At 64.7% G+C, this 106,347-nt stretch carries 94 protein-coding genes, 2 tRNA genes and 2 pseudogenes; 46 read left to right on the forward strand and 52 right to left on the reverse strand.

Features of this window, described 5'->3' with window-relative positions; translation table 11 throughout:
• Positions 1-224: 224 nt before the first annotated feature.
• Positions 225-1,256 (reverse strand): small ribosomal subunit biogenesis GTPase RsgA, encoded by a 1,032-nt coding sequence (gene rsgA / locus IX761_RS14265; RefSeq protein WP_194790216.1) that lies wholly within the window; start codon positions 1,254-1,256, stop codon positions 225-227.
• Between the two features lie 108 nt (positions 1,257-1,364).
• Between rsgA and orn the strand changes: the two genes are divergently transcribed.
• Entirely contained in the window at positions 1,365-1,907 is a 543-nt protein-coding gene (gene orn, locus IX761_RS14270) for an oligoribonuclease (RefSeq protein WP_194790217.1), read from the forward strand.
• Between the two features lie 92 nt (positions 1,908-1,999).
• The gene (locus IX761_RS14275) at positions 2,000-2,614 is read left to right on the forward strand and encodes a trimeric intracellular cation channel family protein (RefSeq protein WP_194790302.1); all 615 of its coding nucleotides are present in this window, start codon (positions 2,000-2,002) and stop codon (positions 2,612-2,614) included.
• Positions 2,615-2,756: 142 nt separating this feature from the next.
• On the opposite strand, the gene queG is transcribed toward IX761_RS14275, so the two are convergent.
• Positions 2,757-3,824, reverse strand: coding sequence for a tRNA epoxyqueuosine(34) reductase QueG (queG, locus tag IX761_RS14280; RefSeq protein ID WP_194790218.1), 1,068 nt, complete (start codon positions 3,822-3,824; stop codon positions 2,757-2,759).
• 65 nt (positions 3,825-3,889) lie between these two features.
• On the opposite strand from queG, the gene IX761_RS14285 reads away from it, so the two are divergent.
• The 13 genes and pseudogenes from IX761_RS14285 to IX761_RS27650 all read left to right on the forward strand — a co-directional run.
• On the forward strand, positions 3,890-4,750 hold the full coding sequence (locus IX761_RS14285) for an NAD(P)H-hydrate dehydratase (RefSeq protein WP_194790219.1): 861 nt from the start codon (positions 3,890-3,892) through the stop codon (positions 4,748-4,750).
• The gene (tsaE, locus tag IX761_RS14290; RefSeq protein ID WP_416366788.1) at positions 4,747-5,211 is read left to right on the forward strand and encodes a tRNA (adenosine(37)-N6)-threonylcarbamoyltransferase complex ATPase subunit type 1 TsaE; all 465 of its coding nucleotides are present in this window, start codon (positions 4,747-4,749) and stop codon (positions 5,209-5,211) included. Before IX761_RS14285 ends, tsaE begins: the two co-directional genes overlap by 4 nt.
• A gap of 11 nt (positions 5,212-5,222) precedes the next feature.
• Entirely contained in the window at positions 5,223-6,653 is a 1,431-nt protein-coding gene (locus tag IX761_RS14295) for an N-acetylmuramoyl-L-alanine amidase (protein WP_194790221.1), read from the forward strand.
• Complete coding sequence (mutL, locus tag IX761_RS14300) at positions 6,650-8,551, forward strand: DNA mismatch repair endonuclease MutL (RefSeq protein WP_194790222.1); 1,902 nt, start codon at positions 6,650-6,652, stop codon at positions 8,549-8,551. Before IX761_RS14295 ends, mutL begins: the two co-directional genes overlap by 4 nt.
• Position 8,552: 1 nt before the next feature.
• The gene (miaA, locus tag IX761_RS14305) at positions 8,553-9,524 is read left to right on the forward strand and encodes a tRNA (adenosine(37)-N6)-dimethylallyltransferase MiaA (protein ID WP_194790223.1); all 972 of its coding nucleotides are present in this window, start codon (positions 8,553-8,555) and stop codon (positions 9,522-9,524) included.
• A gap of 93 nt (positions 9,525-9,617) precedes the next feature.
• Entirely contained in the window at positions 9,618-9,878 is a 261-nt protein-coding gene (hfq, locus tag IX761_RS14310) for an RNA chaperone Hfq (RefSeq protein WP_023629894.1), read from the forward strand.
• Positions 9,879-9,896: 18 nt separating this feature from the next.
• The gene (gene hflX, locus IX761_RS14315; protein ID WP_194790224.1) at positions 9,897-11,198 is read left to right on the forward strand and encodes a ribosome rescue GTPase HflX; all 1,302 of its coding nucleotides are present in this window, start codon (positions 9,897-9,899) and stop codon (positions 11,196-11,198) included.
• Between the two features lie 96 nt (positions 11,199-11,294).
• The gene (gene hflK / locus IX761_RS14320; RefSeq protein WP_194790225.1) at positions 11,295-12,479 is read left to right on the forward strand and encodes an FtsH protease activity modulator HflK; all 1,185 of its coding nucleotides are present in this window, start codon (positions 11,295-11,297) and stop codon (positions 12,477-12,479) included.
• Positions 12,479-13,348, forward strand: a complete 870-nt coding sequence (hflC, locus tag IX761_RS14325) for a protease modulator HflC (protein WP_194790226.1) — start codon at positions 12,479-12,481, stop codon at positions 13,346-13,348. Before hflK ends, hflC begins: the two co-directional genes overlap by 1 nt.
• 280 nt (positions 13,349-13,628) lie before the next feature.
• A complete protein-coding gene (locus IX761_RS14330) occupies positions 13,629-14,816 on the forward strand; it encodes an ATP phosphoribosyltransferase regulatory subunit (protein ID WP_194790227.1) in 1,188 nt (395 codons plus the stop codon).
• A 56-nt stretch (positions 14,817-14,872) separates the two neighbouring features.
• Positions 14,873-16,165 (forward strand): adenylosuccinate synthase, encoded by a 1,293-nt coding sequence (locus IX761_RS14335; protein WP_003249542.1) that lies wholly within the window; start codon positions 14,873-14,875, stop codon positions 16,163-16,165.
• 1,127 nt (positions 16,166-17,292) lie between these two features.
• Positions 17,293-17,505, forward strand: a pseudogene (locus IX761_RS27645) (methyl-accepting chemotaxis protein); the annotation flags it as partial.
• 390 nt (positions 17,506-17,895) lie between these two features.
• A pseudogene (locus IX761_RS27650) lies at positions 17,896-18,411 on the forward strand (methyl-accepting chemotaxis protein); the annotation flags it as partial.
• Positions 18,412-18,709: 298 nt separating this feature from the next.
• Here the strand turns inward: IX761_RS27650 and IX761_RS14345 are convergent.
• The 4 genes from IX761_RS14345 to IX761_RS14360 all read right to left on the reverse strand — a co-directional run bounded on the left by IX761_RS14345 (position 18,710) and on the right by IX761_RS14360 (position 21,834).
• Positions 18,710-20,275, reverse strand: coding sequence for an ABC transporter permease (locus tag IX761_RS14345; RefSeq protein WP_194790229.1), 1,566 nt, complete (start codon positions 20,273-20,275; stop codon positions 18,710-18,712).
• Positions 20,275-21,288: an extracellular solute-binding protein gene (locus IX761_RS14350; RefSeq protein ID WP_194790230.1), complete on the reverse strand. Its 1,014-nt coding sequence runs from the start codon at positions 21,286-21,288 to the stop codon at positions 20,275-20,277. The genes IX761_RS14345 and IX761_RS14350 overlap by 1 nt, the downstream gene beginning before the upstream one ends.
• A 284-nt stretch (positions 21,289-21,572) precedes the next feature.
• Positions 21,573-21,659: transfer RNA gene (locus IX761_RS14355), tRNA-Leu, on the reverse strand.
• Positions 21,660-21,747: 88 nt separating this feature from the next.
• Positions 21,748-21,834 (reverse strand) — tRNA-Leu (locus IX761_RS14360).
• A 271-nt stretch (positions 21,835-22,105) separates the two neighbouring features.
• Between IX761_RS14360 and rnr the strand changes: the two genes are divergently transcribed.
• The 8 genes from rnr (at position 22,106) to IX761_RS14400 (ending at position 31,805) form a co-directional block, all read left to right on the forward strand.
• Positions 22,106-24,679 carry a ribonuclease R gene (rnr, locus tag IX761_RS14365; protein ID WP_194790231.1) on the forward strand — a complete coding sequence of 858 codons (2,574 nt, stop codon included), beginning with the start codon at positions 22,106-22,108 and terminating at the stop codon, positions 24,677-24,679.
• Positions 24,676-25,422 (forward strand): 23S rRNA (guanosine(2251)-2'-O)-methyltransferase RlmB, encoded by a 747-nt coding sequence (rlmB, locus tag IX761_RS14370; protein WP_194790232.1) that lies wholly within the window; start codon positions 24,676-24,678, stop codon positions 25,420-25,422. Before rnr ends, rlmB begins: the two co-directional genes overlap by 4 nt.
• Positions 25,423-25,731: 309 nt before the next feature.
• Positions 25,732-26,157 (forward strand): 30S ribosomal protein S6, encoded by a 426-nt coding sequence (rpsF, locus tag IX761_RS14375; RefSeq protein ID WP_194790233.1) that lies wholly within the window; start codon positions 25,732-25,734, stop codon positions 26,155-26,157.
• A 29-nt stretch (positions 26,158-26,186) separates the two neighbouring features.
• Positions 26,187-26,417: a 30S ribosomal protein S18 gene (gene rpsR, locus IX761_RS14380; RefSeq protein WP_003249563.1), complete on the forward strand. Its 231-nt coding sequence runs from the start codon at positions 26,187-26,189 to the stop codon at positions 26,415-26,417.
• A 34-nt stretch (positions 26,418-26,451) separates the two neighbouring features.
• Complete coding sequence (locus IX761_RS14385; RefSeq protein ID WP_194790234.1) at positions 26,452-27,318, forward strand: hypothetical protein; 867 nt, start codon at positions 26,452-26,454, stop codon at positions 27,316-27,318.
• A gap of 20 nt (positions 27,319-27,338) precedes the next feature.
• Positions 27,339-27,785, forward strand: coding sequence for a 50S ribosomal protein L9 (rplI, locus tag IX761_RS14390; protein ID WP_011535934.1), 447 nt, complete (start codon positions 27,339-27,341; stop codon positions 27,783-27,785).
• A 111-nt stretch (positions 27,786-27,896) separates the two neighbouring features.
• Positions 27,897-29,294 (forward strand): replicative DNA helicase, encoded by a 1,398-nt coding sequence (gene dnaB, locus IX761_RS14395; protein ID WP_194790235.1) that lies wholly within the window; start codon positions 27,897-27,899, stop codon positions 29,292-29,294.
• A gap of 210 nt (positions 29,295-29,504) precedes the next feature.
• Complete coding sequence (locus tag IX761_RS14400; protein WP_194790236.1) at positions 29,505-31,805, forward strand: YgiQ family radical SAM protein; 2,301 nt, start codon at positions 29,505-29,507, stop codon at positions 31,803-31,805.
• A 138-nt stretch (positions 31,806-31,943) separates the two neighbouring features.
• Here the strand turns inward: IX761_RS14400 and IX761_RS14405 are convergent, their stop codons facing one another.
• Positions 31,944-32,531 (reverse strand): TIGR00730 family Rossman fold protein, encoded by a 588-nt coding sequence (locus IX761_RS14405; RefSeq protein WP_194790237.1) that lies wholly within the window; start codon positions 32,529-32,531, stop codon positions 31,944-31,946.
• Positions 32,532-32,879: 348 nt separating this feature from the next.
• Between IX761_RS14405 and azu the strand changes: the two genes are divergently transcribed.
• A complete protein-coding gene (azu, locus tag IX761_RS14410) occupies positions 32,880-33,329 on the forward strand; it encodes an azurin (RefSeq protein WP_194790238.1) in 450 nt (149 codons plus the stop codon).
• Positions 33,330-33,446: 117 nt separating this feature from the next.
• On the opposite strand, the gene nadE is transcribed toward azu, so the two are convergent.
• Positions 33,447-34,274, reverse strand: a complete 828-nt coding sequence (gene nadE, locus IX761_RS14415) for an ammonia-dependent NAD(+) synthetase (RefSeq protein ID WP_194790239.1) — start codon at positions 34,272-34,274, stop codon at positions 33,447-33,449.
• A gap of 3 nt (positions 34,275-34,277) precedes the next feature.
• A complete protein-coding gene (pncB, locus tag IX761_RS14420; RefSeq protein WP_194790240.1) occupies positions 34,278-35,483 on the reverse strand; it encodes a nicotinate phosphoribosyltransferase in 1,206 nt (401 codons plus the stop codon).
• A 474-nt stretch (positions 35,484-35,957) separates the two neighbouring features.
• On the opposite strand from pncB, the gene IX761_RS14425 reads away from it, so the two are divergent.
• The 6 genes from IX761_RS14425 to IX761_RS14450 all read left to right on the forward strand — a co-directional run bounded on the left by IX761_RS14425 (position 35,958) and on the right by IX761_RS14450 (position 42,549).
• Positions 35,958-37,094 carry a branched-chain amino acid ABC transporter substrate-binding protein gene (locus IX761_RS14425; RefSeq protein ID WP_194790241.1) on the forward strand — a complete coding sequence of 379 codons (1,137 nt, stop codon included), beginning with the start codon at positions 35,958-35,960 and terminating at the stop codon, positions 37,092-37,094.
• A gap of 158 nt (positions 37,095-37,252) precedes the next feature.
• Positions 37,253-38,167: an ABC transporter permease subunit gene (locus tag IX761_RS14430; RefSeq protein WP_194790242.1), complete on the forward strand. Its 915-nt coding sequence runs from the start codon at positions 37,253-37,255 to the stop codon at positions 38,165-38,167.
• Between the two features lie 2 nt (positions 38,168-38,169).
• The gene (gene livM / locus IX761_RS14435; RefSeq protein WP_194790243.1) at positions 38,170-39,471 is read left to right on the forward strand and encodes a high-affinity branched-chain amino acid ABC transporter permease LivM; all 1,302 of its coding nucleotides are present in this window, start codon (positions 38,170-38,172) and stop codon (positions 39,469-39,471) included.
• Positions 39,468-40,343, forward strand: a complete 876-nt coding sequence (locus IX761_RS14440) for an ATP-binding cassette domain-containing protein (protein ID WP_194790244.1) — start codon at positions 39,468-39,470, stop codon at positions 40,341-40,343. Before livM ends, IX761_RS14440 begins: the two co-directional genes overlap by 4 nt.
• Positions 40,340-41,056 carry an ABC transporter ATP-binding protein gene (locus IX761_RS14445; protein ID WP_194790245.1) on the forward strand — a complete coding sequence of 239 codons (717 nt, stop codon included), beginning with the start codon at positions 40,340-40,342 and terminating at the stop codon, positions 41,054-41,056. The genes IX761_RS14440 and IX761_RS14445 overlap by 4 nt, the downstream gene beginning before the upstream one ends.
• 725 nt (positions 41,057-41,781) lie before the next feature.
• Complete coding sequence (locus IX761_RS14450; RefSeq protein WP_194790246.1) at positions 41,782-42,549, forward strand: SDR family oxidoreductase; 768 nt, start codon at positions 41,782-41,784, stop codon at positions 42,547-42,549.
• Positions 42,550-42,603: 54 nt separating this feature from the next.
• Here the strand turns inward: IX761_RS14450 and IX761_RS14455 are convergent, their stop codons facing one another.
• From IX761_RS14455 to IX761_RS14465, 3 genes are all read right to left on the reverse strand, one after another.
• Positions 42,604-43,692: an AGE family epimerase/isomerase gene (locus IX761_RS14455; protein ID WP_194790247.1), complete on the reverse strand. Its 1,089-nt coding sequence runs from the start codon at positions 43,690-43,692 to the stop codon at positions 42,604-42,606.
• A gap of 154 nt (positions 43,693-43,846) precedes the next feature.
• Positions 43,847-44,479, reverse strand: a complete 633-nt coding sequence (locus IX761_RS14460; protein WP_194790248.1) for a TetR family transcriptional regulator — start codon at positions 44,477-44,479, stop codon at positions 43,847-43,849.
• Between the two features lie 122 nt (positions 44,480-44,601).
• The gene (locus IX761_RS14465) at positions 44,602-45,192 is read right to left on the reverse strand and encodes a phage infection protein (protein ID WP_194790249.1); all 591 of its coding nucleotides are present in this window, start codon (positions 45,190-45,192) and stop codon (positions 44,602-44,604) included.
• Between the two features lie 338 nt (positions 45,193-45,530).
• On the opposite strand from IX761_RS14465, the gene IX761_RS14470 reads away from it, so the two are divergent.
• On the forward strand, positions 45,531-47,597 hold the full coding sequence (locus IX761_RS14470) for an AsmA family protein (protein ID WP_194790250.1): 2,067 nt from the start codon (positions 45,531-45,533) through the stop codon (positions 47,595-47,597).
• 107 nt (positions 47,598-47,704) lie between these two features.
• Here IX761_RS14470 and IX761_RS14475 read toward each other — a convergent pair whose 3' ends face one another.
• Together IX761_RS14475 and osmE are read right to left on the reverse strand one after the other, a co-directional pair.
• Positions 47,705-48,232: a ferritin-like domain-containing protein gene (locus IX761_RS14475; protein ID WP_194790251.1), complete on the reverse strand. Its 528-nt coding sequence runs from the start codon at positions 48,230-48,232 to the stop codon at positions 47,705-47,707.
• Between the two features lie 24 nt (positions 48,233-48,256).
• Entirely contained in the window at positions 48,257-48,598 is a 342-nt protein-coding gene (gene osmE / locus IX761_RS14480; RefSeq protein ID WP_194790252.1) for an osmotically-inducible lipoprotein OsmE, read from the reverse strand.
• A gap of 124 nt (positions 48,599-48,722) precedes the next feature.
• Here osmE and IX761_RS14485 point away from each other — a divergent pair, with 124 nt between their 5' ends.
• The gene (locus IX761_RS14485; RefSeq protein ID WP_194790253.1) at positions 48,723-49,613 is read left to right on the forward strand and encodes an esterase/lipase family protein; all 891 of its coding nucleotides are present in this window, start codon (positions 48,723-48,725) and stop codon (positions 49,611-49,613) included.
• A 139-nt stretch (positions 49,614-49,752) separates the two neighbouring features.
• Here the strand turns inward: IX761_RS14485 and IX761_RS14490 are convergent, their stop codons facing one another.
• A complete protein-coding gene (locus IX761_RS14490) occupies positions 49,753-50,625 on the reverse strand; it encodes a DMT family transporter (protein ID WP_194790254.1) in 873 nt (290 codons plus the stop codon).
• 218 nt (positions 50,626-50,843) lie between these two features.
• Here IX761_RS14490 and IX761_RS14495 point away from each other — a divergent pair, with 218 nt between their 5' ends.
• From IX761_RS14495 to IX761_RS14505, 3 genes are all read left to right on the forward strand, one after another.
• Positions 50,844-51,632 carry an AraC family transcriptional regulator gene (locus tag IX761_RS14495; RefSeq protein ID WP_194790255.1) on the forward strand — a complete coding sequence of 263 codons (789 nt, stop codon included), beginning with the start codon at positions 50,844-50,846 and terminating at the stop codon, positions 51,630-51,632.
• A 63-nt stretch (positions 51,633-51,695) separates the two neighbouring features.
• Complete coding sequence (locus IX761_RS14500; protein ID WP_194790256.1) at positions 51,696-51,980, forward strand: PsiF family protein; 285 nt, start codon at positions 51,696-51,698, stop codon at positions 51,978-51,980.
• A 70-nt stretch (positions 51,981-52,050) separates the two neighbouring features.
• The gene (locus IX761_RS14505; protein ID WP_194790257.1) at positions 52,051-53,058 is read left to right on the forward strand and encodes an AI-2E family transporter; all 1,008 of its coding nucleotides are present in this window, start codon (positions 52,051-52,053) and stop codon (positions 53,056-53,058) included.
• A 120-nt stretch (positions 53,059-53,178) separates the two neighbouring features.
• On the opposite strand, the gene IX761_RS14510 is transcribed toward IX761_RS14505, so the two are convergent.
• On the reverse strand, positions 53,179-54,450 hold the full coding sequence (locus IX761_RS14510) for an Hsp70 family protein (RefSeq protein ID WP_194790258.1): 1,272 nt from the start codon (positions 54,448-54,450) through the stop codon (positions 53,179-53,181).
• A gap of 164 nt (positions 54,451-54,614) precedes the next feature.
• Between IX761_RS14510 and cbpA the strand changes: the two genes are divergently transcribed.
• Both cbpA and IX761_RS14520 read left to right on the forward strand, forming a co-directional pair.
• Entirely contained in the window at positions 54,615-55,574 is a 960-nt protein-coding gene (gene cbpA / locus IX761_RS14515; protein WP_194790259.1) for a curved DNA-binding protein, read from the forward strand.
• Between the two features lie 2 nt (positions 55,575-55,576).
• On the forward strand, positions 55,577-55,882 hold the full coding sequence (locus IX761_RS14520; protein WP_194790260.1) for a chaperone modulator CbpM: 306 nt from the start codon (positions 55,577-55,579) through the stop codon (positions 55,880-55,882).
• A 132-nt stretch (positions 55,883-56,014) separates the two neighbouring features.
• On the opposite strand, the gene IX761_RS14525 is transcribed toward IX761_RS14520, so the two are convergent.
• From IX761_RS14525 to urtA, 7 genes are all read right to left on the reverse strand, one after another.
• Positions 56,015-56,545 carry a GNAT family N-acetyltransferase gene (locus tag IX761_RS14525; protein WP_194790261.1) on the reverse strand — a complete coding sequence of 177 codons (531 nt, stop codon included), beginning with the start codon at positions 56,543-56,545 and terminating at the stop codon, positions 56,015-56,017.
• A gap of 5 nt (positions 56,546-56,550) precedes the next feature.
• Complete coding sequence (locus IX761_RS14530) at positions 56,551-57,075, reverse strand: GNAT family N-acetyltransferase (RefSeq protein ID WP_194790262.1); 525 nt, start codon at positions 57,073-57,075, stop codon at positions 56,551-56,553.
• A gap of 31 nt (positions 57,076-57,106) precedes the next feature.
• Positions 57,107-57,805: an urea ABC transporter ATP-binding subunit UrtE gene (gene urtE, locus IX761_RS14535; protein WP_194790263.1), complete on the reverse strand. Its 699-nt coding sequence runs from the start codon at positions 57,803-57,805 to the stop codon at positions 57,107-57,109.
• Between the two features lie 126 nt (positions 57,806-57,931).
• Positions 57,932-58,789 (reverse strand): urea ABC transporter ATP-binding protein UrtD, encoded by an 858-nt coding sequence (gene urtD / locus IX761_RS14540; RefSeq protein ID WP_194790264.1) that lies wholly within the window; start codon positions 58,787-58,789, stop codon positions 57,932-57,934.
• Positions 58,786-59,865: an urea ABC transporter permease subunit UrtC gene (urtC, locus tag IX761_RS14545; protein ID WP_194790265.1), complete on the reverse strand. Its 1,080-nt coding sequence runs from the start codon at positions 59,863-59,865 to the stop codon at positions 58,786-58,788. The genes urtD and urtC overlap by 4 nt, the downstream gene beginning before the upstream one ends.
• The gene (gene urtB, locus IX761_RS14550; RefSeq protein WP_194790266.1) at positions 59,865-61,352 is read right to left on the reverse strand and encodes an urea ABC transporter permease subunit UrtB; all 1,488 of its coding nucleotides are present in this window, start codon (positions 61,350-61,352) and stop codon (positions 59,865-59,867) included. The genes urtC and urtB overlap by 1 nt, the downstream gene beginning before the upstream one ends.
• Positions 61,353-61,492: 140 nt before the next feature.
• Positions 61,493-62,758 (reverse strand): urea ABC transporter substrate-binding protein, encoded by a 1,266-nt coding sequence (urtA, locus tag IX761_RS14555; RefSeq protein ID WP_194790267.1) that lies wholly within the window; start codon positions 62,756-62,758, stop codon positions 61,493-61,495.
• Positions 62,759-63,290: 532 nt separating this feature from the next.
• Between urtA and IX761_RS14560 the strand changes: the two genes are divergently transcribed.
• Positions 63,291-63,590 (forward strand): hypothetical protein, encoded by a 300-nt coding sequence (locus IX761_RS14560; RefSeq protein ID WP_194790268.1) that lies wholly within the window; start codon positions 63,291-63,293, stop codon positions 63,588-63,590.
• 401 nt (positions 63,591-63,991) lie between these two features.
• Here the strand turns inward: IX761_RS14560 and cycA are convergent, their stop codons facing one another.
• The 13 genes from cycA to cbiE all read right to left on the reverse strand — a co-directional run bounded on the left by cycA (position 63,992) and on the right by cbiE (position 75,916).
• Positions 63,992-65,407, reverse strand: a complete 1,416-nt coding sequence (gene cycA / locus IX761_RS14565) for a D-serine/D-alanine/glycine transporter (RefSeq protein ID WP_194790269.1) — start codon at positions 65,405-65,407, stop codon at positions 63,992-63,994.
• Positions 65,408-65,640: 233 nt separating this feature from the next.
• Positions 65,641-67,008 carry a PepSY-associated TM helix domain-containing protein gene (locus tag IX761_RS14570; protein WP_194790270.1) on the reverse strand — a complete coding sequence of 456 codons (1,368 nt, stop codon included), beginning with the start codon at positions 67,006-67,008 and terminating at the stop codon, positions 65,641-65,643.
• A 57-nt stretch (positions 67,009-67,065) separates the two neighbouring features.
• Positions 67,066-69,132, reverse strand: a complete 2,067-nt coding sequence (locus IX761_RS14575; protein ID WP_194790271.1) for a TonB-dependent copper receptor — start codon at positions 69,130-69,132, stop codon at positions 67,066-67,068.
• 66 nt (positions 69,133-69,198) lie between these two features.
• Complete coding sequence (locus IX761_RS14580) at positions 69,199-69,630, reverse strand: DUF2946 domain-containing protein (protein ID WP_194790272.1); 432 nt, start codon at positions 69,628-69,630, stop codon at positions 69,199-69,201.
• Between the two features lie 20 nt (positions 69,631-69,650).
• Positions 69,651-70,133, reverse strand: coding sequence for a copper chaperone PCu(A)C (locus tag IX761_RS14585; protein WP_194790273.1), 483 nt, complete (start codon positions 70,131-70,133; stop codon positions 69,651-69,653).
• A gap of 47 nt (positions 70,134-70,180) precedes the next feature.
• Entirely contained in the window at positions 70,181-70,570 is a 390-nt protein-coding gene (locus IX761_RS14590) for a DUF2946 domain-containing protein (protein ID WP_194790274.1), read from the reverse strand.
• A gap of 198 nt (positions 70,571-70,768) precedes the next feature.
• A complete protein-coding gene (locus IX761_RS14595; RefSeq protein ID WP_194790275.1) occupies positions 70,769-71,623 on the reverse strand; it encodes an SPFH domain-containing protein in 855 nt (284 codons plus the stop codon).
• A gap of 27 nt (positions 71,624-71,650) precedes the next feature.
• On the reverse strand, positions 71,651-72,088 hold the full coding sequence (locus IX761_RS14600; RefSeq protein ID WP_194790276.1) for an NfeD family protein: 438 nt from the start codon (positions 72,086-72,088) through the stop codon (positions 71,651-71,653).
• Positions 72,089-72,166: 78 nt separating this feature from the next.
• Positions 72,167-72,577, reverse strand: coding sequence for a type II toxin-antitoxin system tRNA(fMet)-specific endonuclease VapC (gene vapC, locus IX761_RS14605; RefSeq protein ID WP_194790277.1), 411 nt, complete (start codon positions 72,575-72,577; stop codon positions 72,167-72,169).
• Entirely contained in the window at positions 72,577-72,807 is a 231-nt protein-coding gene (gene vapB, locus IX761_RS14610) for a type II toxin-antitoxin system VapB family antitoxin (RefSeq protein ID WP_194790278.1), read from the reverse strand. The genes vapC and vapB overlap by 1 nt, the downstream gene beginning before the upstream one ends.
• A gap of 85 nt (positions 72,808-72,892) precedes the next feature.
• Entirely contained in the window at positions 72,893-73,621 is a 729-nt protein-coding gene (locus IX761_RS14615) for a cobalt-precorrin-6A reductase (protein ID WP_194790279.1), read from the reverse strand.
• Complete coding sequence (locus IX761_RS14620) at positions 73,618-74,712, reverse strand: cobalt-precorrin-5B (C(1))-methyltransferase (RefSeq protein WP_194790280.1); 1,095 nt, start codon at positions 74,710-74,712, stop codon at positions 73,618-73,620. The genes IX761_RS14615 and IX761_RS14620 overlap by 4 nt, the downstream gene beginning before the upstream one ends.
• Positions 74,705-75,916: a precorrin-6y C5,15-methyltransferase (decarboxylating) subunit CbiE gene (cbiE, locus tag IX761_RS14625; protein ID WP_194790281.1), complete on the reverse strand. Its 1,212-nt coding sequence runs from the start codon at positions 75,914-75,916 to the stop codon at positions 74,705-74,707. The genes IX761_RS14620 and cbiE overlap by 8 nt, the downstream gene beginning before the upstream one ends.
• 214 nt (positions 75,917-76,130) lie before the next feature.
• Between cbiE and cobG the strand changes: the two genes are divergently transcribed.
• Genes cobG through cobJ form a run of 4 tightly spaced genes read left to right on the forward strand, consistent with a single transcriptional unit; the run spans position 76,131 to position 80,491 of the window.
• A complete protein-coding gene (gene cobG, locus IX761_RS14630; RefSeq protein ID WP_194790282.1) occupies positions 76,131-77,453 on the forward strand; it encodes a precorrin-3B synthase in 1,323 nt (440 codons plus the stop codon).
• On the forward strand, positions 77,446-78,072 hold the full coding sequence (locus IX761_RS14635) for a precorrin-8X methylmutase (RefSeq protein WP_153785772.1): 627 nt from the start codon (positions 77,446-77,448) through the stop codon (positions 78,070-78,072). The genes cobG and IX761_RS14635 overlap by 8 nt, the downstream gene beginning before the upstream one ends.
• The gene (locus IX761_RS14640) at positions 78,069-78,803 is read left to right on the forward strand and encodes a precorrin-2 C(20)-methyltransferase (protein ID WP_194790283.1); all 735 of its coding nucleotides are present in this window, start codon (positions 78,069-78,071) and stop codon (positions 78,801-78,803) included. Before IX761_RS14635 ends, IX761_RS14640 begins: the two co-directional genes overlap by 4 nt.
• A complete protein-coding gene (gene cobJ, locus IX761_RS14645) occupies positions 78,791-80,491 on the forward strand; it encodes a precorrin-3B C(17)-methyltransferase (RefSeq protein ID WP_416366787.1) in 1,701 nt (566 codons plus the stop codon). Before IX761_RS14640 ends, cobJ begins: the two co-directional genes overlap by 13 nt.
• A 12-nt stretch (positions 80,492-80,503) precedes the next feature.
• Here the strand turns inward: cobJ and IX761_RS14650 are convergent, their stop codons facing one another.
• The 14 genes from IX761_RS14650 to IX761_RS14715 form a co-directional block, all read right to left on the reverse strand.
• Positions 80,504-81,100: a MarC family protein gene (locus tag IX761_RS14650; protein WP_194790284.1), complete on the reverse strand. Its 597-nt coding sequence runs from the start codon at positions 81,098-81,100 to the stop codon at positions 80,504-80,506.
• Between the two features lie 194 nt (positions 81,101-81,294).
• The gene (locus tag IX761_RS14655; RefSeq protein WP_194790285.1) at positions 81,295-84,060 is read right to left on the reverse strand and encodes a hybrid sensor histidine kinase/response regulator; all 2,766 of its coding nucleotides are present in this window, start codon (positions 84,058-84,060) and stop codon (positions 81,295-81,297) included.
• A 136-nt stretch (positions 84,061-84,196) separates the two neighbouring features.
• Positions 84,197-85,492 (reverse strand): phosphoribosylamine--glycine ligase, encoded by a 1,296-nt coding sequence (gene purD / locus IX761_RS14660; RefSeq protein ID WP_194790286.1) that lies wholly within the window; start codon positions 85,490-85,492, stop codon positions 84,197-84,199.
• A 186-nt stretch (positions 85,493-85,678) separates the two neighbouring features.
• Positions 85,679-87,286: a bifunctional phosphoribosylaminoimidazolecarboxamide formyltransferase/IMP cyclohydrolase gene (purH, locus tag IX761_RS14665; protein WP_194790287.1), complete on the reverse strand. Its 1,608-nt coding sequence runs from the start codon at positions 87,284-87,286 to the stop codon at positions 85,679-85,681.
• A 76-nt stretch (positions 87,287-87,362) separates the two neighbouring features.
• Positions 87,363-87,683: a DNA-binding transcriptional regulator Fis gene (fis, locus tag IX761_RS14670; RefSeq protein WP_011535876.1), complete on the reverse strand. Its 321-nt coding sequence runs from the start codon at positions 87,681-87,683 to the stop codon at positions 87,363-87,365.
• The gene (gene dusB, locus IX761_RS14675) at positions 87,680-88,693 is read right to left on the reverse strand and encodes a tRNA dihydrouridine synthase DusB (protein ID WP_194790288.1); all 1,014 of its coding nucleotides are present in this window, start codon (positions 88,691-88,693) and stop codon (positions 87,680-87,682) included. The genes fis and dusB overlap by 4 nt, the downstream gene beginning before the upstream one ends.
• A 176-nt stretch (positions 88,694-88,869) precedes the next feature.
• On the reverse strand, positions 88,870-90,198 hold the full coding sequence (locus tag IX761_RS14680; protein ID WP_194790289.1) for a DUF3426 domain-containing protein: 1,329 nt from the start codon (positions 90,196-90,198) through the stop codon (positions 88,870-88,872).
• A 42-nt stretch (positions 90,199-90,240) separates the two neighbouring features.
• Complete coding sequence (gene prmA / locus IX761_RS14685) at positions 90,241-91,119, reverse strand: 50S ribosomal protein L11 methyltransferase (protein ID WP_194790290.1); 879 nt, start codon at positions 91,117-91,119, stop codon at positions 90,241-90,243.
• A gap of 1,236 nt (positions 91,120-92,355) precedes the next feature.
• On the reverse strand, positions 92,356-93,711 hold the full coding sequence (gene accC / locus IX761_RS14690; RefSeq protein WP_194790291.1) for an acetyl-CoA carboxylase biotin carboxylase subunit: 1,356 nt from the start codon (positions 93,709-93,711) through the stop codon (positions 92,356-92,358).
• Positions 93,712-93,728: 17 nt separating this feature from the next.
• Positions 93,729-94,190 (reverse strand): acetyl-CoA carboxylase biotin carboxyl carrier protein, encoded by a 462-nt coding sequence (gene accB / locus IX761_RS14695; protein WP_194790292.1) that lies wholly within the window; start codon positions 94,188-94,190, stop codon positions 93,729-93,731.
• A gap of 98 nt (positions 94,191-94,288) precedes the next feature.
• A complete protein-coding gene (aroQ, locus tag IX761_RS14700; protein ID WP_011535870.1) occupies positions 94,289-94,741 on the reverse strand; it encodes a type II 3-dehydroquinate dehydratase in 453 nt (150 codons plus the stop codon).
• Positions 94,742-94,918: 177 nt separating this feature from the next.
• Positions 94,919-96,676, reverse strand: a complete 1,758-nt coding sequence (locus IX761_RS14705) for a protein-disulfide reductase DsbD (RefSeq protein WP_194790293.1) — start codon at positions 96,674-96,676, stop codon at positions 94,919-94,921.
• Positions 96,677-96,883: 207 nt separating this feature from the next.
• Positions 96,884-98,845 (reverse strand): methyl-accepting chemotaxis protein, encoded by a 1,962-nt coding sequence (locus tag IX761_RS14710; protein ID WP_194790294.1) that lies wholly within the window; start codon positions 98,843-98,845, stop codon positions 96,884-96,886.
• Positions 98,846-99,130: 285 nt separating this feature from the next.
• Positions 99,131-100,747, reverse strand: a complete 1,617-nt coding sequence (locus tag IX761_RS14715) for a response regulator (protein WP_194790295.1) — start codon at positions 100,745-100,747, stop codon at positions 99,131-99,133.
• Positions 100,748-100,995: 248 nt separating this feature from the next.
• On the opposite strand from IX761_RS14715, the gene IX761_RS14720 reads away from it, so the two are divergent.
• From IX761_RS14720 to speA, 4 genes are all read left to right on the forward strand, one after another.
• Positions 100,996-102,063: a DUF2333 family protein gene (locus IX761_RS14720; protein ID WP_194790296.1), complete on the forward strand. Its 1,068-nt coding sequence runs from the start codon at positions 100,996-100,998 to the stop codon at positions 102,061-102,063.
• A gap of 1 nt (position 102,064) precedes the next feature.
• The gene (locus IX761_RS14725) at positions 102,065-102,601 is read left to right on the forward strand and encodes an NUDIX hydrolase (protein ID WP_194790297.1); all 537 of its coding nucleotides are present in this window, start codon (positions 102,065-102,067) and stop codon (positions 102,599-102,601) included.
• Positions 102,602-102,916: 315 nt separating this feature from the next.
• Entirely contained in the window at positions 102,917-103,288 is a 372-nt protein-coding gene (locus IX761_RS14730) for a translation initiation factor Sui1 (RefSeq protein WP_194790298.1), read from the forward strand.
• Between the two features lie 151 nt (positions 103,289-103,439).
• Positions 103,440-105,353: an arginine decarboxylase gene (gene speA / locus IX761_RS14735; RefSeq protein WP_194790299.1), complete on the forward strand. Its 1,914-nt coding sequence runs from the start codon at positions 103,440-103,442 to the stop codon at positions 105,351-105,353.
• 36 nt (positions 105,354-105,389) lie between these two features.
• Here speA and IX761_RS14740 read toward each other — a convergent pair whose 3' ends face one another.
• Positions 105,390-105,824 carry a hypothetical protein gene (locus tag IX761_RS14740; protein ID WP_194790300.1) on the reverse strand — a complete coding sequence of 145 codons (435 nt, stop codon included), beginning with the start codon at positions 105,822-105,824 and terminating at the stop codon, positions 105,390-105,392.
• Entirely contained in the window at positions 105,802-106,188 is a 387-nt protein-coding gene (locus tag IX761_RS14745) for a polymorphic toxin type 44 domain-containing protein (protein ID WP_194790301.1), read from the reverse strand. Before IX761_RS14745 ends, IX761_RS14740 begins: the two co-directional genes overlap by 23 nt.
• Positions 106,189-106,347 lie beyond the last annotated feature (159 nt).

A 106,347-nucleotide genomic window follows, 5' to 3' on the forward strand; every position in this document is an offset into this window, starting at 1 on the left:
GTTTGGGGGAGGGGCTATGGGGCTTGTACCTATTGGTTTGCACGAACCCTGTAGGAGCGGCCTTGTGCCGCGAAAGGGCCGCAGCGCGGCCCCAGCAATCTACGCGTCGCCGCTGAAATCCTGGGGCTGCTGCGCAGCCCTTTCGCGGCACAAGGCCGCTCCTACAGAGCATGCGCAAACCCATAGGGTTGCCGCCGATAGGCCGCCCGGCGGCCCTGGCAAAATCAGTAGCTGTCCTGCGGCAAGCTGGCGATGATCGAGCGGTAGCTGTTCATGCGCTGTTGCGTGACGCTGCCGTCGTCCAGCGCCTTGAGCAGTGCACAGCCGGGTTCGCGGTCGTGCTTGCAGTCGCGGAAGCGGCAGTTGCCGATCAGCTCGCGGAACTCGATGAAGCCATCCTCGACATCATCGCGGCTGACATGGCCCAGGCCGAATTCACGGATACCCGGGGAGTCGATCAGGTCGCCGCCGTTGGGGAAGTGATAAAGGCGGGCGGTGGTGGTGGTGTGCGTGCCCTGGCCGGACCACTCGGACAGATCACCCACGCGGGTGCCGGCGTCCGGCAGCAGGCTGTTGACCAGCGATGACTTGCCCACCCCCGACTGGCCGACGAACACGCTGATATGGCCATCCAGCGCCTGTTGCAGGCGTTGCATGCCATCGCCCTGATGCGCGGACACCTCCAGCAGTGGATAGCCCAGGCCGCGGTACACCTCGAGCATGGCATGCAGGGTCGGGCCGTTCTCGTCGTTGATCAGGTCGGCTTTGTTCAGCAGCAGCAGCGGGCGGATGCCGGCGTGCTCGGCGGCCACCAGGTAGCGGTCGATCAGGTTGGGGTGCGGTTCGGGGGCCGGGGCGAAGACGATGACGATCAAGTCGACGTTGGCCGCTACTGGCTTGAGCTGGCCGTGATTGTTCGGCCGGCACAGCTCGGTGCTGCGCGGCATCTGCGCGACGATCACACCGATACCCTGGTTGCCAGCGCGCCATACCACCCGGTCACCGGTGACCAGGGCCGGCAGGTTGGCCCGCAGGTGGCAGCGGAATACCTGGCCCGCCGCTTCGCCGTCCTGGGCCTCGACCTCGACCTGCACGCCGAAGTGGGCGATCACCAGGCCCAGCTGTTCCGGCCCCAGGTCGCCACCCTCCAGCTCCTGCAGCACGTGCTGCTCGCGTTTGGCGGCGCGGGCGGCGCGTTCACCCTGGATCTTTTCGATGCGCCAGTTCTGGCGGCGGTTGAGCTGGCGTTTGGCCATGAAGGTTCCGTATCGGCGAGGCAGTGAGAAAACCGCGGCAGTTTAGCATGGCCCGCCCACGCACCGCCCGGCTGGGCTAATATGACGGGCTATTCGAGGAGCACACCCATGCAGAACCCACAGAACCTGATCTGGATCGATCTGGAAATGACCGGCCTGGACCCGGACAGCGACGTCATCATCGAGATGGCCACCATCGTCACCGACAGCGAGCTGAACACCTTGGCCGAAGGCCCGGTGATCGCCATCCACCACAGCGACGAAGTGCTGGCGCGCATGGACGAATGGAACACTCGCACCCATGGCGGCTCGGGCCTGACCCAGCGCGTGCGCGAGAGCAAGGTGAGCATGGCCGAGGCCGAGGCGCAGACCATCGCCTTCCTCGAGCAGTGGGTGCCCAAAGGCAAGTCGCCGATCTGCGGCAACAGCATCTGCCAGGACCGCCGCTTCCTTTATCGCCATATGCGCGGCCTGGAAAACTACTTCCACTACCGCAACCTGGACGTGTCCACGCTCAAGGAGCTGGCCGCACGCTGGGCGCCGGACGTGCGTGATAGCTTCAAGAAGGGCAGCACCCACCTGGCGCTGGACGATATCCGCGAGTCGATCGCCGAGCTGCGCCATTACCGCGAGCACTTCATCAAGGTCTGACCTGGCCGGGCGCCGACAATCGTCGGCGCGCCCTCTTTTGGTGCCCCGCGCGACTGGGTAGACTGCGCGCCTTTTCCGCACGGACCTGCGCCATCATGTTGTTGATGCTCTACCTCATCGCCATCACCGCCGAAGCCATGACTGGCGCCCTGTCCGCCGGCCGGCGCGGCATGGACTGGTTCGGCGTGGTGCTGATCGCCTGTGTCACCGCGTTGGGTGGCGGCTCGGTGCGTGACGTGCTGCTCGGGCACTACCCGCTGACCTGGGTGAAACACCCGGAATACCTGGTGTTGACCAGCTTCGCCGCACTGCTGACGATCTTCATCGCGCCGCTGATGCGCCACCTGCGTTCGCTGTTCCTGGTGCTCGACGCCCTGGGCTTGGTGGCGTTCACCCTGATCGGCTGCATGACCGCGCTGGAGATGGGGCAGGGGTTCCTGGTCGCGTCGATCAGTGGGGTGATCACCGGGGTGTTCGGCGGGATCCTGCGGGATATCTTCTGCAACGACATCCCGTTGGTGTTCCGGCGTGAGCTGTACGCCAGCGTGTCGTTCGCGGCGGCGTGGTTCTACCTGGGCTGCGTGCACTTCCAGCTACCGGCGGAGCAGGCGATGCTGCTGACCTTGTTCGGTGGTTTCCTGGTGCGCCTGCTGGCGATCCGCTTCCATTGGGAGATGCCCAAGTTCCACTACAACGACCAGCAGTGAGTTGTTCGCAATCCTTGTAGGAGCGGCCTCGTGTCGCGAAAGGGCTGCACCGCAGCCCCAGCATATTTGGCATCATGCCAAGAGACCTTGGGGCCGCGATGCGGCCCTTTCGCGACACGAGGCCGCTCCTACCGGGACCGCGTCAGGCTCTGGAGGCGTGCTGCGCCAGCGCCCACTCCACATGTTCGCGCACCAGCTCCGATGGATCGTTGCGCCGCGCCTTGAGCGCTTCGAGCACCGGGATGGTGGTCGGCGCATTGCCCAGCCCCACCGCCAGGTTGCGCGAGAACCGCTCGTAGCCCGCGCGCCGCAACGGCGAGCCCTCGGTGCAGCCGAGGAAGCGCTTTTCATCCCACAGGAACAGCTCGGCCAGCTCGACGTTGTCCAGGCCGCGGCGCGGCATGAAGTCATCCTCGGTGGTGGTCTTGGCGAAGCGATTCCAGGGGCAGACCAACTGGCAGTCGTCGCAGCCGAACACCCGGTTGCCGATCAACGGGCGTAGTTCCACCGGGATGGAGTGGCGCAGCTCGATGGTGAGGTAGGAGATACAGCGCCGGGCGTCGAGTTGATAGGGGCCGACGAAGGCTTGCGTGGGGCAGATGTCCAGGCACGCCTGGCAACGGCCGCAGTGGTCGCTGCCCTGCACGCCGTCGATCGGCAGCGGCAGGTCGACGAACAGTTCAGCGAGGAAGAAGTAGCTGCCAGCCTTGCGGTTGAGCAGCAGGGTGTTCTTGCCGATCCAGCCCAGGCCTGCCTCTTGCGCCAAGGCCTTTTCCAGCACCGGGGCGCTGTCGACGAAGGCGCGGTAGCCGAACGGCCCGATGGCTTGCTGGATACGGTCGGCGAAGTGCTGCACACGCTTGCGCACCAGCTTGTGGTAGTCGCGGCCCAGGGCGTAGCGGGCGATATAGGCTTTTTCCGGCTGGGCCAGGCGCTGGGCCATTTGTGTGTCGCCGGGCAGGTAGTCCATGCGCAGCGAGATCACCCGCAGGGTGCCGGGGATCAGCTCGGCAGGGCGCGAACGCTTGGTGCCGTGCTCGCCCATGTATTCCATTTCGCCCTGGTGGCCGGCCGCCAGCCAGCGCTGCAGGTGCTGTTCGTGCTCGCCAAGGTCGACCCCGGCGATGCCGACGTGGGCAAAACCGAGTTCCTGGCCCCAATCCTTGATCGATTGGGCCAGTGTATTGATGTCTGGAAGATTGGCAGGCATGGATGGGCAAGGCATTACAGGTGTAGGTGCGTATAATTCTGCCAGACATCGGAGCCTTTGACCCCATGCCTCAGACCAAACACCCCGGTAATGCCCCACAACTGCTCAATCGCCTGACCGTGCCCGGCCTGCCCGCCCGCGCCGCCAATGCCCACAAGGGTGACTTTGGCCATGTGCTGGTGGTCGGCGGTGACCTGGGCACCGGCGGCGCCGTGCTGCTCAGTGCCCAGGCAGCGTTGCGCTGTGGTGCCGGCCTGGTGAGCGTGGCCACCCGCCCCGAGCATGTCGGCGCCGGGCTGGCGCGGCTGCCCGAAACCATGTGGCTGGGCGTGAGCTCGGCCAATCAGCTGATGACGCCGCTGGCGCGGGCCTCGGTGCTGGTGGTGGGGCCTGGGTTGGGGCAGGCGGCCTGGGGCCGCAGCCTGCTGTCGGCGGTGGCCAATGCGCATGTGCCACAAGTGTGGGACGCCGATGCGCTGAACCTGCTGGCGCGCACGCCGCTGGCCCTGCCCAGCGCTAGCATCCTGACGCCGCATCCGGGGGAAGCGGCGCGGTTGCTGGGCATTTCCACCGAAGCGGTGCAGGCCGACCGGCCGGGTGCGGCGCGCAAGCTGGCGCGCAAGTACGCCAGTATTTGTGTGCTCAAGGGCGCCGGTACGCTGGTCGCCGATCCCGCTGGGCGGCTGGCGCTCTGCGACCGTGGCCACCCGGCCATGGCCGGTGCCGGCCTGGGGGATGTGCTCACCGGCGTGCTGGCGGCGTTGCTGGCCCAAGGGCTGGACGCCTGGCAGGCGGCCAGTCTTGGGGTATGGCTGCACGCCTGTGCCGGCGAGCGCTTGGGGGTTGAAGGTAGAGGTCTGGCGGCCAGCGATCTGGTCGCAGTCATTAGAGCGTTGTTGGAGGAGCATTCTGCGTGTCAGGCATAACCCTTTTCTTGGCCGATGAAGCGGCCACCGTCGATTTCGGTGCGAAGCTGGCCGAGGCGACCGGCGGTCGTGGCGTCATTTTTCTCGAGGGCGACCTGGGTGCCGGCAAGACCACCCTGTCTCGCGGCCTGATCCGTGGCCTTGGCCACGCCGGCCCGGTCAAGAGCCCCACCTTCACCGTGGTCGAACCCTACGAAATCGGCGACATTCGTGCGTTCCACTTCGACCTGTACCGCCTGGCCGATCCGGAAGAGCTTGAATTCATGGGGATTCGCGATTATTTCGAGGGCGACCCGCTGTGCCTGTTCGAGTGGCCCGATAAAGGTGCGGGCGTTTTGCCAAAGCCCGACCTGACCATTACCATAAGCCCCCAAGCGGGCGGACGCTCGCTGAACCTGACGCCGCAGGGGGCTCGCGGCGAGGCCTGGTGCACTGCGCTGGCCGAACACTATAAACAGTAAGTGGGGTAGGTATGCGCATACGCGCACTGGTCGCTGTCGTTGGGCTGCTGCTGACGGCGGTGACCGTTGACGCTCTGGCCGTCACTCAAGTCAAGAGCGTGCGCCTGTGGCGCGCGCCAGACAACACGCGGCTGGTCTTCGACCTGTCCGGGCCTGTGCAGCACAGCGTCTTCACCCTGACCGCACCCGATCGGCTGGTCATCGACATCAATGGCGCCACGCTGGGCGGGCCGTTGAACGTTGCCACCTCGAACACCCCGATCACCAGCCTGCGTTCGGCCCAGCGTACGCCTACCGACCTGCGCGTGGTGGTCGACCTGAAGAAAAGCGTCACGCCCAAGAGCTTCACCCTTGCGCCGAACGCCCAGTACGGCAACCGCCTGGTGGTCGACCTGTACGACCAGGAAGCCGACGCGATCGCTGCCAGCAACCCGACTCCCGCACCCGTGGTACAGCCGCCGGCAACCACGCCCGCAGTGCCGGTCACCCCGGCGCAGCCGGCGATCAAGCTGCCGCCGGCCCCGGCCGGCAAGCGCGATATCGTCGTCGCCATCGACGCCGGCCACGGCGGTGAAGACCCAGGCGCATCGGGCTCGCGTGGCCAGCACGAAAAAGACATCGTGCTGGATATCGCCAAGGAGCTGCAGCGCCAGATCAACAGCGAGAAGGGCTACCGCGCCGAACTGACGCGCACGGGCGACTACTTCATCCCGCTGCGCAAGCGTACCGAGATTGCCCGCAAGAAGGGCGCTGACCTGTTCGTCTCGATCCACGCCGACGCCGCGCCGTCCAAGGCCGCCTTCGGAGCCTCGGTGTTCGCCCTGTCCGACCGTGGTGCAACGTCCGAGACCGCGCGCTGGCTGGCCGACACCGAGAACCGGTCCGACCTGATCGGCGGTGCCGGCAACGTCAGCCTCGACGACAAGGACCGCATGCTCGCTGGCGTGCTGCTTGACTTGTCGATGACCGCCACCCTCAGTTCCAGCCTCAACGTCGGGCAGAAGGTGCTGGGCAACATGGGCCGGGTCACCCCGCTGCACAAGCAGCGCGTGGAGCAGGCCGGGTTCATGGTGCTGAAGTCCCCGGACATCCCGTCGATCCTGGTGGAAACCGGGTTCATCTCCAACGCCAACGAGGCCGCCAAGCTGGCTACCCGCAGCCATCAACAGGCGCTGGCGCGTTCGATCCATACCGGTGTGCGCCAGTTCTTCCAGCAGAACCCGCCGCCCGGCACCTACATCGCCTGGCTGCGTGACAGCGGCAAGATCGCCCAGGGCCCCCGCGAGCACACCGTGCGCCCGGGTGAAACCCTGGCGATGATCGCCGTGCGCTACCAGGTCAGCGTCGCCAACCTGCGCAGCAGCAACAGCCTGAAAACGGACGAACTGAAAGTCGGCCAGCACCTCGACATCCCCGCCACCACCCTGGCGTCGCAGCAATGAGCGGTGGCTCACGCATTCAGCTGCTCAGCCCGCGGCTGGCCAACCAGATCGCCGCTGGCGAGGTGGTCGAGCGCCCGGCCTCGGTGGCCAAGGAACTGCTGGAGAACAGCCTGGACTCCGGCGCCCGGCGCATCGAAGTCGAGGTCGAGCAGGGCGGCGTGAAGCTGCTGCGGGTGCGTGACAATGGCAGCGGCATCGCCCCGGACGACCTGCCGCTGGCGCTGGCCCGTCACGCCACCAGCAAGATCCGCGAGCTGGAAGACCTCGAAGGGGTGCTCAGCCTGGGCTTTCGCGGTGAGGCCCTGGCGTCGATCAGCTCGGTGGCGCGCCTGACCCTGACTTCGCGCACCGCCAGCGCCAGTGAAGCCTGGCAGGTGGAGACCGAAGGCCGCGACATGCTCCCTCGGGTACAGCCCGCCGCGCATCCGGTCGGCACCTCGGTCGAAGTGCGCGACCTGTTCTTCAACACGCCAGCCCGGCGCAAGTTCCTCAAGGCCGAAAAAACCGAATTCGACCATTTGCAGGAAGTGATCCGCCGCCTGGCGCTGGCGCGTTTCGACGTGGGCTTCCACCTGCGCCACAACGGCAAGACCATCTTCAGCCTGCACGAGGCGGCCGACGAGATGGCCCGGGCGCGTCGCGTCGGTACCATCTGCGGCCCGGGCTTCCTCGAGCAGGCGCTGCCCATCGACGTCGAGCGCAACGGCTTGCGCCTGTGGGGCTGGGTCGGCTTGCCGACCTTCTCGCGCAGCCAGGCAGACTTGCAGTACTTCTTCGTCAACGGCCGCGCCGTGCGCGACAAGCTGGTCGCCCACGCGGTGCGCCAGGCCTATCGCGACGTACTGTTCAACGGCCGGCACCCGACCTTCGTGCTGTTCCTCGAGCTCGACCCCACCGGCGTCGACGTCAACGTACACCCGACCAAGCACGAAGTGCGCTTCCGCGAAGGGCGCATGGTCCACGATTTCCTCTATGGCACCCTGCACCGCGCCCTGGCAGACGTGCGCCCGGAAGACCAGTTGGCGGCACCTGCCGCCACGGCCGAGCTGGTGCGCCCCAGTGGTTTGCAGGTGGGTGAGTTCGGCCCGCAGGGCGAAATGCGCCTGGCCTCGCCGGTGCTGGAGCAGCCTCAAGGGGAGCAGCGGTCGTCGTTTTCTTCGGGCGGCTCGGGGGCGGGCTATCAGTACCAGTACACCCCGCGCCCCTCGCAACCGGTGAGCACCGGCGAGGCCCAGGCGGTGTACCGTGAGTTCTACGCCCCCCTGGACAACGCCAGCGCCACGCCGAGCGCGCTGCCGGAAAGCCAGGGCGACATCCCGCCGCTGGGTTATGCCCTGGCCCAGCTCAAGGGTATCTATATCCTCGCCGAGAACGCCGTTGGCCTGGTGCTGGTGGACATGCACGCCGCCCACGAGCGGATCATGTACGAGCGCTTGAAAGTGGCCATGGCCAGCGAAGGCCTCAGCGGCCAGCCGCTGCTGGTCCCGGAAACCCTGGCGCTGAGCCAGCGCGAGGCCGATTGCGCCGAGGAGCACGCCCAGTGGTTCCAGCGCCTGGGGTTCGAGCTGCAACGCCTTGGCCCGGAAACCCTGGCGATCCGCCAGATCCCGGCACTGCTCAAGCAGGCCGAGGCCAATCGCCTGGTGCAGGACGTGCTCGCCGACCTGATGGAGTACGGCACCAGCGACCGTATCCAGGCGCACCTGAACGAGCTGTTGGGGACCATGGCCTGCCACGGCGCGGTGCGCGCCAACCGGCGCCTGGCCATTCCGGAGATGAACGCGCTGCTGCGCGACATGGAAAACACCGAGCGCAGCGGCCAGTGCAACCACGGCCGGCCGACCTGGACCCAGATGGGCCTGGACGACCTCGACAAGCTGTTCCTGCGGGGGCGATGAGATGACAGGCAAACCCCCGGCGATATTCCTCATGGGCCCGACCGCGGCCGGCAAGACCGACCTGGCCATCGAGTTGACCCAGGTGCTGCCGTGCGAGCTGATCAGTGTCGACTCGGCCCTGGTCTATCGCGGCATGGACATCGGTACCGCCAAACCGTCGAAAGACGTGTTGGCCGCCCATCCGCACCGGCTGATCGATATCCTCGACCCAGCCGAGAGCTATTCGGCCAAGCAGTTCTGCACCGATGCGCTGCAAGCCATGGCCGAGATCACCGCGCGGGGCAAGATCCCGCTGCTGGTCGGTGGCACCATGCTGTATTACAAGGCGCTGATCGACGGGTTGGCCGACATGCCCCCGGCCGATGCCACGGTGCGCGCCGAACTGGAGGCGCAAGCCAACGCACTGGGCCTGGCCGAGCTGCACCGGCAACTGGCCGAGGTGGACCCGGAGTCGGCGGCGCGCATCCATCCGAATGACCCGCAACGCCTGATTCGTGCGCTTGAAGTGTACAGAGTGAGCGGGCAGAGCATGACCGCCCACCGCCAGCGTCAATTGGCGCAAAGTAGCGACGCAGACGCAGGCGCGCCGGGGCATTTGCCCTATACTGTCGCCAGCCTGGCCATAGCCCCTACAGATCGTCACATTTTGCATGAGCGAATTGCGCTACGATTTTCGCAGATGCTGGAACAGGGCTTCGTCGACGAGGTCCGATCGCTGCGAGCCAGAAGTGACTTGCACGCCGGGCTGCCGTCTATACGGGCAGTGGGGTATCGACAGGTCTGGGATTACCTGGACGGTCAGCTGACTGAGAATGAGATGCAAGAACGCGGTATCATTGCCACGCGCCAACTGGCCAAGCGCCAATTCACCTGGTTGCGTGGTTGGTCTGACGTGCACTGGCTGGATAGCCTGGCCTGCGACAATCTGTCCCGCACCTTGAAATACCTTGGGGCCGTCTCCATATTGAGCTGAGTCCCTGCTTATTGCCGTCTATTCTTGCGAAGGGCGGCAGCAATTACTGATTTTTCTAGTTTTTTACTATTGATCCTTACAGGAGTGCGGCATATGTCAAAAGGGCATTCGCTACAAGACCCTTACTTGAACACCTTGAGAAAAGAAAAGGTCCCGGTTTCGATCTACCTGGTCAACGGGATCAAGTTGCAGGGCCAGATTGAATCGTTCGACCAGTTCGTCGTGCTGCTGAAGAACACCGTCAGCCAGATGGTCTACAAGCACGCGATCTCGACTGTCGTACCTGCCCGCCCAGTTCGTCTGCCAAGCCCCACCGACGGTGAGCACGGCGACAGCGAGCCAGGCAACGCTTGATAAAAGTAGGAGCCTGCATTGTTCTTTGAGCGCCACGGTGGTGGTGAGCGAGCGCTGCTCGTTCACTTGGAAGGTCAGAACCCTGAGGCGCGCGAAGACCCGCAGGAGTTTCAGGAGCTGGCGCTGTCGGCCGGAGCCGATATCGTTTCGCTGGTAACAGTGGCGCGGCATCAGCCCACCGCCAAGTTTCTGATCGGCAGCGGCAAGGTCGAGGAGTTGCGCGACCTGGTCAAAACCGCCGAAGCCGACCTGGTGATTTTCAATCACACCCTCACGCCCAGCCAGGAACGCAACCTCGAGCGCGTCTTCGAGTGTCGCGTGCTGGACCGTACCGGGCTGATCCTCGATATCTTCGCCCAACGGGCGCGTACTCACGAAGGCAAGCTGCAGGTCGAACTGGCCCAGCTCGAGCACATGAGCACGCGGCTGGTACGCGGCTGGACCCACCTCGAGCGGCAAAAGGGCGGTATCGGCCTGCGCGGCCCGGGTGAAACCCAGCTGGAAACCGACCGCCGTCTGCTGCGGGTTCGCCTGCGCCAGATCAAAGGCCGCCTGGAGAAGGTACGCAGCCAGCGCGAGCAGGCCCGTCGCGGGCGCAAGCGCGCGGACATCCCGTCGGTGTCGCTGGTGGGTTACACCAACGCCGGCAAATCGACGTTGTTCAATGCCCTCACGCAATCCGAGGTGTATGCGGCCGACCAGCTGTTCGCCACCCTCGACCCCACGCTGCGCCGGCTCGAACTGGCCGACCTGGGGCCGATCGTGCTGGCCGACACCGTGGGCTTCATTCGCCACCTGCCGCACAAGCTGGTCGAGGCATTTCGGGCTACGCTCGAAGAGTCGAGCAACGCCGACCTGCTGCTGCACGTGATCGACGCCCATGAGCCCGAGCGCATGGAGCAGATCGAGCAGGTGCTGGCGGTGCTCGGCGAGATTGGCGCCGAAGGCTTGCCGATCCTCGAGGTGTATAACAAACTCGACCTGCTCGAAGATGTCGAGCCGCAGATCCAGCGCGATGCCGACGGCAAGCCGCAACGGGTCTGGGTATCGGCACGGGATGGACGCGGCCTGGAGCTGGTCGGCCAGGCGGTTGCCGAATTGCTGGGGGATGATCTGTATGTCGGAACCCTGTGCCTGGAGCAGCGCTTTGCCCGCTTGCGCGCGCAATTCTTTGCCTTGGGCGCCGTGCAGCACGAAGAGCACGATGAAGAAGGGCGCAGCCTGTTGAGTGTGCGACTGCCCAGGGTCGAGCTGAATCGCCTGGTCAGCCGCGAAGGCATGGAGCCGCAAGTGTTTGTCGAGCAACACACTTTGCAATAAATGCTCGTCGAGGTCGCCGGGCAGCCGTGACAGGCATTCTGTAGCATTGGACGGCGCGCCGTGGGCGCGTCTTTGCTTTATCAGATGGAGAGCGCTATGGCTTGGAATGAGCCGGGTGGCAACTCGAACAACCAGGATCCCTGGGGCGGTCGTCGCGGTGGCGGCGGCGGCGGTGGCGACAAGAAAGGCCCACCGGATCTGGACGAGGCCTTCCGCAAACTGCAGGACAGCCTGAACGGCATGTTCGGCAGCGGCAAGAAGCGCGGTGGCAATGGCGACCGCAATATCGGCAAAGGTGGCGGCCTGGGCCTGCTGGGCGTTGGCCTGGCGGTGCTGGCGGCGATCTGGCTGTACAACGCCGTGTACGTGGTGGACGAGCAGGAGCAGGCCGTGGTGCTGCGCTTCGGCAAGTACTACGAGACCGTCGGCCCCGGCTTGAATATCTATTTCCCGCCGATCGACCGCAAGTACATGGAAAACGTGACCCGCGAGCGGGCCTACACCAAGCAGGGCCAGATGCTCACCGAAGACGAGAACATCGTCGAGGTGCCGCTGACCGTGCAGTACCGCATCAGCAACCTGCAGGACTTCGTGCTCAACGTCGACCAGCCGGAAGTCAGCCTGCAGCATGCCACCGACAGCGCCCTGCGCCACGTGGTGGGCTCCACTTCCATGGACCAGGTGCTGACCGAAGGGCGTGAACAGATGGCCGTGGACATCCGCGAGCGTCTGCAACGTTTCCTCGACACCTACCGCACCGGTATCACCGTCACCCAGGTCAACGTACAGAGCGCGGCAGCCCCGCGTGAAGTGCAGGAAGCCTTCGACGACGTGATCCGTGCCCGTGAAGACGAGCAGCGTGCACGCAACCAGGCCGAGTCCTACGCCAATGGCGTGGTGCCTGAGGCCCGTGGCCAGGCGCAACGCATCATCGAGGACGCCAACGGCTACCGCGATGAAGTCATCGCCCGCGCCAAGGGTGAGGCCGACCGCTTCACCAAGCTGGTCGCCGAGTACCGCAAGGCGCCGGACGTCACTCGCCAGCGTCTGTACCTCGAGACCATGCAGGAAGTCTACAGCAACACCAGCAAGGTGCTGGTGACGGCCAAGGACGGGCAGAACAACCTGCTCTACCTGCCGCTGGACAAGATGGTCGAAGGCAGCCGTGGCAACACTGCAGCGCCGGTCAGCAGCGTATCGCCGTCGGTCAATGACGCCGCCGCGCGCGCCGCGCAAGACCTGCAACAACAACCGCCGCTGCGTTCCAGGGAGAGCCGCTGATGAGCAATAAATCGCTGTTCGCCCTGATTGGTGCCGTGGTGCTGGCGATCGTCGCCTGGAACTGCTTCTACATCGTTTCGCAAACCGAGCGCGCGGTCTTGCTGCAGTTCGGTCGCGTGGTCAAGGCCGATGTCCAGCCTGGCCTGCATGTGAAGGTGCCGTACGTGAACCAGGTGCGCAAGTTCGACGCCCGCCTGATGACCCTCGACGCCCCGACCCAGCGTTTCCTGACGCTGGAGAAAAAAGCAGTGATGGTCGACGCCTACGCCAAGTGGCGGGTCAAGGACGCCGAGCGCTTCTATACCGCAACGTCGGGTATGAAGCAGATCGCCGACGAGCGCCTGTCGCGTCGTCTGGAAAGCGGCCTGCGTGACCAGTTCGGTAAGCGCACCCTGCACGAAGTGGTGTCGGGTGAGCGTGACGCACTGATGGCTGACATCACCGCCTCGCTGAACCGCATGGCCAGCAAGGAGCTGGGTATCGAAGTGGTCGACGTTCGCGTCAAGGCCATCGACCTGCCCAAGGAAGTCAACCGCAGCGTGTTCGACCGCATGAGCACCGAGCGTGAACGTGAAGCCCGCGAGCACCGCGCCAAGGGTAACGAGCTGGCCGAGGGCATCCGTGCCGACGCCGATCGTCAGCGCCGCGTGTTGCTGGCCGAGGCGTATCGCGAAGCGGAAGAGACCCGCGGTGATGGCGACGCCCAGTCGGCGGCCATCTACGCCAAGGCCTACACCCAGGACGCCGATTTCTACGCGTTCTACCGTAGCCTGCAAGCGTACCGCGAGAGCTTCTCCAGCAAGAGCGATGTGCTGGTCCTGGACCCGAAGAACGAGTTCTTCCGCTACCTGGACAAGAGCAAGCCCTGATGTTGCTCTCATGACGGAAGCACCCCGCCCGGCAGCTAAAATGCCGGGCGGGGTGCATCCTGAATGAAAAGGGGTGTATGATGCGGCAGCCGGGAAATTCCCGGCTTTTTTGCGTCTGCAAGGTTGATTGGCCGGTCAAAGGCCTCGGCGCAAGGTATTCGAGGGTGTTGGTAACGGTGGCTGCGCTGGGTTCGGTCCTGCCCGCTGCTGTCCGCCAGGGCCCGTTTCACACAAGGCTCGCCCGCAGGGTGGCCGCCCGGACCAAAGGGGAAATGGCGTAATGGCAACGGTAGACCGCTGGCTCCTGCCAGATGGCATCGAGGAAGTACTGCCACCTGAGGCTGCGCGCATCGAGATCGCGCGTCGGCAGGTGTTGGACCTGTTCCAGAGCTGGGGTTACGAGCTGGTGGTCACCCCCCATATCGAGTACCTGGAGTCGCTGCTCACCGGTGCCGGCGCGGACCTGGACCAGCGCACCTTCAAGGTCGTCGACCCGCAGTCCGGTCGCCTGATGGGCTTCCGTGCCGACTTCACCCCGCAGGTGGCGCGTATCGACGCCCACACCCTGCGCCGCGAAGGCCCGAGCCGCCTGTGCTACGCCGGTAGCGTGCTGCACGCTCAGCCGCGTGCCCTGTCCACCTCGCGCAGCCCGATCCAGCTGGGCGCCGAGCTGTACGGCGACGCCAGCCCCACCAGCGATGTCGAAGTCATCAGCCTGATGCTCGCCACGCTGCAACTGACCGACGTGGCGGATGTGCACATGGACCTCGGCCATGTCGGCATCTACCGCGGCCTGGCGCGCGCCGCCAACCTGTCGGGCGATGTCGAGCAGCAGCTGTTCGACGCCCTGCAGCGCAAGGCGGTCGATGAAGTGCAGGCGCTGACCGCCAACCTGCCGCAAGACCTCGGCAACATGCTGCGCGCCCTGTGCGAGCTGTGCGGTGGCCGCGAAGTGCTGGCCGAAGCCCGCGTGCGCCTGGGCCGTGCCCCGGCCAGCGTGCTGGCGGCGCTGGACGACCTGTTGGCGATCGCCGATCGCCTGGCCTCGCGCTACCCGGACCTGCCGTTGTACTTCGACCTTGGCGAGCTGCGCGGCTACCACTACCACACCGGCGTGGTGTTCGCCGTATTCGTGCCGGGCGAGGGTCAATCGATCGCCCAGGGCGGGCGTTACGACGACATCGGCGCTGATTTCGGCCGGGCCCGCCCGGCCACTGGTTTCTCCACGGATTTGAAGACCCTGGTCACACTGGGGCGAGCGGAGGTCGTACTCCCGGCTGGCGGCATCTGGATGCCCGACAGCGGTGATGCGGCCCTCTGGCAGCAGGTCTGCCAGTTGCGCAACGAGGGCCAGCGTGTGGTCCAGGCTCTGCCTGGCCAGCCGCTGAGTGCTGCTCTCGAGGCGGATTGTGATCGGCAATTGATTCAGCAAGACGGGCGCTGGCAGGTTCTGCCGCTGACCCATTGAGATTCTTCGCCGGCGATGGGCCGGCAACCAAGTTTGCGTGAATGAGGACAAGTGTTATGGGTAAGAATGTCGTCGTCCTGGGCACCCAGTGGGGTGATGAGGGCAAAGGCAAGATCGTCGATCTGCTGACCGAACATGCTGCCGCCGTCGTGCGCTACCAAGGTGGCCACAACGCGGGTCACACCCTGGTGATCAACGGTGAGAAGACCGTTCTGCACCTGATTCCGTCGGGCATCCTGCGTGAAGGCGTCCAGTGCCTGATCGGCAACGGCGTGGTCGTTGCCCCGGATGCGCTGATGCGCGAAATCACCAAGCTGGAAGAGAAGGGCGTACCGGTGCGCGAGCGCCTGCGCATCAGCCCGGCTGCCCCGCTGATCCTGTCGTACCACGTGGCGCTGGACCAGGCCCGTGAAAAGGCCCGTGGCGAAGCCAAGATCGGCACCACCGGCCGTGGTATCGGCCCAGCCTACGAAGACAAGGTCGCACGCCGTGGCCTGCGCGTGGGCGACTTGTTCCACCGCGAGCGTTTCGCCGCCAAGCTCGGTGAACTGCTGGACTACCACAACTTCCAGCTGGTGAATTACTACAAAGAGCCGGCCATCGACTTCCAGCAAACGCTTGACGAGTGCATGGCCTACGCCGAGCAGCTCAAGCCGATGATGCTCGACGTCACCGCCGAACTGCACAACCTGCGCCGCGCCGGCAAGGACATCATGTTCGAAGGCGCCCAGGGCTCGCTGCTGGACATCGACCACGGTACCTACCCGTACGTCACCAGCTCCAACACCACCGCTGGCGGCATCTCCACCGGTTCCGGCGTTGGCCCGATGTACCTGGACTACATCCTGGGTATCACCAAGGCCTACACCACCCGCGTCGGTTCCGGTCCGTTCCCGACCGAACTGTTCGACGAAACCGGCGCCACCCTGGCCAAGCGTGGCCACGAGTTTGGTTCCACCACCGGCCGTGCCCGTCGTTGCGGCTGGTTCGATGCCGTGATCCTGCGTCGCGCCATCGACGTCAACAGCATCTCGGGCATCTGCCTGACCAAGCTGGACGTACTGGACGGCCTGGAAACCATCAACATCTGCGTGGGCTACAAGAACGAGAACGGCGCCGTCATCGACGCGCCTTCCGATGCCGACAGCTACATCGGCCTGGAGCCGGTGTACGAAGAGATGCCAGGCTGGAGCGAGTCGACCCTGGGCGTGAAAACCCTGGAAGAACTGCCGCAGGCCGCGCGTGATTACATCAAGCGCATCGAGGAGCTGGTCGGCGCGCCGATCGACATCATCTCGACTGGCCCGGACCGCAACGAGACCATCGTGCTGCGTCATCCGTTCGCCTGATTAGCGTTCCCCGCTGATCGAACGCCGCGCCTCTGCAAAGAGACGCGGCGTTTTCATTTCTACCGACCAATCTGCGCGCCCCCACCGCCAGCAAGCCGGCTCCCACAGGTTGCTGACATGTCTAGGTCAACACCGCACCCGTAGGAGCCGGCTTGCCGGCGAAGAGGCCGGTTCAGACCCCAAATGCAGATTTCCCTTACCCGCCTCTGCAAATTGGCGTTTATACCTCCTGCGCCAGGCACAACCCTTGCTGTAAGAAGTTTCCGTAGATGCCATCAAAGTAATGGCGCCAGAAACACGAGGGTTACAACGTGTCTGCCATCCTTTCACTGTTACGAAGCCGCCTGTTGCGGCCTGTGTTTGTTGCGCTTGGTATCGCTCTTCTGGTGCAGGTGCTGGTCGCCGTTGCACTGACACGGAGCACGGTCACCGCCCTGGAGGCCGATTTGGGGGTGCGCCTGGGCAATGACAGCCGAAAACTGGCTGGCGAACTGGAACAAGCCGGGCAGGATGTCCGGGCCGGGCTCGACAGCCTTTCGGCCAGCACTCGCCAACGTTTGAGCGCGGGCCTGTCCAGCCGCCTGCAGGATGAACAGCAGCAGCTGCGCGCTACCCTGGAAGAGAACCTTCGAGACTCGGCCCATGACATGGCCGACCTGCTGGCCTCGGTGGCACCGCGTGCCATCTGGGACAACGATGTCCCGATGCTGTCGGACTTCGCCCGCCGTGCGCAGCGCAACCCCAACGTACTGTTCGTGATCTACGACGATGCCCAAGGCCAGCACCTGACGCGCTACCTCAACCGACAGAACCCGATCAACCAGTCGCTGATGGACAAGGGCCAGGGCGAGCGGGCGCTGGACAAGGTATTGGATGCCGCGCGCAAGGACCCGTCGGTGTACTTCGTCGAAGCGTCCATCAGCCCCAATGGTGCCGAGATCGGCAAGGTGCTGATGGGGGTGTCCACCGCAGGCATCGATCAGGAGCTCAAGGCCCTCGACCAGCGCTTCGCCGCTCTGATTGCCAGTGGCGAGCAGTTGGTGGGCGACAGCCTCGGGGCTGCCGCCGCCGACAGCGGCAAGGCCCTGCGTGCACGGCTGGAGACCGCGCAGAACAGCGCCACGGCGATGCAGGCCAATACCGCGCAAACCGTGCGCGATGCCGCTGCCGAGCTGCGCTGGCGCATCGGCCTGGGCCTGGTGCTGGTCGGCCTGGGTGTGTTGTTGGTGGTGGCCGTGGTACTTGGGCGCCGGGTGCTCAGCAAGCTGCGCCTGTTGATAACCGCGCTCAACGACCTGGCGGCGGGTGAGGGCGATCTGACCAAACGGGTGAAACTCGACAGCCGGGACGAAATCGGTGACATGGCCTCGGCAGTCAATCGCTTCGTCGACAAGCTGCAACCCATCGTCCGCGAAGCGGGCGAGGTGGCCCAGCGCACGGGCGTGGAAATCGACAGCATGGCCCAGCGCAACGCCGGTGCCGATGCCGCGGCGGCCTTGCAGCGCGACGAAGTGGCGGCCAGCCTGCGCGACCTGTCGAGCATGGCCGACGAAGCCCAGGCCGAAAGCCACGCCATGCAGGCGGCGTTGCAGCAGGTAGTGGACATCCGTCAGGCCACCGACGAGAACAGCCGCGCCTCCACCCAGCTGGCGCGCTTGATTGAAAACCTGGCAGGTGAGGTCGAGACAGGCTCCCAGGTGATCGAGCGGTTGGCCAAGCAGAGCGAGCAGATCGAGGTGGTGCTCACGGTGATCCATGGTATCGCCGAGCAGACCAATCTGCTGGCGCTCAATGCCGCCATCGAGGCGGCCCGGGCTGGCGAGACCGGGCGTGGTTTCGCCGTGGTGGCTGACGAGGTGCGGGCGCTGGCGAGCAAGACGCAGAGCTCGACCGGGGATATCCAGTCGCATATTGCCGCCCTGCAACAGGGCGCCAAGGAGGCAGTGGCGACCATCGGCCAGGCCGGGCGTCAGGCCAGTGAAGGCTTGCTGGTGCTGCGCGACAACGAGCGGCGCCAGCAGTCGGTGCAGGCAGCGGTAGAGCAGGTGCACGCTGCCATTGGCCTGGCTACCCGTGCGGCGGAGCAGCAAGCCAACGGTGCGCAAGCGGTGCGTGGGCGGGTGGAGAATATCCATGCCCAGGCCGAGCGTTCGGCCGAAGTGGTGATGCAGACCACGGCCAGCAGCAAGGTGCTGGACGACCTGGCGGCGCAGTTGCGCGCAAGTTTGGGGCAGTTCCGGGCGTAAGGCATGTTATTGACTGGTTCGCCGGCAAGCCGGCTCCTACACGGAGGGCGCCGGCAAACCGGTTGGCTTTCGTAGGAGATTCCCCAGCCCTACGGGCTGCGCTGTCGCGCAGGGAACATTGCCAGCACCCGCACCGCGATCCCCTGTGGGAGCGGCTTTAGCCGCGAAGCAGGCGACGCGGTGGATGGCACCGGCTCTGCCGGTGTTCGCGGCTAAAGCCGCTCCCACAGCGACCTCGTCGAATCAGAGACTTACGATTTGTTCCATGAGAGCCGGCTTGCCGGCGAACAGGATCTGCTCAGGCCTTGTTCAGATACATCCGCGTGGTCAGCAGATACACCGGCAACCCCGACACCACGATCAACAGCGCCGCATAAGGCGCTGCCGCCGCGAACTCGACGTTGGCGGTATGCGCCCACACCTCGGTCGCCAGCGTGGTCATCCCGGTCGGGCTGAGCAGCAGGGTAGCTGTCAGCTCCTTCATGGCATCCAGGAACACCAGGGCGAACGCCGCCGCCATGGCCGGGAAGATGATCGGCAGGGTGACCCGGCAGAATGCCGCGAAGCTGCTAGCACCCAGCGTACGCGCGGCTTCTTCGAGCGTCGGCGAGGCCTTGTTCAGCGCCGTGCGCACCGGCGACTGGGCCAGCGGCAGGAACAGCAGCGCATAGGCCAGGATCAGCAGCGCGGTGGTCTGATACAGCGCCGGCACGTAATGCAGGGCGAAGAACACCAGGGTCAGCGCGATCACCAGGCCCGGCAGGGCATGCAGCAGGTAGGGCAGGCGCTCGGCCCAGATCGCCAGGCGCCCCTTGTAGCGCACCACCAGGAAGCTGATCGGCAGCGCCAGCAGCACACAGAAGCCAGCGCCGCCCAGCGACACCGACAGCGAGGTGAGCAGGGCCTTGCCGATGGCCGCCACTGGGAAGGCCGCCGACGAACCCACGCTGAGCCAGTACCCGAGCATCGCCAGCGGGATGCCGCTGCCCAGCACTGCCAGGGCCAGGCAGAACAACTGCCCCAACGGCATCCAGGCTTTGAGCTGCACCGGCTGCGCGCGGCGCGCCACGCCCTGGCCGATTCGCACATGACGGGCCTTGCCGCGCACTCGCAGCTCCAGCCACAGCATCATCAGGCACAGCGCCAGCAGCACCGCCGAAAGCATGGCGGCGTTGGCATTGCTGAACTCCAGCTCGAACTGCTGGTAGATCGCCGTGGTGAAGGTCTGCAGCCCGAGGATCGACAGGGCACCGAACTCCACCAGCATGTGCAGGGCGATCAGCAGCCCGCCGCCGAGCATCGACGGCCACAACAGGGGCAGGGTGATCTTGCCGAACACGCCCCAGCGGCTGCAGCCCAGGGTGCGCGCCGATTCTTCCAGGGCGGTGTCGAGATTGCGCAAGGTGGCGGCCACCGGCAGGAACACCAGCGGGTACTTGGACAGCGCCATCACCAGGATCGCCCCGCCCAGCCCTTCGAAGTCCGAGCTCAGCGACACCCAGGTGAAGCTGCTGACGAACGACGGCACGGCGAACGGCAAGCACAGCACCACGCCCCACAGGCGCCGACCTGGCAGGTCGCTGCGCTCCAGCAGCCAGGCCAGGGCTACGCCGACCACCAGGCAAAGCACGGTGACACCGGCCATCAGCAGCAGGGTGTTGCGCAGCAGCCCCCAAACGAACGGGCGCCACAGCAGGCGCAAGGCTTCATGCCAGCCGGCTTCCCAGGCCTTGAGCCCGACATACAGCAGCGGCAACAGGCTCATCGCCACCAGGAACAGCACCGGCAGCACCACCCAGATGGACGGGCGCCTGCGCTTGGGCACGAAGCGCGACAAGGCGGGGGAGGGCAGGGCGGCGGTCATCAGAGCAGGCCAACCTCACGTTCCAGCTCGATGGCTTCCTCGGCATTGCCCAGGTCCGCCGGCGAGATCTTCGGCGGGCGCAACTCCTCGAACGGCTTGAGGCCGCGGTCCGAAACCATGCCCTTGTGCAGCGGATATTCGGCGGTGGTCTGGGTGATCACGCGCTGGCCTTCTTCGCTGGCCATCCAGTTAAGTAGGGCCTGGGCCTCTTTCGGGTGCTTGCTGGCCTTGACCGCGCCGGCGCCGGAGATGGTCACCAGGTTGCCGGCGTCGCCGTCGGCCAGGTAGTACAGCTTGGAGTCGAGCTTGCCGCGCTCGCGCTCCAGGGCGTACCAGTAGTAGTTGTTCACCAGCACGGCGGCGACTTCACCTTTTTCCACGGCCTTCAAGGCGACCATGTTGTTGGTGTAGGTCTTGCCGAAGGCCTTCAGGCCGGTCAGCCACTCTTCGGTGGCCTCGCGCCCGTGCAGCTTGAGGATGGCCACGGCCTGTTCCTGGAAGGCACCGCTGGTGGGCACGTAGCCGACGCGGCCTTCCCACTCGGGGTCGGCGAAGTCCATCACCGTGGTGGGCAGGTCTTTCTCGTCGATCTTCTTCGGGTTGTACACCACCACGCGGGTGCGGGCGGTGACGCCCATCCAGGTGCCGTTGGCGCCCACGTATTCCTTGGGCAGCATGTCCAGGGTGGCGTCGTCGATCTTCGCCAGCAGGCCCAGTTCGCCCAGGTTGTTCAGCGGCGGCGACTCTTCGGTGTAGATGATGTCGGCCGGCGAGCGCTCGCCTTCCTCGATGATCTGGCTGGCCAGCTGGTTGCTGCTGCCCTTGCGGATATTGATATGGATGCCGGTCTTGGCCTCGTAGGCCTTGGCGATGGCCTCGCCGATCTCCTTGTGCTGACCGTTGTACAGGGTCAGCGTGACCGGTGCGTCTGCCAGGGCGGCCGGGGCGCCGATCACCAGGCTCAGCACGGCGGCGGCCAGGGTGCGCATCAGCGGTTGCGGGCGGATCGTCATGCGGGTACTTCCTCGCTTACGGCTACATATTTGGAAACAATGGTAAACGAAATCGTTTCTCAAATGGGCGCATGACGGGAAATTCATGGATTGGCGCGGATCGCGTCGCTACGCAAACCGTAGGAGCCAGCCTTGCTGGCGAACCAGGCGTCGCGGAGGAGGGTGCCGGCTGCGCCGGTGTTCGCCGGCAAGGCCGGCTCCTACGTCGATCGCGTCGCTTTTGACACGGGCGATAAAAAACGCAGGCAAGAAAAAACCCACTAGCAAGCTAGTGGGTTTTTGTATGGTGCCCAGGAGAAGACTCGAACTTCCACGACCGTTAAGTCACTGATACCTGAAACCAGCGCGTCTACCAATTCCGCCACCTGGGCAAAGCTTTGCATCATCTGTTGAAGGCGACCATCGTTCGCTTTCACACAGTGGTAATAGATCCTTGGTCATCTATTACCGGAAAATCATTGGTGCCCAGGAGAAGACTCGAACTTCCACGACCGTTAAGTCACTGATACCTGAAACCAGCGCGTCTACCAATTCCGCCACCTGGGCACACATTCGAGATTACAAGATGCTTTACAGCGCCGTTCATCTCTACTACAACTTCGGGGTTGTCCGTCGTTGTGGTGCGCACTATACGGGCGGTCCTGGAGGCTGTAAAGCCCCCGAGCGAAAAAAATTTCAAAAAATTCAACTTGTTGATTCCGCTGGCCTATTACTGCTCGGCTGACGCTGCGGTGGGGCTGTCCAAGGCTGACATTTCCGGTTTCAATACGCCTATGCCAGAATTCATATCTATATACCCCAAGGTGAACCCCTTCTGATGGCCGATTGGCAATCCCTCGATCCCGAGGCCGCTCGCGAAGCGGAAAAATACGATAACCCCATTCCCAGCCGTGAGCTGATCCTGCAGCGCCTCGCCGACCGTGGCGAACCGGCTGCCCGCGAACAGCTGGCCGAAGAATTCGGTCTTTATGAAGAAGACCAGATCGAAGCCCTGCGCCGCCGCCTGCGCGCCATGGAGCGTGATGGCCAGCTCATCTATACCCGGCGTGGCACCTATGCCCCGGTAGACAAGCTCGACCTGATCTGCGGCCGCGTGTCCGGCCACCGCGACGGCTTCGGTTTCCTCATCCCCGACGACGGCAGCGAGGACCTGTTCCTCAGCCCCTCACAGATGCGCCTGGTGTTCGACGGCGACCGTGGCCTGGCCCGGGTTTCAGGTGTCGACCGCCGTGGCCGCCGCGAAGGCGTGCTGGTCGAGGTCATCTCCCGCGCCCACGAAAGCGTGGTCGGCCGCTATTTCGAAGAAGGTGGCATCGGCTACGTGACCCCGGACAACCCGAAGATCCAGCAGGAAGTGCTGGTGACCGCCGGGCGCAACGGCGGTGCCAAGATCGGCCAGTTCGTGTCGATCAAGATCACCCACTGGCCAACCCCGCGCTTCCAGCCGCAGGGCGACGTCATCGAAGTGATCGGCAACTACATGGCGCCGGGCATGGAAATCGACATCGCCCTGCGCAGCTACGACATCCCGCATGTCTGGCCGCAGGACGTGATCAAGGAAGCGCGCAAGTTCCGCTCCGAAGTCGAAGAGAAGGACAAAGAGAAGCGCATCGACCTGCGTCACCTGCCGTTCGTCACCATCGACGGTGAAGACGCCCGCGACTTCGACGACGCCGTCTATTGCGAGCCCCTGGGCAAGCTGCGCCTGTTCTCCGGTGGCTGGCGCCTGTACGTGGCGATCGCCGACGTGTCCAGCTACGTACGCCTGGGCTCGGCCCTGGACGTCGAAGCGCAGCAGCGCGGCAACTCGGTGTACTTCCCCGAGCGCGTGATCCCGATGCTGCCTGAGGAACTGTCCAACGGCCTGTGCTCGCTGAACCCGCATGTCGATCGCCTGGCCATGGTCTGCGAGATGACCATCAACAAAGCCGGGCAGATGGTCGACTACCAGTTCTACGAAGGGGTGATCCACTCCCACGCACGCCTGACCTACAACAAGGTCAGCAGCATGCTCGAGCACGCCCGCACCCGTGAGGGCAAGGCGCTGCGCGAGGAGTACAGCGCGGTGGTGCCGGACCTGAAGAACCTCTACGCGCTGTACAAGGTGCTGGTGGAGGCCCGTCACACCCGTGGCGCGATCGACTTCGAAACCCAGGAAACCCGGATCATCTTCGGTGAAGACCGCAAGATCGACGAAATTCGCCCGACCGTGCGCAACGACGCCCACAAGCTGATCGAGGAATGCATGCTGGCGGCCAACGTCGCCACCGCCGAGTTCCTGCAAAAGCACAATGTGCCGTCGCTGTACCGTGTGCACGATGGCCCGCCGCCGGAGCGCCTGGAAAAACTGCGCGCCTTCCTCGGCGAGCTGGGCCTGAGCCTGCACAAGGGCAAGGATCCGTCGCCCAAGGACTACCAAGCCCTGCTGGCGAGCATCGCCGGGCGCCCGGATTTCCACCTGATCCAGACCGTCATGCTGCGCTCGCTGAGCCAGGCGGTGTACAGCGTCGAGAACAACGGCCACTTTGGCCTGAACTACGAGGCCTACACCCACTTCACCTCGCCGATCCGCCGCTACCCGGACCTGCTGGTGCACCGTGCCATTCGCAGCGTGATCCGCTCGAAGATGGACACCCCGCACGTCAAACGTGCTGGTGCCATGAGCATCCCCAAGGCCCGCATCTACCCCTACGACGAGAGCGCGCTGGAGCAGATGGGCGAGCAGTGCTCGATGACCGAGCGCCGTGCCGACGAGGCCACCCGCGACGTGGTCAACTGGCTCAAGTGCGAGTACATGCGTGATCGCGTCGGTGAGACCTTCCCCGGTGTGATCACCGCGGTGACCGGTTTCGGCCTGTTCATCGAGCTGACCGACATCTATGTCGAAGGCCTGGTGCACGTCAGTGCCCTGCCGGGTGACTACTACCACTTCGACCCGGTGCACCACCGCCTGTCTGGTGAGCGCAGCGGCCGCAGCTTCCGCCTCGGCGACACGGTCGAGGTCAAGGTCATGCGTGTCGACCTCGAGCAGCGCAAGATCGATTTCGAGATGTCCGAAGCGACCGTCAATGCCCCGGTTGGCCGCAAGTCGGCTGCCAGTGCTGGCAAGGCCGCGCCAGAGCCTGCGCCGGCAACCGAAGCGAAGATCTCGCCCAAGCCGCGCAGCCGCAAAGGCGAAACCGCCGATGCGTACTTCCCCAAGGACGCGGTGCAGCGTAACGCCGAGGTGCGCAAGAGCCGCGAAATGAAGAAAGCGCTGATGAGCGAGGCGCGCCACGGCGGCAATGCCACCAGCAAGCCGGAGAAGGGCGCCAAGGCATCGGGCAAGACCAAGCATCGCAAAGGCCCGTCGAAGTCCGGTGCGCCACGCAAGGGCAAGAGCAAGCCATGAGTCAGTTGGAAAAGATCTACGGCGTGCATGCCGTCCAGGCACTGCTGCAACACCACCCCAAGCGGGTCAAGCAGATCTGGCTGTCCGAAGGGCGTAGCGAGCCACGCATCCAGGCCTTGCTCGAGCTGGCCGCGCAGCACCGCGTCCAAGTCGGCCAGGCTGAGCGTCGCGAGCTCGATACCTGGGTCGAGGGCGTGCACCAGGGCGTGGTCGCCGAGGTGAGCCCGAGCCAGGTATGGGGCGAACTGATGCTCGAGGAGTTGCTCGAGCGCACTGAAACCCCGCCGCTGATCCTGGTGCTCGACGGTGTCACCGACCCGCACAACCTCGGCGCCTGCCTGCGCACCGCCGATGCTGCGGGCGCCACCGCGGTGGTGATCCCCAAGGACAAGTCGGCGAGCTTGACCGCCGTGGTGCGCAAGGTCGCCTGCGGCGCCGCTGAAGTGATCCCGCTGGTCGCCGTGACCAACCTCGCCCGCACGCTGGAAAAGCTCCAGCAGCGTGGGCTGTGGGTGGTCGGTACCGCTGGCGAGGCCGAACAGGAAATCTACCAGCAGGACCTGACCGGTCCGCTGGTGATGATCATGGGCGCCGAAGGCAAGGGCATGCGCCGCCTGACCCGCGAGCACTGCGATTTCCTGGTCAAACTGCCGATGGGCGGTAGCGTCAGCAGCCTGAACGTCTCGGTGGCCACTGGCGTTTGCCTGTTCGAGGCCGTGCGTCAGCGCCAGGCCAAGCGCTGAGCGAAAGCCTGTACCGACCTCTTCGCGGGCAAGCCCGCTCCCACAGGACTATCGTCGCCCTTGAAGGCGGCGCAGTACCTGTGGGAGCGGGCTTGCCCGCGAAGGGGCTTGAACAGCCTTCGAATATGTTTCAGGCTGTTCAAATATTCGCCAATCACCTTGCTTGTCCCCCCGGCCTTCTCTACAATTGCGCCCCTTGCCGAGCTGGCAGGCGCGCATGCGTCTCCCCTCCGTGGCAAGACATACAGTGTCATTCACTCCTTGTCTGACCAGATTCGCTGGCAGACTACTAACCCGTAAGGAGCATTCATGCGTCATTACGAAATCATCTTCCTGGTTCACCCGGACCAGAGCGAGCAAGTCGGCGGCATGGTTGAGCGTTACACCAAGCTGATCGAAGAAGATGGTGGCAAGATCCACCGCCTGGAAGACTGGGGCCGTCGTCAGCTGGCCTACGCAATCAACAATGTTCACAAGGCTCACTACGTGATGCTGAACGTTGAGTGCACCGGCAAAGCTCTCGCCGAGCTGGAAGACAACTTCCGCTACAACGATGCCGTGATCCGTAACCTGGTCATCCGTCGTGACGAAGCCGTTACCGGCCCGTCCGAGATGCTCAAGGCCGAAGAGAACCGCAGCGAGCGCCGTGAGCGTCGTGAACGTCCTGACAATGCTGATGGCGCCGATGGCGACGACAGCAACGACAGCGACAACAGCGACAACGCTGACGAGTAATCCACGGACCTTCTTGAGGAGCCAATCACATGGCACGTTTCTTCCGTCGTCGTAAATTCTGCCGCTTCACTGCTGAAGACGTGAAAGAGATCGACTTCAAAGATCTCAACACCCTGAAAGCTTACGTATCCGAAACCGGCAAGATCGTTCCAAGCCGCATCACCGGTACCAAAGCTCGTTATCAGCGTCAGCTGGCTACCGCTATCAAGCGCGCCCGCTTCCTGGCCCTGCTGCCCTACACCGACAGCCACGGCCGCTGAGACCGGGTCGTCGACTAAGTAGCAAGGGATAGGCATGCGAGCGTTGGCAAGTTTCATCATGCGCGGTCGTGTGCAGGCCATCCTCGTGGTGGTCATCAGCGCGGTACTGCCGCTGCTGTTCTGGTTGAGTGCCGCCGCCGGGAGCCTGGTGCTCCTGCGGCGCGGGTTCAAGGATGCGTCATCGGTCATCGCCTGGGGCCTTTTGCCTGGCGTGGCCATGTGGGCATTCGGCGAGCCGAGCACCTTGCTGGTGTTCCTTGGGACGCTGGGGCTGGCCGCGATGTTGCGCGCCGAGCACGGCTGGCCCCGGGTCCTGCTGTCAAGCATCGTGCTGGGCCTGCTGTACAGCCTCATCCTGGGTGCGGTAATGGGCGACACCTTCGCGGTGCTGGCCCAGGCGCTTGAAAAAGCCCTGCCGCAGTTCGAGGGCAAGCCGGTTATTTCCGGTGAGCTGATCGGCCCGCTGTTGGTCGCTTCCAGTGCAGTGATGCTGCAGTTGTTCAGTGTGCTGGCGTTGATGCTGGCGCGTTACTGGCAAGCGGCGTTGTACAACCCCGGTGGTTTCGGCCGCGAGTTTCGCGAACTGAGGCTACCGAAAGCCGCCATGCTGGCCTTGGTGTCGCTGATGGTGCTGGGTCCGTTTCTCGGGCCGCAGTTCATCGTGCTGGCATCGGCGTCCAGCCTGGTGCTGCTCCTGGCAGCCATCGCCCTGATGCATGGGCTGGTGGCACAGGGGCGACTCGCCGGCTTCTGGCTGGTGGGGATGTACGTGACGCTACCGCTGCTCATGCAGCTGATGTATCCGTTGCTCGTGGTTTTGGCCATTGTCGACAGCCTGATTGATTTTCGCGGTCGCAAGTCCCCTTCACAGGGTGACGACTCCGCGAACGGTGAAGGTTAAAAGTTAAGAGGTTTTACCAAATGGAACTGATCCTGCTGGAAAAAGTCGCCAACCTGGGCAACCTGGGCGACAAAGTAAACGTTAAGGCTGGTTACGGCCGTAACTTCCTGCTGCCGTTCGGCAAGGCCACCGTTGCCAACGCCGCCAACCTGGCCGCGTTCGAAGAGCGCCGCGCCGAGCTGGAAAAAGCCGCAGCAGACAAGAAAGCATCGGCTGAAAGCCGCGCTGCCCAACTGGCCGAGCTGGAAGTGACCATCACTGCCACCGCTGGCGACGAAGGCAAGCTGTTCGGTTCGATCGGCACCCACGACATCGCTGACGCCCTGACCGCCTCCGGCGTTGAAGTGGCCAAGGCTGAAGTTCGTCTGCCGAACGGCACCATCCGTCAGGTTGGCGAATACGACGTAGCCGTGCACCTGCACAGCGACGTTGAAGCCACCGTACGCGTGGTTGTCGTAGCTGCCTAAGCTGCGCTGACTGGCTAGCCCCTCGCGGGCTTGCCGGTTAACATCGGGCACGGTCCTGTCTTGCAGGCCGTGCCCTTTGTCTTTTTCGTATCCCCAGAATTTTGCGTGGCCATGAACGAGATCACCACCTCCGAACAGCTCGACCTGCAAACCGCTGCCCTGAAGGTGCCGCCGCATTCCATCGAGGCCGAACAGGCCGTGCTCGGTGGCCTGATGCTGGACAACAATGCCTGGGAGCGGGTGCTGGACCAGGTGTCGGACGGCGACTTCTACCGGCATGACCACCGCCTGATCTTCCGTGCCATCCACAAGCTGGTCGACGCCAACCAGCCGTTCGACGTGGTGACGCTGCACGAGCAGTTGGACAAGGAAGGCGTGTCCACCCAGGTCGGCGGCCTGGCCTACCTGGCCGAGCTGGCCAAGAACACCCCGTCGGTGGCCAACATCAAGGCCTACGCCGCGATCATTCGCGAGCGGGCCACGCTGCGCCAGCTGATCAGCATCAGCACCGACATCGCCGACAATGCCTTCAACCCACAGGGCCGCAACGCCGAAGAGATCCTCGACGATGCCGAGCGGCAGATCTTCCAGATCGCCGAGGCACGGCCGAAGACCGGCGGCCCGGTGGGGGTCAACGAGCTGCTGACCATGGCCATCGACCGCATCGACACACTGTTCAACTCCGACAGCGACATTACCGGTGTCTCCACCGGCTACACCGACCTCGACGAGAAGACCAGCGGCCTGCAGGCTGCCGACCTGATCATCGTTGCCGGCCGTCCATCGATGGGCAAGACCACCTTCGCCATGAACCTGGTGGAGAACGCGGTACTGCGCAGTGACAAGGTGGTGCTGGTGTTCTCCCTCGAGATGCCCGGCGAATCGCTGATCATGCGTATGCTTTCGTCGCTGGGGCGCATCGACCAGACCAAGGTGCGTTCCGGCCAGCTGGACGACGATGACTGGCCGCGCCTGACTTCAGCGGTGAACCTGCTCAACGACCGCAAGCTGTTCATCGACGACACCGCCGGCATCAGCCCTTCGGAAATGCGTGCGCGCACCCGCCGCCTGGCTCGTGAGCACGGCGAGATCGGCATGATCATGGTCGACTACCTGCAGCTGATGCAGATCCCGGGGTCGGCCGGCGACAACCGTACCAACGAGATCTCCGAAATCTCCCGCTCGTTGAAAGCCCTGGCCAAGGAATTCAACTGCCCGGTCATCGCCCTGTCGCAGCTCAACCGCTCCCTCGAGCAGCGCCCCAACAAGCGCCCGGTCAACTCCGACCTGCGTGAATCCGGAGCGATCGAGCAGGACGCCGACGTGATCATGTTCGTCTACCGCGACGAGGTGTATCACCCCGAGACCGAGCACAAGGGTGTGGCCGAGATCATCATCGGCAAGCAGCGTAACGGCCCCATCGGCTTCATCCGCCTGGCGTTCATCGGCAAGTACACCCGCTTCGAGAACCTCGCGCCGGGCATGTACAACTTCGACGACGACGAGTAAGCGTACCCCTCGAGCCCCAATCGCCGGCAAGCCGGCTCCCACAGGGACCGTGCCATCCCTGATGCAGCGATGACCTTGTGGGAGCCGGCTTGCCGGCGATTGGGACGTTACAGGTACCACATGAATCCGACCACCACCGTCGGATTTGGTCAAAATTTGTGCTATATTCCGCGCCCGCGATTTCCCTGCACAACAAAACCGGTCACTGACATGCAAGCAGCCAAACCACTCTACGACTATCCCAAGTACTGGGCCGAATGCTTCGGGCCAGCGCCGTTCCTGCCGATGAGCAGGGAGGAGATGGATCAGCTCGGCTGGGATTCCTGCGACATCATCATCGTGACCGGTGACGCTTACGTCGACCACGCGTCGTTCGGCATGGCCATCATCGGCCGCCTGCTCGAAGCCCAGGGCTTCCGGGTGGGCATCATCGCCCAGCCGAACTGGCAGTCCAAAGACGACTTCATGAAGCTGGGCGAGCCGAACCTGTTCTTTGGCGTCGCGGCCGGCAACATGGACTCGATGATCAACCGCTACACCGCGGACAAGAAGATTCGTTCCGACGACGCCTACACCCCCGGCGGTCTGGCCGGCAAACGCCCGGACCGCGCCAGCCTGGTGTACAGCCAGCGCTGCAAGGAAGCCTACAAGCACGTGCCGATCGTGCTCGGCGGCATCGAGGCCTCGCTGCGCCGCATCGCCCACTACGACTACTGGCAGGACAAGGTTCGCCACTCGATCCTGGTGGACGCCAGCGCCGATATCCTGCTGTACGGCAACGCCGAGCGGGCCATCGTCGAGGTTGCCCAGCGCCTGTCCCAGGGCGAGCACATCGAACAGATCACCGACGTGCGCGGCACGGCGTTCATCCGCCGCGACACGCCGCAAGGCTGGTACGAGATCGACTCCACCCGTATCGACCGCCCGGGCCGGGTCGACAAGATCATCAACCCTTACGTCAACACCCAGGACACCCAGGCCTGCGCCATCGAGCAGGCCAAGGGCGAGCAGGAAGACCCGAACGAAGCCAAGGTGGTGCAGATCCTCGACAGCCCGCAGATTACCCGCGAGAAGTCGGTGATCCGCCTGCCGTCGTTCGAGAAGGTGCGCAACGACCCAGTGCTCTATGCCCACGCCAACCGCGTGCTGCACCTGGAGACCAACCCGGGTAACGCCCGCGCCCTGGTGCAGAAGCACGGTGAGGTGGATGTGTGGTTCAACCCGCCACCCATCCCCATGACCACCGAAGAAATGGACTACGTGTTCGGCATGCCCTACGCGCGCATCCCGCACCCGGCCTACGGCAAGGAGCGCATCCCGGCCTACGAGATGATCCGTTTCTCGGTCAACATCATGCGTGGCTGCTTTGGTGGTTGCACCTTCTGCTCGATCACCGAGCACGAAGGTCGGATCATCCAGAACCGCTCCCACGAGTCGATCCTGCACGAAATCGAAGAGATGCGTGACAAGGTGCCAGGCTTCACCGGCGTGGTCTCCGACCTCGGTGGGCCAACCGCCAACATGTACCGCATCGCCTGCAAGAGCCACGACATCGAGAAGCACTGCCGCAAGCCGTCGTGCGTGTTCCCGGGCATCTGCGAGAACCTCAACACCGACCACAGCTCGCTGATCGAGCTGTACCGCAAGGCCCGCGCCTTGCCGGGGGTGAAGAAGATCCTGATCGCCTCGGGCCTGCGCTACGACCTGGCCGTCGAGTCGCCGGAGTATGTGCGCGAGCTGGTCACCCACCACGTCGGCGGCTACCTGAAGATTGCCCCCGAGCACACCGAGCGTGGCCCGCTGGACAAGATGATGAAGCCGGGCATCGGCACCTACGACCGCTTCAAGCGCATGTTCGAGAAGTTCTCGAAAGAGGCGGGCAAGGAGCAGTACCTGATCCCGTACTTCATCGCCGCCCACCCGGGCACCACCGACGAAGACATGATGAACCTGGCCCTGTGGCTCAAGGGCAACGGCTTCCGCGCCGACCAGGTGCAGGCGTTCTACCCTTCGCCCATGGCTTCGGCCACGGCCATGTACCACTCGGGCAAGAACCCGCTGCGCAAGGTCACCTACAAGAGCGAAGGGGTGGAGATCGTCAAGAGCGAGGAGCAGCGCCGCCTGCACAAGGCGTTCCTGCGCTACCACGACCCGAAGGGCTGGCCGATGCTGCGTGAAGCGCTGGAGCGCATGGGCCGCGCCGACCTGATCGGCCCGGGCAAGCACCAGCTGATCCCGCTGCACCAGCCGCAGACCGACACCTACCAGAGTGCCCGGCGCAAGAACTCCACGCCGGCCGGCAGCCACAAGGTGGGCAAGGACCAGAAGATCCTTACCCAGCACACCGGCCTGCCGCCGCGTGCCAGCGATGGCAGCAAGCCGTGGGACAAGCGCGAGAAGGCCAAGGCCGAAGCGTTCGCCCGCAACCAGCAGGCGGCCAAGGAGCGCAAAGAAGCGGCCAAGGGTGGCGGCAAGGGCAAGAAGCCGCGCCAGCCCGTCATTCCGCGTTAACTGGTCCATTTTGGGGCTGCTTTGCAGCCCTTTCGCGACACAAGGCCGCTCCTACAGGAGATCGCATTGCCCTGTAGGAGCGGCCTTGCCGGGGCGCCGGACCGGCCGGAAAGGACCGCGAAGCGGTCCCCTCAGCGTTCAATCAGGCTTCTTGTCGACCCACTTCGGCAATACCGGTGATTCAAACCGGTCCATCCCCTCCAGCAGCTCATCCGGCTGCTGCCCCAGCAACAGCATCGCCCGGTGCTGTGGCCGTACGAAACCTTCCTCGACGATATGGTCGAGGAACCCACCCAGTTTCTCGTAGAACCCGTTCACATCCAGCAGCCCCAGCGGCTTGGCGTGATACCCCAGCTGGCCCCAGGTCCACACCTCGAACAACTCCTCCAGCGTCCCCAGCCCACCGGGCAGGGCGATGAAGGCATCGCTGAGCTCGGCCATGCGCGCCTTGCGTGCGTGCATGCCGTCCACCACTTCCAGGCGGGTCAGGCCCTTGTGGCCGATCTCGGCGTTCATCAGGCTTTCGGGGATGATCCCCACCACTTCGCCACCGGCGGCCATGGCCGCGTCGGCGACGGTGCCCATCAGGCCCACCGCGCCACCGCCATAGACCAGCGTCAGGCCACGGCGAGCGATGGCCTGGCCAAGGGCGATGGCGGCTTCACGGTAGGCGGGGTTGGCGCCCATGCTGGCACCACAGAAAACACAAACGGAACGTACAGGCATGGTTTGTCTCCCTTCACATGCGCGCACAGGGTACGGCGCAAGCCTGTCGCTTCCAAGGGGGATCATTCAGGGCGGGCGAATTCGCAGGCTGCCGCACCGGCGGCGCCGCAGGCATAGGCCGCAAGCAGGCTGCGCATCATGCTGCTCAATGTCATGGCATTTGCTCCTAATTGAGAGGTTGTCTCATCGTCCATTAAGAGGGCATGATGTGCACTTTGATTGGTTGTATACAATCCATTGAACAAATCTACTGGCTGGCCACTTGACACCCCTTGACCCATATCAGGGACGGGCGTTCAGATTCCAGGCAGTCTCGCAATTGATAAAACCCTGCCAAGGAGATTCATGATGTTTGCGAAAGCTGTAGCGGTATCCCTGCTGACCCTCGCCAGCGCCTCCGTCTTCGCCGCCGAGTGCTCGGTAACTGTCGACTCGACCGACCAGATGTCCTTCACCAGCAAGGAATTCACCGTCGACAAGAGCTGCAAGGAATTCACCGTCAAACTGACTCACTCCGGCAGCCTGCCGAAGAACGTCATGGGTCACAACCTGGTGATCAGCAAGACCGCCGACATGCAGGGCATTGCTACCGAAGGCATGTCCCAGGGCCTGGAAAAGGACTACATCAAGGCCGACAACGCCGCGATCATCGCCCACACCAAGATGATCGGCGCGCCTGAGAAAGAAACCGAAGTGAAGTTCGACACCTCGAAGCTCGAAGCCGGTGGCGACTACAGCTTCTTCTGCACCTTCCCGGGCCACATCTCGATGATGAAGGGCAAGGTTATCGTCAAGTAAGGCTGTAGAGAGGGAGGGCTTCGCCCTCCATTCGCGGGCAAGCCCGCTCCCACAGGTACAGCGCAATGCTCAAGGGCAGCGCCATATCTGTGGGAGCGGGCTTGCCCGCGATGCTTTTCAAGGCGCGAACGGCAGCTCGCGCTTGTGTTGGGTCTTGCGGTAGGTGGCGACGATGATGTCGAACGCTGCCTGATCGACCGGCAGCCCATGCAGGAACGCATCGATCTGCTGGTAGGTCACGCCATGGGACGCTTCGTCCGGCTTGCCCGGCTCCAGGTCTTCCAGGTCCGCGGTCGGTACCTTCTCCACCAGCGATTCCGGCGCGCCAAAGCTGCGCGCGATGGCTCGCACCTGGTGCTTCACCAGCCCGCTCAGCGGCGCCAGGTCACAGGCCCCATCTCCGAACTTGGTAAAGAAGCCCATCACCGCCTCGGCGGCGTGGTCGGTTCCGATCACCAGGCCCGCGCGCGCGCCGGCGATGGTGTACTGGGCGACCATGCGCGTACGTGCCTTGACGTTGCCGACGACGAAGTCCACCAGCGTCGGTGAGCCGTCCTTCAGCTCCACCACTTCGGCGGCCAGCGCTTTCACGGCCGGGGCGATATCGACGGTGTGCACTTCATCGGCCTTGATCACGTCCAGGCAGGCCTGGGCGTCGTGCTCGTCGTGCTGCACGTGGTAAGGCAGGCGCACGGCGATGAAGGTGTAGGCCTTGTCGCCAGTCTCGCGGCGCAGCTCGTTGACGGCGCGCTGGGCGAGCAGGGCGGCGGTCAGCGAGTCGACACCGCCGCTGATACCCAGCACCAGGGTCTTGAGCCGGGCGTTGGCCAGGCAGTCCTTGATGAACGCCACGCGCCGGGCCACTTCCTGCTCGAGGGCGGCAGCATCGGCGAACGGCGGCTGCACCTTGAGCGCCTGGGCAATCTCTTGCTGAACGGCTTGCATGGGTTACTCCTTGCTGGGGACTTTGAATACGTGACGCATGTAGGCGACGAAGTTCTCGTCGCGGCACTGGGTCTTGGCGGCTTCGTCGGAGATCTTCGCCACTGGCGAGCCGTTGCAGTCGGTCATTTTAAGCACGATGCTCATCGGCGCCACACCAGGGATGTCGCAGGTCAGGTTGGTGCCGATGCCAAAGCTGACGTTGATGCGCCCGCGCAGGGCGCGGAAGATTTCCAGCGAACGGGTCAGGTTCAGGCCGTCGGAGAACACCAGGGTCTTGGTCATCGGGTCCACGCCCAGCTTCTGGTAGTGGGCGATGGCCTTCTCGGCCCAGGCCACCGGCTCGCCGGAGTCGTGACGCAAACCGTCGAACAGCTTGGCGAAGTACAGGTCGAAGTCCCTCAGGAAGGCATCCATGGTGATGCAATCGGTCAGGGCGATGCCCAGCAGGCCGCGGTACTCGCGCACCCAGCAGTCCAGCGCGGCGATCTGGCTGTCGATCAGCCGCGGGCCGAGCTGCTGGTGGGCCATGAACCACTCGTGGGCCATGGTGCCCAGCGGCTTGATATCCAGTTTCCATGCCAGGTCGACGTTGCTGGTACCGACAAAACGGGCCGGGAAGTCATCGCGCAGTACCCGCACCACCTCCTCCTGCACGCGGCTGGAAAAGCGCCGGCGGGTGCCGAAGTCGGCCACCTGCAGCTCGGCCAGTTCGTCGTCGCTGGCGTGGGCGCGTAGCCAGTCGAACTTGCGATACAGCTGGTCGCGCGCCTCGGCCAGGCGCATGCGTGGGTGCAGGTGGCGGTTGCGCACCTCGCTGATGATCGCCAGCAGCGGCACTTCGAAGAGGATCACGTGCAGCCAGGGGCCGCGTATACGCAGGTACAGCTGCTCATGCTCGATGCCGATGCGTATGTAGCGCAGGTTGAAGCGGAACAGCCGCAAGAAGCGCAGGAAGTCGGGCTTGAGGAAACTGATGCGCTCCAGGAAGGCCAGCTGGCCATCATCCAGGGTCAGCTCGCTGAGCAGCTCGAGCTGGTTGCGGATCTCGCCGAGATAGGGGCGCAGGTCCTCGCCATTGCGGCAGCGAAACTCCCATTCCACGTCAGCGTCGGGGTAGTTGTGCAGCACGCCCTGCATCATCGTCAGTTTGTAGAAATCGGTGTCGAGCAGGTTGTGCACGATGCGCTCGGCGAATGCGCTCTCGCTCATCAGGGGGAAGCTCCAAAGCGGGCAATGGCCGGTATTGTGCCAGATCGCGGGGCAAGCCCGCTCCCACAGATGGAGGGGTATCCGTGGCAGCGGGCTTGCCCCGCGATAGGGCCGCCTCAGGTGAAACAGGCATTTACGCCCGCACCAGCTAGCCTTGAAAGGGTGCCGCCTGTAGCAGTCGCGCACCAGCGGTGTGCAGTTCGGTGACGTCCGCTGTTACAGGGCGGTTGCACGTAAACACTTGCCAGGGTTGCAATGATGGCACCAGGTGGTTGCTCCTTGTCTAGGCGTGTCGGTGGCGATCACCGCATCGCAGACGGTTGCACGCTCAATAAAGAAAAGGCCGCCGGTCGCCTCGTTTCACCCCTTGCCGTGTGTTTTCCCGGAAGACAAAACCAATGGCACGGCCCTTGCTCGGAGCACAGGGCTGAGAAGTTGTAGTGCCAATCAAAAAAACTCTAGGAGCACCACCTCATGTCGCAGACGTTTTACAAGAAAGGTTTCCTGGCACTGGCAGTCGCCACTGCACTGGGTGTTTCTTCGTATGTTCAGGCCGACGTCAAGATCGGTGTAGCGGGCCCCATGACCGGGGCCAACGCAGCGTTTGGCGAGCAATACATGAAAGGTGCGCAGGCAGCGGCCGACAAGATCAACGCCGCCGGCGGCGTCAACGGCGAGAAGATCATCCTGGTCAAAGGCGATGATGCGTGCGAGCCCAAGCAGGCCGTGTCCGTGGCCAACCGCCTGGTCGACCAGGACAAGGTGATCGGCGTGGTCGGGCACTTCTGCTCCTCCAACACCATCCCCGCCTCCGAGGTGTACGACGAGGCCGGCGTGATCGCCATCACCCCGGGTTCCACCAACCCGCAGGTCACCGAGCGCGGCCTGTCGGCGATGTTCCGCATGTGCGGCCGCGACGACCAGCAGGGCATCGTCGCCGGCAACTACATCGTCGACGTGCTCAAGGGCAAGAAGGTGGTGGTGCTGCACGACAAGGACACCTATGGCCAGGGCCTGGCCGATGCCACCAAGGCACAGTTGATCAAGCGCGGCGTCACCCCGGTGCTGTACGAAGGCCTGACCCGTGGCGAGAAGGACTTCAGCGCCGTGGTCACCAAGATCCGCGCCGCCGGTGCCGATGTCGTCTACTTCGGCGGCCTGCACCCTGAAGCCGGCCCGCTGGTGCGCCAGCTGCGCGAGCAGGGCCTCAAAGACGTGGCCTTCATGTCCGACGACGGCATCGTCACCGACGAACTGGTGGCCACCGCTGGCGGTGCCCAATACGTCAACGGCGTGTACATGACCTTCGGCGCCGACCCACGCCTGCTGCCAGACAGCAAGGCCGTGGTGGAGGAGTTCCGCAAGGCCGGTACCGAACCAGAAGGCTATACCCTGTACGCCTACGCCTCTGTCCAGGCCCTGGCCGCCGCGTTCAACGGCGCCAAGTCGAACAAGGGCGAGGACGCGGCCAAGTGGCTCAAGGCCAACCCGGTCAAGACCGTCATGGGCGAGAAGAAGTGGGACAGCAAGGGCGACCTGACCGTCTCCGACTACGTGGTCTACCAGTGGGACAAGGACGGCAAGTACCACCAGCTGGAAAAACAACAATAACAACGGCTCCCGGCCCGGGCGCACACAGCCCCGGGCCGCGGCCCCGCGGTACCCGTCTTTACTCGTAGATCTGCACGGTTCTGCGCCAGGTAGGCCACTTCATCCGTGGCCCGCCGTGGTCGGCGCTCGTGCAAATCTCAATCAGGTGAGATTGCGTTATGGATGGTATTTTCCTGCAGCAACTGGTCAACGGCCTGACCCTCGGGTCGGTCTATGGCCTGATCGCCATCGGCTACACAATGGTCTATGGCATTATCGGCATGATCAACTTCGCGCACGGCGAGGTGTACATGATCTCCGCGTACCTCGCGGCGATCAGCCTGGCATTGCTGGCCTACTTCGGCATCGAGTCGTTCCCCCTGCTGATGCTCGGCACGCTGTTGTTCACCGTCGTCGTCACCGGCGTTTACGGCTTCACCATCGAACGCATCGCCTACAAACCCCTGCGCAACTCCACCCGTCTGGCACCGCTCATCAGTGCCATCGGTATCTCGCTGATCCTGCAGAACTACGCGCAGATCAGCCAAGGTGCCCGCCAGCAGGGCGTACCCACGTTGCTCGAAGGCGCCATGCGCGTCGAAGTGGGCACCGGCTTCGTGCAGCTGACCTACACCAAGATCTTCATCCTGGTCGCCGCCTTCGTCGGCATGGGCCTGCTCACCTACGTGATCAAGTACACCAAGCTCGGCCGCATGTGCCGCGCCACGCAACAAGACCGCAAGATGGCCTCGATTCTGGGCATCAACACCGACCGGGTGATCTCCTACGTGTTCGTCATCGGCGCGGTGATGGCGGCACTGGCCGGCGTGTTGATCACCATGAACTACGGCACCTTCGACTTCTATGCCGGCTTCATCATCGGCATCAAGGCTTTCACCGCCGCAGTACTGGGCGGTATCGGCTCGCTCCCCGGCGCCATGCTCGGCGGGATCATCCTGGGGATCTCCGAGTCGCTGTTCTCCGGCTTGATCAACTCCGACTACAAGGACGTGTTCAGCTTCTCGCTGCTGGTGATGATCCTCATCTTCCGTCCCCAAGGCCTGCTGGGTCGCCCGCTCGTGGCTAAGGTGTGAACATGTCCGCTGCCAATACTGCCCCTGCTGTCGCTAACAAAGGTTTCGATCTCAAACGCAGCCTGCTGGAGACCCTCGTCGCCGGCCTGCTGGCCCTTATCGTGTTTGGCCCGGTCGTCGGCGTGGTGCTCGACGGCTACAGCTTCAACGCCCAGCCGTCGCGCGTCGCCTGGCTGGTCGGCGGGGTGATGGTCGGGCGCTTCGTGCTCAGCCTGTTCCTGCAGACCGGCACCGGTGTGCGCATGCTCCAGGGCTTCGACAGTGGGGGTTCGGGCGTGCACGTGCTGGCGCCGAACTACAAGTCGCGGCTGCGCTACATCATCCCGGCGCTGATCGTCATTGCCATCGTGTTCCCGGTGTTCGCCAACAAGTACCTGCTCACCGTGGTCATCCTCGGGCTGATCTACGTGTTGCTGGGCCTGGGCCTTAACATCGTGGTGGGCCTGGCCGGCCTGCTCGACCTCGGCTACGTTGCGTTCTACGCCATCGGCGCCTACGGCCTGGCGCTGGGCTACCAGTACCTGGGGCTGGGTTTCTGGAGCGTGCTGCCGCTGGCGGCCATCGCCGCCGCGCTGGCGGGGTGCATCCTGGGCTTTCCGGTGTTGCGGATGCACGGTGACTACCTGGCCATCGTCACCCTGGGCTTCGGTGAAATCATCCGCCTGGTGCTGAACAACTGGCTGTCGTTCACCGGTGGCCCGAACGGCATGCCGGCGCCTTCGCCAACGTTCTTCGGCTTGGAATTCGGCCGCCGGGCCAAGGACGGCGGGGTGCCGATCCACGAGTTCTTCGGCTTCGAATACAACGCCAACCTGAAGTTCGTGTTCATCTACGCGGTGCTGTTCCTGGTGGTGCTGGCGGTGCTGTACGTCAAGCACCGGCTGACCCGCATGCCAGTGGGCCGCGCCTGGGAGGCGTTGCGCGAAGACGAGATCGCGTGCCGCTCGATGGGCCTTAACCATGTACTGGTCAAGCTCTCGGCGTTCACCCTCGGTGCATCGACCGCAGGCCTGGCCGGTGTGTTCTTCGCCACCTACCAGGGCTTCGTCAACCCGTCGTCGTTCACCTTCTTCGAGTCCGCGCTCATTCTTGCCATCGTCGTCCTTGGCGGCATGGGGTCGACCGTGGGCGTGGTGATCGCCGCCTTCGTGCTGACCGTGGCCCCCGAGCTGCTGCGCAGTTTCTCGGAATACCGGGTGCTGCTGTTCGGTGTGCTGATGGTGCTGATGATGATCTGGCGACCGCGGGGGCTGATCCGCATCAGCCGTACCGGTGTGGTCCCGCGTAAAGGAGTGGCGCCATGAGCGACGAAATCATTCTGTCGGTCGACAACCTGATGATGCAGTTCGGTGGGATCAAGGCGCTCAGCGATGTCAGCCTGAAAGTGAAGCGCAACCAGATCTTCGCCCTGATCGGCCCCAACGGCGCCGGCAAGACCACGGTGTTCAACTGCCTCACCGGCTTCTACAAGGCCAGCGGCGGGCGCATCGAGCTGAACGTGCGCGGCAACACCACCAACGTCATCCAGTTGCTGGGCGAGCGCTTCCGCGCGGCGGACTTCGTCTCGCCGGCGCGTTTTGCCAACCGTGTGTACTACAAGATGTTCGGCGGCACCCATCTGGTCAACCGCGCAGGCCTGGCCCGTACCTTCCAGAACATTCGCCTGTTCAAGGAAATGTCGGTGGTGGAGAACCTGCTGGTGGCCCAGCACATGTGGGTCAACCGCAACCTGCTGGCCGGCGTGCTCAACACCCCCGCCTACCGCAAGGCCGAGAGCGACGCCCTGGACCATGCGTTCTACTGGCTGGAGGTGGTCGACCTGGTGGATTGCGCCAACCGCTTGGCCGGTGAGCTCTCCTACGGCCAGCAGCGCCGCCTGGAGATCGCCCGGGCCATGTGCACGCGGCCGAAGATCATCTGCCTGGACGAACCGGCTGCCGGCCTCAACCCGCAGGAAACCGAGGCGCTCAGCCGCATGATCCGCGTGCTGCGTGACGAGCACGACATCACCGTGGTGCTGATCGAACATGACATGGGCATGGTCATGAGCATCTCCGACCACATCGTCGTGCTTGACCACGGCAACGTGATCGCCGAAGGCGCGCCGCAGGATATCCGCCACAACCCGACGGTGATCGCCGCCTACCTGGGTGCCGACGAAGAGGAACTAGTATGAGTGCACCCATTCTTGAACTGAAGGACCTGGACGTGTTCTACGGGCCGATCCAGGCCCTGAAGAAAGTCTCGATGCACATCAACGAGGGTGAGACGGTGAGCCTGATCGGCGCCAACGGTGCTGGCAAGTCCACGCTTTTGATGTCGATCTTCGGCCAGCCACGGGCGGCCTCCGGGCAGATCGTCTACCGCGGCACCGACATCACCCGCAAGTCGTCGCACTACATCGCCTCCAACGGCATCGCCCAATCCCCGGAAGGGCGCCGGGTGTTCCCCGACATGACGGTCGAGGAAAACCTGATGATGGGCACCATCCCGATTGGCAACAAATATGCCGACGAGGACATGCAGCGCATGTTCGAGCTGTTCCCCAGGCTCAAGGAGCGGCGTAACCAGCGGGCGATGACCATGTCCGGTGGCGAGCAGCAGATGCTCGCCATCGCCCGGGCATTGATGAGCCGGCCCAAGCTGCTGTTGCTCGACGAGCCCTCGCTGGGGCTGGCGCCGATCGTGGTCAAACAGATCTTCGCCACGTTGCGGGAGCTGGCGCAGACCGGCATGACCATCTTCCTCGTCGAGCAGAACGCCAACCATGCGTTGAAGCTGTCGGACCGCGCCTACGTGATGGTCAACGGGCAGATTCGCATGACCGGGACCGGGCAGGAGCTGTTGGTTAACGAGGAAGTGCGCAACGCCTACCTGGGCGGGCACTGAGTTCGCTATCGCGGGGCAACTGTCTTGCGCCGCTTTTCTGTAGGAGCGGCCTTGTGCCGCGAACGGGCCGCCCAGCGGCCCCCGGCGTCACAAAGATCGCTGGGGCCGCTGCGCGGCCCTTTCGCGACACAAGGCCGCTCCTACAGGGATTGTGCAAGGCCACAGGATGTGGACAACTTGTCGCATATCTTTCCAGAACCACTCCACAACCCCCACGCAAGCCCTTGTTTCCACAGGTACAAAACTTTCCACGGATTATGTGGAACCGCCTGTGGAAAACATGGTGGCACCTCGCTCTGAGCCTTTGATTGCAAGCCCTCCAAGGGTTTGTACGTTTTTTGATCATGTACGGCTTGTGGTTGATTTCACGCCACTTTTTAGCTGCACTGCGGCGCGTACCTGACAAGCGCATTCCTGTGGATAACTCTGTGTAAAAACTTTGGACAGAGCTCCACAAGCGGCATGGTTGAAAGCGTTGCGCCATCACTGAGAGATTTCCACAGGACATTGGCTGTGCAAAAGGTTCCGCAAAACCGACGAGTTGCCCCCAATCCATGGGGAAAGGCTTGTGGATAAGGTGCGAATAGCTCGCTCAGGGCCTTCTAACACAGGGCTTTCCAGGCTTTGAGCATTTTTTGATCAGGTGCTTGAATGGTTGTCGTCAGGGCTTGCGCCGGGCATGCTGCGAGGCCTGCCAAAAGCAATGCACAGCGAAGGAGAAGAGCATGACGTCCACCGTATTCATCACTGGCGCGACTTCCGGTTTCGGTGAGGCCACCGCCCGCCGTTTCGCCGATGCGGGCTGGAAACTGGTGCTCACTGGTCGGCGCAAGGAGCGCCTGGATGCGTTGTGCCAGGAGCTGTCGGCCAAGACCGAAGTACACGGCCTGATAGTCGATGTGCGTGACCGCCAGGCGATGGAAGCGGCCATCGCCAGCCTGCCCCCGGCCTTCGACAAACTGACGGGCCTGGTCAACAACGCCGGCCTGGCGCTGGGGGTGGACGCTGCGCAGAACTGCAGCCTCGACGACTGGGAAACCATGGTCGACACCAACATCAAGGGGCTGATGTACACCACCCGCCTGCTGCTGCCACGCCTGATCGCTCATGGCCGCGGCGCCTCGATCCTCAACGTCGGCTCGGTGGCGGGCAACTACCCGTACCCGGGCGCCAACGTGTATGGCGGCACCAAGGCGTTCGTCGGCCAGTTCTCGCTGAGCCTGCGCTGTGACCTGCGCGGGACCGGTGTACGGGTGAGCAATATCGAGCCGGGCTTGTGCGAGAGCGAATTCTCGCTGGTGCGCTTCGGCGGTGACCAGGCCAAGTACGACGCCACTTATGCTGGCGCCGAGCCGATCCAGCCGCAGGATATCGCCGACACCATCTTCTGGATCCTCAACCAACCGGCACACATCAACATCAACAGCCTCGAGTTGATGCCGGTGAGCCAGGACTGGGCGGGGTTCTCGATCGATCGCTCAGCCAAGGGCTGATGCGCGAATGATTGCGGGGCAAGCTCGTGGGAGCGGGCTTGCCCCGCGATAGCGTCAGATTAGGCGCTGTAGACCATCCAGGCAGGTTGCCAAGTGATAGGGCGTGGTAGATGGCATGTCGTGTCGGCTGACTGCGCCGCTACCATCCCGGCACTCATGCCAGCCGCCCTCATGCAGAAACTGCCCTTCAAGGGCTTGCAACTGCCCAAGTAGTTTTTCATCGCTGCCTGAGCGCAGTGCCAGCGCCCGCAGATACTCCGCCTGCGCCCAGATGCGCTGGGTGGCGTCGAGCACCTTGCCGTCCACATCCAGCATCGCCAGCACCGCCGAGTCTTTCACGCCGCATTGTTCGGCGTACTCGAACGCACGGCTGATGGAGGCATGCAGCGGCGTGCCGCGCAGCAGCGGCGAGGTGTCGAGCAGGTAGAACCACTCGAACTGATGGCCAGGCTCGAACCAGTTATCCACAACCCCACGCGGCTTTTCCAGCATCAGGCCGTGCACCGGCTCTACGAACTGCGCCTGCAAGCCATCGCACAGGTGTAGCAGCGACTGGCGGGCCTCTTCATCTTCACGCACCGCCAGCACTTGCAGGAAGGCTTCGGCCAGGTGCATCTGCGGGTTCTGCAGCGGGCCGCTGCCCAGGTCCGACCAGTCCTCACCCAGGCTGGCCTCGTACAGGCCATCATCGCGGGCGAACTGCTCGGCGATTACTTCCAGGGCGCCATTGAGCGTGGCCTCGACCAGCCCTTCGCCAACCTTGCCCCAGTAGTGAGCGCAAGCGAACACGATGAAGGCGTGGGTGTAGAGGTCCTTGCGCCGGTCCAGCGGCTTGCCGTTGGCGTCGATGCTGTAGAACCAGCCACCGTGCTCGGCGTCGTGGAAGTGTTTTTGCAGCGAGCGGAACAGCGCCGCTGCACGTTCGGCCGCGCCCGGTTGCTCGATACGGCTGCTGAACAGGTACAGCTGGCGCGCGCAGGCCATGGCGCGGTAGCGCTGGACTGGCAGCGGGCGATGCTGGGCATCCAGGGCTTCATAGGGCAGCGCCATGTCGGCGTTCCAGCCCGGGCCTTGCCACAGCGGCACGATGCGTTCGGCGAAGTGCTGTTGGAAACGGGTCAACGCAGGGCGGGGGTCGGACATGCTGGCGCTCATGGACGGTCGGGCAGGGCGCCATGGTAGCAGACGGGGTTCACGGTTGCTTGTGCCGGCCAAATCGCGGGGCAAGCCCGCTCCCACGTTGTACTGCGTGGGAGCGGGCTTGCCCCGCGATGAGGGTCGTAAAGGCAAAATCAGTTCAGCCCGGGTTCCCCAATCCCTGCCAATGCCGCGCACCGACGAAGATGAAGCGCAGCTGCTGGGTGATCTTCTCTTGCGCAGTCAGCACCTGCGGATCGTCTGCCTCCGGGCTGTCGATCAGCTCCGGCAGGGTGGCGAACACGGTCTTGACCACCAGGTCGGCCATCACCCCCAACGCGGCGCCGTCCAGGTGCTGCCAGCGCGGCATGCGCGCAAGGTCGGTGGCAAGGTCGGCGCTGATGCCCTGGCGCAGGCGGGCGATGGCCTGGCGTACCGGCTGCGAGCCACCGTATTGCTCGCGGGCGAGGAACAGGAACTGGGCGCGGTGGGCGTTGACCACGTCGAGGAAGATGCGCACCGAGGCGTCGGTGATGCCGCCCAGTTCGAATTCGTTGTGGCGCACCAGGCGAATGGTCTGGCGGAAGGTGGTGTCGACCTCGGCGACCAGGGCCAAACCCAGGGCGTCCATGTCGGGGAAGTGGCGGTAGAACCCCGTGGGCACGATCCCGGCGGCCTTGGCCACTTCGCGCAGGCTGATGCCGCCGAAACCGCGGCCGCTCTCCATGAGCTGGCAGGCAGCATCCAGCAGGGCCTGGCGGGTCAGTAGCTTCTGTTCGGCACGCGGTAGCATCGGGCAACATCTTGTGGTGGTGAGGCTGGGCATTCTGGATAAAAAAACAAAGCCCGGTCAATGGACCGGGCTTGGAGGGGAGCAGGCGCAGCGGGGCGGGTTGTTGTTCTCGGCCATGGCGATCAGCTCACACGGCTGAGTTCGACCAGGCGATCCGAGCCACCTTCGGCTACACGGTTGTTGCGTTCCAGCAGACGGTCCGAACCACCTTCGGCAACGCGGTTGTTGCGTTCGATCAAACGGTCCGAGCCACCTTCGGCTACACGGTTGTTGCGTTCCAGCAGACGGTCCGAACCACCTTCGGCAACGCGGTTGTTGCGTTCGATCAAACGGTCCGAGCCACCTTCGGCTACACGGTTGTTACGTTCCAGCAGACGGTCCGAGCCACCTTCGGCAACACGGTTGTTGCGTTCCAGCAGACGGTCCGAGCCACCTTCGGCAACGCGGTTGTTACGTTCGATCAGACGGTCCGAGCCACCTTCGGCAACGCGGTTGTTGCGTTCGATCAGGCGGTCCGAGCCACCTTCGGCAACGCGACCGGCACGTTCCTGGAGGCGTTCGGCGCCACCTTCGGCCAGGGTGTTCAGCGGTTGGCTGACGGTGGCCGCGCTGGAGCGGGACTCGGCGCTCAAGTGCTGGTCATCGGCGGGCAGGGCGAAAGCGTTGGCAGCAAGGACGGAGAGGGTCAGGCTCAGCAGCAGATGGCGTTTCATGATTCGGTGCTCCTCTGGGGGGCTGGAAAGTGGGTACGGAGCCAATGCTACGCCCGGTAACGCCAGAGAAAAGTTCAATAGGGTAATGGTAACAATCGACGGGATTGATACTCGCAGCGGATGGCTCTGCCGCAATGTTTTCAGCGCGGATAAAGGCCAGTGGCCTTCACGGTTTTGCGGTAACGCCAACCCGACTCTCAAGCCAGAGTGCGGAAAAACCCGAGAAAAAACTCCGCTATCATGGCGCCCGGATAAAACCCCGCCGGCTTTCATCAGTCCCATTGATTAAGTGCCACCGTTTCGCCCGCTTTGTGCCATACAGCCAGGAGAACCACGCAATGACGCGCCCCGCCAGAATCCTTGTCTGGACCCTCGCCACCCTGGCCACCTTGCTGGCGATCCTGGTGGTGGTGATCGCCACCTTCGACTGGAACCGCGTCAAGCCGCTGCTCAACGAGAAGGTCTCCGAGGCCCTGCACCGTCCGTTCGCGATCAACGGCAACCTTGCCGTGCACTGGCGCACCGAGCCTGAAGAGGGCGGCTGGCGCGCCTACGTGCCCTGGCCGCACTTCACCGCCGAAGACCTCACCTTGGGCAACCCCGAGTGGCTCAAGGAGCCGCGCATGGTGGGCCTTGAGCGCGTCGAGTTTCGCCTGGCGCCGCTGCCGCTGATCGTCCAGCGCATCAGCATCCCGCGCATCGACCTGGTCAAGCCCAGCGCCAGCCTCACGCGCCTGGCCGATGGCCGGGCCAACTGGGCGTTCGACCTGGGGCCGAAGGACGAGAACGAACCCCCGTCGAAGTGGGTGCTGGACATCGGTGCCATCGGCTTCGACCAAGGCAACGTCAGTTTCGACGACCAGACCTTGAAAACCAGCATGAAGGTGCAGATCGACCCGCTGGGCAAGCCGGTGCCGTTCAGCGACATCGTCGGCAAGGCCCGCGCCGAAAAGGTCGGCAACGCCCAGGACTACGCGTTCGGCCTGAAGGCCCAGGGCCGCTACAAGGGCCAGGCGGTGGCCGCCACCGGCAAGATCGGTGGCCTGTTGGCCTTGCAGGACGCCAGCCAGCCATTCCCGCTACAGGCTGACGCGCGCATTGGCGACACTCGCGTGGTGCTGGCCGGCACCCTTACCGACCCCCGCAACCTGGGGGCCCTTGACCTGCGCCTGAAGCTGTCGGGCAGCAGTCTGGGCAATCTCTACCCGCTGACCGGCGTGACCCTGCCGGACACCCCGGCCTACGAGACCGACGGCCACCTCACGGCCAACCTGCACGCCGCCGAAGGTGCGCAGTTCCGCTACGAAGGCTTCAACGGCAAGATCGGCGCCAGCGACATCCATGGCGACCTGGCCTTCGTCGCCAGCCAGCCGCGCCCCAAGCTGTCCGGCAACCTGGTCTCCAACCAACTGCTGTTCAAGGACCTCGCGCCGCTGATCGGCGCCGACTCCAACAGTGCGCAGAAGGCCCGTGGTGGCGCCAGCAAGCAGCCCTCGGGCAAGGTGCTGCCGGTGGAGGAATTTCGCACCGACCGCTGGCGCGCCATGGACGCCGACGTGACCTTCGCCGGCAAACGCATCGTGCACAGCGAGAAACTGCCGTTCAACGACCTGTCCGCCCATGTGATCCTCGACGATGGCCTGCTGCGCCTGGAACCGCTGCGTTTCGGCGTGGCAGGCGGCAACCTCGGTGCCAACATCCGCCTGGATGGGCGCGGCACCCCACTGCAGGGGCGTGCGCAGTTGACCGCCCGTGGCTTCAAGCTCAAGCAGTTGTTCCCAGGCTTCGCACCGATGCAGACCACCTTCGGCGAGCTCAATGGTGACGCCGACCTCAGTGGCCGGGGTAACTCGGTGGCAGCGCTGCTGGGCTCTTCGAACGGCGATCTGCGCCTGTTGGTCAACGATGGCGCCATCAGCCGCGGGCTGATGGAGATTGCCGGGCTCAACGTGGGCAACTATGTGATCGGCAAGCTGTTTGGTGACGAGGATGTGAAGATCAATTGCGCGGCGGCGGATGTGGGTATCAAGGATGGGCTGGCCACACCCCGGTTGTTCGTTTTCGATACCGAGAACGCGATCATCTATGTCAACGGCACGGCCAACTTTGCCAGTGAGCAGCTGGACCTGAAGATCAATCCCGAGTCCAAGGGCGTACGGCTGTTCTCGTTGCGCTCGCCCCTGTACGTGCGCGGGCCGTTCGCCAAGCCCAGCGCCGGTGTGCAGGCAGTACCACTGGCACTGCGCGGCGCGGGGATGGTGGCGTTGGGTGTGGTGGTGGGGCCTGCGGCGGGGCTGCTGGCACTGATCGCGCCAAGCAGTGGCGATGCGCCGAACCAGTGCACACCCTTGCTGCAGCAAATGAAAGCCGGCAAGGCGCCGGCGGCGGTGAAGGCCAGGAAATAGGGCCGCTTTGCGGCCCAGTCGCGACACAAGGCCGCTCCTACAGGTAATCGCGGTCGTCTGTAGGAGCGGCCTTGTGTCGCGAAAAGGGCGCAAGGCGCCCTCAGGGTTCACAACCCCTGCAACAGATCCGACATATCGTCCGCGTGCTCTTCTTCCTGGGCCAGGATGTCCTCGAAGATCCGCCGCGTGGTCGGGTCGCTGTCACCGATGTACTGGATGATCTCCCGATAGCTGTCGATGGCGATGCGCTCGGCCACCAGGTCTTCCAGCACCATCTCCTTCAGGTTCTTGCCCTCAACGTACTGGGCATGGGAGTGCTTGCTCAGGTTGTCCGGGTTGAAGTCCGGCTCGCCGCCCAGCTGCACGATGCGCTCGGCCAGCTTGTCGGCGTGCTCGGCTTCCTGGGTGGCATGTTCGAGAAACTCTGTGGCAGCGACACTGGCCTTGATGCCGCTGGCCATGAAGTAGTGGCGCTTGTAGCGCAATACGCACACCAGCTCGGTGGCCAGCGACTCGTTGAGCAGGCGCAGGATCTGCTCGCGGTCGGCGTGGTAACCCTCGGTCACTGCGCCGTTTTCGGCGTGCTGGCGCGCGCGTTCGCGCAGGGTCTTCACATCGGTCAGTTCAACACTCATGGTCATCTCCGAAAGTATCAGGGGTCATGCGCCGTGGACGGCGTCGCTGTCTTCTTGCCGTTGCTTGCAGGTCTTGAAGCCCTTGGCGTCGACATGGCCGGTGGCGTCGAAGCGCACGTAGTAGGGCTGCTGCTGGCCTTCGTGGTTGAGGATGTAGTCGTTGCAGGTGCCGCCATGGGGCAGGTCGATGACATTCGAAGGGCTACCACCAATGGCGATGACTTTCTGCATGGTCATGCCGTTCTCCACCTGCTTGACCAGCGGCTGGTCACGGTAGGTCACGTAGTCCACCGGGTTTTCCGGGCGGCTGCCGCAGGCGGCGAGGGTGGCGCTTGCCAGAAGAATGGCCAGGGTCTGCTTGTACATGGTCCCGCTCCTTGCTCAAGGGTCTGTTCTGCTTGGAACCGCACGGCGCGCCGGGAGTTCGATTGCGATGGGCGTCGGCGGGGCGCTACTGTTGGCCGGTCGTCCATGGAAGAGGGCAAAAGCCATGACCCAGGCGTTGGCCACGCGATACCCACTGGTGCTGGTGCCGGGCATGCTCGGTTTCGTGCGGGTGCTGTTCTACCCCTACTGGTTCGGCATCCCCTCGGCGTTGCGCCGGGGCGGCGCGCAGGTGTTCCCGGTGCAGGTCTCGCCGGTGCATTCCAGCGAGGTGCGTGGCGAGCAGTTGCTGGCCATCATTGAGGACATCTGCCAGCGCACGGGGGCCGAGAAGGTCAACCTGATCGGCCATAGCCAGGGGGCGCTGAGTGCCCGCTACGCGGCAGCCAAACGCCCGGACCGGGTGGCATCGGTGACTTCGGTGGCCGGCCCCAACCATGGCTCGGAGCTGGCCGATCACTTGGAACGCACGGCACCGGGCGATTCGCCCCAGGGGCGCATCCTCAAGGCGGTGCTGCATGGTTTGGCGGTGTTGCTGGTGTGGTTGGAGACCGGCTGGCGCCGCGACCCGTTGCCGATCGACGTGCATGCCTCGCATCAGTCGTTGACCAGCGCCGGGGTGGCGCTGTTCAACCAGGCTTATCCACAGGGGCTGCCCGAAATCTGGGGCGGGGAGGGGCCGGGTGAGGTGAACGGTGTGCGCTATTACTCCTGGTCCGGCACCTTGCAGCCTGGGCTCACCGACCAGGGGCGCAACCGTTTCGATGGCAGCAACCGCTTCTGCCGCCTGTTCGCCCGCAGCTTCGTCAAGGAGAAGGGCCAGTGCGATGGCATGGTCGGGCGCTTCAGTTCGCACCTGGGCCAGGTGATTGGTGATGACTACCCGCTCGATCACCTGGATATCGTCAACCAGTCGCTGGGTGCGGTGGGCAAGGGCGCCGAGCCGGTGCGGCTGTTTACCGAGCATGCGGCACGGCTCAAGGCGGCGGGGTTGTGACGGCCTTGTGCAAGGCTTGAGATCCTTGGGGCCGCTACGCGGCCCTTTCGCGACACAAGGCCGCTCCTACAGGTGATCGCGGTCTACTGTAGGAGCGGCCTTGTGCCGCGAAAGGAGCGCGTAGCGCTCCCCCTGCATGTTAACGACGCACCGGCGTAGTCCAGCGCTCGGCCAGCAGCACCCCAACCAGTGTCAGCAACCCACCAACCAGGTGATAACTGGCCAACTGCTCATCCAGCACTACCGCGGCAATCACCGCCGTCACCACCGGCAGCAAGTTGAAAAACAACGTGGTCCGGCTCGGCCCCAACCGATGCACCGCCTGCATCCACACCCGCGGCGCGACCATCGAGGCCAGCACGCAGGCATACACCACCAGGCCAATGTTATGGCCGTTCAGCCCGGTCTTGGGCGACAGCAGGAACAGCGGCAGCAACACCAGGATCGCCACCAGTATCTGCAGGTACAGCAACTGCATCGGCGGCAGGCGCAGCTGCCATTTCTTCAACAGGAAGCTGTACAGCGCATAGGCGAAGGTGGCCACCAGCATCATCAGGTCGCCGCCGTTCAAGCCTTGCTGCAACAGGGCTGAGGGCTGGCCGGCCGAGACCACCTCGAGCACGCCGAAGAACGACACCAGCGCGCCGAGCAACGCACCATAGCTCAGGCGCTGGCCCAGCCAGGCGATGGACAGCGCCAGCGACATCAGCGGCATCAGCGACAGGATGATGCCCATGTTGGTGGCGCTGGTGATGGCGGCGGCGAAGTAGGCCAGGCTCTGGTACACGGCCATGCCCAGCACGCCCAGCACGAACACCTTGCCCAGGTGCGGGCGGATCGCCGCGCGGTTGCGCCACACCTGGGGCAGCAGGAAGGGGGTGAACAGCAGGCCGGCCAGCAGCCAGCGGTAGAAGCCGATCTCGGCCGGGAAGATGGCCCCGGCGGACAGCTTGGTGACCACGGTGTTGCCGGCCCAGATGAGGATGGCGGTGAGGGGGAAGAGGTAGTTCATGTAGCAGTGATTCTCTGGGGTGTTGCGGTGGTTTCTGGGGGCGCCTTGCGCCCCTTTCGCGACACAAGGCCGCTCCTACAGGGGAATGCGCTCGCCTGTAGGAGCGGCCTTGTGTCGCGAAAGGGCTGCAAAGCAGCCCCCGACAGGCGACCATTATCCGCTGTCTGTTACAAAGCCTATACTCCCATCCAGACAACCCGCCTCGCGAAGCAGCCAACATGCCCCGCCAGTACCTCACCCTCCCGCAATTCGACCAGCTCCCCGCCCCGGTCTACTTCCGCTACGACGAATTCGGCGCCGGCAGCCAGAGCGCGCCGCATCGTCACCCCTGGGGGCAACTGAACTACGCTTCCCACGGCGTCATGCACCTGGATGTCGAAGGCCAACGCTTCGTCTCACCGCCCAATTACGCCGTGTGGGTACCACCGGGCACCGAGCATGGCTGCTACAACCCCCAGGCCATCGTCTACCGCTCGGTGTACCTGGACCGCAGCCTGTGCGCCGAACTGCCCACGCAACCTTGCAGCCTGGTGGTCAGCGACATCCTCAAGGCAATCCTCGGCGATTTCGCCCGGCGCGACCTCAAGGTGGCTCGGGACGCCTGCGACCAGCGCCTGGTCCAGGTGCTGCTCGACCAACTGCACCAGGCGCCAAGGCAAACCTGCTATCTGCCCTTCGCCCACAGCGACAGCCTGGGCCAGGTGCTCGCCGGATTGCAGGCCGAGCCCGGCGACAACCGCCCGTTGGCCGACTGGGCCGCGCAGGTGCATGTCAGCGAACGCACCCTGGCCCGGCATTTTTTGCGCGAGCTGGGCATGAGCTTCGGTGAGTGGCGCCTGCGCCTGCGCTTCCTGCGGGCCATCGAGGCGCTGGAGGCCGGCACGCCGATCCAGGCCATCGCCTTCGACCTCGGCTACAGCAGCGGCTCGGCCTTCATCGCCATGTTCCAGCGCCAGGCCGGCTGCACACCGGAGCATTACCGGCGGCGGGCCCGGGCAGAGGTGTAAGAATTCTTGTCTACACTCAGCTCGACACGCGCGCATCGGGCGCGCCGCCAAGGAGACCACTCCATGAAGTTGCTGAATGTGCCACTGCTGGTGCTGGGCATGTTGATCGCTGGGCAAGGATTCGCCGCCACTGCGCAACAAGAAAAGATGAAAACCTGCAATGCCGACGCCACCACCAAGGCGCTCAAGGGCGATGAGCGCAAGGCGTTCATGAGCACCTGCCTGAAGAAGGATGTGCCACAGACCCAGCAGGACAAGATGAAGACCTGCAACGCCGACGCCACCACCAAGGCGCTCAAGGGCGACGAGCGCAAGGCCTACATGAGCGACTGCCTGAAGAAGAAATGACCTGCGCCTATGCCTGTGCATTGAAGGCTGGCAGACTGCGGGACTTTCCGCTGTCTGCCGTCGAGGCTGTATGACCTTCACCCCCCGCCAGATCTCCCTTGCCAGCCTGGTCATCGTCATTGCTGGCCTGCTGCTGGCGCTGCCCCTGAAGCTACTCCCCAGCCTGCTGGCCGGCCTGTTGGTGTTCGAGCTGGTCAACATGCTCACCCCGCGCCTGCAACCGCTGATTGCCGGGCAGCGTGCGCGCTGGCTGGCGGTGGCCCTGCTCGGCACCCTGGTGGTCAGCACCCTGACCCTGCTGTTCGCCGGCGCCTTCAGTTTCCTGCTGCACGAAGCGGAGAACCCCGGCGCCTCGCTGGACAAGTTCATGGCCCTGGTCGAGCGTGCCCGTGGCCAGCTGCCGCCGTTCATCGAAGCCTACCTGCCGGCCAGCGCCGCCGAGTTCAAGGTAGCCATCGGTGACTGGATCAAGAGCCACCTGAGCGACCTGCAACTGGTGGGCAAGGGCATGGCGCACATGTTCGTGACCCTGCTGATCGGCATGATCCTAGGCGCCATCGTCGCCCTGCAGCGCATCCCCGACATCTCCCGGCGCAAGCCCCTGGCCGCAGCGCTGTTCGAGCGCCTGAGCCTGCTGGTGCAGGCATTTCGCAACATCGTCTTCGCGCAGATCAAGATCTCGCTGCTCAACACCGCGTTCACCGGCATCTTCCTGGCCGTGGTGCTGCCGCTGTTCGGCGTGCACCTGCCGCTGACCAAGACCTTGATCGTGCTGACCTTCCTGCTGGGCCTGCTGCCGGTGATCGGCAACCTGATGTCCAACACCCTGATCACCATCGTCGGGCTGTCGCTGTCGATCTGGGTGGCGGCGGCGGCACTGGGCTACCTGATCGTGATCCACAAGGTCGAGTACTTCCTCAACGCGCGGATCGTTGGCGGGCAGATCAGTGCCAAGGCCTGGGAGTTGTTGCTGGCGATGCTGGTGTTCGAGGCCGCGTTCGGGCTGCCGGGGGTGGTGGCGGGGCCGATCTACTACGCGTACCTGAAGAGTGAGTTGAAGCGGATGGAGTTGGTCTGACGATCGCCGGGGCCGCTTTGCGGCCCTTTCGCGACACAAGGCCGCTCCTACAGGGGGGCGCGGCCTTCTGTAGGAGCGGCCTTGTGTCGCGAAAGGGCTGCGCAGCAGCCCCAGAGTCTATCAAGCTGCGCCGTACCGCTTGCGCGCCTCGATCGCCAGCCCACTACCAATGCTGCCGAAGATATTCCCTTCCACATGCCGCGCCTTGGGCAGCATCGCCGCCACGCTGTTGCGCAGCGCCGGGATACCGCTGGAACCGCCGGTGAAGAACACCGTGTCCACCTGGCTCTCGTTCACCCCCGCCTTGGCCAGCAATTCGGTCACACTGCCACGCACCCGCTCCAGCAACCCGTCGATGGCATCCTCGAACAACGCGCGGGTCAGCTCGGCGGCCAGCCCCGGCTCGATGCGGCCGAAGTCGATGTGGCGGCTGTCGCGCTCGGTCAGCTCGATCTTGCTGGCCTCCACTTCCATCGCCAGCCAGTGCCCGGCGCGCTGCTCGATCAGGTTGAACAAGCGGTCGATGCCCAGGGTGTCCTCGATGTCGTAGCGCATGTTGCCCAGCGCCAGCTGCGACTTCTGCGAGTACAGGGCGTTGATGGTGTGCCAGGTGGCCAGGTTGAGATGGTAGCTGGTAGGCATCAGCGCACCGCTCTTCATCCGGCTGCCGTAGCCGAACAGCGGCATCACGCCCTGCAGGCTCAACTGCTTGTCGAAGTCGGTACCGCCAATGTGCACGCCGCCGGTGGCGAGTATGTCGTCCTGGCGCTCGTCGATGAGGTGGCGCTCGGGCGACAGGCGGATCAGGGTAAAGTCCGAGGTACCGCCGCCGATATCGACGATCAGTACCAGCTCTTCACGGCTGATGCCCGACTCGTAGTCGAACGCCGCGGCGATCGGCTCGTACTGGAACGACACGTCCTTGAAACCGATCTTGCGTGCCACCTCGGCCAGGGTGTCCTCGGCCTCCTGGTCGGCGGCCGGGTCTTCGTCGACGAAGAACACCGGGCGGCCCAGCACCACCTGGTCGAACTCGCGGCCGGCGGCGGCTTCACCGCGCTTTTTCAGCTCGCCGATGAACATGCCCAGCAGGTCCTTGAACGGCAGGGCGCTGCCCAGCACGCTGGTGTCGTGCTTGATCAGCTTGGAGCCCAGCAGGCTCTTGAGCGAGCGCATCAGGCGGCCTTCGTAGCCTTCCAGGTACTCGTGCAGGGCCAGGCGGCCGTACACCGGGCGACGCTCCTCGATGTTGAAGAAGACCACCGACGGCAGGGTGATCTTGCCGTCTTCCAGGGCGATCAGCGACTCGACGCCCGGGCGGTGCCAGCCGACCGTGGAGTTGGAGGTGCCAAAATCGATGCCGAGGGCGCGGGCCGGGGATACGTCAGACATGAGGGGAAAGCTTCCGGAGGCAAAACGGCCGCGCAGTTTATGCCAGTTGGCTACAGAATCAAGACCGGTCGTCTGCCGTGAGGCAAAGCCAAGCGCACCTTGAAAGGCTATGCTTGGCCCCTATCTTCAGTTGCAACCTGCACTTTCACATTGGTGATCCACAGATGGACTTCAAAGACTATTACAAGATACTCGGCGTCGACCCGAGCGCGGACGACAAGGCGATCAAGGCCGCGTACCGCAAGCTCGCGCGCAAGTATCACCCCGACGTCAGCAAGGAGCGTGACGCCGAGGACAAATTCAAGGAGGCCAACGAGGCCTACGAAGTGCTTGGCGACAAGGACAAGCGCGCCGAGTTCGACGAAATCCGCAAGTACGGCGGCCAGCACGGCCGGCCGTTCCAGGCCCCGCCTGGCTGGCAGAGCCGCGGCGGCCAGGCCGGTGGCGGTTTCGAGGGCGGCGACTTCTCCGACTTCTTCAGTTCGATCTTCGGCGCCCGGGGTGGCAACCCCTTCGGTGGTGGCGGCCGGCAACAGCGCAGCACCGGCAGGCGAGGGCAGGACGTGGAACTGGAACTGGCGGTCTTCCTTGAAGAGACCCTGAACAACGAATCCAAGCAGATCAGCTTCCAGGTGCCGCAGACCAACGGCGCCGGGCAGCGTACCGGGTTCACCACCAAGACCCTGAACGTGAAGATCCCCGCCGGGGTGACCGACGGCGAGCGCATCCGCCTCAAGGGCCAGGGCGCCCCGGGTGTGGGCGGTGGCGCCAACGGCGACCTGTTCCTGACCCTGCGCATGGCACCGCACCCGCTGTTCGATGTCGAAGGTCATGACCTGATTATCACCGTGCCGCTGGCCCCGTGGGAGGCCGCGCTGGGCGCCAAGGTGGCGGTGCCGACCCTGACCGGCAAGATCAACCTGACCATCCGCCCCGACAGCCAGAGCGGCCAGCGCCTGCGGGTCAAGGGCATGGGCCTGTTGAACAAGCAGGGCGAGCGCGGCGACCTCTACGCCCAGCTCAAGGTGGTGATGCCCGCTCAGTCCGACGCCGCCGCCCGCGAATTGTGGACCCAGCTCTCCGAGAAAGCCGCGTTCAATCCGAGGACTCAATGGAGTAAGTGACCATGAGCAGCACCCTGATCGTTCAACTGGACATGCGTACCCTGTGCCAGGAAGCCGATGTCACGGCCGACTGGGTGATCGAGATCGTCGAGCACGGCATTGTTGAACCGTCGGGGCGAACGCCTGACGAATGGCTGTTCGATGACCGCGCGCCGGTAACCTTGAAGCGCGCGGTGAAGCTGCATCAGGAGCTGGAGCTGGAGTGGGAAGGGGTGGCGCTGGCGCTGGAGCTGTTGGAAGAGGTGCAGCAGTTGCGCAGTGAGAACAGCATGCTGCGCCAGCGGTTGGGGCGGTTTATCCAGATGTGATTGCTTTTCATGGCAGATATTGGGGCTGCTGCGCAGCCCTTTCGCGACACAAGGCCGCTCCTACAGGTGATCGCATTCCCCCTGTAGGAGCGGCCTTGTGTCGCGAAAGGGGCGCAAAGCGCCCCCAGATTCTCAGGCCTTCTCGAGCACCTTGAAATACAACGCCGTAGCCCGATAAACCCCGTCCGGCCCACAGGCATAATCCGGAATCTCCCCCGCCTTGCTGTACCCCAACGCCTGATAAAACGCCTCAGCCCCGGACCCCGCCTCGGTATCCAGATACAGCATCCCCCGCCTGATCCGCCGTGCATCGGCCTCCAGCGCATTCATCAGTTGCTGCCCCAACCCCCGCCGCCGCGCATCGCTGTGCACCAGCAACTTCTGCACCTCGGCCCGGTTCAGCCCGTTGGGCTTCAGGCACAGTCCCAGTTGCACGCTGGCCAGCACTTCCTGGCCCTGGGCAATCACCCACAACAGCTGATCGCCGCTGGCCAGGCGCGCCTTCACCTCATCGAAATAGGCATTGGCCTGCTGCTCATCGATATCGCCGAGAAACCCCACCGAAGCCCCCTGTCGCACCGCATCCAGCAGCAGGGCCACCAGGCCCTCGCGGTAGTAGGCCAGGCCTTCGTGGGTGACGCGTTGCAGGTGGGCGGCGTTCATGGGGTTCAGCTCCTTGAAGGGGGAAGGGCGTTCTCGTCCAGATTCAGCTGCATGAAGGTCAGGTCCAGCCAACGGCCGAACTTCACGCCCACCTGGGCCATCTGCCCAGTGATGGCGAAGCCCAGGCGTTCGTGCAGGCGGATCGATGCGGCGTTGCCGGTCTCGATGGCGGCGACCATCACATGTTTGTCGCATGTGCGTGCACGCTCGATGAGCGCCTGCATCAGCACCGGGCCCAGGCCTTTGCCACGCTGGTCGCCACGGATGTACACCGAATGCTCGACGGTATGCCGGAAGCCCTCGAACGGCCGCCAGTCGCCGAATGAGGCGTAGCCCAATACCCCGGTCTCGTCCACCGCCACCAGGATCGGGTAGCCCCGCTGCGCGCGGGCGTCGAACCAGGCCTGGCGGTTGGCCAGGTCGACCGGGGTTTCGTTCCAGATCGCCGTGGTGTTGCGCACGGCGTCGTTGTAGATGTCGAGGATGCCTGGCAGGTCTTCGACCAGGGCATCGCGCAGCAGGTAACTCATGACGGCATCTCGCAAGGGAAGTCTGTGCAGATTAAATGGTAACCAGGCCACGCACACCCTCGGCCTGCATGTTCTCACCGCGCCCGCGCTGGACGATCTCGCCCCGCGCCATCACCAGGTACTGGTCGGCCAGCTCTTCGGCGAAGTCGTAGAACTGCTCGACCAGCAGGATGGCCATGTCGCCCCGGTCGGCGAGCGTGCGGATCACCGCGCCGATCTCTTTGATTACCGAGGGCTGGATGCCTTCGGTCGGTTCGTCGAGGATCAGCAGGCGCGGGCGGCTGGCCAGGGCGCGGCCGATGGCCAGCTGTTGCTGCTGGCCGCCGGACAGGTCGCCGCCGCGGCGCTGTTTCATCTGTTCCAGCACCGGGAACAGCTCGTAGATGAACGCGGGTACCTCCCGTGCCTCGCGGGCCGGGAAGCGCGACAGGCCCATCAGCAGGTTCTCTTCCACTGTCAGACGCGGGAAGATCTCGCGGCCCTGGGGCACGTAGGCGATGCCGGCCTGTACCCGTTGCTGTGGCTTGAGTGTGGTGATCGCTTTGCCTTCCCATTCCACGTGGCCCTCGCGGGCCGGCAGCAGGCCCATCAGGCAGCGCAGCAGGGTGGTCTTGCCCACGCCGTTGCGCCCGAGCAGGCAGGTGACTTCGCCGACCTTGGCCTCGAACGACAGGCCGCGCAGGATGTGGCTGCCGCCGTAGTATTGGTGCAGGGTGTCGATTTTCAGCATGTGAGTGTTCCTGAAAAGATTGCTGTGCCTGCACTGGCCTCTTCGCGGGCAAGCCCGCTCCCACAGGACTCGCGTCGCCTGTGGGAGCGGGCTTGCCCGCGAAGAGGCCGGTGCAGGTTTCGGTATCTACCGGCCCAGATACACCTCGACCACCCGCTCATCCGCCTGCACCTGCGCCAGCGACCCTTCCGCCAGCACACTGCCTTGGTGCAGCACCGTCACATGGTCGGCAATGCTGCCCACAAAGCCCATGTCATGCTCCACCACCATCAGCGAATGCGTGCCCGCCAGCGAGCGGAACAGCTCGGCGGTGAACTCGGTCTCGGCATCGGTCATCCCCGCCACCGGCTCGTCCAGCAGCAACAACTGCGGCTCCTGCACCAGCAACATGCCGATCTCCAGGAACTGCTTCTGCCCGTGGGACAGCAGCCCGGCCGGGCGCTGGGCCAATGGCAGCAGGCGCAAGGTGGTCAGCACCTCGTCGATGCGCTGGCGCTGCTCGCCACTCAGGCGCGCCGCCAGGCTGGCCCACACCGACTTGTCGGCCTTGAGCGCCAGCTCCAGGTTCTCGAACACCGTCAGCGCCTCGAACACCGTGGGCTTCTGGAACTTGCGGCCGATGCCGGCCTGGGCGATCTGGTACTCGCTCATGCGGGTCAAATCGAGGGTGTCGCCAAAGTAGGCGCTGCCGCTGTCGGGGCGGGTCTTGCCGGTGATCACGTCCATCATCGTGGTCTTGCCCGCGCCGTTAGGGCCGATGATGCAGCGCAGCTCGCCCACGCCGATGTACAGGTTCAGCCCGTTGAGCGCCTTGAAACCGTCGAAGCTGACGCTGATGTCCTCAAGGGTCAGCACCGTGCCGTGGCGGGTGTCGAGCCCGGCCTTGCGCGGCTGGCCCAGGCCGATGGCGTCGCGGCCGGCACCCAGTTGGTCGAACACCGGTTCCAGCATGAATTCCGGATGCACCGGGGGCACGCCTCTCATGGCTGGCTCCTTTTCTTCACAAGCCCGACCACGCCCTTGGGCAGGTACAGAGTGACGACGATAAATAGCGCGCCGAGGAAGAACAGCCAGTACTCGGGGAACGCCACGGTGAACCAGCTCTTCATGCCATTGACCAGCCCGGCGCCGAGCAGCGGCCCGATCAGCGTGCCACGCCCGCCCAGGGCCACCCACACGGCGGCCTCGATGGAGTTGGTCGGCGACATCTCGCTGGGGTTGATGATGCCCACCTGCGGCACGTACAGCGCCCCGGCCAGGCCACACAGCACGGCGCTGAGCACCCACACCAGCAGCTTGAAGCCGCGCGGGTCGTAGCCGCAGAACATCAGGCGGTTCTCGGCATCGCGTACGGCGGTGAGCAGCCGCCCGAACTTGCTGCGGGTAAGCCGCCAGCACAGGTACAGGCTGGCCAGCAGCAACAGCACGGTCAGCAGGAACAGCACCGCACGCGTACCGGGCGCGGTCACGTCGAAGCCGACGATGGTGCGGAAGTTGGTGAAACCGTTGTTGCCGCCAAAGCCGGTCTCGTTGCGGAAGAACAGCAGCATGCCGGCGAAGGTCAGGGCCTGGGTCATGATCGAGAAGTACACGCCCTTGATCCGCGAACGGAAGGCAAACCAGCCGAACACCAGCGCCAGCAACCCCGGCGCCAGTACCACCAGGCACAGGGCCCAGGCGAAGTGCTGGGTGCCGGCCCAGTACCAGGGCAGCTCGCTCCACGACAGGAAGGCCATGAACCCCGGCAGGCCATCGCCGGCCGCCTGGCGCATCAGGTACATGCCCATGGCGTAGCCACCCAGGGCGAAGAACAACCCGTGGCCCAGGGACAGCAGCCCGGCGTAGCCCCACACCAGGTCCAGCGCCAGGGCGACGATGGCGTAGCAGAGGATCTTGCCCACCAGGGTCAAGGTGTAGGCCGAAACCTGCAACGCGTGCCCGTCGGGCAACAGCGACAACAGCGGCAGGGCCAGCAACACCAAAACCACGGCGGCGCCGAGGGCCAGCGAAACCCGCGGCCCGGCCTTTTGTGCGGCAGTGACAAGCAGTGGCTGGTTCATCAGTCGATTACCCGTCCCTTGAGGGCGAACAGGCCTTGCGGGCGCTTCTGGATGAACAGAATGATCAGCGCAAGGATGAGAATCTTGCCGAGCACCGCACCAATCTGCGGCTCCAGCAGTTTGTTGGCGATACCCAGCCCGAAGGCGGCCCAGAGGCTGCCGGCCAGTTGCCCGACGCCGCCGAGCACCACCACCAGGAACGAGTCGATGATGTAGCTCTGGCCCAGGTCCGGCCCCACGTTGCCGACCTGGCTCAGGGCCACGCCACCCAGCCCGGCGATACCCGAGCCCAGGCCGAAGGCGAGCATGTCGACGCCCCCAGTGGACACCCCGCAGCAGGCTGCCATGTTGCGGTTCTGCGTAACTGCACGCACGTTCAGGCCCAGCCGCGTGCGGTTGAGCAGCAGCCAGGTGAGCAGCACCACGGCCAGGGCGAAGCCGATGATGACGATGCGGTTGTACGGCAGCACCAGGTTGGGCAGCAGCTGGATGCCGCCGGACAGCCAGGCCGGGTTGCTCACCTCGACGTTCTGCGCACCGAACAGCAGGCGCACGGCCTGGATCAGGATCAGGCTGATGCCCCAGGTGGCCAGCAGGGTTTCCAGCGGGCGACCGTACAGGTGACGGATCACCGTGCGTTCGAGTGCCATGCCCACCCCCGCGCTGACGGCGAAGGCCACCGGCAGGGCGATCAGCGGGTAGAACTCGATGGCACCCGGCGCGTAGCGCTGCACCAGCACCTGGACCATGTAGGTGCTGTAGGCGCCGAGCATCAGCATCTCGCCGTGGGCCATGTTGATCACCCCGAGCAGGCCGAAGGTGATCGCTAGGCCCAGGGCCGCCAGCAGCAGGATCGAGCCCAGCGACAGGCCGCTGAAGGCCTGGCCCAGCAGCTCGCCCACCAGCAGTTTGCGTTGCACTTGTGTGAGGCTGGTTTCGGCGGCGGTGCGCACGGCGTTATCGGTTTCGGCGCCCGGTTGCAGCAGCGCCTCAAGGCGGGTGCGGGCCAACGGGTCGCCGGTTTCGCCGAGCAGGCGCACGGCGGCCAGGCGCACCGCAGGCTCGCTGGCGCCCAGTTGCAGGTTGGCCAGGGCCAGGCCCAGGGCGGCGTGGACGGCGGCGTCCGGTTCGCTGGCGAAGCGCCGGTCGAGGAAGGCCATCTGCGCCGGTTGCGCGCTTTTTTGCAGTTGCTGGGCGGCGGCCAGGCGGATGCTGGCCTGGTCGCTCAGCAGTTGGTGGCTGGCCAGGGTGTTGTCGATCAGGCCGCGCAGGCGGTTGTTCAGGCGCAGCTTGCGGGTGTCGCCCTCGGCGATGCGGCCTTGGCGCAGGTTTTCCAGCAAAGGCAGGCGCGCGGCATCGGGTTGTGCGGCCCAGGTTTCGAGCAGGCTGGCTTGCTCGGCGGGCTTGGCGCTGAGGAAGAATTCGCCCTCGCTGGCTTGGGTGGCCAGGGGCAGTAGCAACAGAAGGGTGAGCAGGAATCTGAGCATAAGGGCAGTCCTGGAAAATCGGCGGTGGATTCATCGCTGGCAAGCCAGCTCCCACAGGTTCAGTGCTGTTCTCAGGACTGGCGCGATCCCTGTGGGAGCCGGCTTGCCGGCGAATGGGCCGCGGAGCGGCCCCAGTACACTCAGTTCCCTTTCACCGCATAGTCAGGCCGCTTGTCATTCCCGGGAATGAACGGGCTCCAAGGCTGCGCCCGCAGCGGCTCTTCGGTCTGCCACACCACACTGAACTGCCCGTCATCCTGGATCTCGCCGATCATCACCGGCTTGTGCAGGTGGTGGTTGGTCTTGTCCATGGTCAGGGTGAACCCGGACGGCGCCTTGAAGCTCTGCCCGGCCAGCGCCTCGCGCACCTTGTCCACATCCGTGGACTTGGCTTTCTCGGCAGCCTGCGCCCACATGTGGATGCCCACGTAGGTGGCCTCCATCGGGTCGTTGGTCACCGCCTTGTCGGCCCCCGGCAGGTTCTTGGCCTTGGCGTAGGCCTTCCAGTCGGCGACGAACTTCTGGTTGACCGGGTTATCCACCGACTCGAAGTAGTTCCACGCCGCCAGGTGCCCCACCAGCGGCTTGGTGTCGATGCCGCGCAGCTCTTCTTCACCCACCGAGAACGCCACCACCGGCACCTCGGTGGCCTTCAGGCCCTGGTTGGCCAGCTCTTTGTAGAACGGCACGTTGGAGTCGCCGTTGACCGTGGAGATAACCGCCGTCTTGCCGCCAGCGGAGAACTTCTTGATGTTGGCGACGATGGTCTGGTAATCGGCGTGGCCGAACGGCGTGTAGACCTCTTCGATGTCCTTGTCGGCCACACCCTTGCTGTGCAGGTAGGCGCGCAGGATCTTGTTGGTGGTGCGCGGGTAGACGTAGTCGGTGCCCAGCAGGAAGAAGCGCTTGGCGCCGCCGCCGTCCTCGCTCATCAGGTATTCCACCGCCGGGATCGCCTGCTGGTTGGGCGCAGCGCCGGTGTAGAACACGTTCGGCGACATCTCTTCACCCTCGTACTGCACCGGGTAGAACAGCAGGCCGTTGAGCTCCTCGAATACCGGCAGCACCGACTTGCGCGACACCGAGGTCCAGCAGCCGAACACCACCGCCACCTTGTCCTGGGTCAGCAACTGGCGGCTCTTCTCGGCGAACAGCGGCCAGTTGGACGCCGGGTCCACCACCACGGCTTCGAGCTGCTTGCCGTTGACCCCGCCCTTGGCGTTGATCTCGTCGATGGTCATCAGCGCCATGTCCTTGAGCGAGGTCTCGGAAATCGCCATGGTGCCCGACAGCGAATGCAGGATGCCGACCTTGATGGTCTCGGCGGCCTGGATACTCCAGCTCAGGCCCATCGCCGCGATCGATGCGCTGAGGGTGAAGGCCTTGATCAGACTGCGTCGCTTCATTTGGTCACTCCGATGTGAGGTTGTGGTGCTGGCAGGTCGGAGATTGCAAAGGCTGTGCCGTGCGATGGAATGTGCGCGGTAGAGCGGTTGTGCGACGAATAGGGGCGTGCGGCGTGTCCAGGATGGTGCTTGCCGGTTTGGCTTGCACAGGATAGGGGCCAGGGGCTGCTGAACACTTTTGACACATAAGCGGTACTTGAGTACCGTTCCGCACCGCAGTAGTTTCTGCGGTTCGGGATTGGCGTCCCGCTGTCAGAATCGGACACATCGCACCTGCGATCGTTGTGTCCTGCATGGTTGCACCCGTTATGGGCGGAGCCGTGTGTGGGAGCCTTCGGGCTCACCGGAACTTTCTGACCGGCAACGCCAACCCGCACGGCTCCGTCCACCCATATTGGCGTGTGGGCACGGAGATACCTCAGAAAGCTGCATGGAGTAGCCCCATCATGTTCAAGAAGATCGTTCCAGATCCTCCGTTCGCGCCTGTCGCTGGCGCACCTCTCATCCACTTCACCACGCGAGAGGTGCACCCATGAACCAGGAATCGCTGGTCAGCCCTGCTATTGGTAAACCCCGCCCCGTTACCGGCTGTTCACAGTTCGGCACCTGCAATCACGCCCATGATCCGATGCTCTCGGTGCATGCCGGGGTCGATAGCGAGGATGCGCTGGTGTGCGCGGTGGCGGCGTTGAAGGCGGCGTATGAGACCAATGCTGCGGCGTTGGAGAGGGCGGATGAGCCGTTGCGCAGTTTACTGACGGCTACCGAGAATTCGCTGGAGAAGGGGTTGGCGTTGGCTGAGGCGGTGCTTGAAGGGTTGGAGCACGGCTAAGCGCAGGGGGAGCTCTTCGAGGTGTTCGACGGGAGAGTTGCAGCGCCTATGAAATCGAGCGCCGCCCGCGCGGCGCATCGCTGGCAAGTCGCAGCGGCGAACCGCAGCTCCCACATTTGTTTCGGGCCAATTATGCCTTTGAGGGTACCGCTGCCCGCCTTGGTGCATGCCTCAAGTCTTGTGAGGGGCCGGCAGCGCCCACCTCGATACCGCGTCATGCCAACAAGGCGGACAGTGAAGATAGACCAGGAGTAACTGGCCCGAAACAAATGTGGGAGCTGGCTTGCCAGCGATGCGCCGCGCGGGCGGCGCTCGATCTTGAGGGCGCTGCAAAGCTATCGTCAGGCACCTGCCCGCCAGCACGCGATCAAAAGCCCCACCCTCAAGGGCAAGGCTCAGAATCAGTTGCTCCGAGCGTCATGCACCGCCGCACGCGGCTGGCGCTTGCTACGCACAAACTGATACGTCACCGCCAACAGCACAAACCAGATCGGTGTCACCACCAGCGCCTGGCGCGTATCGTCACGCAGGCTCAGCAGCACCAGGATGCCGGCGAAGAACACCAGGCACACGTAGCACATGAAGCGCCCGCCAGGCATCTTGTAGCTCGACGCCTCATGCAGCGCCGCACGGTGTTTGCGGTAGCTCAGGTACGACAGCAAAATCAGCGTCCAGACGAACATGAACAGCACCGCCGACACCGTGGTCACCAGGGTGAACGCCTCGACCACGTCGGGCACCAGGTAGATCAGCACCGCGCCCAGCAGCAGGCAGGCGCAGGAGAAGAACAGGCCGTTGGCCGGCACCGCGCGGCGCGAGAGTTTCTCGAAAGCCTTGGGCGCATCGCCTTCCTGGGCCAGGCCGAACAGCATGCGGCTGGTGGAGAACACGCCACTGTTGGCCGACGAGGCCGCCGAAGTCAGCACCACGAAGTTGATGATGCTCGCCGCCGCCGGCAGGCCAGCCAGCATGAACAGCTCGACGAACGGGCTCTTGCCTGGCACCACGTCGCGCCATGGGGTCACGGCCATGATCGCCACCAGCGCCAGCACGTAGAACACGATGATGCGGATCGGGATCGAGTTGATCGCCCGGGGCAGGGTGCGCTCGGGGTTCTTCGCTTCAGCGGCGGTGGTGCCCACCAGCTCGATGCCGACGAAGGCGAACACGGCAATCTGGAAGCCGGCGAAGAAGCCCATCAGCCCGTGGGGGAACATGCCGCCATCGTTCCACAGGTTGGCCAGGCTCGCGGTGTCGCCGCCGGGCGACTGGAAGCCGGTGATGACCATGTACAGGCCGGTGACCACCAGGCCAAGGATGGCGACGATCTTGATCAGGGCGAACCAGAACTCCATCTCGCCGAACAGTTTCACCGTCACCAGGTTCAGCGACAGCAGCAGCGCCACGCAGCTCAGTGCGGGGATCCACTGCGGCATGTCGGGGAACCAGAACTGCGTGTAGGCGGCAATCGCCACCACGTCGGCAATGCCGGTGACCACCCAGCAGAACCAGTAGGTCCAGCCGGTGAAGTAGCCGGCCCAGGGGCCGAGCAGGTCGGCGGAGAAGTCGATGAACGACTTGTAGTTGAGGTTCGACAGCAGCAGCTCGCCCATGGCGCGCATGACGAAGAACAGCATGAAGCCGATGATCATGTAGACGAAGATGATCGACGGGCCGGCCAGGCTGATGGTCTTGCCCGAGCCCATGAACAGGCCGGTGCCGATGGCACCGCCAATGGCGATGAGCTGGATGTGGCGGTTGGTCAGGTTGCGTTGCAGGTGCTGGTCTTCAGCGGGGGTGGAGGAGGTCCGGGTCATAGGCTGCATTCCATTGAGGGTCAGTCTTTTTGTGAGCGAAAGCCGAACAGGCTATCACGTCGCGTTCCGATCGCGGGCGTGGCAGATCGACACGATCTTGGCGGTGCAGCGTGGTGCTCGACATGACGGGAATCAATGGTTGTTTGTGCCGGCCTCTTCGCGGGCAAGCCCGCTCCCACAGGCGACGCGAATCCTGTGGGAGCGGGCTTGCCCGCGAAGAGGCCGGCGCGGAATCAGGCCTGAGCCACGACCTTGCGCTGGCGCACTACCAGGCTATCCACCACCCACATCACCACCATCGACACCCCCACCAGCGGGAATGCCACGCCCAGCACCAGCATCACCACCACGGCGGTCTTCCAGCGCGGCAGGTCATGGCGCAGCGGCGGCACGCCCAGGCCACTGGCGGGCTTGCGCTTCCACCACATCACCAGCCCGCTCACCGAGCCCAGCAGGATCATCAGGCACACCAGCAGGATGACGATCTGGTTCAGCGGCCCGAACATCTTGCCTTCATGCAGCATCACGCCAAGCTCGGTGGCGCGGGCCACCGGGCTGTAGTCCTGCCAGCGCACATCGGCCAGCACCTTGCCGGTGTATTGATCGATATGCAGGGTGGCGTCGTTGCGTGGGTCGTCGGCGAACACCGCGATGGTGAATACACCGTCGGCGCTGGTCGGCAGGGTAATGCTGTAGCCCGGCGCAACCTGGCGCAGGGTGGCGACGTTCTCGACCTGCTGCAGGCTGACCTGCGGCGCGGCGGGCGCCTGGTCGGCCATGTGATGGCCAGCGTGCTCGGCGTGTGCACCGGACACCGGCATCGGGGTGTTCTCCAGCGCCCACGGCACGGTCTGGCGGTGGGCGTCGTTCAGCTCGCCCGCCTGCTTGTCCGACTTCGGCACATCATTCCACATGGCCGCCGGGAAGCGGTTCCACAGGTCGGCGTACTGCTTGCCCCACACCCCGGTCCAGGTCATGCCGCTGATCAGCATCAGCAGCAACAGGGCCGAGCCCCAGAACCCGGTGACCGCGTGCAGGTCACGCCACAGCACCCGGCCACGGGCACTGAAGCGTGGCCACAGCACCCCAGCACTGCTGCGCCCGCGTGGCCACCACAGATACAGGCCAGACACGACCAGCACGATGCCCCAGCCCGCGGCCAGTTCCACCAGCCGGTCGCCGACGGTGCCCACCATCAGCTCGCCATGCAGGGCGCGGGCGATGGCTTGCAGGTTCTGCTTGCCGTCCTGCTCGCCCAGCACCTTGCCGCTGTACGGGTCGACGAACACATTGAGCTCGCGCCCGCCGTCGTGCACCACGAATTGCGCGCTGCGCTCGGCGTCCAGCGGTGGCAGGTACTGGCCCACGTGGCCCTGTGGATAAGCCTGGCGCACGTTGGCCAGCAGGGTGTCGGCGTCCTGCCGGTGGTGGCCGGCCTCGACCACCATCAAGTCGCGGTACATCAGCGGGTCGAGCTGCGGCTTGAACAGGTAGACGATCCCGGTGATCGCCAGCAGGATCATGAACGGCGCGACGAACAGCCCGGCATAGAAATGCCAGCGCCAGGCCAGGTTGTAGAACGATACGTTTGGTTTGCTCATGGGAGCCTCCCGTAGACCTGAGTTGGGCGCGGTCAGGCCCGCGCCCGTTTGTTGTTATCAGAAGCTGAAATCGACCTTGGTCCAGAAGGTCCTGCCTGGCTCGTTCACCGGCTGATTACTGCTGGCCGGGTAGCCGAACCCGGCATTCCCTGCCAGGTTCAGGTGCTCGGCGTAGGCTTTGTCGAACAGGTTGTCGACGCCCGCGCTGAGCTTGAGGTTGTTGTTCACCTTGTAGGCGCCGTTGAGCGAGAACACGCCAAAGCCGGCGCTCTTGCCGTAGTCCTTGCCCACCACGTTGCCCTGGTTCTCGGCGATGCGGTTCTGCTCGGCCACCAGCCGCCACAGCGTGCCGACGCTCCAGGCGTCTTGGCTGTAGGTCAGGCCCAGGCGGCTTTCCAGCGGTGGCATTTGCGGCAGTGCCTTGCCGTCGCTGCTGTTCTTGCCCCAGGCGTAGGCCAGGGTGGCGTCGGCCTTCCAGTTTTCGGTGAGTTTGTAGGCCGCGCCCAGTTCGCCGCCCATGATGCGGGCGTCGATGTTCTGCGCCTGGGAGGTGTAGCCACCCATCATGCTGCGGCGATAGTCGAACAGGATGTAGTCGCGCACCTGGCCGACGTAGCCCGAGGCCCAGGCCTCCAGGCGCTCGCCCTGGTACTGGATGCCGAAGTCGAGCTGGGTGGTCTTCTCCGGCTTGATGCCGTCGAAGGCGTTCACTGAACCGGCCGGGGCCAGCTTGGGCGAGAACAGCTCCCAATAATCCGGAAAGCGCTGGGCGTGGCCGAGGCCGATGTAGGTAGTGGCGGGGATCGCCGCCAGGTCGTGTTCGTAACGCACGAAGCCGCTGGGCAGGGTGTCGGCGCGGGTGTCGCCCTGGGTTGGGCTGCCCTGGCGGAAGTCGCGGGCCGAGGCGCGGTCCAGGCGTGCGCCGGTGATCAGTCGGTCTTCGCCGGTTGCGTACCAGGTCAGTTCGCCGAAGGCGCCGTAGTTGTGGAAGTCGGCGTCCTTGGTCCAGGGTTTGCCCTTGTGCGCATCGATGCCCATGCCGCCGCGCTGGCGGTGCTCGTTGGTCTGTGCGTCGATGCCGCTGATCAGCTGCACATCGGCCCAGCGCCAGGTGGCCTTGATCCGTGCGCCCATCGTGCGGCGGTCGACGTTGCTGACCATGGGCATGCCCATCATGCCGGTGCCCGACGGGGTGCGCAGGGTGTAGTTGTCCATCACGTGGTCGGCGTAGTTGTAGTAGACCTGGGCCTCGAGCTTGTCGAGCACCTCGCCGAGGTTGGATTTTTCAAAGCGCAGGCCGAGGCTTTCGCGCTTGAACTGCGAGCCGTCCATGCCGCGCCCGGCGGAACGGGCTTCGCCGTCGCCCTTGCCGGCGGTCAGCTCCAGCAGGGTGTCGGCGTCCGGGGTCCAGCCCACGGTGGCGTCGCCGTTCCACTTGTCCCAGCGCGAGGGCACTGTGTCGCCGTTGCCATCTTCGAAATCGTCGGAATGCGACTGGTTGCCGACGAAGCGCACGTAGCCGAGTTGGTTGCCGGCGGCGGCGTCGAGCACCTTGTCGAAGCGGCCGTTGGAGCCGGCCAGCACACTGCCGTTGACCCGGCTGCCGAGCTCGCCGAATTTCTCGGGTTCACGCTCGAAGAGGATGGTGCCGGCAGAGCCGCCAGGGCCCCAGATCACGCTTTGCGGGCCCTTGATCACGGTGAGGCGGTCGTAGGTTTCCGGCGAGATGTACGAGGTCGGGGCGTCCATGCGGCCGGGGCAGGCGCCGAGCATCATGCCGCCGTTGGTGAGGATGTTCAGGCGCGAGCCGAACATGCCGCGCAGCACCGGGTCACCGTTGGTGCCGCCGGCGCGGATCACGGAGAACCCGGGGATGGTCTTGAGGTAGTCGGCGCCGTCACTGGCCGGCACCGGTTGGCGCGGGTCCTTGGGGTTGGTGACCACGGTCAGTGGCGAGCTGGGGGCGATGGCAGTGATCACCGTCGGGCTCAGCTCGGCAGTGTCGTGGGTGTGGCCTTCATGGCCGGTTTCGGCGGCCACGGCCAGCGGTGCCAGCAGCGAGCCGCACAGCAGGGCGATGGTCCCGCGCAGGGAAAGGGCAAAAACAGGGGTACAGCCGGACATAGTGATTCCAGTCGATCAGTCGTGAGTCCGCGCGAAGCCTCCTGGCTTCGGGCATTGAAAAGGGGGTCAGACGACGATCGAGCTGGGTGGCGCACGGCTGCGCGCGCCGGGGAATACAGCCTGCCGGGCATGGCCCTGGCGCGTGGCGACGGGGAGGTGGACGGGGGGGAGTACGCTGCCCGCCGTAAGCGGGCTGAGGGTCTGGGGCAGGGCGGGGCAGTTGAACAGCAGGCTGCAGTAACCGCACTTCTCCCACATCACATGCAGCTGGCCATCGTTGCCGTGGCCCTGGTGATGATCGTGGCCATGCTCCATGGGCATGCTCATCGGCATGTCCATGCTCATGGACATGCCGGCGTGGTGCTCCATCGGCATCGACTGGGAAACCAGTGGGCCGATGAAGATCATCCACATGGCGAACAGGCTCAGCCAGCCGCCACCGACGCGCCTGCGATCAGGGCGGGTGCTGCGGGTTGAGCTGTTGCGCGGCAGGCTCATGGCGAGCGCCTGTCAGAGAGTCAGTGCGCGTGTTCGTGCCCGGCCTGGTCGGCGGGCGGCTGCTTCTGCACGGCGACCTCGACGGTGACGTCACCGGCCTTCTCGAAGTGCAGGGTCAGCGGGAAGCGCTTGCCGTCGGTAAGCAGGCTGCGGTCCTTGGGTTGCATGATCATCACGTGGTAGGCGCTGGGGGCGAACACCACGTCCTTGCCGGCCGGGACCACCACGCTTTGCACATGCTGCATCTTCATGGCGCCGGCGCCGCTCATCACGTGCTCGTGCAGTTGGGCGTCGTCGGTAATGGGGCTGTCCACCGAGAGCAGGCGGTCGTCGGCCTTGCCATTGTTGTGCACGACGAAGTAGGCCGCCACGTTGGGCGCGTTCGGCGGCAGTTGCAGCGACCAGGGGTGGGCGATGTGCAGGTCGCCGACGCTGTATTCGTGGGCGTTGGCGTAGGCGCCGGGCAGCAGCAGGGCGGCCAGGACAAGGGCTTGCTTGAGCATGGAGACTCTCCGATCTGTTCAGGTTCTGATGGACAGCGTAGTGAACATCAGGCCAGCGGAGAGGCACGGGGATTGAGCGCGGGCCATAACTGGCGCGGCGTGGGTTGGTAGTCGGCGAGCAGTGCGGTGTGGCCGGCCAGCAGCAACGGCGGGTTGTGCAGTTGTGGCGGGTAGCCGGGCAGGGCCAGCAGGGGCGCGGCGCCCGAGCAGCACCAGCAGTTCATCATGCTGGCGCTGTCGTCGCTTTGCGTGCCGAGGTCGATCTTGGCCAGGGCCTGCACATCGACCTTGGCCTTGTTCGCCATGCTCGAACAGAAAGCCCCCCACAGCAGCTGTTCGGCCGGGCCCTTGGGCGCGGCGGAGGACAGCGGCATGGCCAGCAGGTTGAACAGCACTGCAAGGCAGGCTATCCAGGCGATGTGCCGACGTGGGGGCATGGAGAGATCCGGTCAGGAATCGTGATGGCTATTGTACGGCGGAGTATAGGTAAAAATGCCGGGGTGCGGTGAAGTGCCGCACCTGGGGTGGCAGAGACCTTTGAGTGCTGTGTTGGCTTCTTCGCGGGCAAGCCCGCTCCCACAGGATTTGCGTCGTCTGTGGGAGCGGGCTTGCCCGCGAAGAAGGTAACGCAGATATCAGGCCTTGCCGCGCCCCATCAGGCCGCGCACGGTCTCTTGCAGGTCCGCCGGCAGCACCACGACTTTCGAATTGTTGCTGCTCGCCAGGTTCTCCATCGCGCCAATGTAGCGCTCACCCAGCAGGTACATGGCCGGCACGGTTTCGCTACCTACCGCTTCCTTCACCAGGGTGATCGCCCGGGCCGACGCTTCTGCCAGGTTGACCTGAGCTTCGGCGTCCAGCTTGGCCGCCTGCAAGCGCGCCTCGGCTTCGAGGATGGCGGCCTGCTTGTTACCTTCGGCGCGGGTCACGTCGGCTTTACGCTCACGCTCGGCGGCGGCCTGGCGCTCCATGGCGGTTTGCATGCTTGGGGAAGGCTTGATGTCCTGGATCTCCACCGAGCGCACGGTCACGCCCCAGTCTTCGGTCTGCTCGGACATCGCTTCGCGCAGGCGTGCCTTGATCTGCTCGCGGCTGGACAGCGCTTCGTCCAGGTCCATGGCGCCGACGATGGCACGCAGCGAGGTCATGGTCAGGCTGGTGACGGCGAACGAGAAGTTCTGCACACCGTAGGAGGCTTTCTGCGGGTCCACGACCTTGGCGAAGCACAGGGCGTTGGCGACGATCACCGCGTTGTCCTTGGTGATGATCTCCTGCTGCTGCACGTCGAGGATGATGTCCTTGGTCGGCAGGCGGTAGGCGACTACATCCATGTACGGGATGACGATGTTCAGGCCGGGCTTGAGGGTGCTGTGGTAGCGGCCCAGGCGCTCGACGATCCATTCCTCGCCCTGGGGCACGATGCGTACCCCCTTGAACACGGTGATCAGGACGAAGACGGCGAGGGTGGCGACGACGATGAGGCTGGTCATGTTTGCGAACTTCCTTTTAGTGCGGGTTCAGGCCCGGGTGACCCGGGCGGTGTTGCCTTCGATGGCGGCCAGGCGCACACGCTCGCCGGCGGGGATGTCAGTGTCCGAGATGCAGGTCCATTCCTCGTTGCCGAGGATCGGCTTCTGGAAGCGCACGCGGCCTTTCTGGAACTGCGAGACGCTGGCGGTCAGCAGGCCGACCTCGCCGATCACGCTGTCGGCGGTCCAGCGTACGTCCGGTTTCTTGCGGCGGAATACCTTGAACCACAGCACGGTGGTGATCGACGAGAACACCACCCACAGCAGGCCTTGCATATCCAGTTGCAGGCTGGGGGCGAGCAGCGCGATGAACGCCACCAGCACGGCGCCGATGCCGAACCAGAGAATGAAGAAGGTGGGGAGTACCAGTTCCAGCAGGATCAGGGCCACGCCGAAGACGAGCCAGATCCACCATTGCATTTCCATATGGGTGGGGCCTTCCAGTAGAGGGGGGGTGAGTTTACGGCAAGATCAGGATACAGGGCCATTGAATGGCCATAGGCGTCAGCGGCAAGTCGACAGCCAGTCTTCCACACGCAGGCCTGGGACGCGCTGGAACTCACGCAGGTTGTTGGTCACCAGGATCAGGCCACGTGCCCGGGCGTGACCGGCGATCATCTGGTCATAAGGGCCAATGGGCGTACCGGCCTTGGCCAGCTCCGCACGCAACTGGGCGGTATGGGCCGCACCAAGGGTGTCGTAGTCGAGTACCTCGAGCCGGGCAGTGAAGCCTTCGACTACAGCAAGATTGCGTGCTGGGGCTGCTGACTTTTCTGCGCCGTAAACCAGCTCCATCAGTGTCACGGTACTGATCGCCAATTGGCCGTAGTGGCGGTTGAACGCCTCACGCACGACTTGCGGCTTGTTCTTGATGGTGTAGATGCAGATGTTGGTATCGAGCATGTACCTGAGCATCAGAATCCTTCGCGCTCCTGGTCGGCGGGTTGCTCCCGGCTGGCCATGTAATCCGCTGTCACGTCATCGCCTTCGAACCAGTTGTCCCAAGCCTCACCTGCGGGCGAAATGATGCGTGAGCGCCCGACCGCGACGATATCCACGCGGGTGACGTCTTCCGGAAGGGCAAGTGCTTTAGGCATGCGGATGGCCTGGCTGCGGTTGCTTTTGAAGACTGCACCTTGCTCCATGATGTGCCTCCTTGAAAGCGCGAATGTATGACAGGAGTTTATGCGCGATGGAGTATATGTCAACGGGATATACGTTGCGGGCGGCTCAGTGGCGGGGAAGCTCCAGTGCCGCCAGCAGTCGACTCACGTCCGAGAACTCCAGATCGACTGCAGGCAGCATCGGCCGCTTGAGCACCAGCACCGGCACCCCCCGTTCACGCGCCACTTCCAGCTTCGGCTCAGTCGCCGTACTGCCGCTGTTCTTGCTCACCAGCACATCGATCTGCCGACGTTCGAACAGCGTGCGCTCATCATCGATAAGGAACGGCCCACGTGCACCAATCACTTCGCAGCGTTCATTGCCTGGGCAGGCTTCAAGGGCGCGCAGGGTCCAGAACTGCTGTGAAGGAATCTCGTCCAGATGCTGCAGCGGCTCGCGGCCGAGGGTGAACAGCGGGCGCTGGAAAGGCGCGAGAGCTTCGATCAGCTCGGCCCACCCCTCGACCTCGCGCCAGTCGTCCCCCGCTTGCGCCTGCCAGGCCGGGCGCCGCAGCGCCCAACAAGGAATGCCGGCCATGGCCGCAGCCTGTGCGGCGTTGTGGCTGATCTGCGCGGCATACGGGTGAGTGGCGTCGATCAGCAGGTCGATACCTTCCTCACGCAGATAGCGCGCCAGGCCCTCGGCACCGCCGTAGCCGCCAACCCGCACCTGACAGGTGAGGTCCTGGGGCACTCGACCGATGCCAGCAAGGCTGTAGACATGCTGCGGCCCGAGCGTGCGGGCGATGGCCAGGGCCTCGGTAACCCCGCCCAGCAGCAGGATGCGCCCGTTCATTGCACACCCGCCTTGCCGACGATGCCGCCCTGGCGGTCGATGGCGAACACTTCCACCTGCACCTGGGCCGGCACCACGCTGCGGGCGAAAGCCAGCGCATGGCGGCAGACCTCGTCGCCCAGGGCGATACCCGCCGCATGGGCCAGGGCAAGTGCCTGCTGGCTGGTATTGGCGCCGACGATCGCCGCTTGCAGCGCCGCATCGGCGCCAATGTCGGCCGCCCAGCCGGCCAACTGTGGCAGGTCGATGCTCGAATGGCGGCTGTGCAGGTCCATGTGCCCGGCGGCCAGCTTGCTGATCTTGCCGAAGCCGCCGCACAAGGTCAGGCGCGGCACCGGCACCTTGCGCAGGTGCTTGAGCACGGCGCCAACGAAGTCGCCCATCTCGATCAGGGCGATCTCCGGCAGGTCGTACACCCGGCGCATGGTGTCCTCGCTGGCGTTGCCGGTGCAGGCGGCGATGTGGGTGTAGCCGTTGGTGTGGGCGACATCGATGCCTTGATGGATCGAGGCGATGTAGGCCGCGCAGGAGAACGGCCGGACAATGCCGCTGGTGCCGAGGATCGACAGCCCGCCGAGGATGCCCAGGCGCGGGTTCATGGTCTTCAGGGCCAGGGCTTCACCCTCGCGGACATTGACCGTGACTTCGAAACCACCGCTGTAGGCGCAGTCGTTTGCAAGTTGCTGCAAGTGTTCGCTGATCATGCGCCGTGGCACCGGGTTGATCGCCGGCTCACCCACGGCCAGCACCAGCCCTGGACGGGTCACGGTGCCGACGCCTTGCCCGGCGACGAAGCGAATGCCGGGTTCGGCGAGCAGGCGCACCTGGCTGTAGAGCAGCGCGCCGTGGGTGACATCGGGGTCGTCGCCGGCATCTTTCAGGGTGCCGGCTTCGGCGGCATCGCCTTTGAGGTGGCAGAACTCCAGGCGCATCTGCACCACCTTGCCCTTGGGCAGGGTGATGTGCACCGCATCATGGTGCTGGCCGGTCAGCAGCAGGCGCGCCGCGGCCAGGCTGGTGGCGGTGGCGCAGCTGCCGGTGGTCAGGCCGCTGCGCAGCGGGGCGGGCTGTTCGCGGGTTTCTTCACGCATCGAGGGGCTTGACCACGTCGAGCAAGGTGATCGGCAGCGCCTGGCGCCAGGTGTCGAAGCTGCCCAGTGGCTGGGTGTGGGCGATATGGATGCGGGTCAGTTCGCCGCCATGCTGCTCGCGGAACTGCGCCAGGGCCACTTCGCTTTGTAGGGTGACGGCATTGGCCACCAGCCGCCCACCGGGCCGCAGCTGTTCCCAGCACAACGCCAGCACACCTTCACGGGTGACGCCGCCGCCGATGAAGATCGCATCGGGGCGCTCCAGGTCGTGCAGGGCCTGCGGGGCCTTGCCGCGAATCAACTGCAAGCCGGGGACGCCCAAGGCGTCACGGTTGTGTTCGATGAAACCCTGGCGGCCTTCGTCGGCCTCGATAGCCAGGGTGCGGCAGCTGGGGTGGGCGCGCATCCATTCGATGCCGATCGAGCCGCAGCCGGCGCCTACGTCCCACAGCAGCTCGCCGGGTTGTGGGGCCAGGCGGGCCAGGGTGATGGCGCGCACATCGCGCTTGGTCAGTTGGCCGTCGTGGCGGAAGGCGTCGTCGGGCAGGCCGGCTACCCGTGGCAGCCGCTGGGCGCCAGGGCAGGCCAGGCATTCGATGGCCACCAGGTTGAGCGTGGCGATGTCGGTGTGCGGCCAGTCTTCGGCAGTACCGCTCAATTGGCGTTCCAAAGGCCCGCCGAGATGCTCGAAAACGTACAGACGGCTGGGACCGAAACCACGTTCGCGCAGCAGCGCGGCGATGGCGGCCGGGCTATGTTCGTCGTTGCTCAGCACCAGCAGGTGCAGGCCGCTGAACAGATGGGCATTGAGCGCGGCCAGCGGACGGGCGACCACCGACACTACCTGCACATCCTGCAACGGCCAGCCCAGGCGGGCGGCGGCCAAGGCGCACGACGAAGGCATCGGCAGCACCTGCATCTCGATGCTCGGCAACTGGCGGGTAAGGCTGGCGCCGACGCCGTAGAACATCGGGTCGCCGCTGGCCAGCACGCACACCGGCTGGCCGCGCAGGGCCAGCACCGGCTCCAGTGAGAATGGGCTGGGCCAGAGGATCTGCTCTGCACGCGTGCAATGGGGCAGCAGGGCCAGCTGGCGTGGGCTGCCGACGATGTGCGTGGCCGCCAGCAGGGCGCGTCGGGCCTGCTTGCCCAGGCCGCTGAAGCCGTCTTCGCCGATGCCTACTACTGTGAGCCAGGGGGCCATGGTGTCCTCTTAGAGCGTATGGGGGCGCTGTGCGCCCCTTTCGCGGCACAAGGCCGCTCCTACAGGGGACCGCGACAACCTGTAGGAGCGGCCTTGTGCCGCGAAAGGACTGCGCAGCAGCCCCTGGATATCATCGTTCGACCACCGGTTTTTCATGCCGCCGGACAAAGCAGGCATAATACCGCGCCTTCTACACTGAAGCGCACCTTCACGATTGCCGGATGCCCCTTTGAAGCAGGCCCAGCCCCCCGAAATTTCGCCTCGTCCCTCGGCCTGCCCGGGGTTGTGGCGCATCGTCGCCGCGCGCGACGGTGGCATCTGCCGGATCAAGCTGCCCGGCGGCCTGCTACTGGCCGACCAGGCCGAAGCTGTGGCCGATGCTGCCGAGCGCTTCGCCGGTGGGGTGATCGAGGCGACCAACCGCGGCAACCTGCAGATCCGCGGCATCGGTAACGACCACCGCGGGCTGGTCGAGCACCTGCTGGCGGCGGGCCTGGGCCCACGCGAGGCGGCTGGCGACGATGTGCGCAACCTTATGCTCAGCCCGCTGGCGGGGCTTGACCCCAGCATGCTGTTGGACACCCGCCCATTGGCCGGGCAGATCCTGGCGCTGCTCGAGGGCACGCCGCGTTTCCATGAGCTGTCGGCCAAGTTCGCCGTGCAGCTCGATGGCGGCGAGGGCCTGGCGATGCTCGAACACCCCCATGACCTGTGGCTGAGCGCAACGCAATTCGAGCAGCGCAATTGGCTGGTGTTCGGCTTGGCCGGTTGCCCGGTGGACCAGGCCGTGGGCGCGGTGCCGGCCGAGCAGGGGTTGGCGCTGGTGCGCACGGTACTGCAACGCTTCCTTGACCTTGCCACGCCCGAGCAATCGCGCATGCGTCAGTTGTTGGCGACCTGTGGCGTCGAGCATTTTATCGACGGCATGGACATTCGCCGCGACGCCGCCGTGTCGAGCTGGCGCCGGACCAAGGTCCCAGGCACCTGGCTGGGTGTGCTGGCGCAGCAGCAGGGCCTGGCCCTTGGCGTGGCGCCACCCCTGGGGCGCCTTACGCCAGCCATGCTGCGTGGCGCTGCCCGCATCACCCGGCAGTGGGGCGACGGCAGCCTGCGGCTAAGCCCTTGGCAAAGCCTGGTGTTGACCTCGATCGATCCGGCCCACATCGAGTTGGCCCGTGATCAGTTAATGGCCCTGGGTATGCTCTGCGCCCCCGATGTGCCATTGGCCCGCGTCACGGCCTGCACCGGCGCCAGCGGTTGCGCCAAGGCCGAGGCCGACACCAAGGCCGATGCCGTCACCTTGGCCGCCCAGCTGCACCACGGCGCCCCCGCCAGCGTGCACCTGACCGCCTGCCCCCGTTCCTGCGCCGTGGCCCATGTCGCCCCGGCCACCCTGCTGGCCCGCGCCTCGGGCCGTTATGACCTTTACTTGCGCGACGCGCGCCTGCCGGGTTTCGGCCGGCTGCGCGGCGCCAACCTCACCCCAGAAGAAGCAGGCGCCATGCTCGACCTGCCGACGGAGCACCTTGATGATTGACTACATCCGCGATGGTCAGGAGATCTATCGCAATTCCTTCCGCATCATCCGCGAGGAAGCCCGGCTCGAGCGCATTCCCGCCGACCTGGAAAAGCTCGCCGTGCGGGTGATCCATGCCTGTGGCATGGTCGAGGCCATCGATGGCCTGCAATTCTCCGAAGGTGCCGGTACCGCGGGGCGCGAAGCCCTGGCCAAGGGCGCGCCGATCCTGTGTGACGCGCACATGGTCGCCGAGGGCATCACCCGCGCGCGCCTGCCGGCGAACAACCCGGTGATCTGCACCCTGCGCGACCCCAGCGTGCCGGACCTGGCCAAGGCCGAGGGCAACACCCGCTCGGCGGTGGCCCTGGAGTTGTGGCGCCCGCATCTGGAAGGCAGCGTGGTGGTGATCGGCAACGCGCCGACCGCACTGTTCTACCTGCTGGAAATGATCGATGCCGGTGCCCCCAAGCCTGCGCTGATCCTCGGTTTCCCGGTCGGTTTCGTCGGCGCTGCCGAGTCCAAGGCCATGCTCGCCGCCGACAGCCGTGGTGTGCCGTTCGTGATCATGCAGGGCCGCCTGGGCGGTAGCGCCATGGCCGCCGCCGCGGTCAATGCCCTCGCCACGGAGGTGGAATGATGCACGCACGCGGACGACTGCTGGGCCTGGGCGTGGGCCCGGGCGACCCCGAGCTGATCACGGTCAAGGCCCTGCGCCTGCTGCGCGAAGCGCCGGTGGTGGCGTACTTCGTGGCCAAGGGCAAGCGTGGCAACGCCTTCGGCATCATCGAGGCGCACCTGCAAGCCGAGCAGGCCCTGCTGCCGCTGGTGTACCCGGTGACCACCGAGGCGCTGCCAGCGCCGCTGTCCTACGAGCAGGTGATCAGCGACTTCTACGACGAGGCCAGTGTGCAGGTGGCCGAACACCTCGACGCCGGGCGCGATGTGGCGGTGATCTGCGAGGGTGACCCGTTCTTCTACGGCTCCTACATGTACCTGCACGACCGCCTGGCCTCGCGCTACGAGGCCCAGGTGATCCCGGGTGTCTGTTCGATGCTCGGTGGCGCTTCGGTACTGGGCGCGCCGCTGGTGTACCGCAACCAGACCCTGACCGTGCTCTCCGGCGTACTGCCGGCTGACGAGCTCAAGCGCCGTCTGGCAGATGCTGATGCAGCGGTGATCATGAAGCTGGGGCGCAACTTCCCCAAGGTGCGCCAGGTGCTCACCGAACTGGAGATGGATGGCCGCGCGCTGTACGTCGAGCGGGCGACCATGGCCAACCAGAAGATCGTGCCGCTGGACGAGGTAGACCCGCAGTCCTCACCGTACTTCTCGCTGATCATCGTGCCGGGTGAAAAATGGCAGGGCTGAACAACGCACCGGCCATCGTCATCCTCGGCCCCGGCAGCCTGGCGACCGCGCAGCGCATCCAGCAACGTTATCCACAGGCCGTGATCCATGGCCTGCAAGGGCGCGTGGAGGGGGCCGACCGCTACTACAGCGCATTCGGCGACACCCTGCGGGCGCTGTATCGGCAGGACACCCCGATCATCGCCCTGTGCGCGGCCGGGATCGTGATCCGCACCCTGGCGCCGCTGCTCGACGAGAAAGGCAGTGAGCCGCCGGTGCTGGCGGTGGCCGAGGACGGCAGTGCCGTGGTGCCGCTGCTCGGTGGGCTGGGTGGGGTCAATGTCATGGCCCGGGAAATCGGCGAGGCGCTGGGCGTGAACGCCGCGATCACCACCAGCGGTGAACTGCGCTTTGGCACCTGCCTGCTCAACCCGCCCGAGGGCTATGCCCTGGCGGACCTGGAGCAGGGCAAGCGCTTTGTCTCTGACCTGCTGGCCGGTGAAACGCTGCGCATCGAAGGCCATGCACCCTGGCTCGACCAGGCGCAGCTGCCGGTCAGCGACAACGCGCAACGCACCCTGCATGTGGGCAGTGCCGCGCGCCCGGCCAACCGGGATGAGCTGGTGATCCACGCGCGTTGCGTGGCGGTGGCGGTTGCTGCCGGTGGCGCCGACCTGGCCCGGCAGGTGCGTGACGCCTTGCAGGCGGCGGGTATCGCCGAAGCGGCGCTGGCCTGCCTGCTGGCGAGCGAAGTCGACATGGCCGAGCCGGCCTTGCATGAGGCTGCTCAGGCGCTCGGCGTTGCCCTGCGCTTCGCCCCTGCTGCCAGCAGCCTTGAGCGGATGCTGGTCGATATGCTGCCGCAGGCGCGGGTCGAAGCCCATGCCGGGTTGGCTGTGGCGGTTGCCGCAACGCCGGTCGACAGCGCGCGTCTGGGCCGCCGCCGTGGCCGCCTGGCCGTGATCGGCCTGGGCCCTGGCGCCGCCGAGTTGATGGTGCCGGCGGTCAAGGCCGAACTGGCGCGGGCCCAGGATGTTCTGGGCTATGAAACCTACGTGCGCATGGCCGGCCCGTTCCGCGACGATCAGGTGCTGCACTGCACCGACAACCGCGAAGAGATGCAGCGCGCCCGCCATGCGTTCGAGCTGGCGGCCCAGGGGCGCTCGGTGGTGGTGGTGTCGTCGGGCGACCCGGGCGTGTTCGCCATGGCCGCGGCGGTGCTCGAAGCGCTGCATGAATCCAGCGACCCGGCCTGGCAGCGGGTCGACCTCGAGATCCTGCCGGGTGTTTCGGCGTCGCTGGCCACCGCTGCGCAAGCCGGTGCACCGCTGGGCCATGACTTCTGCGTGATGTCGCTGTCGGACAACCTCAAACCGTGGTCGATCATCGAGAAGCGCCTCGACCTGGCGGCCCAGGCCGACCTGGTGCTGGCGTTCTACAACCCGATCTCCAAGTCGCGGCCGCACCAGCTGGGCCATGCATTGGAAGTGGTGCGCCGCCATCGTGAAGCGCATACGCCGGTGGTGCTGGGGCGTGATATCGGCCGGCCGGGGCAGAGTCTCAGGACGGTGACGTTGGGCGAGCTGGTGCCCGAGATGGTCGACATGCGCACCATGGTGCTGGTCGGCTCGTCGACCACCTGCACCTTCCCGCGTGCCGACGGCAGCCAGTGGGTCTACACCCCGCGTTGGTACCCCGCCAAACCCTGAATCGAACCGGGGTCAGGGCACCATGTAGCCCTTGATCCCGGTGAAGATGATCTGCGCTGCCAGGGCGCAGACGAACAGGCCCATCAGCCGGCTGACGATTTGCAGGCCCTGGTCGCCCAGCAGGCGTTCGATGCGGTGCGAGAGGTACAGCACCAGGCCCACGGTGAAGCTGGCCAAGGCGATGCTGACGATCGCCAGCGCCTTGTCGTCCCAGTGCGGTTGGCCCACGCCCATCACCAGCAGCGCACCGATGGTGCCGGGGCCTACGGTCAGTGGGATGGTCAGCGGCACGATGGTCACGTCCTGCTGCACGTTGTCGGTCTGGATCGCTGACTTGCCTTGGGCCATGGCCAGCGCCGAGATGAACAGCACCGAACCTGCGCCGATGCGGAAAGCATCGGCGGTGATGCCGAATACGCCGAAGATCACCCGCCCGAACAGGTACAGCAGCACGCTGGCGATCAGGGTGGCGATGGCCACGCGCCAGGCCAGCTGTTTGCGCTCTTTGCTGGAGTGGCCGCGGGTCAGGCTGATGAAGCACGACAGCACGAAGAACGGGCTGTAGAGCACGAGCATTTTCAGGTAGACGCTGAACAACTCATGGAGCATGGGGTGGGTCCGCGGCGGGGTAGAGTGGCAACTGTATAGCACGGATTTTGTGGGGGCGGCCTTGCCGGGGCGGCCGGAAAGGGCTGCGAAGCGGCCTCAAATTCTCGGTAATCATGTGAAATTGCTGGGGCTGCTTTGCAGCCCATTCGCGACACAAGGCCGCTCCTACAGGGGCCAGCGCTGCCTGTGCCGGCTCACTCCAGGGGGGCGGTCACCACCTGCCGTTGCCCTGCCCAGAACTGGATCAATTCGCGCAGCTGCGACAGCTCAACCGGCTTGGCCATGTGCCCGTCCATGCCGGCCAGGCGCGCGCGCTCCTTGTGCTCGGCGAGGATGTGCGCGGTCAGGGCCACCACCGGGGTGCGCGGGCGCTGGTGGGTGGCTTCCCAGGCACGCAGCTGCTGGGTGGCGGAGAAACCGTCGAGCACCGGCATCTCGCAGTCCATCAGCACCAGGTCGTAGCGCTTGGCTTTCATCGCTTGCAGGGCTTCTTCGCCGTTGCTGGCGGTGTCCGGCTCGAGGTTGAGCTTGCCGAGCATGCCGCGGATTACCTTGGTGGAGATGCTGTTGTCCTCGGCCACCAGGATGCGGAAATCGCCGGGCAGGTCCAGCGGTTGCGGGGTACCCATCGGCAGGGGCGCCATGGCCTGCTCGCGACCGCGCAGGGCCAGCTCTTCGGCCAGCGTGGTCTTGAGCGTGTAGCCGGCCACGGGCTTGGCGAGGATGCGCTTTACCCCGGCATTGCGGGCGATGACCTTGCTGGGGGCATTGCTGATGCCAGTGAGCATCACCACCAGGATGTCGTGGTTCAGGCTTGGGTCTTCCTTGATCTTCGCCGCCAGTTGCATGCCGGTCATGCCGGGCATGTTCTGGTCGAGCAGGACCACGTCGAAGTAGTCGCGCAGGTGCGCCTTGGTGCGCAGCAGCGCCAGCGCTTCCTTGCCGGACGGCACCGCGCTGACGTTCATGCCCCAGGCGCTGCACTGCTGTACCAGCACCTTGCGGCAGGTGTCGTTGTCGTCGACCACCAGCACGCGCGCATCGCGCAACGGGCCGTCGAGGTCGGCGGGCGGTTGCTCCAGGCGTTGTGGGTCCAGCGGCAGCGTCAGCCACAGGGTGTTGCCCATGCTGGTGCTGGTCTTGATGCCGAACTCGCCCTGCATCAGGCCGATCAGCTGCTTGGCGATCACCAGCCCGAGGTGGCCGCCGAGCTTGTTGCTGGAGAGGAAGTGACGGCTGTGCAGCTCGGCTTGCAGCAGGGCGTCGCGTTCGGCGGGCGGCATGGGTTCGCCGCTGTCCTGCACGGCGATGCGCAGGCGTGGCGTGTCGCCGCGCTGGTCGAGGGCCACCACCAGCAGGATCTCGCCCTGGTCGGTGTTCTTCAGGGCATTGTCGAGCAGGCTCGACAGGGCCTGGCGCAGGCGTGTCGGGTCGCCGCTGATCACCCGCGGCACCTGCGGCTGGGTGAAGCTGATCAGCTCGATGTTCTGTTGCTCGGCCTTGGCCCGGAAGATGTTCAGGCAGTCCTCGATCAGCGCGTTGAGGTCGAACTGCACGTCGTCCAGCTCGATCTGCCGCGACTCGAGCTTGGAAATGTCGAGGATCTCGTTGATCAGGGTGAGCAGTTCGTTGCCGGCGCTGTGGATGGTCTGCACGTAGTCGCGCTGCTTGACCGACAGCGGTGTGCCCAGCAGCAGCTCGGTCATGCCCAGCACACCGTTCATGGGGGTGCGGATCTCGTGGCTGATCTTGGCCAGGAACTCGGCCTTGGCGTTGATCTCGGCGTCGCTGGCGGCCAGGGCGCGGCTGGCGCGGAAACGCTCTTCGCTGATGCGCCGCAGGCGCTCGCTGACCGCCAAGTTGAGCAGCAGCCCGCTGACCACCGTCAGGACCATCAGGATGCACAGCAGCCAGGGTACCGAGGTACGGGTGAGGCCTAGCAGGGCCGGCAGCAGCACCAGGCCGCCGAGGTTGAACACCAGCATGGCCAGGGTGAACAGCCGCGCCGGTGTGTAGCCCTTGTACCAGTGGTAGCTGCTGATCAGCAGCATGCTCAGGCTGCCCAGCGCCAGCAGGGCGTAGGTCATCAGGTTCAGTGGCAGGGTGTCGACGAACAGCAGCACCAGGCCGCTGACCGTGGCCACCAGCATCTCGGTGTGCAGCAGGCGGTTCAGCCGCGCCGAGCTGCAGGGGGCGAAGAAGTGCAGGGTGAAGTACAGGCCGGCGAGCCCCGCCAGTACCAGGGTCAGGTAGGCGGCTGGGGTCTGGGCGCTGTACCACAGGTGCCACCACGGGCCGCTGAGGTTGAGCAGGATCAATGCGCTCAACAGCATCAGGGCGTGGTAGAGCGCCAGCACCAGGGTGGTGCTGGAACGGGTGTAGGCAAAGCGGATCAGGTTGTGCAGGATCAGCATCACCAGGCCACCGAACAGCAAACCGAACAGCAGCGGCTGGCGCTGGTCGGCGGCGGCCTGCGCGGCGGGCTCGAGGCTGATGGCTGGGCGCAACTGGTGCTCCGAGACCAGGCGCAGGTAGACATCCACCGCCTGGTTGCTGCGTGGCAGGGGCAGCACATGATCGCTACCATGCAGCGACGCGCCCATGTTCTCGCCCTGGCGGCCGTGGTGCAGCTGGCGCAGCAGCTTGCCGTTGTCCAGCGCGTAGAGGTCGAGGCGGGACAGGTCGGGGGCGAAGATGCGCAGCAGTTGTTCCTGCTCGCCGGGCTCCAGGCGGTAGTGCAGCCACAAGGCCTGGTCGGGAAGGGCGGCATCCAGTTCATCGAGTGCCAAAGGGCTGAACTGGTTGCGATAACGGTCGGAGCGTACGTCCGATAGCTGCAGATTGGCCTGTTCATCGAGCAGCATGGACCAGCCACCCACCTCTTGCGCCATGGCAGGAAGCAGGCAGAGCAGGGTCAGCAGGCTGACGATCAGGGCTGTGGCAATCCGAAGCCGACGCACGACGAAATCCCTTCTGAGCTAATGTGCCGGATAGCAACTATGCGCGGCGTGCCAAGGCGAAGGCAAGGCCCCTGTGGGGCCTTGTCGACGAGGCGAAGGCCACGGGCACGGGGCACCGTGGCCATTGGCCTGGGCATTACTGCTGGTGTTCACCGCGCTCGCGGGCGATGGCCCGGTAGCCGATGTCGGTACGGTAGAAGCTTGCGTTCCAGGCCACTTCCTTGGCCAGGCGGTACGCTTGCTGCTGGGCGTCGGCCACGGTGTTGCCCATCGCGGTGGCGCACAGCACGCGGCCGCCGTTGGTCACGACCTGGCCATCCTTGAGCGATGTACCCGCGTGGAACACCTTGCCTTCGAGCTTGGCGGCAGCGTCCAGGCCGCTGATGACCTCACCTTTGGCGTAGTCGCCCGGGTAGCCACCGGCCGCCAGCACCACACCCAGGCTCGGGCGCGGGTCCCATTGCGCTTCGACCTTGTCCAGGGCCTTGGCGAACGCGGCTTCGATCAGCAGCACCAGGCTCGACTCCAGGCGCAGCATGACGGGCTGGGTCTCGGGGTCGCCGAAGCGGCAGTTGAACTCGATGACCTTGGGGTTGCCCGCCTTGTCGATCATCAGGCCGGCGTAGAGGAAGCCGGTGTAGACGTTGCCTTCCTCGGACATGCCGCGCACGGTCGGCCAGATCACCTGGTCCATCACGCGCTGATGCACCTCGGCGGTCACTACCGGGGCAGGGGAGTAGGCACCCATGCCGCCGGTGTTCGGGCCGGTGTCTTTATCGCCGACGCGCTTGTGGTCCTGGCTGGTGGCCATGGGCAGCACGTTGTGGCCGTCGACCATGACGATGAAGCTGGCTTCCTCGCCGTCGAGGAATTCTTCGATGACCACGCGCGAACCGGCTTCACCGAAGGCGTTGCCAGCGAGCATGTCGCGCACGGCGTCTTCGGCTTCCTGCAGGGTCATGGCGACGATCACGCCTTTACCGGCGGCCAGGCCGTCGGCCTTGATCACGATGGGGGCGCCTTTTTCACGCAGATAAGCCAGTGCCGGCTCGATCTCGGTGAAGTTCTGGTAGTCGGCGGTCGGGATCTTGTGGCGGGCCAGGAAGTCCTTGGTGAACGCCTTGGAGCCTTCCAGCTGGGCGGCGCCCTTGGTCGGGCCGAAGCAGTCCAGGCCACGGCTGCGGAACAGGTCGACCACGCCGATGACCAGCGGAGCCTCGGGGCCGACGATGGTCAGGTCGACGTTTTTCTCGGCGAAGTCGGCCAGTTGCTCGAGGGCGGTGACCTCGATGGCGACGTTCTCGCACTTGGCTTCTGTGGCGGTGCCGGCGTTGCCAGGGGCGACGAAGACTTTCTCGACGCGTGGGTCCTGGGCGACTTTCCAGGCCAGGGCGTGCTCACGGCCGCCGCTGCCGATGATCAAAACTTTCATGTAAGAAACCTCGAAATCTGTTTTGCGGCGATCCCGTTCCCCTGTAGGAGCGGCCTTGTGTCGCGAAAGGACCGCAGAGCGGTCCCGGGATTTCTGTGTTGAAGCTTGAATCCTGGGGCTGCTTTGCAGCCCTTTCGCGACGCAAGGCCGCTCCTACTCGGGGTCGGCGATCAGCCTGGTATCTGATTAGTGGCGGAAGTGGCGCATGCCGGTGAACACCATCGCGATACCGGCCTCGTCGGCAGCGGCGATGACTTCGGCATCACGCATCGAGCCACCCGGCTGGATAACCGCGCTGATACCCACTTTAGCCGCGTTGTCGATGCCGTCACGGAACGGGAAGAACGCATCCGAGGCCATGACTGCGCCCTGTACCTGCAGGCCAGCATGCTCGGCCTTGATGGCAGCAATGCGCGCGGAGTTGACGCGGCTCATCTGGCCGGCGCCGACACCGATGGTCTGGCGCTGCTTGGCGTAGACGATGGCGTTGGACTTGACGAACTTGGCCACTTTCCAGGCGAACACCAGGTCGTGGATTTCCTGCTCGGTCGGCGCGCGCTTGGTGACGATCTTCAGGTCATCGGCGGTGATCATGCCGATATCGCGGCTCTGCACCAGCAGGCCACCGTTGACACGCTTGAAGTCCCAACCGGCGGTGCGCTCGGCTGGCCACTCGCCGCACTCCAGCAGACGCACGTTCTGCTTGGCGGCCACGACGTCGCGGGCAGCCTGGGAGATTTTCGGGGCGATGATCACTTCGACGAACTGGCGGTCGACGATGGCTTGTGCGGTCTCGCCATCCAGCTCGCGGTTGAAGGCGATGATGCCGCCGAAGGCGGATTCGGTGTCGGTGGCGTAGGCCAGGTCGTAAGCCTTGCGGATGCCGCCTTCATCTTCCGGTACAACTGCGACGCCGCATGGGTTGGCGTGCTTGACGATGACGCAGGCCGGCTTGACGAAGCTCTTCACGCACTCCAGCGCGGCGTCGGTGTCGGCCACGTTGTTGAACGACAGCTCCTTGCCCTGCAGCTGAATGGCGGTGGAGATGCTGGCTTCGCCTTTCTTGGCTTCCACGTAGAACGCCGCGCTCTGGTGCGGGTTCTCGCCGTAGCGCATTTCCTGGGCCTTGACGAACTGGCTGTTGAAGGTGCGCGGGAACTCGCTGCGGTCTTCGGTGGACAGGGTGTCCTTGGCCTGGTCGATGGTGCCCATGTAGTTGGCGATCATGCCGTCGTAGGCGGCGGTGTGCTCGAACGCCTTGAGCATCAGGTCGAAGCGCTGGGCATAGGTCAGGCCGCCGGCCTTGAGGCCTTCGACGATGCCGGCGTAGTCGCTGGCGTTGACCACGATGGCCACGTCTTTATGGTTTTTCGCTGCCGAACGGACCATGGTCGGGCCGCCGATGTCGATGTTCTCGATGGCGGTCGGCAGGTCGCAGCCTGGCTTGCTGATGGTGGCTTCGAACGGGTACAGGTTGACCGCGACCAGGTCGATCGGCTTGATGCCGTGCTCGTTCATGATGGCGTCGTCGGTACCACGACGGCCGAGAATGCCGCCGTGGATCTTCGGGTGCAGGGTCTTGACCCGGCCGTCCATCATTTCGGCGAAGCCGGTGTAGTCGGCCACTTCCACCGCGTTTACGCCGTTGTCCTTGAGCAGCTTGTAGGTGCCGCCGGTGGACAGGATCTCGACACCGAGCTGCTGCAGCTCACGGGCAAACTCGAGGATCCCGGTCTTGTCGGAGACGCTGATCAAAGCGCGGCGGATCGGCAGGCGGGTAGTCTGGTCGGTCATTTCAGATTCCATAACGCGGTGAAGTCAAAAAAAGGCGCCTCTTTGCATGAGCGCCTTTTCTGTATGGGGTTCTGGCTTACAACAGATCGTACTGCTTGAGCTTCTTGCGCAGCGTGCCTCGGTTGAGCCCGAGCATCTCGCTGGCCTTGGTCTGGTTGCCCTTGACGTAGTTCATCACGCATTCGAGCAGGGGCGCCTCGACTTCGGAGAGCACCAGGTTGTACACGTCCGTGACGGTAGCGCCTTCCAGGTGGGCGAAGTAGTTGTGCAGCGCCTTCTCGACGCTGTCGCGGAGCGTTTGGCCCTCCTCGCTCGGCGTGTTCAGGTGCTGCTTGAGGTTGGCGTTGTCGCTCACGGGCGTTGTTCCACTCACTAATGTCTCGGTCATCATCGTCATGCGGCCACCCCTTGTTCGTCCTCTGTCCCAAGGCTCTGTCGACGTTCGGCGAAAAACGCCTGAACGTTGGCGCACTGCGCTTGTGTGTCTTGCAACGCGTTGAACTGGCTGCGGAACTCCTTGCCGCCAGGTCGGGTCGCCAGGTACCAGCCAACGTGCTTGCGGGCGATCCGCACACCCATCACATCGCCATAGAAGGCATGCAACGCGGCCAGGTGTTCCAGCAGAATGCGTTCCACTTCGTCCAGCGCCGGGGCAGGCAGCTGCTCGCCCGTACGCAGGTAATGCTCGATCTCGCGGAAAATCCACGGCCGCCCCTGGGCGGCACGGCCGATCAACAGGCCGTCGACCCCGGTGGCGTCCAGCACCGCCCGGGCCTTTTGTGGCGAGGTGATATCGCCGTTGGCGAATACCGGGATCGACACCGCCTGCTTGATCGCGGCGATGGTGTCGTACTCGGCGTCACCGGTGTACAGGTCGGCGCGGGTGCGGCCATGCACCGCCAGCGCCTGGATGCCGGCCTGTTCGGCGATCTTCGCCACGTTCAGGCCGTTCTTGTTCGCCCGGTCCCAGCCAGTGCGGATCTTTAGAGTGACCGGCACATCGACCGCGCCGACCACGGCGTGGAGGATCTCGCTGACCAGGGCTTCGTCTTTCAATAAAGCAGAGCCGGCGGCCTTGTTGCAGACTTTTTTCGCCGGACAGCCCATGTTGATGTCGATGATCTGGGCGCCCGCCTCGACGTTCGCCCGTGCCGCTTCGGCCATCATCTGCGCGTCGCCGCCGGCGATCTGCACCGAGCGGGGCTCGGGGTCGCCTTCGTGGATGCGGCGCAGGCTCGACTTGCGGCTGTTCCACAGGCGCATGTCGCTGCTGACCATCTCCGACACCACCATGCCCGCCCCCAGGCGTTTGCACAGCGTGCGGAAGGGCTGGTCCGTGACCCCGGCCATGGGCGCGAGGATCAGGTTGTTGTGCAGTGTGTAAGGGCCGATGCGTACCGCCGACATAGGTGTTCCCTGTTGTGGGGCCGGATCATGGGAGTTCGAAAAAGGGATGGCATGATACCCGCTCTCGATGACCGGATAAAGATGAATCTGGATAAAATCTGAACAGTTGCGGCGTTATGCCCGGGGGTTCGCAACAACGGGTTGGCGCCGGTGAACCGGCGCCTGGCGGGCGTGGATCACTCCGGTGAGCGGAAGCTCAGGCTGTAGTTCACTGCCTTTGGCCCCGGGTCGAGGATATCCAGGGCGATGTGGATCGGGGTCTGGCTGGGCATCTCGCCACGCCCGGCCAGCTCGCCCGAGAGGTACTCGCTGGGTTTGAAGCGGCGGCTGGCGATCAGTTGGCCATTGAGGTCGGCGAAGCGCAGCTCCAGCAGCGGGAACGGCTGGGCGAAGGGGGCGCGGTTGTAGATGATCGCATCGACGATCAGCGCGCCCTTGAAGTCCGGGTGGCTGCGCACCACCAGGTTGCTGCTCTTGATCCGCGAGATGTCGACGCGGGTCGGCACCTCGCAGCCGATCATCGGGCACACCTGCTGGAACCACGGGCGGTACTGGTCCTGGCGGGCCATCTCGTCGAAGTGGTACCACACGTACTGGAAGGCCAGCAGGCCGGCGGCCAGCAGCGTCAGCAAGCCCCACAGCAGGCGCTTGCCCCAGTTTGGCGCGGGTTTCTCCCAGCCCAGTTGCAGCGGGTCGTCGACCACGTCGACCAGCGGTTCCTTGCGCGAGCGTTCCGGCTTGAGCGCCAGGGCCGGCTCCAGGCGCGGCTCGACATGTTCGTCGGGTTCATCGTCATCGCGCGCCGACAAGCGTTCGCTGCGCACTTCGTCGTCCAGCGCCGACAAGCCTTGCTCCGGGACCGGCTCGTCACGGCTGGAGAACTGCTCGAGGGGGGCGTCGACGTGCACGGCGAGCGGTTGAGGGTGCCCTGTTGGCTCGTCATCCAGGTCCAGGTCGGCGCTGCCCAGCGTGGGCTCGGTGCGCTCGTCGGCCAAGGGCTCAAGCTCCAGCGGTTGCTGTTCGACCAGCACGGGCGCCGCTTCGGGCTCCAGCTCAGGCACGGGGCGTTCGTCGGTGGCCGTGCCGAACAGTTCGTCGGCAGGTTCGTCGCCGGCCGCGTCGTCGCGACGGGCATGCAGCGCGGCTTTGGCGTCGGTCTTGCGGCGGTCGCCGGGGCTGCGCCGTTCCAGGCGTGCGAGCTCCTGGTCGAGGTCCAGTGCGTCCAGCTCGCCTGCGGTCACCGCCCAACTGTCTTCAGCCGGTGTCAGGGGTTCGACCAGTGGCTGAGCGGCAGGGGGCGGTGAGGCGACGGGTTCGGGCGCTGCTGGTGGGGCTGCCGGCTCGTCGCTGGCCGCACGGGTCTGCTCCAGCAGTTGCTTGGCCGCATTGAACACCTGCAGGCAATGGCCGCAGCGCACCACGCCACGCGCCACACTCAACTGGTGGTGGGTGACGCGAAAGCTGGTCTGGCAATGCGGGCACTGGGTGACGAAACTGTCGGTCATGCGGCGGTCCGGGAGCTGTGCAGGTGTTGAGTCTAGGCGCGCTTAGCGGCGGCGACCACTGATTCGTACCCAGCCGTCACGCACGACGATCGGGTCGAGGTCGAAGTCGGCAGCGTAGGCGGCGGCCACTTCCTCGCCCTGTTCGGCGAGGATGCCCGACAGCGCCAGCAGGCCACCGGGGCGCACCAGGCCAGACAGTTGTGGCGCCAGCGCTACCAGCGGGCCGGCCAGGATATTGGCGACCAGCACGTCGGCCTGCATGGCCGGCATGTGCTCGGGCAGGTAGAGGGCGAACGTGGCGTCGGCGATACCGTTGCGCTGTGCGTTGTCGCGGGAGGCTTCCAGCGCCTGCACGTCGATGTCGGTGCCGATCGCTTCACGGGCGCCCAGCAGCAGCGCGGCGATGGCGAGGATGCCCGAGCCGCAGCCGAAGTCCAGCACCTGAGTGCCGGTGAGCTGTTGGCCGTCGAGCCATTCCAGGCACAGCGCGGTGGTGGGGTGGGTGCCGGTGCCGAAGGCCAGGCCCGGGTCGAGCAGCAGGTTGACCGCGTCCTTTTCCGGGGCCTCGTGCCAGCTCGGGACGATCCACAGGCGCTGGCCGAAGCGCATCGGCTGGAAACCGTCCATCCAGCTGCGCTCCCAGTCCTGGTCCTCGATCACCTCGGCCTCGTGCTCAGGCAGTTCGTTGCCGGTGAGCAGGGTCAGGTGGGCGAACACCGCGTCGGGCTGGGTGTCGGCCTCGAACAAGGCCAGCAGGTGGGTGTGCGACCACAGCGGGGTGGTGTTGAGGTCCGGTTCGAAGATCGGCTGGTCTTCGGCGTCCATGAAGGTCACCGAGACAGCGCCCACTTCCAGCAGGGCATCTTCGTAGGTTTCGGCTTGTTCCGGGCTGATGGCCAGGCGTACTTGCAGCCAGGGCATGGCGGGCACCTTTGGTAAATCGACAGGGGCAGCCCGAGGCTGCGCGAAAGGGCGCCAGTTTACGTCAGGCGGGCGGTAAAAGGGAGACGGGTGGCGAGAGTATGGCTCCAGCAATAGATACTGGTGTGTGGTTGCCGTTGCTCGCTAGGGTGGAGGCTTGCTCTGTCTTCCTGATGACGTGCTTATTTGCTTATTTGCTTATTTGCTTATTTGCTTATTTGGTTATTTGGTTATTTGGTTATTTGGTTATTTGGTTATTTGGTTATTTGGTTATTTGGTTATTTGGTTATTTGGTTGTGAGGGGTGTGAGGGGTGTGAGCATATCCATTTGCTTTGTTGACGCTTATTCACCTTTCCGCCCTTACGGCGGGTAACTTTTTGAAGGATCAAAAAGTTACCAAAAAATCCTCGCTCCATTCATACGGCCCCTGCGCTTCGCTCCGGGGTTCCCTCACTCCGGTCTTGCTCCCGGGAGTACGCACCGAAGGGCCATCCATGGCCCATCGGTGCTCGACGGGCATCCATGCCCGTCGCCTCCCTCCGCAAGCCCTCCGATCGGCCTCCTGAAGTCGCGAAGTTAGGGGCGGCGCCTATATTGGCGCAGCTGTCGCTAGTTGATTATTTTGTTGAACTTCAAATTGCAATCGCTGGCAAGCCGCAGCGGCGAACCGCAGCTCCCACAGGTACTGCGCTGAACTCGAAATTTTCGCGGTAACTGTGGGAGCCGGCTTGCCGGCGATGAGGCCATTCCAAACAGCACATCAATAACGATTGAACACTCGCTGCCCTTGCCCTTGCCCTTGCCCTTGCCCTTGCCCTTGCCCTTGCTCTTGCTCTTGCTTCTAAGCGCGCGATAGTCCAGTCACCGCCAAACGCGACTTCAGGAGGCCGAACGTAGGACTTGCGGAGCGGGGCGATGGGCATGGATGCCCATCGAGCACCGATGGGCCATGGATGGCCCTTCGGTGCGTCCACGCGGGAGCAAGGCCGGAGTGAGGGAACCCCGGAGCGAAGCGTAGGGGCCGTATGAATGGAGCAAGCGGTTTTTGCCTTCTTTTGCCCGCGTGCAAAAGAAGGTCGCCGTAAAGGCGAAAAGGTGAGTCAGCGTCGCTATCGCCAATGGATATTCACCCAATACCAATACCCACACGCTAAAAGTCGACCTCGACCTCGACCTCGCCCCCATAAAAAAACCCCGGCACGGGCCGGGGTTTTCAATACATCACGCTAACGCGATCACTCCTGGTTGGCCAGTTTGTGCTCGAGGTAGTGGATGTTGACGCCGCCTTTGCAGAAACCTTCATCACGCACCAGGTCGCGGTGCAGCGGGATGTTGGTCTTGATGCCGTCGACGACGATCTCGTCGAGGGCATTGCGCATGCGCGCCATGGCTTCGTCGCGGTCCTTGCCGTAGGTGATCAGCTTGCCGATCAGCGAGTCGTAGTTCGGTGGCACCGAATAACCGCTGTACAGGTGCGAATCGACGCGCACGCCGTTGCCGCCCGGGGCGTGGAAGTGCTTGACCTTGCCTGGGCTCGGGATGAACTTCTTCGGGTCTTCGGCGTTGATCCGGCACTCCAGCGAGTGACCACGAATCACCACGTCTTCCTGGCGGAACGACAGCTTGTTGCCAGCGGCGATGCTGAGCATCTCCTTGACGATGTCGATGCCGGTGACCATTTCCGAGACCGGGTGCTCGACCTGGACGCGGGTGTTCATCTCGATGAAGTAGAAACGGCCGTTCTCGTACAGGAACTCGAAGGTACCGGCACCGCGGTAGCCGATCTCGATGCACGCATCCACGCAGCGCTTGAAGACTTCCTGGCGGGCCTTCTCGTCGATGCCCGGGGCCGGGGCTTCTTCCAGCACCTTCTGGTGACGGCGCTGCAGCGAGCAGTCGCGGTCGCCCAGGTGCACGGCGTTGCCCTGGCCGTCGGACAGGACCTGCACTTCCACGTGACGTGGGTTGGTCAGGAACTTCTCGAGATACACCATCGGGTTGCCGAACGCAGCACCGGCTTCGGTGCGGGTCAGCTTGGCCGATTCGATCAGGTCTTCTTCCTTGTGCACCACGCGCATGCCGCGACCACCACCGCCACCGGCGGCCTTGATGATCACCGGGTAGCCGACGTCACGGGCGATTGCCAGGGCGACTTCTTCGTCTTCCGGCAGCGGGCCGTCGGAGCCTGGCACGGTCGGTACGCCCGACTTGATCATCGCGTCCTTGGCCGACACCTTGTCGCCCATCAGGCGGATGGTGTCGGCTTTAGGGCCGATGAAGATGTAGCCGGAATTTTCCACCTGCTCGGCGAAATCGGCGTTTTCCGCGAGGAAGCCGTAGCCCGGGTGGATGGCGGTGGCGCCTGTCACTTCGGCGGCGGCGATGATCGCCGGGATGTGCAGGTAGGATTCCTTGGACGATGCAGGGCCGATGCAGACCGATTCGTCCGCCAGGCCCAGGTGCATCAGTTCACGGTCGGCCGTGGAGTGCACGGCGACGGTCTTGATGCCCAGCTCTTTGCAGGCACGCAGGATCCGCAGGGCAATTTCCCCGCGGTTGGCGATCAGAACTTTTTCGAGCTTCCCAGACATCGTTGGCTCTCCGCGGTTCAAACGATGGTGAACAGCGGCTGGTCGAACTCAACCGGCTGGCCGTCTTCTACCAGGATGGCGTCGATCACACCGCCGATATCGGATTCGATGTGGTTCATCATCTTCATGGCTTCGACGATGCACAGGGTGTCGCCTTTCTTCACGGCCTGGCCCACTTCGGCGTAGTTAGGCGAAGTCGGCGATGGTTTGCGGTAGAAGGTGCCGACCATCGGCGAGCGAACCACGGTGCCTTTGAGGGCTGGGGCGGCAGCAGCGGCTTCGGCGGCCGGGGCGGCAGCAGCGGCAACCGGGGCGGCGACAGGCGCGGCCATCGGAGCAGGTGCGTAGTACTGTTGAGCGGCCGGGGTCTTGCTGTTACGGCTGATGCGAACGGACTCTTCGCCTTCCTTGATCTCCAGTTCGTCGATGCCGGACTCTTCCAGCAGTTCGATCAGCTTTTTGACTTTACGGATATCCATTAATCAGCAACTCCCAAGGTTCGGTCGGGGACTTAATTTGAAAACGTGTCGAAAACGTTTCTTCTGAGCCTCGGCCCCAGGGCCAAGGCTTTGTGTCATCAGGGCTGTGCGTTGGCAGCCAGGTGTTCCAAAGCAGACTCCAGGGCCAACCGGTAACCGGTGGCGCCCAGGCCGCAGATCACCCCTACGGCGACATCGGAGAAGTAGGAGTGATGACGGAACGGCTCGCGTTTGTGCACGTTGGAAAGGTGCACTTCGATGAATGGGATGCTCACCGCGAGCAATGCGTCACGTAATGCGACGCTGGTGTGGGTGAAAGCGGCCGGATTGATCAGGATGAAGTCCACGCCTTCGTTGCGCGCGGCGTGGATGCGGTCGATCAATTCATATTCGGCATTGCTCTGCAGGTATTGCAGATGATGGCCGGCGGCGCGGGCGCGCTGCTCCAGGTCCTGATTGATCTGGGCGAGGGTGGCCGCGCCATAGTGGCCCGGCTCGCGCGTGCCGAGCAGGTTCAGGTTGGGGCCGTGCAGCACCAGTAGGGTTGCCATCTGCGATTCCTTGGTTTTGTAGGGCAATTCGACATAGCGCGGCGACTATGCCGCAACAGGCGATGAGTGTCCAGTTCCCGGCAATAGCCAGCACGATGAGCGAGATTCGCGCAAAGTATGTGACCAGATGATTAACTCTGGTCACTTGTGACGGGATTTTTCAAAGGTCGCGGGAAGTTATAGACCGAGTTGGCCGCGCACGCGCGCCAATACCTGCGCGAAATCGCCGGCGTTTATCTCGCCGATGACCCGATCGGTGGTCATTTCGCTGCCGTTCGCCGCAAAGAACATCAGCGCGGGCGGACCAAACAGGCGGTAGCGGTCAAGCAGGGCGCGTTGTTCGGCGTTGCTTTGGGTGATATCGAAGCGCAGCAGGCGGAACGCCCCCAGTTGCGCGGTCACCGGCTCGGCGTTGAGCACTTCGTGTTCGATCACCTTGCAGCTGATGCACCAGTCGGCGTACCAGTCGAGCAGTACCGGCTGGCCTGTGGCCTTGGCCTCGGCCAGGGCGGCGTCGAGGGCCTCCGGGGTGGTGACGGTCTGCCAGGCGTCGGTCTTCGCCGCCGTTGTGGCAGTGGCCGCGACCGGCGCGGGCAGCGGGCGCAGGGGGTCGCCCTGGCCACTCAAGGCACCGTACCAGCAGGCCAGGGCGTAGACCAGCAGGGCCAGGCCAAGCAGCTGCGCCAAGCGCTGGCGCGGGGTTTTGACCACGAACTCCAGGGCGCCGAGGAACAGTGCCACACCAGCGGCCAGCAAACCGACCAGCAGCAGGGTCGCCGGCCCTGGCAGCACGCGGCTGAGCAGGCCGATGGCCAGGCCCAGCAGCAGCACGCCGATGGCGTTCTTCACGGTGTTCATCCAAGGCCCGCTCTTGGGTAGCCAGGCCGCGCCGCCGGTGGCCACCAGCAGCAGCGGGGCGCCCATGCCCAGGCCCAGGGCGAACAGCTTCAGCGCGCCGCCCAAGGCATCGCCGCTGGCGCTGATGTACAGCAACGCCCCGGCCAGCGGTGCCGACACACAAGGCGAAACCAGCAGGCTCGACAGCACGCCCAGCACCGCGGCACCCAGCAGCGAGCCGCCGCGGGTGTGGTTGGCGACCTTCTCCAGGCGGTTGCCCAGTGCCTGGGGCAGTTTGATGTCGAACAGGCCGAACATGGCCAGCGCGAACAGCACGAAGAACCCGGCGAACGGCACCAGCACCCAGGCTGACTGCAGGCGCGCCTGCAGGTTCAGGCCGGCACCGAACAGGCCCATCAGCGCGCCCAGCACGGCAAAGCTGGCCGCCATCGGCAGCACATAGGCCAGCGACAACGACAGGCCACGCAGGCCACCGACCTGGCCACGCAGCACCACGCCGGACAGGATGGGCAGCATGGGCAGCACGCAGGGCGTGAAGGTCAGGCCGACGCCTGCGAGGAAGAACAGCGCCAGGGATTTCCAGTTCCAGCCCGGCTCAGCGCTGGCAGGGGGCATGCCGCCCTCGCCCTCGATGTCCAGCCGTGCGGTTTCCGGTGGGTAGCACAGGCCCTTGTCGGCGCAGCCCTGGTAACCCACCAGCAAGGTGAAGGCGCGCTTGTCGGTGCGCGGCAGTTCGATGTCAAGTACGCCGTGGTAGACCTCGACATCGCCGAAGAACTCGTCGTGCTTGGCTTCGCCCTTGGGGATGTCGGGGGTGCCGAGGCGGATGTCCGCCGGTTCCGTGCGGAACTGGAAGCGGTGGCGGTACAGGTAGTAGCCGTCGGTGGCGACGAAGCGCAGCTTGATGGACTGGGCGTCGGCCTGGACCAGGTTGAGCTTGAAGGCCTCGTGCACCGGCAGGAAGTCGGCGTTGTTGGAGGCGGCGCCGAGGGTGGCGCTGGGACGGTTGTCGAGCAGGCCGGCAGCGAAGGCGGGGCTGGCCAGCAGCAGGAACAGCAGGAAAAACAGGCGGCGCATGGCGGACTCGCGAGGTGGAACTTGGCGGGCATGATAGCGGAGTTGGATGGGGAAGGGACCTTGCGAGGGCTGATCGCGACATAAGGCCGCTGGGTTTCATGTTGCCTGAGCGGGCCTCTTCGCGGGCAAGCCCGCTCCCACAGGATTCGCACATTACCTGTGGGAGCGGGTTTACCCGCGAAAGAGCCGGCACAGGCGCCGCCGATCTCAGAGCCGGAACGCGCGCACCGCCGTATTGAGCTCGCCACCCAGCTTGAGCAACTGCTCCCCCTGCTCTCGCCCTTCGCCAATGCGTTGCAGGTTGTCCTCACCCAGTTCGTGAATCCGCTCGCTGTGATCGCGAATCTCGCTCACCGCGCCGGTCTGTTGCGCAGTCACATCGGCAATCCGCACCGCCGTATCTGAAATGGTGCGGATGGCGCTGACGATCTCGTCCAGCGCGCCATCGGCCGACTGCGCCTGGCTGGCGGTGGCCTCGGCATGCGTCAGCTGGGTGCGCATGCCCTCCACCGAGTCGCGGGCGGCCTGTTGCAGGCGGTCGATCAGCGCCTGGATCTCGCCGGTGGCGCCGGTGGTGCGCTGGGCCAGCGAGCGCACTTCGTCGGCGACCACGGCGAAGCCTCGACCCATTTCACCGGCCCGGGCCGCTTCGATGGCAGCGTTGAGCGCCAGCAGGTTGGTCTGTTCGGCAATCGAGCGAATCACTGTCAGCACACCACCGATGGTGGCCGACTCTTCGGCCAGTTGCTCGATCATCCGCGCGTTGCCCTGCACCTCGTCGACCAATGTGCGCAACCCGGACAGGCTCTGGCCGATCACCGCCTGGCCTTGTTCCACCGCACGCCCGGCGTCGCGGCTGGCATCGGCGGCGGCACTGGCATCGCCGGCCACCTGCTGGATGGTCGCCTCCAGTTCGCCCAGGGCGTCGCGGATCTGCGCGGTGTCGCCGGCCTGGCGTTCGGCGCCGTCGTGCAGGGCGCTGCTCATGCCGGCCAGGGCGTGGCTGCTGCCGGACACCTGCTCGGCGTTGTGGCGCAGGGTGCCGACCAGCTCCACCAGATACTGGCGCAGGCGGTTCAGCGATGCCTGGATGTCGTGCAGCTCGCGGTTGGTCCTGCCCAGTTCGATGGCTTGGGCGAAGTCGCCTTCGGCCCAGCGTGACAGCGCCGGGGCAAGGCTGCTCAGGGTGCGCGCCAGGCGGCGTTGCAGGGTGTCGATCAGCAGCGCGATCAGCAGGATCAGGCCAATCATCACGCCCTGCATGATGCGCACCTCGCCGGCAATCTGGCCGTGCTGGGCACGTACTTCTGGCTCCAGGCCGGCGATGGCTTGCTGCACGGCGTCGAGGCGCTCGCCGGTGCTGGCGGCCAGGGCGGTGCGGCGCTCGATCTGTTCGCGGGTGCGTTGCAGCTCGGCGGGGTAGCGGTTGAGCAGGCTATGCAGCTCGCGCTTGAGGTTTACGGCGACGTCTTCCTGTTGCGCACTGGCCTGGGATTCCAGGCCCATCATCGCGGCGAAGTCGTCGGCGTTGGATTCGGTGGCGCGGGTCACGCCCAGCAGCGGCAGGCCATCGATCGCCTGGGCTTGGGCGACAATCAGTTGCAGTTCGCGATCCACTTCGTCGGCCAGCTCTGCGCGGCCGCTGCTGACCAGCTTGTCGCGGGCCAGTGACAGGCGTCCCAGGTGCAGGGTGGCGTCCATCAGTGGCGCCAGGTAGTGGCCGGCCTCAGCACTGCCGCTGTCGCGGGCGTAGTTGGCCAACTGCTCGAAGTTGGCGCCCAGCTCGCGCTCGGCTTGCAGCAGCAGGGCTTGCGGGTCGCCTGCCAGCTTGCCGGCGGCCAGTAGTTCGTTGGCGGTGAAGGCTTGCAGGCTGTCGAGGCTCGGGCGCAGCTTGGCCGACAGGTCGTCGGGCCAGTCCGCCAGTGCGGCCTGCAGCTGCTTGTTGGCCTCCACGGCGGCGGCGTGGCGCAGGGCATCGCCGCTGGCCAGGTAGGCCTGGGTGTTGCGCGCGGCGTCGTTCTGGAACTGCTGCGACAGGCCCAGGTAGCGCTCCATCAGCTGGTAGGGGCGCTCCAGCGCGCGCTGCGACCACCACAGGGTGGCGCCCAGGGCGATACATACGGTTACCAGCAACAGGGTGTTGAAATTGGTCAGCCACTTCAGGCGCATAGCCGCGAACTTCCTGCGGGGGAGTGGAGGTAGGCGCCTGAAGTTATTGCGGTTTTATGACGCGGTGATGACGACGCGGGGTTGGCGCCAAAAAAAGGTGGCGTAGTGCCGGTATGGGGTGGCAAGGCCTGTGTAGGAGCGGCCTTGTGTCGCGAAAGGGCCGCAGAGCGGCCCCGGCGATGTCAGCAGCGACGCTGAAATCGGGGGCCGCTTCGCGACCCTTTCCGGCCGGTCCGGCGCCCCGGCAAGGCCGCTCCTACACAGGTCGATGTTGCTTTCAAACGTCTACGGATCGACCCGCACCACGCAGTTACGCCCGGCGTGCTTGGCCCGGTACAGCGCCTCGTCCGCGGCGCTGGCCATGGTCAGGGCGTCGAGCTGCTCGTCGAGCTGCACCACGCCACCGCTGAAGGTGCATTGCAGGTCGTGCGGTTGCGCCGGGTAGTGGATCTCGGCGAAGCGTCGGCGGATTTCGTCGAGCACCTTGTGCGCCGCTTCCAACCCCGTGTTGGGCATGACGATGGCGAACTCTTCGCCGCCATAACGGCCGATGAAATCGGTCTTGCGCAGGCGTTGCTTGAGAAACAGCGCCAGGCTCTTGATCACCCGGTCGCCCATGGGGTGGCCGTGGCGGTCGTTGATTTTCTTGAAATGGTCGATGTCGAGCATGGCGAAGCTCAACGGCTGCTCCTCGCGCCGGGCGCGGAAGCTGCAATCCTCGAGCAGTTGCAGGATATGGGTGTGGTTGTACAGCCCAGTGAGGCTGTCGCGGACCATCCGCGCTTTGAGGTGGCGGGCGCGCGCGGCGCGGTTGCGCACGGTGGTGATCAGCTGGCGCGAACGGATCGGCTTGGTGAGGAAGTCGTCGCCGCCTTCGCTCATGGCGTCGAGTTGTTTGTCCAGGTCGTCCTCGGCCGACAGGTAGATGATCGGCACGCTGACGTAGCGGTCGTTGTGGCGGATCACCTTGGCCAGCTCCGGGCCGGTGCAGGCGGGCATGTACAGGTCGAGAATGATCAGGTCGGGCTGGAAGTCCGCCAGCTCGCTCATGGTGCGGATCGGTTCGGTGAGGGTGCGGGTGATGATCCCGGCGCTGTTGAGCAGGCGTTCGGTGTGCAGCGCCTGGGCCCGGGAGTCGTCGATCACCAGCACGCGAAACGGTTCGTACTGGGCGGCGCTGGTCAGCAGTTCGACCTTCTCCAGCAGGCTGGAGGCTTCCAGCGTACCGGTAAGGAATTCCTGGCCACCGGCGCGTACCGCGGCCAGGCGGGTCATGGTGTCGGTTTCGTGCAGGCTGAAGAACAGCAGCGGGATGTGCTGCTCCAGGCCCTGCTGGGCCTGGGCCGCCAGTTGCAGGCCGACGCCCGGGCCGCTGAAGTCGACATCCATGATGATCGCCGAGGGCAGGCGTTCGCTCATCGACGCGCGAAAGGCATCGGCGCTGTACAGGGCCTGCACGCTCAAGCCGAAGAACTCCAGCTGCTGGGCCAGGCGCTCGGCGCGGTCATGGTCCTGCAGGACGATGTACACCGGCTTGCGCAGCGGCGGCAGGGGCACGCTGTCGAGCTGGTCGCCCTTGCGCAGGCCGGTGCGCGACAGGCGCTGCATCAGGCGGTTGAGTTCGCTGATCAGGTCGGAGTTGAGCCGTGCGCTGTTGGCCTCGATGGCGCGCAGGGTCTGGCCGATGGCGGTGGACAGGCTGCCGTGCTCGGGTTGCTCGAAGCGTTCGGCGTAGCGTTGCAGGCGCAGGTTGGCCTCGCACAGTTCGCCCAGGTCGCCGTTGGACCATTCGCCGCGCTGCAAGCGCTGCCAGATCTCGAGGATCTGCCGGGCCTGGTGGATGACTCGCTGGGCGAAATGCTGCTTGAGGCGCTCGTGGCTCGGCTCGGCTGATTCGGTCATGTCCTGACTACTTATTAGGGGTGGGGTGCAGGTTCGATGATGGCTCTATGCTAGCACCGCTTTTCCGACAAGCGAGTGCCTGGGGTCAACAAAGTGTTCAGGGACGAATATTCAGTTGCTGACTCGATGGTCGCTTATACGAATGGCGAGGTCTGCTTTATAGTGCTGCCACGCGGGCTTGCCGTGGCACCCTGGCCAAGGCTGGTGGTCCAAGCCCTGTACCGTCTCGACTGATCAAGGACAACGCCATGCTGGATTGGAAAAACCGTGAGGCCAACGCCGAGCCTCGCGAACGGGTCGAAACCCGTGGCTCGGCCACCCGTAGCTACCTCGGCGGCCTCTGGAGCCGCGCCCTGGGCACGCTGATCGGCCTGTACCTGTTGGTCTGCATCGGCCTGGGCTGGTACTGGAGCGAAGAGCCCGACCTGTTCCCGGTGCAGCAGAATGCCCAGGCCGCTGCCGAGCGCAACGGCCAGCAGATGGTGGTGGGCTACACCACCGTCGAAACCCTCAAGACCGTCGCCGGCACGCTGCTCGACAAGCCCGGCGGCTACATCTCCAACGACCGCTTCCCGCCAGGGCTGTGGATGGACAACATGCCGAGCTGGGAGTACGGCGTGCTGGTGCAGGTGCGCGACCTGTCCCGCGCGTTGCGCAAGGACTTCGCCCGCTCGCAGTCGCAGTCCACCGAAGACGCCGACCTGGCCAAGGCCGAGCCGCGCTTCAACTTCGACAACAAGAGCTGGATCCTGCCGTCCAGCGAGTCGGAGTTCGAAGAGGGCATCAAGTCGCTGAACCGCTACCAGGTTCGCCTGGCCAAGGGTGATCAAGGCGCGATCTTCTATACCCGCGCCGACAACCTGAACAACTGGCTGGGCGATGTCGCCACCCGCCTGGGCTCGCTGTCGCAGCGGCTGTCGGCCAGCGTTGGCCGGGTCAAGCTCAACAACACCCTGAAGACCGAGGCGGTAGCCCCGGGCCAGGCGCCACAGGTCGACGAGGAAGTGGTCGAGACGCCTTGGCTGCAGATCGACAACGTGTTCTACGAAGCCCGCGGCCAGGCCTGGGCGCTGTCGCACCTGCTGCGCGCCATCGAGGTCGACTTCGCCGACGTGCTGGCGAAGAAGAACGCCACGGTCAGCGTGCGGCAGATCATTCGCGAGCTGGAAGCCTCGCAGGAAGCGCTGTGGAGCCCGATGGTGCTCAACGGCAGCGGCTTTGGCATGTGGGCCAACCACTCGCTGGTGATGGCCAACTACATATCCCGAGCCAACGCCGCGGTCATCGACCTGCGCCAGCTGCTGTCGCAAGGCTGATATGCCCATCACCCCCGCCGAGGTCGCGCACCGCGCGGCCTCCGACGCCGAACTGGTGGCCTGGGTCGACGATCATGACCAGCCACTCGGCGCCCTGCCCAGGGCCGAGCTGCGTGAGCGCGGCCTGATCGGCCGCTGCACGTTCATTCTGCTGTTCAACAGCCACGGTGAGTTGTGCGTGCATCGACGCACCTTGAGCAAGGCGCTGTATCCCGGGTACTGGGATGTGGCGGCGGGCGGCATGGTCGGGGTTGACGAAGGCTATGCCGCCTCCGCGGCCCGCGAGCTCGAGGAAGAACTGGGCGTGAGCGGCGTCGAGCTGCGTTTCCACGAGACCTTCTACTTCGAGCAACCCGACAACCGGCTGTGGTGCGCGGTGTTTTCGGCCGTGTGGGACGGGCCGTTGCGCTTGCAGCCGGAAGAGGTCAGTGAGGCCAGGTTCATCAGCATGGAGCAGGCCGAGCAGGAGAGCGCGAAGCTTGCGTACTGCCCGGATTCGTTGGCGGCGTTGCAGCGCTACAAGGCCAGCCAAGGGTAATGGCCTGGATTTCCTGGTGGCGCTTTGCGCCCCTTTCGCGGCACAAGGCCGCTCCTACAGGGGTATGCAAATCCTCTGTAGGAGCGGCCTTGTGCCGCGAAAGGGCTGCATAGCAGCCCCAGGGATCTCAAGGGTCGCAAATTACCCTTAAATTGGCGCATTCCTGTACTTAGCAAGCGCCGGTTTTATCGTTACACTGCGCGCCCTTTTCGGGCTGCCGCACAACCTTGTGGCAGTAGCGCCGCCCCTGCCAGAGTGGGGCTTCGCGGTCGGCACCCGCCGACCAGTTTTTGTCCTCAGCACCGAGGAACAAAAGTGGCCAAGAAAGCTTCTTCCTTCTCCGCCCTTGGCGGTCTCGTCTACTCCACCGATGCCGGTCGGCACTGCCCTGACTGTGGCAAGCCGGTGGACGCCTGCATCTGCAGCCAGCAGGTCATCGCCGAAGGCGATGGCATCGCCCGTGTGCGTCGTGAAAGCAAAGGGCGGGGCGGCAAGACCGTCACCACCATCACCGGCGTGCCGCTGCCCTTCGACCAGCTCAAGGAGCTCGCCAGCACGCTCAAGCGTCGCTGCGGCACCGGCGGCGCGCTCAAGGACGGGGTCATCGAGATCCAGGGCGACCATGTCGAGCTGTTGCTCGGCGAGCTGATCAAACAGGGTTTCAAGGCGAAGAAGTCCGGCGGCTGAGGCCGTCACGGGATTTTTCGCCCAGTGCTTTCTAAACTCGGTTGCGTGCCTGGGGTCTACCCACGGGCATGGACGAATCGTCATTTTCAGCTTCTACACTGCGCCCGCCCCAGGCGGGGCAGTGTCTCAGACTTACCTATAGGGGACTTGAATGTCCGTACGACGCACACGCAAAGACGATGGTAGCCAGTGGACCGTGGCCGACAGCCGCAGTGTTTATGGCATCCGCCATTGGGGCGCTGGTTACTTCGCCATCAATGAAGCCGGGCGCGTCGAAGTGCGCCCCAACGGCCCGGCCAGCGCGCCGATCGACCTCTTCGAGCAGGTTCAGGAACTGCGCCAGAGCGGCCTGTCGCTGCCGCTGCTGGTGCGCTTCCCGGACATCCTGCAAGACCGCGTGCGCCAGCTGACCGGCGCCTTCGACGCCAACATCGCGCGCCTGGAGTACCAGAGCCAGTACACCGCGCTGTACCCGATCAAGGTCAACCAGCAGGAAGCGGTGGTAGAGAACATCATCGCCACCCAGAACGTCTCCATCGGCCTGGAAGCCGGCTCCAAGCCCGAGCTGCTGGCGGTGCTGGCGCTGGCCCCCAAGGGCGGCACCATCGTCTGCAACGGCTACAAGGACCGTGAGTTCATCCGCCTGGCACTGATGGGCCAGAAGCTGGGCCACAACGTGTTCATCGTCATCGAGAAGGAGTCCGAGGTCGGGCTGGTGATCGAGGAAGCCGCGGACCTGAAGGTCAAGCCACAGGTCGGCCTGCGCGTGCGCCTGTCGTCGCTGGCGTCGAGCAAGTGGGCCGACACCGGGGGCGAGAAGTCCAAGTTCGGCCTGTCCGCCGCCCAGCTGATCTCGGTGGTGCAGCGCTTCCGCGACGCCGGGCTCGACCAGGGCATCCGCCTGCTGCACTTCCACATGGGCTCGCAGATCGCCAACCTGGCCGACTACCAGCACGGCTTCAAGGAAGCCATCCGTTACTACGGCGAGCTGCGTGCCCTGGGCCTGCCGGTCGATCACATCGACGTTGGCGGTGGCCTGGGCGTCGACTACGACGGCACCCACTCGCGCAACGCCAGCTCGATCAACTACGACATGGACGACTACGCTGGCGTGGTGGTGGGCATGCTCAAGGAGTTCTGCGACGCGCAGGGCCTGCCGCACCCGCACATCTTCTCCGAGAGCGGCCGTTCGCTGACCGCGCACCACGCCATGCTGGTGATCCAGGTGACCGACGTCGAGAAACACAACGACGACGTGCCGACCATCGAGAACAAGGAAAGCCTGCCCGAGACCGTGCAGTGGCTGGCCGACCTGCTGGGCCCGACCGACATCGAGATGGTCACCGAAACGTACTGGCGCGCCACCCACTACATGGGCGATGTGGCAGCACAGTATGCCGATGGCAAGCTGACCCTGGCCGAGAAAGCCCTGGCCGAGCAGTGCTACTTCGCCGTGTGCCGCCGCCTGCACAACTCGCTCAAGGCCCGTCAGCGCTCGCACCGCCAGGTGCTGGACGAGCTCAACGACAAGCTGGCCGACAAGTACATCTGCAACTTCTCGGTGTTCCAGAGCCTGCCGGACACCTGGGCTATCGGCCAGGTGCTGCCGATCATCCCGCTGCACCGCCTGGACGAAGAGCCGATGCGCCGCGCCGTGCTGCAGGACCTGACCTGCGACTCCGACGGCAAGATCAACCAGTACGTCGACGAGCAGAGCATCGAGACCAGTATGCCGGTGCATGCGGTCAAGGAGGGGGAGGACTACCTGCTGGGCGTGTTCCTGGTGGGTGCCTACCAGGAAATCCTGGGTGACATGCACAACCTGTTCGGTGACACCGACTCGGTGAACATCTACCAGAACGCCGATGGCAGCGTGTACCACGCCGGTATCGAGACCCACGACACCATCGAGGACATGCTGCGCTACGTGCACCTGTCGCCGGAGGAGTTGATGACTCACTACCGCGACAAGGTGGCCAGCGCCCGGATCACTGCGCGGGAGCGGACCCAGTTCCTCGATGCGCTGCGGTTGGGGCTGACCCGGTCTTCGTACTTGTCCTCCTGACATGAGCAAAGGGGCCGCTAAGCGGCCCCTTTCGTTTTATGGCGCTGCATCATTCGTTGCGGTGAGCTCGATGATGATGGGAAGCGCTTCTCCATCCTCTTTCAAGAACGCCACGCTTGAGTATCGATAGACGGTGTCATGGGTTCGAACCTGTACTTTCAAACCTTCCACTTTCTGAATAGCACCTGCTTGTTTTGTAATCAGGAAAGGCGAGCGGTTGCGAAGGTCATCCAGTATCAGTTGCTCGTTGTCCTGGCGGTCGGCGATGAAGTACAGGTATGTCAGCGGTGTAGTTGCGCCACCACTATTGCTCAGTACTTCATAGATCGCGCCGTGGGTGCCGATGGGGGTGGAATGCTCCAGCTTGTCCAAGCTGGGTACTGCGGCTGGATGCCAGATCCACAAGGCTTGGGCCAGCGCCAGTAGCCCCAATACTCCGGTCACCCATTTAGTAGCCCAACGATTTTGCATAGTCGATACCCGCCTTGATCCACTCCTGGTCGCTCGGGTCATCGCCAAAAGGCACATCCCCCCACCAGTTACCGAAAGATGGATTGCTTGTGCCTGCACGCCCTTGGGCCCATCCCGCACCCCTCAACAAAACATCTGGTGAAATGCCTGCTGCCGTCCCACATGCACCGTAATTGAAATTTCCAAATGCTTCGTACTGACGACCGTATTGCTTGTAATCCCATTCGCCGCGATTGCGTACTTTGTTATAAAACCACGAAAAGAGAAATGCAGTACCACCGTTCTTGAAGTAATTCCTTTCCATGCTGGCTGAGTGGAGATTACTGGTAATGGATACGCCTGACGGGGCTGGTGGAGGGTACATAGTGGCTCCTTGCTCAAGTTTCTAGAAAGTGACCCCCTCCGTGGGACTTGTGTTTTGAGCTTCATGCGTGCACGAGTCAAGGCAATATTCATTGCAGTTTGTTTGGTGTTACACCCACTGCCCCTTGAGCAACAACCGCCACCCCACCCACCCCAGGGT

The organism is Pseudomonas sp. UFMG81 (assembly GCF_015354575.1).
Taxonomy (GTDB): domain Bacteria; phylum Pseudomonadota; class Gammaproteobacteria; order Pseudomonadales; family Pseudomonadaceae; genus Aquipseudomonas.

Bases quoted from the DNA above. Each gene is read 5' to 3' on its own strand.
- rsgA (WP_194790216.1), bottom strand. From the start codon at position 1,256: ATGGCCAAACGCCAGCTCAACCGCCGCCAGAACTGGCGCATCGAAAAG.
- orn (WP_194790217.1), top strand. From the start codon at position 1,365: ATGCAGAACCCACAGAACCTGATCTGGATCGATCTGGAAATGACCGGC.
- queG (WP_194790218.1), bottom strand. From the start codon at position 3,824: ATGCCTGCCAATCTTCCAGACATCAATACACTGGCCCAATCGATCAAG.
- IX761_RS14285 (WP_194790219.1), top strand. From the start codon at position 3,890: ATGCCTCAGACCAAACACCCCGGTAATGCCCCACAACTGCTCAATCGC.
- IX761_RS14295 (WP_194790221.1), top strand. From the start codon at position 5,223: ATGCGCATACGCGCACTGGTCGCTGTCGTTGGGCTGCTGCTGACGGCG.
- mutL (WP_194790222.1), top strand. From the start codon at position 6,650: ATGAGCGGTGGCTCACGCATTCAGCTGCTCAGCCCGCGGCTGGCCAAC.
- miaA (WP_194790223.1), top strand. From the start codon at position 8,553: ATGACAGGCAAACCCCCGGCGATATTCCTCATGGGCCCGACCGCGGCC.
- hfq (WP_023629894.1), top strand. From the start codon at position 9,618: ATGTCAAAAGGGCATTCGCTACAAGACCCTTACTTGAACACCTTGAGA.
- hflK (WP_194790225.1), top strand. From the start codon at position 11,295: ATGGCTTGGAATGAGCCGGGTGGCAACTCGAACAACCAGGATCCCTGG.
- hflC (WP_194790226.1), top strand. From the start codon at position 12,479: ATGAGCAATAAATCGCTGTTCGCCCTGATTGGTGCCGTGGTGCTGGCG.
- IX761_RS14330 (WP_194790227.1), top strand. From the start codon at position 13,629: ATGGCAACGGTAGACCGCTGGCTCCTGCCAGATGGCATCGAGGAAGTA.
- IX761_RS14335 (WP_003249542.1), top strand. From the start codon at position 14,873: ATGGGTAAGAATGTCGTCGTCCTGGGCACCCAGTGGGGTGATGAGGGC.
- IX761_RS14345 (WP_194790229.1), bottom strand. From the start codon at position 20,275: ATGACCGCCGCCCTGCCCTCCCCCGCCTTGTCGCGCTTCGTGCCCAAG.
- IX761_RS14350 (WP_194790230.1), bottom strand. From the start codon at position 21,288: ATGACGATCCGCCCGCAACCGCTGATGCGCACCCTGGCCGCCGCCGTG.
- rnr (WP_194790231.1), top strand. From the start codon at position 22,106: ATGGCCGATTGGCAATCCCTCGATCCCGAGGCCGCTCGCGAAGCGGAA.
- rlmB (WP_194790232.1), top strand. From the start codon at position 24,676: ATGAGTCAGTTGGAAAAGATCTACGGCGTGCATGCCGTCCAGGCACTG.
- rpsF (WP_194790233.1), top strand. From the start codon at position 25,732: ATGCGTCATTACGAAATCATCTTCCTGGTTCACCCGGACCAGAGCGAG.
- rpsR (WP_003249563.1), top strand. From the start codon at position 26,187: ATGGCACGTTTCTTCCGTCGTCGTAAATTCTGCCGCTTCACTGCTGAA.
- IX761_RS14385 (WP_194790234.1), top strand. From the start codon at position 26,452: ATGCGAGCGTTGGCAAGTTTCATCATGCGCGGTCGTGTGCAGGCCATC.
- rplI (WP_011535934.1), top strand. From the start codon at position 27,339: ATGGAACTGATCCTGCTGGAAAAAGTCGCCAACCTGGGCAACCTGGGC.
- dnaB (WP_194790235.1), top strand. From the start codon at position 27,897: ATGAACGAGATCACCACCTCCGAACAGCTCGACCTGCAAACCGCTGCC.
- IX761_RS14400 (WP_194790236.1), top strand. From the start codon at position 29,505: ATGCAAGCAGCCAAACCACTCTACGACTATCCCAAGTACTGGGCCGAA.
- IX761_RS14405 (WP_194790237.1), bottom strand. From the start codon at position 32,531: ATGCCTGTACGTTCCGTTTGTGTTTTCTGTGGTGCCAGCATGGGCGCC.
- azu (WP_194790238.1), top strand. From the start codon at position 32,880: ATGTTTGCGAAAGCTGTAGCGGTATCCCTGCTGACCCTCGCCAGCGCC.
- nadE (WP_194790239.1), bottom strand. From the start codon at position 34,274: ATGCAAGCCGTTCAGCAAGAGATTGCCCAGGCGCTCAAGGTGCAGCCG.
- pncB (WP_194790240.1), bottom strand. From the start codon at position 35,483: ATGAGCGAGAGCGCATTCGCCGAGCGCATCGTGCACAACCTGCTCGAC.
- IX761_RS14425 (WP_194790241.1), top strand. From the start codon at position 35,958: ATGTCGCAGACGTTTTACAAGAAAGGTTTCCTGGCACTGGCAGTCGCC.
- IX761_RS14430 (WP_194790242.1), top strand. From the start codon at position 37,253: ATGGATGGTATTTTCCTGCAGCAACTGGTCAACGGCCTGACCCTCGGG.
- livM (WP_194790243.1), top strand. From the start codon at position 38,170: ATGTCCGCTGCCAATACTGCCCCTGCTGTCGCTAACAAAGGTTTCGAT.
- IX761_RS14440 (WP_194790244.1), top strand. From the start codon at position 39,468: ATGAGCGACGAAATCATTCTGTCGGTCGACAACCTGATGATGCAGTTC.
- IX761_RS14445 (WP_194790245.1), top strand. From the start codon at position 40,340: ATGAGTGCACCCATTCTTGAACTGAAGGACCTGGACGTGTTCTACGGG.
- IX761_RS14450 (WP_194790246.1), top strand. From the start codon at position 41,782: ATGACGTCCACCGTATTCATCACTGGCGCGACTTCCGGTTTCGGTGAG.
- IX761_RS14455 (WP_194790247.1), bottom strand. From the start codon at position 43,692: ATGTCCGACCCCCGCCCTGCGTTGACCCGTTTCCAACAGCACTTCGCC.
- IX761_RS14460 (WP_194790248.1), bottom strand. From the start codon at position 44,479: ATGCTACCGCGTGCCGAACAGAAGCTACTGACCCGCCAGGCCCTGCTG.
- IX761_RS14465 (WP_194790249.1), bottom strand. From the start codon at position 45,192: ATGAAACGCCATCTGCTGCTGAGCCTGACCCTCTCCGTCCTTGCTGCC.
- IX761_RS14470 (WP_194790250.1), top strand. From the start codon at position 45,531: ATGACGCGCCCCGCCAGAATCCTTGTCTGGACCCTCGCCACCCTGGCC.
- IX761_RS14475 (WP_194790251.1), bottom strand. From the start codon at position 48,232: ATGAGTGTTGAACTGACCGATGTGAAGACCCTGCGCGAACGCGCGCGC.
- osmE (WP_194790252.1), bottom strand. From the start codon at position 48,598: ATGTACAAGCAGACCCTGGCCATTCTTCTGGCAAGCGCCACCCTCGCC.
- IX761_RS14485 (WP_194790253.1), top strand. From the start codon at position 48,723: ATGACCCAGGCGTTGGCCACGCGATACCCACTGGTGCTGGTGCCGGGC.
- IX761_RS14490 (WP_194790254.1), bottom strand. From the start codon at position 50,625: ATGAACTACCTCTTCCCCCTCACCGCCATCCTCATCTGGGCCGGCAAC.
- IX761_RS14495 (WP_194790255.1), top strand. From the start codon at position 50,844: ATGCCCCGCCAGTACCTCACCCTCCCGCAATTCGACCAGCTCCCCGCC.
- IX761_RS14500 (WP_194790256.1), top strand. From the start codon at position 51,696: ATGAAGTTGCTGAATGTGCCACTGCTGGTGCTGGGCATGTTGATCGCT.
- IX761_RS14505 (WP_194790257.1), top strand. From the start codon at position 52,051: ATGACCTTCACCCCCCGCCAGATCTCCCTTGCCAGCCTGGTCATCGTC.
- IX761_RS14510 (WP_194790258.1), bottom strand. From the start codon at position 54,450: ATGTCTGACGTATCCCCGGCCCGCGCCCTCGGCATCGATTTTGGCACC.
- cbpA (WP_194790259.1), top strand. From the start codon at position 54,615: ATGGACTTCAAAGACTATTACAAGATACTCGGCGTCGACCCGAGCGCG.
- IX761_RS14520 (WP_194790260.1), top strand. From the start codon at position 55,577: ATGAGCAGCACCCTGATCGTTCAACTGGACATGCGTACCCTGTGCCAG.
- IX761_RS14525 (WP_194790261.1), bottom strand. From the start codon at position 56,545: ATGAACGCCGCCCACCTGCAACGCGTCACCCACGAAGGCCTGGCCTAC.
- IX761_RS14530 (WP_194790262.1), bottom strand. From the start codon at position 57,075: ATGAGTTACCTGCTGCGCGATGCCCTGGTCGAAGACCTGCCAGGCATC.
- urtE (WP_194790263.1), bottom strand. From the start codon at position 57,805: ATGCTGAAAATCGACACCCTGCACCAATACTACGGCGGCAGCCACATC.
- urtD (WP_194790264.1), bottom strand. From the start codon at position 58,789: ATGAGAGGCGTGCCCCCGGTGCATCCGGAATTCATGCTGGAACCGGTG.
- urtC (WP_194790265.1), bottom strand. From the start codon at position 59,865: ATGAACCAGCCACTGCTTGTCACTGCCGCACAAAAGGCCGGGCCGCGG.
- urtB (WP_194790266.1), bottom strand. From the start codon at position 61,352: ATGCTCAGATTCCTGCTCACCCTTCTGTTGCTACTGCCCCTGGCCACC.
- urtA (WP_194790267.1), bottom strand. From the start codon at position 62,758: ATGAAGCGACGCAGTCTGATCAAGGCCTTCACCCTCAGCGCATCGATC.
- IX761_RS14560 (WP_194790268.1), top strand. From the start codon at position 63,291: ATGAACCAGGAATCGCTGGTCAGCCCTGCTATTGGTAAACCCCGCCCC.
- cycA (WP_194790269.1), bottom strand. From the start codon at position 65,407: ATGACCCGGACCTCCTCCACCCCCGCTGAAGACCAGCACCTGCAACGC.
- IX761_RS14570 (WP_194790270.1), bottom strand. From the start codon at position 67,008: ATGAGCAAACCAAACGTATCGTTCTACAACCTGGCCTGGCGCTGGCAT.
- IX761_RS14575 (WP_194790271.1), bottom strand. From the start codon at position 69,132: ATGTCCGGCTGTACCCCTGTTTTTGCCCTTTCCCTGCGCGGGACCATC.
- IX761_RS14580 (WP_194790272.1), bottom strand. From the start codon at position 69,630: ATGAGCCTGCCGCGCAACAGCTCAACCCGCAGCACCCGCCCTGATCGC.
- IX761_RS14585 (WP_194790273.1), bottom strand. From the start codon at position 70,133: ATGCTCAAGCAAGCCCTTGTCCTGGCCGCCCTGCTGCTGCCCGGCGCC.
- IX761_RS14590 (WP_194790274.1), bottom strand. From the start codon at position 70,570: ATGCCCCCACGTCGGCACATCGCCTGGATAGCCTGCCTTGCAGTGCTG.
- IX761_RS14595 (WP_194790275.1), bottom strand. From the start codon at position 71,623: ATGACCAGCCTCATCGTCGTCGCCACCCTCGCCGTCTTCGTCCTGATC.
- IX761_RS14600 (WP_194790276.1), bottom strand. From the start codon at position 72,088: ATGGAAATGCAATGGTGGATCTGGCTCGTCTTCGGCGTGGCCCTGATC.
- vapC (WP_194790277.1), bottom strand. From the start codon at position 72,577: ATGCTCAGGTACATGCTCGATACCAACATCTGCATCTACACCATCAAG.
- vapB (WP_194790278.1), bottom strand. From the start codon at position 72,807: ATGGAGCAAGGTGCAGTCTTCAAAAGCAACCGCAGCCAGGCCATCCGC.
- IX761_RS14615 (WP_194790279.1), bottom strand. From the start codon at position 73,621: ATGAACGGGCGCATCCTGCTGCTGGGCGGGGTTACCGAGGCCCTGGCC.
- IX761_RS14620 (WP_194790280.1), bottom strand. From the start codon at position 74,712: ATGCGTGAAGAAACCCGCGAACAGCCCGCCCCGCTGCGCAGCGGCCTG.
- cbiE (WP_194790281.1), bottom strand. From the start codon at position 75,916: ATGGCCCCCTGGCTCACAGTAGTAGGCATCGGCGAAGACGGCTTCAGC.
- IX761_RS14635 (WP_153785772.1), top strand. From the start codon at position 77,446: ATGATTGACTACATCCGCGATGGTCAGGAGATCTATCGCAATTCCTTC.
- IX761_RS14640 (WP_194790283.1), top strand. From the start codon at position 78,069: ATGATGCACGCACGCGGACGACTGCTGGGCCTGGGCGTGGGCCCGGGC.
- cobJ (WP_416366787.1), top strand. From the start codon at position 78,791: ATGGCAGGGCTGAACAACGCACCGGCCATCGTCATCCTCGGCCCCGGC.
- IX761_RS14650 (WP_194790284.1), bottom strand. From the start codon at position 81,100: ATGCTCCATGAGTTGTTCAGCGTCTACCTGAAAATGCTCGTGCTCTAC.
- purD (WP_194790286.1), bottom strand. From the start codon at position 85,492: ATGAAAGTTTTGATCATCGGCAGCGGCGGCCGTGAGCACGCCCTGGCC.
- purH (WP_194790287.1), bottom strand. From the start codon at position 87,286: ATGACCGACCAGACTACCCGCCTGCCGATCCGCCGCGCTTTGATCAGC.
- fis (WP_011535876.1), bottom strand. From the start codon at position 87,683: ATGACGATGATGACCGAGACATTAGTGAGTGGAACAACGCCCGTGAGC.
- dusB (WP_194790288.1), bottom strand. From the start codon at position 88,693: ATGTCGGCGGTACGCATCGGCCCTTACACACTGCACAACAACCTGATC.
- IX761_RS14680 (WP_194790289.1), bottom strand. From the start codon at position 90,198: ATGACCGACAGTTTCGTCACCCAGTGCCCGCATTGCCAGACCAGCTTT.
- prmA (WP_194790290.1), bottom strand. From the start codon at position 91,119: ATGCCCTGGCTGCAAGTACGCCTGGCCATCAGCCCGGAACAAGCCGAA.
- accC (WP_194790291.1), bottom strand. From the start codon at position 93,711: ATGTCTGGGAAGCTCGAAAAAGTTCTGATCGCCAACCGCGGGGAAATT.
- accB (WP_194790292.1), bottom strand. From the start codon at position 94,190: ATGGATATCCGTAAAGTCAAAAAGCTGATCGAACTGCTGGAAGAGTCC.
- aroQ (WP_011535870.1), bottom strand. From the start codon at position 94,741: ATGGCAACCCTACTGGTGCTGCACGGCCCCAACCTGAACCTGCTCGGC.
- IX761_RS14705 (WP_194790293.1), bottom strand. From the start codon at position 96,676: ATGCGCCGCCTGTTTTTCCTGCTGTTCCTGCTGCTGGCCAGCCCCGCC.
- IX761_RS14710 (WP_194790294.1), bottom strand. From the start codon at position 98,845: ATGCGCCTGAAGTGGCTGACCAATTTCAACACCCTGTTGCTGGTAACC.
- IX761_RS14715 (WP_194790295.1), bottom strand. From the start codon at position 100,747: ATGACCGAATCAGCCGAGCCGAGCCACGAGCGCCTCAAGCAGCATTTC.
- IX761_RS14720 (WP_194790296.1), top strand. From the start codon at position 100,996: ATGCTGGATTGGAAAAACCGTGAGGCCAACGCCGAGCCTCGCGAACGG.
- IX761_RS14725 (WP_194790297.1), top strand. From the start codon at position 102,065: ATGCCCATCACCCCCGCCGAGGTCGCGCACCGCGCGGCCTCCGACGCC.
- speA (WP_194790299.1), top strand. From the start codon at position 103,440: ATGTCCGTACGACGCACACGCAAAGACGATGGTAGCCAGTGGACCGTG.
- IX761_RS14740 (WP_194790300.1), bottom strand. From the start codon at position 105,824: ATGCAAAATCGTTGGGCTACTAAATGGGTGACCGGAGTATTGGGGCTA.
- IX761_RS14745 (WP_194790301.1), bottom strand. From the start codon at position 106,188: ATGTACCCTCCACCAGCCCCGTCAGGCGTATCCATTACCAGTAATCTC.